This is a genomic window from Brevundimonas sp. GW821-FHT02A10, assembly GCF_059422025.1.
This window is the reverse complement of the sequence record NZ_JBWKWC010000003.1, coordinates 277667-388283: the sequence shown is the minus strand read 5'-3', so window position 1 is coordinate 388283 and position 110617 is coordinate 277667. Positions and strand designations below refer to the sequence as shown.

General features: G+C 66.9%; 117 protein-coding genes, 5 tRNA genes and 1 other RNA gene (2 of these 123 cut by a window edge). 74 read left to right on the top strand and 49 right to left on the bottom strand.

Going from position 1 to position 110617, the window contains the following annotated elements:
- The 5 genes from hflX to AC07U0_RS11445 all read left to right on the top strand — a co-directional run.
- Positions 1–504, top strand: the 3' end of a protein-coding gene (gene hflX, locus AC07U0_RS11465) for a GTPase HflX (RefSeq protein WP_494720128.1). Its footprint begins 822 nt before the window's first position; only the last 504 of its 1326 coding nucleotides appear in the window; the start codon falls outside the window, past its left edge; it ends in the stop codon at positions 502–504.
- A gap of 4 nt (positions 505–508) precedes the next feature.
- Complete coding sequence (locus tag AC07U0_RS11460) at positions 509–2140, top strand: Na+/H+ antiporter (protein ID WP_494720127.1); 1632 nt, start codon at positions 509–511, stop codon at positions 2138–2140.
- A gap of 340 nt (positions 2141–2480) precedes the next feature.
- Entirely contained in the window at positions 2481–4877 is a 2397-nt protein-coding gene (lon, locus tag AC07U0_RS11455; RefSeq protein WP_494720126.1) for an endopeptidase La, read from the top strand.
- A gap of 167 nt (positions 4878–5044) precedes the next feature.
- Positions 5045–5320, top strand: coding sequence for an HU family DNA-binding protein (locus tag AC07U0_RS11450; RefSeq protein ID WP_494720125.1), 276 nt, complete (start codon positions 5045–5047; stop codon positions 5318–5320).
- A gap of 56 nt (positions 5321–5376) precedes the next feature.
- Positions 5377–5453 (top strand) — tRNA-Val (locus AC07U0_RS11445).
- 10 nt (positions 5454–5463) lie between these two features.
- On the opposite strand, the gene AC07U0_RS11440 is transcribed toward AC07U0_RS11445, so the two are convergent.
- Together AC07U0_RS11440 and AC07U0_RS11435 are read right to left on the bottom strand one after the other, a co-directional pair.
- Positions 5464–6357: a DUF1206 domain-containing protein gene (locus AC07U0_RS11440; RefSeq protein WP_494720285.1), complete on the bottom strand. Its 894-nt coding sequence runs from the start codon at positions 6355–6357 to the stop codon at positions 5464–5466.
- 152 nt (positions 6358–6509) lie between these two features.
- The gene (locus AC07U0_RS11435) at positions 6510–9695 is read right to left on the bottom strand and encodes an autotransporter outer membrane beta-barrel domain-containing protein (protein WP_494720124.1); all 3186 of its coding nucleotides are present in this window, start codon (positions 9693–9695) and stop codon (positions 6510–6512) included.
- 205 nt (positions 9696–9900) lie between these two features.
- Between AC07U0_RS11435 and AC07U0_RS11430 the strand changes: the two genes are divergently transcribed.
- From AC07U0_RS11430 to AC07U0_RS11415, 4 genes are all read left to right on the top strand, one after another.
- On the top strand, positions 9901–10815 hold the full coding sequence (locus tag AC07U0_RS11430) for an SPFH domain-containing protein (protein WP_494720123.1): 915 nt from the start codon (positions 9901–9903) through the stop codon (positions 10813–10815).
- Positions 10815–11003, top strand: a complete 189-nt coding sequence (locus tag AC07U0_RS11425) for a type II toxin-antitoxin system antitoxin (protein ID WP_494720122.1) — start codon at positions 10815–10817, stop codon at positions 11001–11003. The genes AC07U0_RS11430 and AC07U0_RS11425 overlap by 1 nt, the downstream gene beginning before the upstream one ends.
- A gap of 112 nt (positions 11004–11115) precedes the next feature.
- Positions 11116–12366, top strand: a complete 1251-nt coding sequence (locus tag AC07U0_RS11420) for a glycosyltransferase (RefSeq protein ID WP_494720121.1) — start codon at positions 11116–11118, stop codon at positions 12364–12366.
- Between the two features lie 106 nt (positions 12367–12472).
- Positions 12473–13303 carry a polysaccharide deacetylase family protein gene (locus AC07U0_RS11415; RefSeq protein ID WP_494720120.1) on the top strand — a complete coding sequence of 277 codons (831 nt, stop codon included), beginning with the start codon at positions 12473–12475 and terminating at the stop codon, positions 13301–13303.
- 119 nt (positions 13304–13422) lie between these two features.
- Here AC07U0_RS11415 and AC07U0_RS11410 read toward each other — a convergent pair.
- Positions 13423–13499, bottom strand: a tRNA-Asp gene (locus AC07U0_RS11410).
- A 260-nt stretch (positions 13500–13759) separates the two neighbouring features.
- On the opposite strand from AC07U0_RS11410, the gene AC07U0_RS11405 reads away from it, so the two are divergent.
- The 29 genes from AC07U0_RS11405 (at position 13760) to AC07U0_RS11265 (ending at position 39463) form a co-directional block, all read left to right on the top strand.
- Positions 13760–14137: an NADH-quinone oxidoreductase subunit A gene (locus tag AC07U0_RS11405; protein WP_492948058.1), complete on the top strand. Its 378-nt coding sequence runs from the start codon at positions 13760–13762 to the stop codon at positions 14135–14137.
- Positions 14107–14760 (top strand): NuoB/complex I 20 kDa subunit family protein, encoded by a 654-nt coding sequence (locus AC07U0_RS11400; RefSeq protein ID WP_494720119.1) that lies wholly within the window; start codon positions 14107–14109, stop codon positions 14758–14760. Before AC07U0_RS11405 ends, AC07U0_RS11400 begins: the two co-directional genes overlap by 31 nt.
- Before the next feature lie 83 nt (positions 14761–14843).
- Entirely contained in the window at positions 14844–15404 is a 561-nt protein-coding gene (locus AC07U0_RS11395) for an NADH-quinone oxidoreductase subunit C (RefSeq protein ID WP_492948439.1), read from the top strand.
- A 6-nt stretch (positions 15405–15410) separates the two neighbouring features.
- Entirely contained in the window at positions 15411–15827 is a 417-nt protein-coding gene (locus AC07U0_RS11390; protein WP_492032639.1) for a hypothetical protein, read from the top strand.
- A gap of 91 nt (positions 15828–15918) precedes the next feature.
- Complete coding sequence (locus tag AC07U0_RS11385) at positions 15919–17097, top strand: NADH-quinone oxidoreductase subunit D (RefSeq protein ID WP_494720284.1); 1179 nt, start codon at positions 15919–15921, stop codon at positions 17095–17097.
- A complete protein-coding gene (gene nuoE, locus AC07U0_RS11380) occupies positions 17094–17762 on the top strand; it encodes an NADH-quinone oxidoreductase subunit NuoE (RefSeq protein ID WP_494720118.1) in 669 nt (222 codons plus the stop codon). Before AC07U0_RS11385 ends, nuoE begins: the two co-directional genes overlap by 4 nt.
- On the top strand, positions 17762–17965 hold the full coding sequence (locus tag AC07U0_RS11375; RefSeq protein ID WP_494720117.1) for a hypothetical protein: 204 nt from the start codon (positions 17762–17764) through the stop codon (positions 17963–17965). The genes nuoE and AC07U0_RS11375 overlap by 1 nt, the downstream gene beginning before the upstream one ends.
- Complete coding sequence (locus AC07U0_RS11370) at positions 17962–18231, top strand: hypothetical protein (RefSeq protein WP_494720116.1); 270 nt, start codon at positions 17962–17964, stop codon at positions 18229–18231. Before AC07U0_RS11375 ends, AC07U0_RS11370 begins: the two co-directional genes overlap by 4 nt.
- A gap of 462 nt (positions 18232–18693) precedes the next feature.
- Positions 18694–20007, top strand: coding sequence for an NADH-quinone oxidoreductase subunit NuoF (gene nuoF / locus AC07U0_RS11365; RefSeq protein ID WP_494720115.1), 1314 nt, complete (start codon positions 18694–18696; stop codon positions 20005–20007).
- A gap of 2 nt (positions 20008–20009) precedes the next feature.
- The gene (locus tag AC07U0_RS11360; RefSeq protein WP_494720114.1) at positions 20010–20507 is read left to right on the top strand and encodes a hypothetical protein; all 498 of its coding nucleotides are present in this window, start codon (positions 20010–20012) and stop codon (positions 20505–20507) included.
- Positions 20507–22555 (top strand): NADH-quinone oxidoreductase subunit NuoG, encoded by a 2049-nt coding sequence (gene nuoG / locus AC07U0_RS11355; protein WP_494720113.1) that lies wholly within the window; start codon positions 20507–20509, stop codon positions 22553–22555. Before AC07U0_RS11360 ends, nuoG begins: the two co-directional genes overlap by 1 nt.
- A gap of 12 nt (positions 22556–22567) precedes the next feature.
- On the top strand, positions 22568–23632 hold the full coding sequence (gene nuoH, locus AC07U0_RS11350) for an NADH-quinone oxidoreductase subunit NuoH (RefSeq protein WP_494720283.1): 1065 nt from the start codon (positions 22568–22570) through the stop codon (positions 23630–23632).
- Positions 23632–23862: a hypothetical protein gene (locus AC07U0_RS11345; RefSeq protein WP_494720112.1), complete on the top strand. Its 231-nt coding sequence runs from the start codon at positions 23632–23634 to the stop codon at positions 23860–23862. The genes nuoH and AC07U0_RS11345 overlap by 1 nt, the downstream gene beginning before the upstream one ends.
- Entirely contained in the window at positions 23859–24350 is a 492-nt protein-coding gene (gene nuoI / locus AC07U0_RS11340; RefSeq protein WP_207931991.1) for an NADH-quinone oxidoreductase subunit NuoI, read from the top strand. The genes AC07U0_RS11345 and nuoI overlap by 4 nt, the downstream gene beginning before the upstream one ends.
- A 71-nt stretch (positions 24351–24421) precedes the next feature.
- Entirely contained in the window at positions 24422–25048 is a 627-nt protein-coding gene (locus AC07U0_RS11335) for an NADH-quinone oxidoreductase subunit J (RefSeq protein WP_492948048.1), read from the top strand.
- Positions 25048–25353, top strand: a complete 306-nt coding sequence (nuoK, locus tag AC07U0_RS11330; RefSeq protein ID WP_207931989.1) for an NADH-quinone oxidoreductase subunit NuoK — start codon at positions 25048–25050, stop codon at positions 25351–25353. The genes AC07U0_RS11335 and nuoK overlap by 1 nt, the downstream gene beginning before the upstream one ends.
- 8 nt (positions 25354–25361) lie before the next feature.
- Positions 25362–27455, top strand: a complete 2094-nt coding sequence (gene nuoL / locus AC07U0_RS11325) for an NADH-quinone oxidoreductase subunit L (protein ID WP_494720282.1) — start codon at positions 25362–25364, stop codon at positions 27453–27455.
- A 2-nt stretch (positions 27456–27457) separates the two neighbouring features.
- Positions 27458–28942, top strand: a complete 1485-nt coding sequence (locus tag AC07U0_RS11320) for an NADH-quinone oxidoreductase subunit M (RefSeq protein ID WP_494720111.1) — start codon at positions 27458–27460, stop codon at positions 28940–28942.
- 7 nt (positions 28943–28949) lie between these two features.
- Positions 28950–30395, top strand: coding sequence for an NADH-quinone oxidoreductase subunit NuoN (gene nuoN, locus AC07U0_RS11315; protein ID WP_494720110.1), 1446 nt, complete (start codon positions 28950–28952; stop codon positions 30393–30395).
- Between the two features lie 4 nt (positions 30396–30399).
- Positions 30400–31161, top strand: a complete 762-nt coding sequence (locus AC07U0_RS11310) for a biotin--[acetyl-CoA-carboxylase] ligase (protein WP_494720109.1) — start codon at positions 30400–30402, stop codon at positions 31159–31161.
- On the top strand, positions 31158–31937 hold the full coding sequence (locus tag AC07U0_RS11305; protein ID WP_494720281.1) for a type III pantothenate kinase: 780 nt from the start codon (positions 31158–31160) through the stop codon (positions 31935–31937). Before AC07U0_RS11310 ends, AC07U0_RS11305 begins: the two co-directional genes overlap by 4 nt.
- Entirely contained in the window at positions 31938–33614 is a 1677-nt protein-coding gene (locus AC07U0_RS11300) for a ribonuclease J (RefSeq protein ID WP_494720108.1), read from the top strand. It abuts the gene before it with no gap.
- 80 nt (positions 33615–33694) lie between these two features.
- A complete protein-coding gene (locus AC07U0_RS11295; RefSeq protein WP_494720107.1) occupies positions 33695–33955 on the top strand; it encodes a hypothetical protein in 261 nt (86 codons plus the stop codon).
- Positions 33955–34206: a DUF1467 family protein gene (locus tag AC07U0_RS11290; RefSeq protein ID WP_494720106.1), complete on the top strand. Its 252-nt coding sequence runs from the start codon at positions 33955–33957 to the stop codon at positions 34204–34206. The genes AC07U0_RS11295 and AC07U0_RS11290 overlap by 1 nt, the downstream gene beginning before the upstream one ends.
- Before the next feature lie 77 nt (positions 34207–34283).
- Positions 34284–35597: a proline--tRNA ligase gene (proS, locus tag AC07U0_RS11285; RefSeq protein ID WP_494720105.1), complete on the top strand. Its 1314-nt coding sequence runs from the start codon at positions 34284–34286 to the stop codon at positions 35595–35597.
- A complete protein-coding gene (locus AC07U0_RS11280) occupies positions 35594–36889 on the top strand; it encodes a lipoprotein-releasing ABC transporter permease subunit (protein WP_494720104.1) in 1296 nt (431 codons plus the stop codon). The genes proS and AC07U0_RS11280 overlap by 4 nt, the downstream gene beginning before the upstream one ends.
- Complete coding sequence (locus tag AC07U0_RS11275) at positions 36882–37583, top strand: ABC transporter ATP-binding protein (RefSeq protein WP_494720103.1); 702 nt, start codon at positions 36882–36884, stop codon at positions 37581–37583. Before AC07U0_RS11280 ends, AC07U0_RS11275 begins: the two co-directional genes overlap by 8 nt.
- Positions 37584–37595: 12 nt before the next feature.
- Positions 37596–38012: a tetratricopeptide repeat protein gene (locus AC07U0_RS11270; RefSeq protein WP_494720102.1), complete on the top strand. Its 417-nt coding sequence runs from the start codon at positions 37596–37598 to the stop codon at positions 38010–38012.
- 83 nt (positions 38013–38095) lie between these two features.
- Positions 38096–39463, top strand: coding sequence for an MATE family efflux transporter (locus AC07U0_RS11265; protein ID WP_494720101.1), 1368 nt, complete (start codon positions 38096–38098; stop codon positions 39461–39463).
- On the opposite strand, the gene AC07U0_RS11260 is transcribed toward AC07U0_RS11265, so the two are convergent.
- The 4 genes from AC07U0_RS11260 to AC07U0_RS11245 are packed head-to-tail and all read right to left on the bottom strand — an operon-like array spanning position 39460 to position 44763.
- Positions 39460–40557, bottom strand: a complete 1098-nt coding sequence (locus tag AC07U0_RS11260; RefSeq protein WP_494720100.1) for a sialidase family protein — start codon at positions 40555–40557, stop codon at positions 39460–39462. The genes AC07U0_RS11265 and AC07U0_RS11260 overlap by 4 nt on opposite strands.
- Positions 40554–41372: a hypothetical protein gene (locus AC07U0_RS11255; protein ID WP_494720099.1), complete on the bottom strand. Its 819-nt coding sequence runs from the start codon at positions 41370–41372 to the stop codon at positions 40554–40556. Before AC07U0_RS11255 ends, AC07U0_RS11260 begins: the two co-directional genes overlap by 4 nt.
- 33 nt (positions 41373–41405) lie before the next feature.
- A complete protein-coding gene (gene parE, locus AC07U0_RS11250; protein WP_494720098.1) occupies positions 41406–43505 on the bottom strand; it encodes a DNA topoisomerase IV subunit B in 2100 nt (699 codons plus the stop codon).
- On the bottom strand, positions 43474–44763 hold the full coding sequence (locus AC07U0_RS11245) for an O-antigen ligase family protein (RefSeq protein ID WP_494720097.1): 1290 nt from the start codon (positions 44761–44763) through the stop codon (positions 43474–43476). Before AC07U0_RS11245 ends, parE begins: the two co-directional genes overlap by 32 nt.
- A 119-nt stretch (positions 44764–44882) precedes the next feature.
- Here AC07U0_RS11245 and AC07U0_RS11240 point away from each other — a divergent pair, with 119 nt between their 5' ends.
- The gene (locus AC07U0_RS11240) at positions 44883–46034 is read left to right on the top strand and encodes a low temperature requirement protein A (protein ID WP_494720096.1); all 1152 of its coding nucleotides are present in this window, start codon (positions 44883–44885) and stop codon (positions 46032–46034) included.
- 22 nt (positions 46035–46056) lie between these two features.
- Here AC07U0_RS11240 and AC07U0_RS11235 read toward each other — a convergent pair whose 3' ends face one another.
- The gene (locus AC07U0_RS11235) at positions 46057–48387 is read right to left on the bottom strand and encodes an ATP-dependent helicase (protein WP_494720095.1); all 2331 of its coding nucleotides are present in this window, start codon (positions 48385–48387) and stop codon (positions 46057–46059) included.
- Between the two features lie 154 nt (positions 48388–48541).
- Between AC07U0_RS11235 and AC07U0_RS11230 the strand changes: the two genes are divergently transcribed.
- Positions 48542–48751 carry a hypothetical protein gene (locus AC07U0_RS11230; protein ID WP_494720094.1) on the top strand — a complete coding sequence of 70 codons (210 nt, stop codon included), beginning with the start codon at positions 48542–48544 and terminating at the stop codon, positions 48749–48751.
- A gap of 24 nt (positions 48752–48775) precedes the next feature.
- On the opposite strand, the gene AC07U0_RS11225 is transcribed toward AC07U0_RS11230, so the two are convergent.
- Together AC07U0_RS11225 and AC07U0_RS11220 are read right to left on the bottom strand one after the other, a co-directional pair.
- The gene (locus AC07U0_RS11225; RefSeq protein WP_494720093.1) at positions 48776–49492 is read right to left on the bottom strand and encodes an SIMPL domain-containing protein; all 717 of its coding nucleotides are present in this window, start codon (positions 49490–49492) and stop codon (positions 48776–48778) included.
- 49 nt (positions 49493–49541) lie between these two features.
- On the bottom strand, positions 49542–49766 hold the full coding sequence (locus tag AC07U0_RS11220) for a ribbon-helix-helix domain-containing protein (protein WP_494720092.1): 225 nt from the start codon (positions 49764–49766) through the stop codon (positions 49542–49544).
- 104 nt (positions 49767–49870) lie between these two features.
- On the opposite strand from AC07U0_RS11220, the gene AC07U0_RS11215 reads away from it, so the two are divergent.
- Positions 49871–50629: a Coq4 family protein gene (locus AC07U0_RS11215; protein ID WP_494720091.1), complete on the top strand. Its 759-nt coding sequence runs from the start codon at positions 49871–49873 to the stop codon at positions 50627–50629.
- Here AC07U0_RS11215 and AC07U0_RS11210 read toward each other — a convergent pair whose 3' ends face one another.
- Complete coding sequence (locus AC07U0_RS11210; protein WP_494720090.1) at positions 50630–50839, bottom strand: hypothetical protein; 210 nt, start codon at positions 50837–50839, stop codon at positions 50630–50632. It abuts the gene before it with no gap.
- Positions 50840–51033: 194 nt separating this feature from the next.
- On the opposite strand from AC07U0_RS11210, the gene AC07U0_RS11205 reads away from it, so the two are divergent.
- From AC07U0_RS11205 to AC07U0_RS11195, 3 genes are all read left to right on the top strand, one after another.
- Positions 51034–52527, top strand: coding sequence for an ATPase domain-containing protein (locus AC07U0_RS11205; RefSeq protein ID WP_494720089.1), 1494 nt, complete (start codon positions 51034–51036; stop codon positions 52525–52527).
- Positions 52528–52537: 10 nt separating this feature from the next.
- The gene (locus AC07U0_RS11200) at positions 52538–54214 is read left to right on the top strand and encodes a response regulator (protein ID WP_494720088.1); all 1677 of its coding nucleotides are present in this window, start codon (positions 52538–52540) and stop codon (positions 54212–54214) included.
- 89 nt (positions 54215–54303) lie between these two features.
- Positions 54304–55233, top strand: coding sequence for a DMT family transporter (locus tag AC07U0_RS11195; protein ID WP_494720087.1), 930 nt, complete (start codon positions 54304–54306; stop codon positions 55231–55233).
- Positions 55234–55242: 9 nt separating this feature from the next.
- Here the strand turns inward: AC07U0_RS11195 and AC07U0_RS11190 are convergent, their stop codons facing one another.
- Entirely contained in the window at positions 55243–55422 is a 180-nt protein-coding gene (locus tag AC07U0_RS11190; RefSeq protein ID WP_494720086.1) for a hypothetical protein, read from the bottom strand.
- A gap of 2 nt (positions 55423–55424) precedes the next feature.
- Complete coding sequence (locus AC07U0_RS11185; protein WP_494720085.1) at positions 55425–55610, bottom strand: DUF4169 family protein; 186 nt, start codon at positions 55608–55610, stop codon at positions 55425–55427.
- A gap of 111 nt (positions 55611–55721) precedes the next feature.
- Between AC07U0_RS11185 and AC07U0_RS11180 the strand changes: the two genes are divergently transcribed.
- Positions 55722–55958, top strand: a complete 237-nt coding sequence (locus AC07U0_RS11180) for a DUF2171 domain-containing protein (protein WP_492032674.1) — start codon at positions 55722–55724, stop codon at positions 55956–55958.
- A 61-nt stretch (positions 55959–56019) separates the two neighbouring features.
- Here the strand turns inward: AC07U0_RS11180 and AC07U0_RS11175 are convergent, their stop codons facing one another.
- Positions 56020–57294: a patatin-like phospholipase family protein gene (locus AC07U0_RS11175; RefSeq protein WP_494720084.1), complete on the bottom strand. Its 1275-nt coding sequence runs from the start codon at positions 57292–57294 to the stop codon at positions 56020–56022.
- A 113-nt stretch (positions 57295–57407) separates the two neighbouring features.
- On the opposite strand from AC07U0_RS11175, the gene AC07U0_RS11170 reads away from it, so the two are divergent.
- Positions 57408–57794, top strand: coding sequence for a YccF domain-containing protein (locus AC07U0_RS11170; protein ID WP_494720083.1), 387 nt, complete (start codon positions 57408–57410; stop codon positions 57792–57794).
- 9 nt (positions 57795–57803) lie between these two features.
- On the opposite strand, the gene AC07U0_RS11165 is transcribed toward AC07U0_RS11170, so the two are convergent.
- Both AC07U0_RS11165 and fumC read right to left on the bottom strand, forming a co-directional pair.
- A complete protein-coding gene (locus tag AC07U0_RS11165; protein ID WP_494720082.1) occupies positions 57804–58874 on the bottom strand; it encodes an alpha/beta hydrolase in 1071 nt (356 codons plus the stop codon).
- Between the two features lie 203 nt (positions 58875–59077).
- Complete coding sequence (gene fumC, locus AC07U0_RS11160) at positions 59078–60469, bottom strand: class II fumarate hydratase (protein WP_494720081.1); 1392 nt, start codon at positions 60467–60469, stop codon at positions 59078–59080.
- A 78-nt stretch (positions 60470–60547) separates the two neighbouring features.
- On the opposite strand from fumC, the gene AC07U0_RS11155 reads away from it, so the two are divergent.
- Positions 60548–60919 carry a RusA family crossover junction endodeoxyribonuclease gene (locus AC07U0_RS11155; protein ID WP_494720080.1) on the top strand — a complete coding sequence of 124 codons (372 nt, stop codon included), beginning with the start codon at positions 60548–60550 and terminating at the stop codon, positions 60917–60919.
- Positions 60920–61463: 544 nt separating this feature from the next.
- Here the strand turns inward: AC07U0_RS11155 and AC07U0_RS11150 are convergent.
- The 3 genes from AC07U0_RS11150 to ssrA all read right to left on the bottom strand — a co-directional run bounded on the left by AC07U0_RS11150 (position 61464) and on the right by ssrA (position 63372).
- The gene (locus AC07U0_RS11150) at positions 61464–62267 is read right to left on the bottom strand and encodes a C13 family peptidase (RefSeq protein WP_494720079.1); all 804 of its coding nucleotides are present in this window, start codon (positions 62265–62267) and stop codon (positions 61464–61466) included.
- A gap of 105 nt (positions 62268–62372) precedes the next feature.
- A complete protein-coding gene (locus AC07U0_RS11145) occupies positions 62373–62867 on the bottom strand; it encodes an SspB family protein (RefSeq protein WP_494720078.1) in 495 nt (164 codons plus the stop codon).
- Between the two features lie 143 nt (positions 62868–63010).
- Positions 63011–63372, bottom strand: a transfer-messenger RNA (tmRNA) gene (gene ssrA, locus AC07U0_RS11140).
- Between the two features lie 303 nt (positions 63373–63675).
- Between ssrA and AC07U0_RS11135 the strand changes: the two genes are divergently transcribed.
- Positions 63676–65211: a methyl-accepting chemotaxis protein gene (locus AC07U0_RS11135; protein WP_494720077.1), complete on the top strand. Its 1536-nt coding sequence runs from the start codon at positions 63676–63678 to the stop codon at positions 65209–65211.
- Between the two features lie 102 nt (positions 65212–65313).
- On the opposite strand, the gene AC07U0_RS11130 is transcribed toward AC07U0_RS11135, so the two are convergent.
- Both AC07U0_RS11130 and miaA read right to left on the bottom strand, forming a co-directional pair.
- On the bottom strand, positions 65314–65643 hold the full coding sequence (locus AC07U0_RS11130; protein WP_494720076.1) for a hypothetical protein: 330 nt from the start codon (positions 65641–65643) through the stop codon (positions 65314–65316).
- Positions 65644–65714: 71 nt separating this feature from the next.
- On the bottom strand, positions 65715–66584 hold the full coding sequence (miaA, locus tag AC07U0_RS11125; RefSeq protein ID WP_494720075.1) for a tRNA (adenosine(37)-N6)-dimethylallyltransferase MiaA: 870 nt from the start codon (positions 66582–66584) through the stop codon (positions 65715–65717).
- Between the two features lie 72 nt (positions 66585–66656).
- Here miaA and AC07U0_RS11120 point away from each other — a divergent pair, with 72 nt between their 5' ends.
- The 3 genes from AC07U0_RS11120 to AC07U0_RS11110 all read left to right on the top strand — a co-directional run bounded on the left by AC07U0_RS11120 (position 66657) and on the right by AC07U0_RS11110 (position 69559).
- On the top strand, positions 66657–67727 hold the full coding sequence (locus AC07U0_RS11120) for an Mrp/NBP35 family ATP-binding protein (protein WP_494720074.1): 1071 nt from the start codon (positions 66657–66659) through the stop codon (positions 67725–67727).
- A gap of 31 nt (positions 67728–67758) precedes the next feature.
- Entirely contained in the window at positions 67759–68385 is a 627-nt protein-coding gene (locus AC07U0_RS11115) for a hypothetical protein (protein WP_494720073.1), read from the top strand.
- Positions 68386–68461: 76 nt separating this feature from the next.
- Positions 68462–69559, top strand: a complete 1098-nt coding sequence (locus AC07U0_RS11110) for an NADH:flavin oxidoreductase (RefSeq protein WP_494720072.1) — start codon at positions 68462–68464, stop codon at positions 69557–69559.
- 66 nt (positions 69560–69625) lie between these two features.
- Here AC07U0_RS11110 and AC07U0_RS11105 read toward each other — a convergent pair whose 3' ends face one another.
- Positions 69626–69862, bottom strand: coding sequence for a hypothetical protein (locus tag AC07U0_RS11105; protein WP_494720071.1), 237 nt, complete (start codon positions 69860–69862; stop codon positions 69626–69628).
- A gap of 174 nt (positions 69863–70036) precedes the next feature.
- On the opposite strand from AC07U0_RS11105, the gene AC07U0_RS11100 reads away from it, so the two are divergent.
- On the top strand, positions 70037–70765 hold the full coding sequence (locus AC07U0_RS11100) for a sterol desaturase family protein (RefSeq protein ID WP_494720070.1): 729 nt from the start codon (positions 70037–70039) through the stop codon (positions 70763–70765).
- On the opposite strand, the gene AC07U0_RS11095 is transcribed toward AC07U0_RS11100, so the two are convergent.
- From AC07U0_RS11095 to AC07U0_RS11070, 6 genes are all read right to left on the bottom strand, one after another.
- Positions 70762–71082: a YbjQ family protein gene (locus tag AC07U0_RS11095; protein WP_492948004.1), complete on the bottom strand. Its 321-nt coding sequence runs from the start codon at positions 71080–71082 to the stop codon at positions 70762–70764. The genes AC07U0_RS11100 and AC07U0_RS11095 overlap by 4 nt on opposite strands.
- Before the next feature lie 18 nt (positions 71083–71100).
- Positions 71101–71628 (bottom strand): dihydrofolate reductase, encoded by a 528-nt coding sequence (locus tag AC07U0_RS11090; protein ID WP_494720069.1) that lies wholly within the window; start codon positions 71626–71628, stop codon positions 71101–71103.
- Positions 71629–71682: 54 nt separating this feature from the next.
- Positions 71683–72348, bottom strand: a complete 666-nt coding sequence (locus AC07U0_RS11085; protein WP_494720280.1) for an aquaporin — start codon at positions 72346–72348, stop codon at positions 71683–71685.
- A 97-nt stretch (positions 72349–72445) separates the two neighbouring features.
- Positions 72446–72757: a phosphoribosyl-ATP pyrophosphohydrolase gene (locus AC07U0_RS11080; protein ID WP_494720068.1), complete on the bottom strand. Its 312-nt coding sequence runs from the start codon at positions 72755–72757 to the stop codon at positions 72446–72448.
- Complete coding sequence (locus tag AC07U0_RS11075) at positions 72757–73614, bottom strand: alpha/beta hydrolase family protein (RefSeq protein ID WP_494720067.1); 858 nt, start codon at positions 73612–73614, stop codon at positions 72757–72759. The genes AC07U0_RS11080 and AC07U0_RS11075 overlap by 1 nt, the downstream gene beginning before the upstream one ends.
- A 32-nt stretch (positions 73615–73646) precedes the next feature.
- Positions 73647–74513, bottom strand: a complete 867-nt coding sequence (locus tag AC07U0_RS11070) for a thymidylate synthase (protein ID WP_494720066.1) — start codon at positions 74511–74513, stop codon at positions 73647–73649.
- Between the two features lie 167 nt (positions 74514–74680).
- Here AC07U0_RS11070 and AC07U0_RS11065 point away from each other — a divergent pair, with 167 nt between their 5' ends.
- Together AC07U0_RS11065 and AC07U0_RS11060 are read left to right on the top strand one after the other, a co-directional pair.
- Complete coding sequence (locus AC07U0_RS11065; protein WP_494720065.1) at positions 74681–75721, top strand: CPBP family intramembrane glutamic endopeptidase; 1041 nt, start codon at positions 74681–74683, stop codon at positions 75719–75721.
- Between the two features lie 71 nt (positions 75722–75792).
- A complete protein-coding gene (locus AC07U0_RS11060; RefSeq protein WP_494720064.1) occupies positions 75793–76551 on the top strand; it encodes a hypothetical protein in 759 nt (252 codons plus the stop codon).
- A gap of 12 nt (positions 76552–76563) precedes the next feature.
- On the opposite strand, the gene AC07U0_RS11055 is transcribed toward AC07U0_RS11060, so the two are convergent.
- Positions 76564–77121, bottom strand: coding sequence for a DUF924 family protein (locus AC07U0_RS11055; RefSeq protein ID WP_494720063.1), 558 nt, complete (start codon positions 77119–77121; stop codon positions 76564–76566).
- Between AC07U0_RS11055 and ilvC the strand changes: the two genes are divergently transcribed.
- Positions 77120–78136 carry a ketol-acid reductoisomerase gene (gene ilvC, locus AC07U0_RS11050; RefSeq protein ID WP_494720062.1) on the top strand — a complete coding sequence of 339 codons (1017 nt, stop codon included), beginning with the start codon at positions 77120–77122 and terminating at the stop codon, positions 78134–78136. The genes AC07U0_RS11055 and ilvC overlap by 2 nt on opposite strands.
- Before the next feature lie 116 nt (positions 78137–78252).
- Here the strand turns inward: ilvC and AC07U0_RS11045 are convergent.
- Positions 78253–78329 (bottom strand) — tRNA-Pro (locus tag AC07U0_RS11045).
- Positions 78330–78588: 259 nt separating this feature from the next.
- Here AC07U0_RS11045 and AC07U0_RS11040 point away from each other — a divergent pair.
- Positions 78589–78662, top strand: a tRNA-Gln gene (locus AC07U0_RS11040).
- An 86-nt stretch (positions 78663–78748) separates the two neighbouring features.
- Here the strand turns inward: AC07U0_RS11040 and AC07U0_RS11035 are convergent.
- Positions 78749–78970 carry a hypothetical protein gene (locus AC07U0_RS11035; protein ID WP_494720061.1) on the bottom strand — a complete coding sequence of 74 codons (222 nt, stop codon included), beginning with the start codon at positions 78968–78970 and terminating at the stop codon, positions 78749–78751.
- Between the two features lie 267 nt (positions 78971–79237).
- Positions 79238–79840 (bottom strand): sensor histidine kinase, encoded by a 603-nt coding sequence (locus AC07U0_RS11030; RefSeq protein WP_494720060.1) that lies wholly within the window; start codon positions 79838–79840, stop codon positions 79238–79240.
- Between the two features lie 135 nt (positions 79841–79975).
- Here AC07U0_RS11030 and AC07U0_RS11025 point away from each other — a divergent pair, with 135 nt between their 5' ends.
- The gene (locus tag AC07U0_RS11025) at positions 79976–80431 is read left to right on the top strand and encodes a response regulator (RefSeq protein WP_494720059.1); all 456 of its coding nucleotides are present in this window, start codon (positions 79976–79978) and stop codon (positions 80429–80431) included.
- 3 nt (positions 80432–80434) lie between these two features.
- On the opposite strand, the gene AC07U0_RS11020 is transcribed toward AC07U0_RS11025, so the two are convergent.
- Positions 80435–80989 (bottom strand): GNAT family N-acetyltransferase, encoded by a 555-nt coding sequence (locus AC07U0_RS11020; RefSeq protein WP_494720058.1) that lies wholly within the window; start codon positions 80987–80989, stop codon positions 80435–80437.
- The gene (locus AC07U0_RS11015) at positions 80986–83205 is read right to left on the bottom strand and encodes a S9 family peptidase (protein WP_494720057.1); all 2220 of its coding nucleotides are present in this window, start codon (positions 83203–83205) and stop codon (positions 80986–80988) included. Before AC07U0_RS11015 ends, AC07U0_RS11020 begins: the two co-directional genes overlap by 4 nt.
- A gap of 74 nt (positions 83206–83279) precedes the next feature.
- Here AC07U0_RS11015 and AC07U0_RS11010 point away from each other — a divergent pair, with 74 nt between their 5' ends.
- Entirely contained in the window at positions 83280–84086 is an 807-nt protein-coding gene (locus AC07U0_RS11010; RefSeq protein ID WP_494720056.1) for a trypsin-like serine peptidase, read from the top strand.
- A gap of 4 nt (positions 84087–84090) precedes the next feature.
- Here AC07U0_RS11010 and AC07U0_RS11005 read toward each other — a convergent pair whose 3' ends face one another.
- Positions 84091–85875, bottom strand: a complete 1785-nt coding sequence (locus AC07U0_RS11005) for an acyl-CoA dehydrogenase (protein WP_494720055.1) — start codon at positions 85873–85875, stop codon at positions 84091–84093.
- 141 nt (positions 85876–86016) lie between these two features.
- Here AC07U0_RS11005 and AC07U0_RS11000 point away from each other — a divergent pair, with 141 nt between their 5' ends.
- From AC07U0_RS11000 to AC07U0_RS10985, 4 genes are all read left to right on the top strand, one after another.
- On the top strand, positions 86017–86565 hold the full coding sequence (locus tag AC07U0_RS11000; RefSeq protein ID WP_494720054.1) for a cytochrome b: 549 nt from the start codon (positions 86017–86019) through the stop codon (positions 86563–86565).
- A gap of 2 nt (positions 86566–86567) precedes the next feature.
- Complete coding sequence (locus tag AC07U0_RS10995; protein WP_494720053.1) at positions 86568–87128, top strand: YceI family protein; 561 nt, start codon at positions 86568–86570, stop codon at positions 87126–87128.
- The gene (locus AC07U0_RS10990) at positions 87125–88042 is read left to right on the top strand and encodes an L-threonylcarbamoyladenylate synthase (RefSeq protein ID WP_494720052.1); all 918 of its coding nucleotides are present in this window, start codon (positions 87125–87127) and stop codon (positions 88040–88042) included. The genes AC07U0_RS10995 and AC07U0_RS10990 overlap by 4 nt, the downstream gene beginning before the upstream one ends.
- Positions 88043–88119: 77 nt before the next feature.
- Positions 88120–88380, top strand: coding sequence for a hypothetical protein (locus AC07U0_RS10985; RefSeq protein ID WP_494720051.1), 261 nt, complete (start codon positions 88120–88122; stop codon positions 88378–88380).
- Between the two features lie 7 nt (positions 88381–88387).
- Here the strand turns inward: AC07U0_RS10985 and AC07U0_RS10980 are convergent, their stop codons facing one another.
- The 9 genes from AC07U0_RS10980 to AC07U0_RS10940 form a co-directional block, all read right to left on the bottom strand.
- Positions 88388–89056, bottom strand: coding sequence for a hypothetical protein (locus AC07U0_RS10980; protein WP_494720050.1), 669 nt, complete (start codon positions 89054–89056; stop codon positions 88388–88390).
- 31 nt (positions 89057–89087) lie between these two features.
- Positions 89088–89309 carry a hypothetical protein gene (locus AC07U0_RS10975; RefSeq protein ID WP_207931922.1) on the bottom strand — a complete coding sequence of 74 codons (222 nt, stop codon included), beginning with the start codon at positions 89307–89309 and terminating at the stop codon, positions 89088–89090.
- 55 nt (positions 89310–89364) lie between these two features.
- Positions 89365–89790 carry a DUF1801 domain-containing protein gene (locus AC07U0_RS10970; protein WP_494720049.1) on the bottom strand — a complete coding sequence of 142 codons (426 nt, stop codon included), beginning with the start codon at positions 89788–89790 and terminating at the stop codon, positions 89365–89367.
- Positions 89787–90875, bottom strand: a complete 1089-nt coding sequence (locus AC07U0_RS10965; protein ID WP_494720048.1) for a patatin-like phospholipase family protein — start codon at positions 90873–90875, stop codon at positions 89787–89789. The genes AC07U0_RS10970 and AC07U0_RS10965 overlap by 4 nt, the downstream gene beginning before the upstream one ends.
- 22 nt (positions 90876–90897) lie before the next feature.
- A complete protein-coding gene (locus AC07U0_RS10960) occupies positions 90898–91287 on the bottom strand; it encodes an energy transducer TonB (protein ID WP_494720047.1) in 390 nt (129 codons plus the stop codon).
- Between the two features lie 2 nt (positions 91288–91289).
- The gene (locus tag AC07U0_RS10955; protein WP_494720279.1) at positions 91290–92108 is read right to left on the bottom strand and encodes a 3-hydroxybutyrate dehydrogenase; all 819 of its coding nucleotides are present in this window, start codon (positions 92106–92108) and stop codon (positions 91290–91292) included.
- A 103-nt stretch (positions 92109–92211) separates the two neighbouring features.
- Entirely contained in the window at positions 92212–92985 is a 774-nt protein-coding gene (gene yaaA, locus AC07U0_RS10950) for a peroxide stress protein YaaA (protein ID WP_494720046.1), read from the bottom strand.
- A 74-nt stretch (positions 92986–93059) separates the two neighbouring features.
- On the bottom strand, positions 93060–96008 hold the full coding sequence (locus AC07U0_RS10945) for a PAS domain-containing protein (RefSeq protein WP_494720045.1): 2949 nt from the start codon (positions 96006–96008) through the stop codon (positions 93060–93062).
- A gap of 163 nt (positions 96009–96171) precedes the next feature.
- Positions 96172–97578, bottom strand: a complete 1407-nt coding sequence (locus AC07U0_RS10940; RefSeq protein ID WP_494720044.1) for an FAD-binding oxidoreductase — start codon at positions 97576–97578, stop codon at positions 96172–96174.
- Positions 97579–97633: 55 nt separating this feature from the next.
- On the opposite strand from AC07U0_RS10940, the gene AC07U0_RS10935 reads away from it, so the two are divergent.
- The 4 genes from AC07U0_RS10935 (at position 97634) to AC07U0_RS10920 (ending at position 100155) form a co-directional block, all read left to right on the top strand.
- Positions 97634–98065, top strand: coding sequence for an NUDIX hydrolase (locus AC07U0_RS10935; RefSeq protein WP_494720043.1), 432 nt, complete (start codon positions 97634–97636; stop codon positions 98063–98065).
- Between the two features lie 152 nt (positions 98066–98217).
- On the top strand, positions 98218–98565 hold the full coding sequence (locus tag AC07U0_RS10930) for a hypothetical protein (protein ID WP_494720042.1): 348 nt from the start codon (positions 98218–98220) through the stop codon (positions 98563–98565).
- A gap of 149 nt (positions 98566–98714) precedes the next feature.
- Positions 98715–99692 (top strand): SPFH domain-containing protein, encoded by a 978-nt coding sequence (locus tag AC07U0_RS10925; RefSeq protein ID WP_494720041.1) that lies wholly within the window; start codon positions 98715–98717, stop codon positions 99690–99692.
- A gap of 4 nt (positions 99693–99696) precedes the next feature.
- Positions 99697–100155, top strand: coding sequence for an NfeD family protein (locus AC07U0_RS10920; RefSeq protein ID WP_494720040.1), 459 nt, complete (start codon positions 99697–99699; stop codon positions 100153–100155).
- Here AC07U0_RS10920 and rnhA read toward each other — a convergent pair.
- The gene (gene rnhA / locus AC07U0_RS10915; RefSeq protein WP_494720039.1) at positions 100152–100619 is read right to left on the bottom strand and encodes a ribonuclease HI; all 468 of its coding nucleotides are present in this window, start codon (positions 100617–100619) and stop codon (positions 100152–100154) included. The two genes, AC07U0_RS10920 and rnhA, sit on opposite strands and share 4 nt — an antisense overlap.
- A gap of 105 nt (positions 100620–100724) precedes the next feature.
- Between rnhA and AC07U0_RS10910 the strand changes: the two genes are divergently transcribed.
- The 4 genes from AC07U0_RS10910 to AC07U0_RS10895 all read left to right on the top strand — a co-directional run bounded on the left by AC07U0_RS10910 (position 100725) and on the right by AC07U0_RS10895 (position 104122).
- A complete protein-coding gene (locus AC07U0_RS10910; protein WP_494720038.1) occupies positions 100725–100940 on the top strand; it encodes a twin-arginine translocase TatA/TatE family subunit in 216 nt (71 codons plus the stop codon).
- A gap of 28 nt (positions 100941–100968) precedes the next feature.
- A complete protein-coding gene (tatB, locus tag AC07U0_RS10905; protein ID WP_494720037.1) occupies positions 100969–101598 on the top strand; it encodes a Sec-independent protein translocase protein TatB in 630 nt (209 codons plus the stop codon).
- Positions 101595–102491: a twin-arginine translocase subunit TatC gene (gene tatC / locus AC07U0_RS10900; RefSeq protein ID WP_494720036.1), complete on the top strand. Its 897-nt coding sequence runs from the start codon at positions 101595–101597 to the stop codon at positions 102489–102491. The genes tatB and tatC overlap by 4 nt, the downstream gene beginning before the upstream one ends.
- A 137-nt stretch (positions 102492–102628) precedes the next feature.
- Positions 102629–104122, top strand: coding sequence for a putative bifunctional diguanylate cyclase/phosphodiesterase (locus AC07U0_RS10895; protein WP_494720035.1), 1494 nt, complete (start codon positions 102629–102631; stop codon positions 104120–104122).
- A gap of 9 nt (positions 104123–104131) precedes the next feature.
- Here AC07U0_RS10895 and AC07U0_RS10890 read toward each other — a convergent pair whose 3' ends face one another.
- From AC07U0_RS10890 to AC07U0_RS10880, 3 genes are all read right to left on the bottom strand, one after another.
- Positions 104132–105007, bottom strand: coding sequence for an FkbM family methyltransferase (locus AC07U0_RS10890; protein WP_494720034.1), 876 nt, complete (start codon positions 105005–105007; stop codon positions 104132–104134).
- 99 nt (positions 105008–105106) lie between these two features.
- Positions 105107–106516 (bottom strand): type I glutamate--ammonia ligase, encoded by a 1410-nt coding sequence (gene glnA / locus AC07U0_RS10885; RefSeq protein ID WP_494720033.1) that lies wholly within the window; start codon positions 106514–106516, stop codon positions 105107–105109.
- A 74-nt stretch (positions 106517–106590) separates the two neighbouring features.
- On the bottom strand, positions 106591–106929 hold the full coding sequence (locus AC07U0_RS10880) for a P-II family nitrogen regulator (RefSeq protein ID WP_207931906.1): 339 nt from the start codon (positions 106927–106929) through the stop codon (positions 106591–106593).
- A gap of 114 nt (positions 106930–107043) precedes the next feature.
- On the opposite strand from AC07U0_RS10880, the gene AC07U0_RS10875 reads away from it, so the two are divergent.
- The 3 genes from AC07U0_RS10875 to AC07U0_RS10865 all read left to right on the top strand — a co-directional run bounded on the left by AC07U0_RS10875 (position 107044) and on the right by AC07U0_RS10865 (position 108427).
- Positions 107044–107868 carry an NAD(P)H-hydrate dehydratase gene (locus AC07U0_RS10875; protein ID WP_494720032.1) on the top strand — a complete coding sequence of 275 codons (825 nt, stop codon included), beginning with the start codon at positions 107044–107046 and terminating at the stop codon, positions 107866–107868.
- A gap of 104 nt (positions 107869–107972) precedes the next feature.
- Positions 107973–108287, top strand: coding sequence for a hypothetical protein (locus tag AC07U0_RS10870; RefSeq protein ID WP_494720031.1), 315 nt, complete (start codon positions 107973–107975; stop codon positions 108285–108287).
- Positions 108288–108342: 55 nt separating this feature from the next.
- Positions 108343–108427, top strand: a tRNA-Leu gene (locus AC07U0_RS10865).
- Positions 108428–108571: 144 nt separating this feature from the next.
- Here the strand turns inward: AC07U0_RS10865 and AC07U0_RS10860 are convergent.
- Positions 108572–110140, bottom strand: coding sequence for an amino acid permease (locus tag AC07U0_RS10860; protein ID WP_494720030.1), 1569 nt, complete (start codon positions 110138–110140; stop codon positions 108572–108574).
- A gap of 189 nt (positions 110141–110329) precedes the next feature.
- Here AC07U0_RS10860 and hrpB point away from each other — a divergent pair, with 189 nt between their 5' ends.
- A protein-coding gene (hrpB, locus tag AC07U0_RS10855; protein ID WP_494720029.1) for an ATP-dependent helicase HrpB crosses the window boundary here: on the top strand, positions 110330–110617 show its 5' portion. It continues 2145 nt past the right edge of the window; 288 of the gene's 2433 nt are visible here — the first part of the coding sequence; its start codon is at positions 110330–110332; the stop codon falls past the right edge of the window.

Genomic DNA, 110617 nt, shown 5'->3' with positions numbered 1-110617 from the left:
TTCCGCGCGACGCTGGAAGAGGTCGGCGAGGCCGATCTGATCCTGCACGTCCGCGACATCGCCTCGCCGGACTCCGGCGCACAGGCGAAGGACGTGGAGCAGGTGCTCAAGCAGATCGAAATCCCCGAGGGCAAGACCCGCCGGGTGCTGGAGGTCTGGAACAAGATCGACCTGCTGGACGAGGAAGCCCGCGAGGCCGTCATCGGTCAGGCCGAACGTCTCGCCGTCGAGGGCAAGGCGGTCGCGGTCTCGGCCTGGACCGGGGAGGGGATCGAGCCTCTTCGTCAGGTCATCACCACCCTGATCGACGACGATCCGGAGACCCGGCTGACGCTCGAGCCCGAGCAGGGCGACGCCCTGGCCTGGCTCTACCAGCACGGCCGCGTGACCTCGCGCGACACCGACGACGAAGGCCGCACCCACGTTGTTGTCCGTCTGGCTCCGCAGGCGCTGGGCCGGTTCGAGCGGCTCTACCCCGACACCTATCCCGTCGTGGGGGCCTGACCGTATGGCGGTGATCGAGACTGTCCTGCTACTGCTTCTGGCCGTCGTGGTCTCGGGAGCCGTGGCGCGGATCACCCGCATCGCCCTGCCCCTGGTGCAGATCGCGCTGGGGGCGGGCGTCGTCCTGATCACCGGTCATACGATCGACCTGAAGCCGGACATCTTCTTCCTGCTGTTCCTGCCGCCGCTGCTGTTCCTCGACGGCTGGCGCATTCCCAAGGAGGCCCTGTTCCGTGACCGGGCGGTGATCCTCGAGCTCGCTCTGGGGCTGGTGCTGTTCACCGTCGTGGGCCTCGGCTTCCTGATCTGGTGGATGATCCCGGAGATGCCGCTGCCGGTGGCCTTCGCCTTGGCCGCCATCCTGTCGCCGACCGACCCGATCGCGGTTCAGGCCATCGCCGCCCGGGTCCCGATCCCCAAGCGGCTCATGCATATCCTCGAGGGCGAGGCGATGCTGAACGACGCCACCGGCCTGACCTGTATGCGGATCGCGGTGCTGGCGGCGACGACCGGCGCCTTCTCCATCGGCCATGCGGTCGGCACCTTTGCCTGGCTGGCCCTCGCGGGCGTGGTCGTGGGCATCGTCGTCACCCTGGCCATCGCCACGGCCAAGAACTTCATCTCGAAGAAGTGGGGCGAGGATGTCGGGGCCCAGATCCTCGTCAGCCTGCTGATCCCCTTCGCCGCCTATCTGGTGGCTGAAGAGCTGCACGCCTCGGGCATCCTCGCGGCCGTCGCGGCCGGCATCACCATGAGCTTCACCGAGCGCGGCCAGACCCAGCAACTGGCCACGACCCGTATCCGCCGCGCCGTGGTCTGGGACACCGTCCAGTTCGCCGCCAACGGGGTGATCTTCGTCATTCTGGGCGAACAGATGCCCTCGATCCTCGCGCGCGCCGCCGAGGTGGTGGCGGGCACCAGCCGTCCCGAGGTGTGGTGGCTGGCGGTCTATGTCTTCGCCATCGTCGCGGCCTTGGCGACCCTGCGCTTCATCTGGGTGTGGACCTCGCTGAAGATGACCCTGCTGCGTCGGCGGGAGGATGGCCCGCCGCCGAAGGTCGGGCTTCGCCTGACCATGGTCATGTCGATGGCGGGCGTGCGCGGCGCCATCACCCTGGCCGGTATCCTGACCCTGCCGTTCGTCCTGGCCGACGGGTCCGAGATGCCGTCGCGCAACCTCGCCATCTTCCTCGCCGCCGGGGTGATCATCGTGTCGCTGGTGCTGGCGACCCTGGTCCTGCCCGGGCTGATGAAGAATATCGAACTGCCGCCCGAGCCTTCGCACCAGCAGGAGGAGGACCGGTCCCGCGTCGCCGCCGCCAATGCCGCGCTGCAGGCCATCGAGGACAAGGCCCACGCCCTGTCCGAAGGCAAGCCGGACCCGGACGTCTACACCGATATCGCCGCCCGGCTCATGGCCCTTTACCGCCAGCGCATCGAGACCCGCACCCGCACCGACGAGGAGGACGTCGACGTCTCCCGCCGCCTCGACGAGATCGAACGCCAGCTCCGCCTGACTGGTCTGAGGGCCGAACGCGACGAACTGGGCCGGCTGATGCGCGCCCGCGAAATCGATTCCGACACCGGCAAGAAGCTGGTCCGGGAGGTCGATCTGCAGGAACTGCGTTTCCTCTGAAGGGCTTGCACGCAGCCCGATCGCGCCCGTTAAGGCCAAATCCCCGCCTAAAGTGAGTTTCGGCCGCCACAGAGGTCGCCGGAGCCGAAATGCGCTCCGCGAAGCGAACGCGCGCGTTTCTTCCGCACCCGGCGGAAAACGCGCCTGAACCGTCCAGCGTCACCGGCGGATCACGCTTCCGTGGACCGTTCGCCGGTCACGCTTGAACCCTGAGGCCGTGAGACCACATACTCTCCTGAGCGCCGTCGGAATCGACGGGTCGTTTCGTGGGGTCGCTGCATGTCGCGGGGCTTTTCGGAGCGACGGGCCGGAGATCTCCAATGGCCCGGGAGTAAGTAGAATGACCGAGACCAAAACCCTGCCCGTGTTGCCTCTGAGGGACATCGTGGTTTTCCCGCACATGGTCGTGCCCCTGTTCGTGGGTCGCGAGAAATCCGTGCGCGCCCTCGACGAGATCATGAAGGGTGAGAAGCAGATCCTGCTCGCCACCCAGAAGAACTCCGTCGACGACGATCCTACGCCTGAAGCCATCTATCCGGTCGGCGTCCTCGCCACCGTCCTGCAACTGCTCAAACTGCCCGACGGCACCGTGAAGGTTCTGGTCGAAGGCAAGGGCCGCGCCCGCCTGACCAAATTCACCGACCGCGAGGAGTATTTCGAGGCCGAGGCGGAGACCATCGATGACGAGGCCGGCGAACCGGCCCAGTCCGAGGCCCTGCTGCGCGCCGTGGTCGAGCAGTTCGAGAACTATGTGAAGCTGAACAAGAAGGTCCCGCCCGAGGCCCTCAGTTCCATCCCCCAGATCACCGAACCGTCCAAGCTGGCCGACAGCGTCGCCGCCCATCTGTCGGTCAAGATCGCCGACAAACAGGCCCTGCTGGAGACCATCGCGGTCCCGGCGCGTCTGGAGAAGGTCTATGGCCTGATGGAGGGCGAAATCTCCGTCCTGCAGGTCGAGAAGAAGATCCGCTCGCGCGTGAAGCGCCAGATGGAGAAGACCCAGCGCGAATATTATCTGAACGAGCAGATGAAGGCGATCCAGCGCGAGCTGGGCGAGACCGACGACGCTCGCGACGAGATCATGGAGCTGGAAAAGCGCATCCGGAAGACCAAGCTGTCCAAGGAAGCGCGCGCCAAGGCCGAGGCCGAGGTCAAGAAGCTGCGCAACATGAGCCCGATGTCGGCCGAGTCGACCGTGGTCCGGAACTACCTCGACTGGCTGCTGTCGATCCCGTGGGGCAAGACCAAGCAGAAGCCGATCGACCTCGCCAAGGCCGAGGACATCCTCGAGGAGGATCACTATGGCCTGGAGAAGGTCAAGGAACGCATCATCGAGTATCTGGCCGTCCAGGCCCGCACCAACTCGCTGAAGGGCCCGATCCTGTGCCTCGTCGGCCCTCCCGGCGTCGGCAAGACCTCGCTCGCCAAGTCGATCGCCAAGGCGACCGGCCGTGAGTACATCCGCATGTCGCTGGGCGGCGTGCGTGACGAGGCCGAGATCCGCGGTCACCGCCGGACCTACATCGGTTCGATGCCCGGCAAGATCATCCAGTCGATGAAGAAGGTGAAGACCACCAACGCCTTCATCCTGCTGGACGAGATCGACAAGCTCGGCGCCGACTGGCGCGGGGATCCTTCCTCTGCCCTGCTGGAGGTGCTGGACCCGGCCCAGAACAATGCGTTCGGCGACCACTATCTGGAAGTCGACTACGACCTGTCCAACGTCATGTTCGTCACCACGGCCAACAGCCTGAACATGCCTCAACCGTTGATGGACCGGATGGAGATCATCCGGGTCAGCGGCTACACCGAGGACGAGAAGGTCGAGATCGCCAAGCGTCACGTCCTGCCCAAGGTCACGACCGACAACGGTCTGAAGCCGGCCGAGTTCGTGGTGCCCGACGAGACCATCCGCGACCTGATCCGCTACTACACCCGCGAAGCCGGGGTGCGGTCGCTGGAGCGGGCCTTCGGTGGTCTGGCCCGCAAGGCGGTCCGTGAGATGGCCAAGACCGGCGTGTCCTCCATCACCGTCGACGCGGCCAAATTGGCCGAATACGCGGGCGTCCAGAAGTATCGCTACGGCGAGACGGACGAGGAGGACCAGGTCGGCATCGTCACCGGTCTGGCCTGGACCGAGTTCGGCGGCGACATCCTGACCATCGAGGCGATCAAGATGCCGGGCCGCGGCCGCATGACCGTGACCGGCAACCTCAAGGAGGTGATGAAGGAGTCCGTCTCCGCCGCCGCCTCCTACGTCCGGGCCCGCGCCCTGAACATCGGCGTCAAGCCGCCGGTGTTCGAGAAGACCGACATCCACGTGCACGTGCCCGACGGCGCGACGCCCAAGGACGGTCCCTCGGCGGGCGTGGCCATGACGGTCGCCATGGTCTCGGTCCTGACCGGCATCCCGATCCGCAAGGACATCGCCATGACCGGCGAGATCACCCTGCGCGGCCGGGTCACCGCCATCGGCGGTCTGAAGGAGAAGCTGCTCGCGGCCCTGCGCTCCGGCATCAAGACGGTGCTGATCCCGCAGGAGAACGAGAAGGACCTGGCCGACGTGCCGGACAATGTGAAGTCGGCGCTGGAAATCGTGCCGATCTCCACAGCGGACGAGGCGCTCAAATGGGCCTTGGTCGGCAGCCTGACCCCGGTCGAGTGGGATGAGACGGCCGAGCCGCTGAACCCCACGCCGCCGCCCGCTGCGGACGGCTCGGCGGTGGTCAGCCACTAGGCCTGGTTCGACCTCAGGGTTGATCCGGCGTTAGGTACGAAAAGCGCGGTCCGGGACCTCCCGGGCCGCGTTTCTCTTTTGACGCGAGGCCAAAACCTGTCCTTACTGATTCCCGGAGGGGTTCGGGGCGATGCGGAAACGCGTCAAACAGGGGGATGCTGACCGGAATGACCAAGGCCGAACTGATCGCCGCCATGGCGGCGGGCGCCGATATCTCGCGAGACCAGGCCCGGCTGGCGCTCGACGCCTTCACAGACACCGTCACAGACGCCCTGAAGAAGGGTGACGACGTGCGTATCGTCGGCTTCGGCGCTTTCGTGGTGGTGGACCGCAAGGCCGGCGTCGCCCGCAATCCCCAGACGGGAGCCACCATCAGCCGCCCCGCGTCGCGCACTGCCCGCTTTCGTCTCGGCGAAGGTCTGAAAAGCGTCTTGAACGGATAGGCGAGGGCGGGCAAAAGCACGCTTCCAAACGCGGCGTCTTCGCCGTGATGCGGTGAGGGCGGCTAGCTCAGCTGGTCAGAGCATCTCGTTTACACCGAGAGGGTCGGCGGTTCGAACCCGTCGCCGCCTACCATCGCTTCCTGCTAGAGCGGATTGAGCTGACGGGGCGCGTGGATTTTCCGGAATCGGGCCTCGACGAATGCGAACACCCCGAACGCGATCAGGCCGAGCGCCGTGAGCCCCAACAGCCAAGAGCCGCCCGGCTGACGCTCAAGGGCGTCCAGTGACGAGCCGAAGCTGCCGACATCGCTGGATCGTGCATGCCAGCCGGCCAGGATGACCAGCACCGCCAGCGGCAGATAAGCCAGACCGCGCGCGACGTAGCCGGTGCGGGCGATGAGCGACAGCCGGCGACAGAGTCGCTCCGAACAGGCCAGAGTCTCGCCGAAGTCGGAACTGAGGCCCTTGAGGATGTTTCCGACCCCGACGGTCGTGACCACCAGCCCCACGCCGATCAGCAAGGCGTCGCCAAACGGCAGGGCCAGAAGGATTTCCGCCTTGCGCTGGTTTTCGGCGACGTCCTCCACGGCCATCGAGGGCCCGACCTCATCCAGCAGCTCGAACACGGCCGAGGCCAGCAGGCCATAAAACAGGCCGCTCACGGCCTGACCCCCGCGCAGGAGGATGGCGCGGAGTTCGGAGCCTTCGCGATCGGCGTCGAACACGGCTTGCAGGATTCGCCAGCCGACGAACGCCCAGAGACCCAGGCCGAGCAGAACGAGCCACAGTCGCCCGAACGGCTGCTGGGCCAGCCAGACCGCCGCCCCCTTCGTCCCGACCGACCGGCCGCCTATGTCGAGCGCCGCCATCAGCGTCAGGGTTCCGACGGAGGCATAGACGAATCCCCGGGCGCCGTAGCCGACGCGAGCCGCCGTCTCGATCAGGACGGGAAGGGGCGGGACTCGTCGCAGCAGCGACGAGCGGCGTCGACCAAGGTCGCCGAGGCGGGCGGCATGGCGGCGGATCGTCTTCAGCACTGGGGGCAAGGGCAGGTCCGTCTTCAAGCGAGACTGTTCAATCCCTGGCCGATGCAAAGGCTCCGTACCGGCCCGCTCTGACAACTCCGGGCAAACAAAAAGGCCGCCGGATCGCTCCGGCGGCCTTTTCGTAGTCTGGCTGACCCTTGGGATCAGAAGCGGAAGCTGGCCCGCAGCAGCAGGGTGTAGCGGACGTAGTCCTCCAGCATTTCGGCGTCGGCGTTGACGGTCAGCATGCCCAGTTCGTTGCCGACTGAGAGGCGGAAGCCGGCGATCGGGCCGCCGCCCTCGATGTTGGTCGGGTCCAGGGTGAAGGACGAGCCGCCCGAGTGGAAGCGGGCGATGGTCTCGCCCGGATCGACCGAGATGTTCTGGCGCCAGCCGAGGCGGATTTCGGGGCGGATCCAGCCGTTCGAGCCGAAGCCGTAGCCGATGTTGACCGCGGCGACACTGGTCAGGATGTGACCGTCGCGCTCGTCGATATCGAGATCGAAACCGTCGCCGCCGCCCGATTCCGTGCGGGCGTTCTCATGCAGCGAGAAATACTCGGCGTAAATTTCCGGACGGATGTTGAGGCGGCCGTAGGTCTTCTCGTAGGAGGCGCCGCCGGCCAGGGCCAGGGTGAAGCCGTTCCAGTCCGACTTGTTGTTCAGGTACAGGCCGTCGCCGACCAGCGAACGGTCGGCGCTGAAGGTCGCATAACCGGCCGCCGCACGGGCCCAGGTCGTCCAGTTCTGACCCTGGGCGCGCCAGTAGAGGCCCAGTTCGACCAGGCTGGCCGACAGGAGCTCCTGGGCCTCGGCTTCAGGGTCCTCGATGTCGGACGAGGTGAAGGCCAGGGACACGCCCACGGCGCCCAGGGTGGTGCCGGTCTCGACGCCGCCCGCGACGCCGAAGCCTTCCGAGCGGAAGCCGTAGGTGTCGGTCTTGTCCTTGTCGGCGTAGAAATTGATCTCCTGGACCCAGGCGCTGGTCTCGCCGACGCCGGCGGAGGCGTTGCGGCCGGTCAGGGCGCGGGTCACGGCGTCGACGCCGCTGGCCAGGGAGAGCAGGGGGCCGCCAGAGTGATCCGGCAGGGTCTGCTCATACAGGTTCATCAGCCCGTCCCGGGTCGTTTCGGACAGGAAGGCGTTCTGCAGGGCCGAGTTGGAGGCCAGGCCGTTGTAAACCGCGTCAAAGGCCTGGGACTCGACCCCGATCATGCCGATTTCCGAGGCCGTGCGGCGACGGGCGTCGATATAGACATCACCAGCGGCGACGTTGGCGCCGGCCGAGACCACGAACAAATAGGGGGAGTTGTCCTGCACCGCGCCCGAGTTGATCGTGCCGTAGTTCAGGGTGTCGGCGTGGATCAGGGTGAACCGCGTCGGGTCCGTCAGCAGCGACGTGAAGCGGATGCCCAGCGTGGCGCCGTTTGCGATGTTGGCGGTGCCGTTGACCTTGAAGCCGCCGGAGGTGACGCCCGCCGCCGGGTCGATCGAGACGACAAGGGTGCCGTTGGCGCCGACGTTCAGGCCGGTGACCGCCAGTTGTGTCTTCTGACGCGCTTCCAGCAGGCCGTTGGTCACATTGACGTTCAGCTGACCGTCCGTATCGGACAGGGCGCCGCGAACCTCGGCGCCGCCGGTGATGTTCAGGACGTCGGCTCCGGCCCCGAAGGCGATGTCGCTGAGGACATAGCCATTCTGGATGTTGAGCGTGTCCGCGCCCGATCCCAGCAGGATGTTGCCGACCAGCAGGGGCTCGTCGATGTCGTCGACGCCGTCGTTGTCGGTGTCCGGCAGAGTGCTGTCGGTGGCGCTCAGGATCCCGGTCTGGGTGAAGGTGACGCCCGTGGTGTTGGCGCGCAGGTCCATGGCCACAGCGGTCCCGGTCGGGGTGTCGCCTGCGGCGTTAGACAGCAGGTTGGCCTGCAGGGAACTGGTGTTCAGGATGGTGGTCAGCGTGCCGCTGAGATCGACCAGGGCCGAGACGTTCGCCTTGCCCCCGCTCGAGGTGGCCAGCAGGGTGCCGTTGTTGGTGAAGGACGCCACATTGGCGCCGGCGTCGATCTGGATCCCGGTGACGGCCGCGGCTGCGGTCGTGGAGGTCGTGGCGGCGCTGAGGATGCCGTCGTTGCGCAGGGTCGGGGTGCTCGTACCGGCTCCCAGATGCAGGGTCGTGGCGGCGCCCTCATTGGCCACGGCGGCGATCGTCCCAACGTTGAAGATACCGCCGGCGACATTGACCGCCTGACCGCCGGCGACGCCGAACTGGACGCCGTTGGCCGCGATACCCGCGTAAATCCCGTTGCCGACGATGGAGCCCTTGTTGATGAAGCCGTAGGCGGTGTCCGCCCCCGTGCCCACCGCGCCCAGGGTGACCGAATGGGTCGCCGAGCCGACCACGACGGCCGGCGCGGACCCGAACACGATCACATTGGCCGAGCCCTCGGTCGTGTCTACGCGGCCGTCGCCGTCTTCATCCGTGTTGGCGGTGTCCTTGTCGGCCGGCGGGGTGTCGAAAATGACGCCGCCCGCGATATTGCCGCCGACAATGACTGCCGAGCCCGATTGCAGCAGGTCGTCGGCGTCGAGCTTGGCGACAAAGGCTGCGCTGCCCAGGGCGTTGTAGTGATAGCCGCTCGAGGTCAAGGCGCCCTGGATCGTCAGCGCGCCCGAGACGTCGCCGAGAATCTGGGCCGCCGAGGAATTGGCGCCGTTGGAGTTGATGGCGCCGTCCAGCAGCACATTGCCCGTGACCGCACCGGTCGTGCGGACGGCCGACGAATTATCGCCGTAGACGGTGATGTTGCCGAGGTTGGTCAGGTTGCCGACCAGATTGGTGTCCACGGCCAGGCCAACGGAGTTGTTGCCGTCCACCTGGATGATGCCGGTCGCGCCGATGTTGACGTTGCCGGTGACCGCGCCGGCGCCGGCCAGGCGAACGCCGTAGCGGTTGGTTCCCACGGCCCACGGACCGTCGATGTCGCCGTCGTTGTCGGTGTCCGGATAGGTGGTCAGGGTGTCGGACACAACGACCTGGCCGTTGATGTTCAGCCCCGTGGTCACGCCGCCGTTGACCAGCACGCCGATCGAATTGTCGGCCGCATTCTCGATGTTCACCGAGGAGCCGCTGTCGACCGTCAGGGTGTTGTTCGAATCGATCAGAACCGCCGTGCCGGACGAGAGGGTGATCTTTCCGTCCGAGGAGATCCGGATGTTGTCCGCCGCCGTACCGGTGGCGTTCGAGGTCTGGATCGGAGTCGTACGGGCAGTCGAAACGACGACCTCCGCCTGAACGCCAGTGGCGACCATCAGCGGAGCGAGCGCTGCAGCGGTCGCGAGCAGTTTACGCATTCGGTAGAAACCCCTGTGGACACACACGCGCACGATTGTCGCGACCCTGTAACAGGGCGTCCGCGAGCTTGCCTCAAGTTTCTCGAATTTGAGGCGATTGCAAGGCCGGAACGACAGCTTTGAAAGCATCTCGCAACGATGCAGCTTGTCAGTTACGCGATCAAAGTGATATCATTTCGATAACGAACCACGGAGGGATTCACCTATGACGACCCATTCGACGTCCACGGAAAGGGCGGCCAGCACGGCCAATGGCGCGCTGATGTTGCTGCTCGGTATGGCGCTTATCGTGGCGGGGCCGATCCTCGGTTTCAGCGGCGCCGGCCTGACCTCGTCCAATCCGGAGCAGGCTTTGGCGGTCGTCGGCGGGATAGTTACGGCGGTCGTCGGCCTGCTGATCCTTTGCGGTCTCTATTCGCTGCAACCGAACGAGGCGACCGCGATACTGCTGTTCGGCGACTACCGTGGCACGGATCGGCACACCGGCCTGCGATGGGTTCTGCCCTGGTACAGCCGCAAGAAGATTTCTTTGCGGGCGCGAAACATCACCAGCGACAAACTCAAGGTGAACGACAAGCGCGGCAACCCGGTCGAGATCGCCGCCAACGTCGTCTGGCGAGTGTCGGATTCGGCCCAGGCCCTGTTCGATGTCGACGACTACCAGGCCTTCGTGAATATCCAGGTCGACACCGGTCTGCGCGACATCGCCTCCCATTACGCCTACGACCACGGCGAACAGGTCGAGGGCGTGGATCAGGAGCTGACCCTGCGCGCTGACGCCGAGGACGTCGCCGCCCGGCTGCGGGATGAACTGGCCAAACGCTGCGGCGTGGCGGGCGTTGTGGTTGATGAGGCGCGTCTGGCCCACCTGGCCTATGCCCCCGAAATCGCCGGGGCCATGCTGCGGCGTCAGCAGGCCGAGGCCATCCTAGCGGCGCGCCGTCTGATCGTCACGGGCGCCGTCGGCATGGTCGAGACCGCGCTGGAGGATCTGAGCACGCGCGGCGTCATCCATCTGGACGAGGATCGCAAGGCGGCCATGGTCTCCAACCTGCTGGTCGTGCTGTGCGCGGACCGCGAGGCCCAGCCCGTGGTCAACACCGGCACCCTCTACGGCTGATGGCGGCCAAACCGCGCAAGCCCTTCCTGATGCGCGCCTCTCCGGGCGTGATGGCGGCCGTCGAACGTCTGGCGGCCGCCGAATTGCGCTCGGTCAACGCCCAGGTCGAGGTGCTGCTGCGCGAGGCCCTGCTGCGCCGCGGGGTCTCGATCACGGGCAACGATCCGGGGGCAGACGATACCGCTTGAGCTTGGCGTTGAGCGGGTCTAGGGGCGTTTCATGGTCCCGCGTAAGAAAGCCGCCCGCATCCAAACTCGCACGCCGCGCGTTGCCCGGTCGAAGCGAGCGGAGAAGTCTTCAATGAGCCTGGTCGATCTCGACGTCACCGAAGCCGACCTGCGCCTGATTCCGGGCTGGGACGAGGAAGTCGCCGAGACCCTCAGGATTCTCAAGGCCTCGGCCGAGGATCCCCGGCCGCGGCTGGTCGACACCACCATGCTCTATGCGCCGCGCTCGGGCGGGGTGAAGCGCTATCTGGAATCCAAGAAGCTCTGGCTGGCCGAGAATCGGCCGGGCGTCAGCCATTCCCTGGTTGTGCCGGGCGCCCGACACGACGCGGGCGCGGACGGCATCATCAAGCTGCGTGCGACCAAACTGCCCTTCGGCGACGGCTATCGCTGGCCGTCCTCGGTCAAGCGCTGGGGCGCCTGGGTCGCGTCCATGAAGCCCGCCATCATCGAGGCCGGCGATCCCTATACGCCCGGCCAGGGCGCGCTTGAGGCGGGCCAGAGAGCCGGCTGCCCGGTCGTCGGCTTCTGCCACTCCGACCCGGCCGGCCTCGCGGCCCTGCATTTCGGCGAATGGGCCAAGAAGCCGGTCGAGAAGCGCTGGGCCAAGCTGTTCGGCCAGTTCGACCGCGTCGTCTCGCCCAGCAAATTCATCGCACGCCGTCTGGAAGAGGCCGGCGTCGGCAATATCGTCATCCGACCGCTGGGCGTGGAGATCGACACCTTCCGCCCCGATCGCCGCGACCGCGACTGGCTGCTCAAGAAGCTGGGCCTGCCCGCCAGCGCGCGCCTGCTGTGCTTTGCGGGCCGTCCCGCGCGCGAGAAGAACATCGATGTCCTGATCGAGGCCGTCCAGAAGCTGGGCGATCCCTATCATCTGGTGCTGGTCGGGGCGGGGCAGGGGATGCCCGCCGAGGATCGCGTCATCGCCCTGCCGTACGAGAAGGACCCGCGCGCGGTGGCCCGGATCATCGCCAGCTGCGATGCCTTCGTCCACGCCAACGACAAGGAGCCCTTCGGCCTGATTGTGCTGGAGGCCATGGCCTGCGGGCGGCCCGTCGTGGGCGTCAACGCCGGCGGCGTCGCAGAGACCGTCACCAATGAGGTCGGCCAGCTGGCCGCCTCGGCCGACCCGGTCGAATACGCCGCCGCCATCGAGGCCCTGTTCGCGCGCGACATTGAGGCCATCGGCGCCGCGGCCCGGGTCCACACCGTCGAGCGCTTCGCCTGGAACCGCGTCTTCGAGGACCTGTGCATGGTCTACGCCGACGTCAGCGGCCAGCCCGCCTTCGTCCATCCGGCCGAGGAACTGGCGCTTCACTAGCGCTTTCAGCGGCGCTCCCGCCACAGCCGCTCGCCTTTCACGTTAACCCTCTCGTCAACCCGCGTTGGATGGGCGAGAACGCTTGCCGAGCTTTGCGGGGGCGCGGGTGCGGCTTGTTCTGATCCTTCTGGTGGCCGTGGGGGCCTGGTTCCTGCCGCCCGCGCCGCGTCCGGTGCAGGCGACGGGCGCGCCCCAGGCCGTGGGCCCATGCCCGACCGCGCCGAACTTCCCGGGCAGGATCGAGCAGGTCGTTCTGGGCACGCCCGGCGCCTATGGAAACCTGCAGTATCGCCGCACGCCGTTGGGCCCGCGCACTATCGCCATCACCATCGACGACGGCCCTGATCCGCGCGGGTCGCAGGCCGTCATGGCGATTCTGGAATCCCGCTGCCTGCGCGGGACCTTCTTCTATGTGGGCCAGTATGCGGCCCTGCGCCCCGACATCGTCCGCGACGCGGTCAGGCGCGGGCATAATGTGGGCAGCCACAGCTGGTCGCATCCGACGCGTCTGGCGGGGTGGGGCAGGGAGACGGCCCAGGCCGAGATTCGCCGCGGCTTCCTGGCGGTCGAAAACGCCGCTCCGGGCCAGGTGGAGCCCTTCTTCCGCTTTCCGGGGCTCGGCGACAGCCCGGGCTTGCGAAACTGGCTGGGCGAGGCGGGAATCGCTGTCGTGGGCGCCGAGGGCGGCACGGACGACTGGCGCGGCATCGGCGCCGAGGCCATCACCCGCCGGACCCTGGTCAATATGGCCGAGAGCGACGGCGGCGTCCTGATCATTCACGAGACCCATCCGGCCATGATCGCCGCCCTGCCGGGCCTGCTGGACGAACTCAACCGCCGCGGCTTCCGCTTCGTCCAGATCACCGCCGGCGACCGGGCGCGGCTGGACGCCCAGGCGAAGCCGCAGGCGCTGCTGAAGGCCGATCGGCCGCTCTGATGGGTATCATCAGGTTGGGGCCTGAAAACGAAAACGCCGGCTCCGCGAGGAGCCGGCGTTTTTCATTGTCTTGACAGGGAAGGCGGGGGACGCGCCATTCTTTCTGATCACAGAAAGAATGGCGCGAGTGACGGGGCTCGAACCCGCGACCTCCGGCGTGACAGGCCGGCACTCTAACCAACTGAGCTACACCCGCGTTGCTCGCTGCGGCGTGGTGCGCCGCGGCGAGGGGCGTCGTTTAGGCGGACCATCGCGGCGGGTCAAGCGACGAATTCAGGTTCGCATGCACTTTTTGCGACGCCGGGAATCTTCGAGAATTCGGCCTGAAATCTGCGAACCATTCTCAATGAAAACCCTTTTGCCGCATGGGTTTGAACGGCAGCGTTGTTGGGTCTAAGAAGCGCCGAATCCCCCCGATCAGCCGGACTCCCCATCCGGCCCGCGAGGCTATTTTTTATGAACGCATTCCTTCTGCAGTACCTGCCGGTCGTGATCTTCATCGGGATCGCGGCGGTCATCGGCCTGTTGTTTATCGTCGCGGCCCTGCTGATGGCGCCGAACAGCCCCGACTCGGAGAAGCTGTCCGCCTATGAGTGCGGCTTCAACGCCTTCGACGACGCCCGCATGAAGTTCGACGTGCGGTTCTACCTCGTCTCCATCCTCTTCATCATCTTCGACCTGGAAGTGGCCTTCCTGTTCCCGTGGGCCGTGTCGATGTTCGACCTCAGCCACGCCGGCATGGTCTTCGCCTTCTGGTCGATGATGGTCTTCCTCGGCGTTCTGACGGTCGGGTTCATCTACGAATGGAAGAAGGGCGCCCTCGAGTGGGAATAGTGACCAACGACACCCCCCTGATCGGTCGCGGCAACTCGGGCGCCTCGCCCCTGCTCAGCCCGAACGGCCAACCCGTCGCCTTCGGCATGGGTGCGCGCTCGACCGTCGAGGGCTATGACCCCAAGCTGCACGACAAGTTCTTCGAGGCGGTCAACACCGAGGTCGCCGACAAGGGCTTCATCACCGCGCCGCTCGACGACGTCATCACCTGGGCCCGCACCGGTTCGCTGATGTGGATGACCTTCGGTCTGGCCTGTTGCGCCGTGGAGATGATCCAGGCGTCGATGCCGCGCTATGATCTGGAGCGCTTCGGCATGGCCCCTCGCGCCAGCCCGCGGCAGTCCGACCTGATGATCGTCGCCGGTACGCTGACGAACAAGATGGCTCCCGCCCTGCGTAAGGTCTACGACCAGATGCCGGACCCGCGTTACGTGTTGTCGATGGGTTCCTGCGCCAATGGCGGCGGGTATTATCACTACAGCTACAGTGTTGTGCGCGGTTGTGACCGCGTTGTACCTGTCGACGTCTATGTCCCGGGCTGCCCGCCGACGGCGGAAGCTCTGGTCTATGGCCTGCTGACCTTGCAGAAGAAGATTCGCCGCACCGGGACGATCGAGCGATGAGCGATTTTCCCTCCAGCGCCACTGGCGGCACCTTGGCGAGCCTGATCGCCAACGAGGCCATTCTGACCCCACTGGGTCAGGAGATGGTCGCCGCGCTCCAGGTCGACGCCTTGGTCGAGCATGGCGAGCTCAACATCACCTGCCACCGCGACCGGATCCTCGAGGTCCTGACCGCCCTGCGCGACACCTACCAGTTCCAGCAGCTGCTGGACGTCTGCGGCGTCGATTACCCCGAGCGGGCCGAGCGGTTCGACGTGGTCTACCACCTGCTGTCGATGACCCGGAACGCGCGCATCCGCGTCAAGGTCGCGACCAACGAGACGGCTCCGGTGCCCAGCGCCGTGTCCGTCTATCCGTCGGCCGGCTGGTTCGAACGCGAGGCGTTCGACATGTATGGTATGATTTTCGAAGGTCACCCGGACATGCGCCGGCTGCTGACCGACTACGGTTTCCAGGGGCATCCCCTGCGGAAAGACTTCCCGATGACCGGGTATGTCGAAGTGCGTTACGACGAGGAGCAGAAGCGGGTTGTGTATGAACCCGTCAAGCTGACCCAAGAGTTCCGGAACTTTGATTTCCTGTCGCCATGGGAAGGCGCCGAATACCCGGCTCCCGTTCTGCCCGGCGACGAGAAGGCGGGATGAGCACATATGAATCGGGCGGCCTTTCGATCGGCGTCTTCGTTCTTTCTGGTCACGTTCTCGACCGCGTTCCTGTTCACGCTGGGGGCCCGGCTGACCGGGTGGTTCACGCGGACGCCGGACGTGCCGCCGCAGCAGCAGCAGGCGCTGGGCATCGCGATCATGGTCGCCGTGGTCTGTCTGGCCGTGGGCGCGGGCATTCGTCGGCTGTCGGCCGGCGAGTTGCAGAGCGCGCTGCTGGGCGCATCGGCCATTCTTCTCTCGACGCCGCTGGCGATCGCGGTCCTGACCGGCGACTGGCAGCTGTCGACGGCCGCCGTCTCCAGCATGGGGCTGCTTACTCTCGCACTCGGCTGGCTGGTGGCGCTCACGCGCCGGCATCAGCCGAGCATCGAACCGATCGAAACGGAGCTGTCTGATGGCTGACGGCGCAAAGATTCAGAACATGACGCCTACCGTCGCCGACCTGGACGTCTTCGCGGACGACCTGGACCATCGCACCTCGCATGCGAAGGAGATGGACGACCGCAAGTTCACCATCAACTTCGGCCCGCAACACCCGGCCGCGCACGGCGTGCTGCGTCTGGTGCTGGAGCTGGACGGCGAGGTCGTCGAACGCGTCGATCCGCACATCGGCCTGCTGCACCGCGGCACTGAGAAGCTGATGGAGTCGCGGACCTACCTCCAGAACATCCCGTATTTCGACCGGCTGGACTACGTCTCGCCGATGAACCAGGAGCACGCCTTCTGCCTGGCCATCGAGCGGCTGCTGGGCGTCGAGGTGCCGTATCGCGGCCAGCTGATCCGGGTTCTGTACTGCGAGATCGGCCGCATCCTGAACCACATCATGAACGTGACGACCCAGGCGCTCGACGTCGGGGCCCTCACGCCGCCGCTGTGGGGCTTCGAGCAGCGCGAACAGCTGATGGTGTTCTACGAGCGGGCCTGCGGCGCGCGCCTGCACGCCAACTACTTCCGCCCCGGCGGCGTCCACCAGGACCTGCCCATGGCCCTGATCGACGACATCGACCGCTGGTGCAAACAGTACCCGGGCAAGCTCGCCGACCTGGAAGCCCTGGTCACCGAGAACCGCATCTACAAACAGCGTAACGTCGACATCGCCGTCGTCACCAAGGAACAGGCCCTGCAATGGGGCTTCACCGGCGTGATGCTGCGCGGCTCCGACATCGCCTGGGACCTGCGCCGCTCGCAGCCGTACGAATGCTACGCGGATCTCGATTTCGATATCATCGTCGGCAAGAACGGCGACTGCTGGGACCGCTACCTCTGCCGCATCGAGGAGATGAAGCAGTCGGTCCACATCATGGAGCAGTGCATCCACAAGCTCCGCAACTGCCCGGGCGAACCGGTCATGAGCGAGGACAACAAGGTCGTTCCGCCTCGCCGTGGCGAGATGAAGCGGTCGATGGAATCCCTGATCCACCACTTCAAGCTCTATACCGAGGGCTTCAAGACGCCCGTGGGTGAGGTCTATGCCGCCGTTGAAGCGCCCAAGGGCGAGTTCGGCGTCTATCTGGTTTCGGACGGCACCAACCGCCCCTACCGCTGCAAGATCTCCGCCCCCGGCTTCCGCCACCTCCAGGCCATGGACTGGATGAACCGAGGCCACATGCTGGCCGACGTCTCCGCCATCCTGGGTTCGCTCGACATCGTTTTCGGAGAGGTGGACCGATGAGCGTTCGTCGTCTCGCCCAGGTCCAGCCTGAGTCCTTCGCCTTCTCCAAGGCGACCATGACCAAGGCCCAGTGGTGGATCAAGAAATACCCCGACGACCGTAAGCAGTCGGCGGTGATCCCGATCCTGTGGCTGGTCCAGAAGCAGGAAGGCTGGGTCTCCGAGCCCGCCCTGCGCGCCATCGCCGAGCTGCTGGGCATGGCCTACATCCGGGTGCTGGAGGTCGCGACCTTCTACACCATGTTCATGCTCGAGCCGGTCGGCTCGGCCGCCCTGATCCAGGTCTGCGGCACCACGCCCTGCATGCTGCGCGGCGCCGGCGACCTGATGAAGGTCTGCAAGGACCGGATCGGCCCGAAACAGACCCTGTCGGCCGACGGCAAATTCTACTGGGAAGAGGTCGAGTGCCTGGGCGCCTGCGTCAACGCGCCGATGGCCATGGTCAACGACTACTACCACGAAGACCTGACCGCCGCCGACATGAACCAGATCATCGACGACTTCGCGGCCGGCAAGAAGCCGAAGCCCGGTCCGTACGTTGACCGCGTCAACTCGGCGCCGGAGGGCGGGGCCCTGACCCTGACCGATCCGAAGCTCTATGACGGCTCGGCCGCCAAGCCGATCAAGAAGCTGCCGAACTCCGAGCCCGTGAAGGCGCCGGCCTGATGGCGAAGACCGATCCGAAATCGCCGAAGGCGCTGCAGGGAAGCGGCGTCGCTTTCCTGGGCGCCGGTGTGGCGTTCCTCGTGATCGGCGCGACCAACCGCAGCCTGCTGGCCTTCCTTGGCGTCGGCGGGGCCTTTATCGCCATCGGCCTGAGCTTCGTCGCCCAGGGCAAGAAGGCGAAGAAAGGGGAGGGTGATCAATGAGCCTTCCCGACCTGAATACCGAAGAGGGCCGCGCGGCCTATCGCAAGGAGCTGCGCCGTGTCGCCCTGCCGATCCGCTGGGGTGGCCTGGGTCTGATCGTCGTCGGGGCGCTGCTGGCCCTGATGGCGCGTACGGGCGCGCTCGGGTTCGACAATCGTGTGATGCCGGTCTGCTACGCCGCTCTGGCGCTGGGCTGGGCGCTCGTCCTGGCCGCGATCGTCATTCGCACCCGCTATCACAAGCGCCGTCTGGCGGAGGGGCTGTGATGTCCCTGCATCATTCGGCGACGGATCGACTCCATATGGTCAAGCTGTCGTGCCAACGTCAGCAAGACGAACGATGCTCTCTGGTCAGTCAGGACCAGGGGATATGGAATGGCCGATCGGAAACCCGGCAAGCGCGGGCGCGCGTCCGCTCGGCCGTCGAAAGCGCGTCGGCGCGCCGCCGCCTTTCTCGCCAATCTGCTTGGCGTTCTGGGAATGACCGCGGGCGGTCACGCCCGTCCGGAAACGCCCCAATCGTCGCAAACCGTGCCTTCTCGACCGGCGCCTTCGCCGTCGTCCTCTCCTGTTTCTCAGCCGACCGGCCCCGTTGATGCCCCTGAACGCCCATCGCCTTCCCCAAATCAAACGCCTGTCCTCGGCGAGCGCGACCGTCGCGACCGCCGAAGCGAGCTGTCACGTTCCCGGCTCTGGCGACCGGATCCACCTGGTTGGGGAGGCGGCCCGATGATCGGCATGCTTGAAGACAAGGACCGCATCTTCACCAACCTGTACGGGCTCCAGGACTGGGGTCTGGAAGGCGCGAAGAACCGCGGCTGCTGGAACGCCACCAAGGACATGCTGGACATGGGCCGCGACTGGCTCATCACCAACGTCAAGAACTCGGGCCTGCGCGGCCGCGGCGGCGCCGGCTTCTCGACCGGCCTGAAGTGGTCCTTCATGCCGAAGGAACTCAAGGATCGCCCGCACTATCTCGTCGTCAACGCCGACGAGTCCGAGCCCGGCACCTGCAAGGACCGGGAGATCATGCGCCATGATCCCCATCTGCTGATCGAAGGCTGCCTGATCGCCTCCTTCGCGATGCAGGCCCACGCCTGCTACATCTATCTGCGCGGCGAATATGTGCTCGAGCGCGAGCGGATGGAGGCTGCGGTCAAGCAGGCTTATGAAGCCAAGCTGATCGGCAAGAACAACGTCCACGGCTGGGACTTCGACGTCTATATCCACCACGGCGCCGGCGCCTACATCTGCGGCGAAGAGACCGCCCTGCTGGAAAGCCTGGAAGGCAAGAAGGGCCAGCCGCGCCTGAAGCCGCCGTTCCCCGCCGGCGCCGGCCTCTACGGCTGCCCGACGACCGTGAACAACGTCGAATCCATCGCCGTCGTGGGCACCATCCTGCGTCGCGGCGCCGAATGGTTCGCCGGCTTCGGCCGTCCGAACAACACCGGCACCAAGCTGATGTCGATCTCGGGCCACGTGAACCGCCCGTGCAATGTCGAAGAGTCGATGTCGATCCCGCTGCGTCAGCTGCTGGAAGAGCATTGCGGCGGCGTGCGCGGCGGCTGGTCGAACCTGAAGGCCGTCATCCCGGGCGGGGTCTCCGTGCCCCTGATCACCCGCGAAATGTCCGAAACCGCCCTGATGGACTTCGACTCCTTGCGCGAAATGCGCTCGGGCCTCGGCACCGCGGCGGTCATCGTCATGGACAATGACACCGACCTGGTGAAGGCGATCGCCCGCATCAGCTATTTCTACAAGCACGAGAGCTGCGGCCAGTGCACGCCGTGCCGTGAAGGCACCGGCTGGATGTGGCGCGTGCTGGAGCGCATGGCGATCGGCGAGGCGGATCCGTCCGAGATCGACCTGCTGCTCGACGTCGCCGGTCAGGTCGAAGGCCACACCATCTGCGCTCTCGGCGACGCCGCGGCTTGGCCCGTCCAGGGCCTGATCCGACACTTCCGCCACGAGATCGAGGACCGCATCCAGCAGTACCGCACCCGCCGCGCGAACTTCGCCGGCCACGCGATCGCGGCGGAGTAAAGATGAGGGCAGCGATCGTCATCGCTGGAGGACTTCTCGGTCTGGCCGCCTGCGGTCAGCCGGCGGAGAAGGCTGCGCCCAAGGCGACGGAGACGGCCTCGGCCGCCACCGTGACGTCTGACGCCGCGACCGCGCCGACGGGCCCGCTGTCGGCCGTCGATCTGCGCCGCGTCTGCCGCGCCGGTCTGGCCGCCATCCACGGGCAGGAGCCTGAGGCGATCCAGATCACCGGTCTGGAAGGTTCGGTCGTCAACGCCCAGTGGCCCGCGCCCGTCGACGGCGGCCTGATGAAGGCCCAGTGCCGGACCGAAGGCGCGATGCTGACCTGGAAGCCGGTCGATCTGCCCGATCCCGTCGACAATCGCTGGATGAACCAGTCCGGCGACCCCGCAAACACCTTCGCCATCAAGGGCGACGTCGTGACGGTCACCCAGACCTTCCCCGACGGTACGAACCAACAGTCGGACCTCACGGTCCCTGCGAGTAAAGAGGCCGCCTGATGCCCGTCGCCAAGGTCAACGGCGTAGAAACCGAATTCGAGCCCGGCATGACCGTGCTGCAGGTCGCCGAGCGCGCCGGGCATGAGATCCCGCGCTTCTGCTACCACGAGCGGCTGTCGATCGCCGGCAACTGCCGCATGTGCCTGGTCGAGGTGAAGCCCGGACCGCCGAAGCCGCAGGCCTCGTGCGCCCTGCCGGCCGCCGAGAACCAGGAAATCTTCACCGACACCCCGATGGTCAAGAAGGCCCGCGAAGGGGTGATGGAGTTCCTGCTCATCAACCACCCGCTCGACTGCCCGATCTGCGACCAGGGCGGCGAATGCGACCTGCAGGACCAGTCGGTCGGCTACGGCCGCGACGGCTCGCGCTATTCCGAGAACAAGCGCGCCGTCGAAGAAAAGAACATGGGTCCGACGGTAAAGACCTTCATGACCCGGTGCATCCAGTGCACCCGCTGCGTCCGCTTCATCTCCGAGATCGCCGGCGTGCCGGACATCGGCATGATCTCGCGCGGCGAGGACGCCGAGATCACCACCTACCTCGAGAAGAACGTCGACTCCGAGCTGTCAGGCAACGTCAACGACCTGTGCCCGGTCGGCGCCCTGACCCACCGCCCGTGGCAGTACCACTACCGCCCGTGGGAGCTGAAGAAGACCGAGACCATCGACGTCATGGACGCCCTGGGCTCGAACATCCGCGCCGACTCCAAGGGCGCCGAGGTCATGCGCGTCCTGCCGCGCGTCAACGAGGGCATCAACGAGGAGTGGCTGACCGACAAGAGCCGCTACGTCGTCGACGGTCTGCAGAAGCGCCGCCTGGACCGTCCGTATATCCGTGAGAACGGCAAGCTGCGCGCCGCGACGTGGGAAGAGGCCCTGTCGGCCGTCGCCGCGAAGCTGAAGGCCGCTCCGGCTAACCGCATCGGCGCCATCGCCGGTGACCTGCAGGACGCCGAGGGCATGAAGGCGACGCTGGACCTGTTCCGCGCGCTCGGCTCGGCCAACACCGACTGCCGTCAGGACGGCTCGACCCTGGGCTACGGCCCGCGCGAAAGCTGGCTCTTCAACTCCAGCCTGATCGGCATCGAACAGGCGGACGCGGTCCTGCTGGTGGGCGTGAACCCGCGCACCGAGGCTCCGCTGCTGAACACCCGCCTGCGCAAGATCTGGCTGTCCGGCAAGGCCGAGATCGGCGTGATCGGCGAACAGGCCGACCTGACCTATCCCTACAGCTACCTCGGCGCCGGTTCGAAGACCCTGGGCAAGCTGCCCAAGGCCGCGGTAGACACCCTGACCAGGGCCCAGCGTCCGGCCATCATCGTCGGCGGCGACGCCCTGAGCGGGGAGGGCGGCGACGCCGTCCTGAACGCCCTCGGCGCCTTGGCGAAGAAGGTCGGCGTCATCGCTGACGGCTGGAACGGCTTCAACGTCCTGCACCACGCCGCCTCGCGCGTCGGCGGTCTGGACATGGGCTTCGTGCCCGGCGAAGGCGGCCTGACGGTCGCCGACATGCTCAAGCCGGACGCGCTGGACGTGCTGTTCCTGCTGGGCGCCGACGAGGTCAACGCCACGGCGTCAAACGCCTTCCGCGTCTATCTGGGCAGCCACGGCGACAACGGGGCGCACAGCGCCGACGTCATCCTGCCGGGCGCCGCCTACACCGAGAAGTCGGGCCTGTACGTCAACACCGAAGGCCGGGTGCAGATGGCCGAACGGGTCGTCTTCCCCAAGGGCGACGCCAAGGAAGACTGGGCCATCCTGCGCGCCCTGTCGGCCAAGGTCGGTCAGACCCTGCCGTACGACACCCTCGACCAGCTGCGTTCGAAGCTGATGGCCGACACCCCGAGCTTCGGCCGTATCGACGCCCTGCCTTCGCCTGTGGATTTCGATCCCTCGAAGCTGGGCAAGAAGGGCGATCTCGGCGATACGGCCTTCGTCTCGGCCGTGGCCGATCCCTACCTCAACAATCCGATCGCGCGCGCCAGCGACACGATGGTCGAGCTGTCCGCCCTGCGGTCGGCCCCGGCCGCGGCAATGGCGGCGGAATAACCCATGGACCCGATGTCTTTCTGGACCACACCCCTCGGCTGGTTCCTGGCCACCACGGGCGCCGTGCTGCTCGTCACCGTCGGCGTTCTGATCGCCGTGGCCTTCCTGCTGCTCGCCGACCGCAAGATCTGGGCGGGCATCCAGATGCGCAAGGGCCCCAACGTCGTGGGTCCGTTCGGCCTGCTTCAGTCCTTCGCGGACATGATCAAGTTCGTCCTGAAGGAAGTGGTCGTCCCGGCCGGCGCCGACAAGGCGGTCTTCCTGCTGGCCCCGATCATCACCGTGATCACCGCCTTCATCACCTGGGCGGTCATTCCGTTCGCCCCGGGCTGGGTCATCTCCGACCTGAACGTCGGCATCCTGTACATCTTCGCCATCTCGTCGCTGGGCGTATACGGCATCATCATGGGCGGCTGGGCTTCGAACTCGAAGTATCCGTTCCTCGGCTCGCTGCGTTCGGCGGCCCAGATGGTCTCCTATGAGGTCTCCATCGGCCTGGTGATCATCAACGTCATCCTGCTGGCCGGCACGATGAACCTGACCGGCATCGTTACCGCGCAGGAAGGCTGGATCTGGAATTGGTTCGCCTTCGGTGGCGGGCTGAAGACCCTGCCGTTGATCGTGATCATGTTCCCGATGCTGATCGTCTTCTTCGTCTCGGCCCTGGCCGAAACCAACCGCCCGCCGTTCGACCTTCCCGAAGCGGAATCCGAACTCGTGGCCGGCTATCAGGTCGAATACTCCTCGACCCCGTACCTGCTCTTCATGATGGGCGAGTACGTGAACATCATCTTCATGTGCGCCATGATCAGCATCCTGTTCTGCGGCGGCTGGAACCCGGGCTTCCCCATCGACTTCACCGCCGACTGGAACCCCTTCCTCGTCAACTTCCTGCTGTTCCTCGTGCTGGCCGTGAAGATCGTCTTCTGGTTCTTCATGTTCGCCGTGGTGAAGGGCTTCGTGCCGCGCTACCGCTACGACCAGCTGATGCGCCTGGGCTGGAAGATCTTCCTGCCGACCTCGCTGGTCGCCGTCGTCGGCGTCTCGGCCTGGCGCGTCTTCGTGATGGGGGCGTGATGCGCATGATCCCCGTCGCCATCCTCGCCGCCCCCGTGCTGTTCGGCACGGCCGGCTGCGCCTTCCCCCAGCCCTATGAGGCCGATCCGACCTCGGTCTATGGCTGGCAGCGTCGCCAGGACGAGATCCAGCGCCGTGAAGACGAGCGCGTGCGCCTGTGCGCCATCATGAACAAGGACACCGATCGCTATCGTCGCGATTGCACCCGTCCGGGAGACCCCATCCGATGATCGCCCGACTGATCCAGACCGCGAAGGGCGCGCTTCTGCTCGACGCCTTCGGCGCCGTCGGCCTGACCGTGCGCGAGATGTTCCGTCCGAAGATGACGGTCAACTATCCGTTCGAGCGCAACCCGCAGTCGCCGCGCTTCCGCGGCGAGCACGTCCTGCGCCGCTACGCCAACGGCGAAGAGCGCTGCATCGCCTGCAAGCTGTGCGAGGCCATCTGCCCGGCGCAAGCTATCACCATCGAGGCCGAACCGCGCGCCGACGGCAGCCGCCGCACGACCCGCTACGACATCGACATGGTCAAATGCATCTACTGCGGCCTGTGCCAGGAGGCCTGCCCGGTGGACGCCATCGTCGAGGGACCGAACTCCGAGTTCGCCACCGAGACGCGTGAGGAACTCTATTTCGACAAGCAACGCCTGCTCGAAAACGGCGACCGCTGGGAACGGCAGATCGCGAAGAATCTGGAACTCGACGCGCCTTATCGCTAAGGCGCGTCTCGCTTAGGAACGGTCCGCGATTCACGTCGCGGCCAAGACGGAAAAGGGGCGCTGGGCCCATCATGCTGCAAGGCATAGCCTTCTATCTGCTGGCGACGGTCGCCGTGGTCTCGGGCCTTCTGGTCGTGACCATGAAGAATCCCGTGCACAGCGTGCTCTTCCTCATCCTGGCCTTCTTCTCGTCGGCCGGGCTGTTCGTTCTGCTGGGCGCCGAGTTCCTGGCCATGCTTCTGGTCGTGGTCTACGTCGGGGCGGTCGCGGTGCTGTTCCTGTTCGTCGTCATGATGCTGGACGTCGACTTTGTCGGCCTGCGTGAGGGCTTCGCCCGCTACATGCCGATCGCCATCATCGTGGCGACCGTCCTGCTGATCGAGATGATCATCATCACCTCGGCGGTCGTGACCGGCGGGGCAGGGGCCCAGGCCCGCGACGTTCTGGTGGCCACGCCGGAAACCTCGAACATCGAGGCCATCGGCCGGGTGCTCTACACCGACTACATCTACTTCTTCCAGGCGGCCGGGATCGTGCTGCTGATCGCGATGATCGGCGCCATCGTCCTGACGCTGCGCCACAAGCCGGGCGTTCGCCGCCAGAAGATCCACGACCAGGTCACGCGCGACGCCAAGACCGCGATCGAGATCAAGGGCGCCGCCTCGGGCGCCGGCCTCAGCCCCGAGGAGCTTCTCTGATGATCGGTCTGCACGCCTATCTCGTCGTCGCGGCCATGCTGTTCACCATCGGGGTGTTCGGCATCTTCGTGAACCGCAAGAACGTCATCATCATCCTGATGTCGATCGAGCTGATCCTGCTCGCCGTGAACATCAATTTCGTCGCCTTCTCGACCTATCTGCACGACGTGCAGGGGCAGATCATGGCGATGTTCGTCCTGACGGTCGCCGCCGCGGAGGCCGCTGTCGGCCTCGCCATCCTGGTGACCTTCTTCCGTAACCGCGGCGACATCGCCGTGGACGACGCTTCGGTCATGAAGGGCTGATCGTGAACCTGCACTTGCTCGTCACTCTCGGCGTTTTCGCCCCCCTGCTGGGCGCCGCCATCGTCGGCTTCTTCGGTCGCCGTCTGGGGGACATCGTCTCCCAGACCATCACGACCGGCCTGCTGTTCTTCGCCTGCGCCGTGGCCTGGACCGTCTTCGGCCAGTGGACCTGGGGCGGCCTCGAGCCCTTCACCGTCAAGATCGCGCCCTTCATCACCGTGGGCGACTTCAAGTCGGTCTGGTCGATCCGCATCGACGCCCTGTCGGCGACCATGCTGATCGTGGTGACCAGCGTCTCGTCCCTCGTCCACCTCTACAGCTGGGGCTATATGTCGGAAGACGACAGCCGCCCGCGCTTCTTCGCCTATCTGTCGCTGTTCACCTTCGCCATGCTGGCGCTGGTCACCGCCGCCGACTTCATGCAGCTGTTCTTCGGCTGGGAAGGGGTGGGCCTGGCGTCCTATCTGCTGATCGGCTTCTGGTACAAGAAGTCGACCGCCTCGGCCGCCGCCATCAAGGCCTTCGTCGTCAACCGTGTCGGCGACTTCGGCTTCGCGCTCGGCATCATCACCGTCTTCTGGATGTTCGGCACGATCAATTTCGCCGAGCTGTTCCCGATGATCGCCTCGAAGGCCGGCACGACCTGGGAGTTCCTGGGCCATGACTGGTCGGCGATCGACCTGGCCGCCTTCCTCCTGTTCATCGGCGCGATGGGCAAGTCGGCGCAGTTCTTCCTGCACACCTGGCTTCCGGACGCCATGGAAGGCCCGACCCCGGTTTCGGCCCTGATCCACGCGGCGACCATGGTCACCGCCGGCGTCTATATGGTCTGCCTGCTGTCGCCGATCTTCGAATACGCCCCGACCGCCTCGCTGATCGTGGCCATCGTCGGCGCCATCACGGCCCTGTTCGCCGCGACCGTCGGCATGATGCAGAACGACATCAAGCGGGTCATCGCCTACTCGACCTGTTCGCAGCTGGGCTACATGTTCTTCGCCGCCGGCGTCGGCGCCTATCAGGGCGCCATGTTCCACCTGTTCACGCACGCCTTCTTCAAGGCCCTGCTGTTCCTGGGCGCCGGTTCGGTGATCCACGGCATGCATCACGAGCAGGACATGCGGAAGATGGGCGGCCTGTGGAAGCTGCTGCCGATCACCTATGCCGTCATGGTCATCGGCACGATCGCCATCACCGGCCTCGGCATTCCTGAAGTGGGCGGTTTCGCCGGCTTCTACTCAAAGGACTCGATCATCGAGAGCGCCTTCGCTGCGGCCTCCAGCGGCCATTCGCCGGCCGGCTATTTCGCCTTCTTCATCGGCATCATGGCCGCCGGTCTGACCAGCTACTATTCGTGGCGTCTGATCTTCATGACCTTCCACAACAAGCCCCAGTGGACGGAAGAGGCCCTGGCCGCGCATGCGCACGACCACGCTGACGATCATGCCTCGCACGCCCAGATCGAGACCCACTCCGAGCCGGATGGTCACGACGCGCATGACGATCACGCCCACGACGACCACCACCACGGCCCGCTCAAGCCGCACGAGAGCCCCTGGGTCATGGTCGTGCCGCTGCTGCTGCTGTCGGTCGGCGCCGTCTTCGCCGGTATGGTCTTCGCCCCGAACTTCATCGGTCACGGCGAGCACGAGTTCTGGCGCGGAGCCATCTTCACCGGCGCCCACAACCACGTCCTGCACGAGAGCCACGAGGTTCCGATGTGGGTCAAGCTGTCGCCGCTGGTCCTGACCGTTCTCGGCGCCCTGATCGCCTTCTGGATCTACGTCCTCAAGGAAGGCGTCGCGAAGTACTGGGCCGAGCAGAAGAGCCCCGTCTGGGCGTTCCTCTACAACAAATGGTACTTCGACGAGCTGTATGACGCCGTCTTCGTGAAGGGGACCAAGGCGATCGGCGACTTCTTCTGGAAGATCGGCGACGTGAAGATCATCGACGGTCTGGGCCCCAACGGCGCCGCCTGGTCCTCGCTCAAGTCCGCGAGCTGGCTGTCCAAGTTCCAGTCGGGCTACGTCTACTACTATGCGTTCGTGATGTTGGTCGGTGTCGCCGGCTTCCTCGCCTTCGCTCTCTATGCGTTCGGAGGCTGACCGTGCCCGCAATCCTGAGCATCGTCACCTTCCTGCCGCTGGCCGGAGCCCTGCTCCTGCTGGGCGCCAGGTTCACGCAGAAGACCGCTGACGCCGCCGCGCCGCTGGCGCGCCGGATCGCCCTGATCACGACCCTGGCCACCTTCGCGGTGTCCATCGTGCTGGTGCTGCAGTTCGATCCGTCGAACAGCGCCTATCAGTTCGTCGAGCAGCACGCCTGGTTCGCCGGGGCCAGCTATCATCTGGGCGTCGACGGGATCTCGATCCTGTTCGTCCTGCTGACAGCCTTCCTGCTGCCGATCTGTATCGTGTCGAGCTGGAAAGCCATCGAGACGCGCGTCGTCGAATATATGATCGCCTTCCTGGTGCTGGAGACCCTGGTCATCGGCGTGTTCACGTCGCTGGACCTGTTCCTCTTCTACATCTTCTTCGAGGGCACCCTGGTCCCGATGTTCCTGATCATCGGCATCTGGGGCGGGGCGAACCGGATCTACGCCTCGTACAAATTCTTCCTCTACACCCTGCTGGGGTCGGTGCTGATGCTGCTGGCCATGCTGTGGATGGCCTACTACGCCGGCACCACCAGCATTCCGGAGCTGAAGGCCTTCCACTTCCCGGCCGAGTTCCAGCCGCTGCTGTGGCTCGCCTTCTTCGCCTCCTTCGCAGTGAAGATGCCGATGTGGCCGGTCCATACCTGGCTGCCCGACGCCCACGTCCAGGCGCCCACGGCGGGTTCGGTCATCCTGGCCGGCATCCTGCTGAAGCTGGGCGGTTACGGCTTCATCCTGTTCAACGTGCCGATGTTCCCCATCGCCTCGCAGATGTTCCAGCCGTTCGTCATGACCCTGTCGGTCATCGCCATCGTCTACACCTCGCTGGTCGCCTTCCGTCAGACCGACATCAAGAAGCTGATCGCCTATTCGTCGGTCGCCCACATGGGCTTCGTGACCATGGGCATCTTCGCCGGCAACGCCCAGGGCATGCAGGGCGCCGTCTTCCAGATGCTGAGCCACGGCCTGATCTCGGGCGCGCTCTTCCTCTGCGTCGGCGTGGTCTATGACCGGATGCACACCCGCGAGATCAGCTTCTACGGCGGCCTGACCTCGCGCATGCCCTGGTATGCGGCCATCTTCCTGATGTTCACCATGGCCAACGTCGGCCTGCCGGGCACCTCGGGCTTCGTCGGCGAAATCCTGACCATGACCGGTGGCTACCAGGCCGCGACCTGGGTGGCCTTCGTCGCCGCCTCGGGCGTGATCTTCTCGGCCGTCTACGCCCTGACGCTGTACCGCAACGTCATGTTCGGCGAGATCACCAACCCGGCCCTGGCCGACATCAAGGACATCGACCTGCGCGAGCTGGTCATCTTCGTTCCGCTGATCGTCGGCACCATCTGGCTGGGCGTGCAGCCTGACCTGGTGCTCAACTATACCGCCGCTTCCGTCGACGCTGTCGTAGGCGTCTATCGCGCCGCGATCGGCGGGTGAGATAACAATGCCTGATCTGTCCTCCGCCCTTCATCTCGCCGCTCCGGAGCTCACGCTCGCCATCGGCGCCCTGGTCCTGCTCGTGCTCGGCGCCTTCATCGGCGAGAAGAGCGCGCGTCTGATCTCGATCCTGTCGGTCGCCCTTCTGATCGCCGCCTCGGCCGTCGCCGCCACCGGCCCGCTGGGCGCGGCCTTCCACGGCGCCTATGTCGCCGATCCGCTGGCCGTCTACGCCAAGGTCGTCATCTACCTTTGCTCGGCGGTGGCGGTGATCCTCGGCGGCGGCTGGATGCAGCGCACGAAGATCGCCAAGTTCGAGTTCCCGATCCTGATCGTCCTGGCCTCGGTCGGTATGAGCATGATGGCCTCGTCGGGCGATTTGATCTCGCTCTACGTCGGCATCGAGCTGCACTCGCTGGCCCTCTACGTCCTCGCCGCCTTCCACCGCGACGACCTCAAGGCCTCGGAAGCCGGGCTGAAGTATTTCGTCCTCGGCGCCCTGTCGTCGGGCCTGCTGCTGTACGGCGCCAGCCTGATCTACGGCTTCACCGGCTCGATGCGCTTCGAGGATATCGCCGCCGTCGCCTCGGGCGAGCACGTCGGCGCCGGCCTGATCTTCGGCCTCGTCTTCCTGATCTCGGGTCTGGCCTTCAAGGTCTCGGCCGCGCCGTTCCACATGTGGACGCCGGACGTCTACGAAGGCGCCCCGACCCCGGTCGTCGCCCTGTTCGCCACGGCCCCCAAGGTCGCGGCCATGGTCCTGATCGTCCGCGTTCTGGACGGCGCCTTCATTGGCATCCACGCCCAGTGGGCCCAGGTGCTGGTGCTGATCTCGCTGATCTCGTTCGCCGTCGGCTCGTTCGGCGGCCTGGCCCAGAAGGACATCCAGCGCCTGCTGGCCTATTCCTCGATCATCAACATCGGCTACGCCCTTCTGGGCATCGCCGCCGGCACGACCGTCGGCGTCCAGGCCATGCTGATGTTCATGACCCTGTACGTCATCGACCAGTTCGGCTTCTTCGCCCTGATCCTGTCGCTGTCCAAGGGCGGCAAGCCGATCCGCAAGATCGCCGACCTCGCCGGTCTGAAGAAGACGCGTCCGGTGACCACGGTGGCCATCACCGTCCTGTCGCTGTCGGTTCTGGGCATGCCTCCGTTCTCCGGCTTCTGGGGCAAGTTCTACGTCTTCGGCGCCGCGGCGAGCACGGGCTACTGGATGGTGGCGGCGGCGGGCCTGGTGGCCTCGGTCGTGGCGGCCTTCTACTATCTGCGCATCCTCAAGCTGATGTGGTTCGATGCGCCGCTGGACGACGTCGGCACCGACGCCGCCCCGGTGGAATCGCAATGGATCGGTTGGGCCTGCGCGGCCTTCACATTCCCCGTCGTGATCCTCGGCCTGATCTACCTCGAGCCCCTGGCCAAGGCCGCGGCCTCCGGCTTCGGAGCCGGGTAGGGCGGTGACGCCCGCACCGATCCTGCTGCTCGAAGAGACGGATTCCACCAACGCCGAGGCCCGTCGCCGGGCCGAGGCGGGCGAGCGCGGTCCTGTGTGGATCGTTGCCCGCCAGCAGACCGCCGGTCGCGGACGGCGCGGGCGCGAGTGGATCAGTGAGACCGGCAACCTCTACGCCACTCTCCTGACCACCACCCGCAAGCCTCCGGCCGAAGCGGCCCAGGTGACCTTCGTCGCCGCCCTCGCCGCCGCCGATCTGGTCTGCGAACTGGTGCCGCCGCCGCTGGTCACGATCAAATGGCCCAACGACGTGATGGTCGAGGCCGACAAGCTGGTCGGCATCCTGGTCGAGTCCGGTCCCCATGAGGACGGCGGCCTCTGGCTGGCCGTCGGCATCGGCGTCAACCTGACCGAGGCCCCGACCGGCACCGAGCGGCCTGCGACCTCCGTCTCCGCCCATCTGAAGGGCGACGTCCATTCGACGCCCCGGATCGAGGACGCGGCCGAGATCCTCGCCGGTCATTTCGCCATCTGGATGGAGCGTTGGGAGACCCTGGGCTTCCAGCCGGTGCTCGACGCCTGGATCGCCCGCGCCCGGGGCCTCGACGGTCCCTGTGTCGCGCGGCTGGGTCACGAGACGCTCGAAGGCATGGCCGAAGGCGTCGAGGCCGACGGCGCCCTGCGTCTGCGCCTGCCCGACGGCCATCTGCGCCTCATCTCGGCCGGGGACGTCTTCTTCGGTTCGACCAGAGGAGGGCAGGGCTGATGCTGCTGGCCATCGAACAGGGCAACACCAATACGCTCTTCGCCATCCACAACGGCGCCGAGTGGATCGCCCAGTGGCGTACGGCGACCGAGGCCAACCGCACGGCCGACGAATACGCCGTCTGGCTGAGCCAGTTGCTGCACATGCACGCCCTGTCGTTTGGCGACCTGACCGGCTGCATCATCTCCAGCGTCGTGCCCCAGTCGATCTTCAACCTGAGGAACCTGTCGCGCCGCTATATGAACGCCGAGCCGCTGGTGATCGGCGAGAATGCGAAGCTTGGCATCGAGGTGCGGATCGCCAAGCCCAGCGAGGCGGGCGCTGACCGTCTGGTCAACGCCATCGGGGCCCATCTGGTCTATCCGGGCGACCTGCTCTTGATCGACAGCGGCACCGCCACCACCTTTGACATCGTAGCGGCCGACGGCGCCTTCGAGGGCGGCCTGATCGCCCCGGGCATCAATCTGTCGCTGCAGGCCCTGCACGAAGCCGCCGCCAAACTGCCTCGCATCGCCATCCAGAAGCCGGAGCGGGTGATCGGCAAGGACACGGTCGCCGCCATGCAATCGGGCGTTTTCTGGGGCTATATCGCCCTCATCGAGGGACTGGTGTCCCGCATCAAGGCCGAGTGGGGCGCGCCGATGACGGTCGTCGGCACCGGCGGCGTCGCCTCCCTGTTCGAGGGCGCCACAACAGCAATTGACCGGTTCGATCCGGACCTGACCATCCGCGGCCTGCTGGAAATCTGGCGCCGCAATACTGATTTGAAAGACTGAATGAAAAAATCTGCCAACGACGAACTCGTCTTCCTGCCGCTGGGCGGCTCGAACGAGATCGGCATGAACCTCAACTGCTACGGCTATGGGCCGGAGCATAATCGCCAATGGATCATCGCCGACGTCGGCGTGACCTTCGGCGACCCCTCGACCCCCGGCATCGACGTCATCGTCCCCGATCCGTCCTTCCTTGAGGGCGAGAAGATTCGCGGCATCGTCCTGACCCACGCCCACGAGGACCATATCGGCGCCCTCGGCTGGCTCTGGACCCGGATGAAGGCCCCGCTCTATGCGACGCCCTTCACCGCCTTCCTGATCCGCGAGAAGCTGCGCGAAGCGGGCATCCTGAACCAGGTGAAGATCCACGAGGTGCCGCTGAACGGCAACATCGATCTGGGTCCGTTCCAGGTTCAGATGATCACCATGACCCACTCGATCGCCGAGCCGAACGGCCTGGCCATCCGCACGCCGCTGGGCACGGTGTTCCACACCGGCGACTGGAAGATCGATGACGGCCCGGTCGTGGGCGAAGTCACCGACGCCAAGGCCATCACCGCGCTCGGCGACGAGGGCGTGCTGGCCATGGTCTGCGACAGCACCAACGTCTTTTCCGAAGGCTCGGCGGGTTCGGAAACGGGCGTCGCCGAGGAACTGGACAAGCTGATCGGCAGCCTGAAGCACGGCCGTATCGCCGTCGGCTGTTTCGCCTCCAACGTCGCCCGCATGGACAGCGTCATCCGCGCCGCCGAGAAGCACGGTCGCCGGATTTTCCTGGCCGGCCGTTCGATGAACCGCATCACCGCCGCCGCCAAACACGTCGGCATGCTGTCCGACGTGAAGAAATTCCTGTCGGACGAGGAGGCCCGCGTCTGGCCCGCCGACGAGATCCTGTATCTCTGCACCGGCAGCCAGGGCGAACAGAACGCGGCCCTGGCCCGCGTCGCCTCGGGCACCCACCCGACGGTCAAGCTGGGCCGTGGCGACCACTGCATCTTCTCGGCCCGGGTCATCCCCGGCAACGAGCTGTCGATCGGCCGTCTGCAGGACCGTCTCGCCGATCGCGGGGTGCGCCTCTACACCGAGAAGGACCACCCCGGCATCCACGTCTCGGGTCACCCGTGCCGTGACGAGCTGCGCCAGATGTACGCCTGGGCGCGGCCGCAGATCGCCGTCCCGACCCACGGCATGCGCCGCCATATCGCCGAGCACGCCCTGTTGGCGACCGAACTCGGCGTGCCCGAGACCGTCACGCCGCGCAACGGCGACATGGTGCGTCTGGCCCCCGGGCCGGCGGCCATCATCGACGAGGTGCCCAACGGCCGCCTGTTCGTCGACGGCGGCATGCTGGTGCCCGAACAGGGCGAGGCCCTGCGCGAACGCCGCCACGCCTCGACCAACGGGGTGATCGTGGTCTCCTTCGCCATGGACCGCCGCGGCAAGATCGTCTCGGACATCGATGTGCGCGGCATCGGTCTGCCGGGGGATGAGGAAAGCCCGCTGGGCGAGGCTCTGGACGAACTGGCCGAACGCGCCGAACAGGCCGTCAACAGCCTGAAGGGCGACGCCCGCGAGGACGACACTGTGGTCGAACAGGCCGTGGCCCGCGTCCTCAAGAAGGCCTCGCAGCAGATCTGGGACCGCCGTCCCATCGTCGAGACGGTGATCCTGCGTCTCTGAACGTGATTTGCGATCACGGGAGTTGCGATCATGGGGGCGCGGCGTAAGGTCGCGCCCTGGAGATCGGGGAAAGTTCGCGTATGACCCTTCGCACCCTGGCGGTCCTGACCGTCCTGGCCACGGTCGGCCTGACGGTCGACGCCTGCCATGACGGCGCGGGCCGGCGCACCGAGACGACCCAGATCCGCATCACCGGCACGCCCAAGGCGGGTCACGTCGCTCCGGCGCGCCACGCGCCGGAAACCCCCGCCGATGACGCCACGCCATCGACGGGGTCCGCCGCTGGCTCGAAAGGCCGAAGCGGGGTAGGGGCTGGATCGACCGCGTCCCAGGAGTCCTGATGCCCATCGGCCCGATCACCATGACCGCCATCTTCCTCACCATCTGGTGGACGGTGCTGTTCTGCGTGCTGCCTCTGGGGATGTCGCAGGAGGATCAGGCCCCGCCGACCGACGGCGGCCAATGGGGCGCGCCGAAGACGCCCAATCTGAAGAAGAAATTCATCACCACCACCTGGGTCTCGGCCATCGTCTGGGCCGTGACCATGGTCATCATCTTCACCGGCTGGCTGCCGCTGCCGAAACTGGGGTGAGAACCGACGGGTTCGCCTAGCTTTTGCCCTGCCGTCCCGGCTAAAGCTCAGGTCTGACTGACCAAGCGGATTCTGCCATGCGCCTGTCGCGCTATTTCCTGCCTACGCTCAAAGAAGCGCCCTCCGACGCCCAGATCGTCTCGCACCAGCTGATGCTGCGCGCGGGCATGATCAAACAGGAGGCCGCCGGCATCTACGCCTGGCTGCCGCTGGGCCTGCGCGTCCTGAACCGGATCGAGCAGATCGTGCGCGAGGAGCAGGAGCGGGCGGGCGCCGTCGAGCTGCTGATGCCGACCCTCCAATTGGCCGACCTGTGGCGCGAGTCGGGCCGCTACGACGCCTATGGCCCCGAGATGCTGCGCATCACCGACCGCCACGAGCGAGAGTTGCTGTACGGACCGACCAACGAGGAGATGGTCACCGACATCTTCCGCGGCTTCGTGAAGTCCTACAAACAGCTGCCGCTGAACCTGTTCCACATCCAGTGGAAGTTCCGCGACGAGCGCCGCCCGCGCTTCGGCGTCATGCGCGGCCGCGAGTTCCTGATGAAGGACGCCTATTCGTTCGACATCGACGAGGCCTCGGCCCGCAAGGCCTATAACCGCATGTTCGCGGCCTATCTGAACACCTTCGCCCGCATGGGGCTGAAGGCCGTTCCGATGCGCGCCGACACCGGCCCGATCGGCGGCGACCTGAGCCATGAGTTCATCGTCCTGGCCGAGACGGGCGAAAGCCAGGTCTTCTGCGACAAGCGGCTGGTCGAGATGGCTCCCCCCGGAAACGACGTCGACTGGAACGACCTGCAGCACGTCTTCGACGAGCGCACGGCCCTCTATGCCGCGACCGAGGAAATGCACGACGCCGCCGCCTTCGAGGCCGGCACGCCGGAAGAGAACCGCCTGACCGCGCGGGGCATCGAGGTCGGCCACATCTTCTATTTCGGCACCAAATACTCGGCTCCGATGAAGGCCAGGGTCGCCGGACCGGACGGCAAGGACACCGAGGTCCATATGGGCTCCTACGGCGTCGGCGTGTCGCGTCTGCTGGGCGCCATCATCGAGGCCAGCCACGACGAGGGCGGCATCATCTGGCCCGACTCCGTCGCCCCCTTCGACGTGGTCGTGATCAATCTGCGCGTCTCGGACGAGGGCGTGAACGCCGCCTGCGAGGAGGCCGTCGCCAAGCTGGAAGCCGCCGGCAAGGACGTCCTCTATGACGACACCGACGAACGTCCGGGCGGCAAGTTCGCCACCGCTGACCTGATCGGCGTGCCCTGGCAACTGACCATCGGGCCCAAGGGTCTGGCCGACGGCGTGGTCGAGCTGAAGCGCCGCGCCACCGGCGAGAAGCAGACGGTCTCCCTGGCCCAGGCGCTGGAGATCATCGGTTGACTGATACGGCGGTTGATCCGAAGCCCGCCGGGCCCTTCTCCCGCTGGGAGTTCGCCCTGGCGTTCCGCTACCTGCGGCCCAAGCGCAAGGAAGGCTGGGTGGCTTTCATCGCCATCGTCAGCTTCGTCTCGACCATGCTGTCGGTTTTCGCCCTGATCGTGACGCTCAGCATCATGTCGGGCTTCCGCTCCGAGCTGCTCAACCGCATGCTCAGCTTCAACGGTCATATGTATGTGTCGGGTCAGGTGCTCAATGCGCCCGACCGCGAACAGGCCCTGGCCCGGATCAAGGCCGTACCGGGCGTGGTCAGCGCCGATCCCCTGGTCGAGACCCAGGCCCTGATCCAGGGCGGCGGCCAGACGACGGGCGCGATCGTGCGTGGCCTCAAGCCGTCCGACCTGTCGTCGATGCTCTATGTCTACAAGAGCCTGTCGCCCGAGGCCCGCGCGGCCTTCGGTCAGGGCGCCTACGGCGGCGACAGGGTTCTGGTCGGCCAGGCCCTGCTGGACCAGCTGGGCCTGCGGGTCGGCGATCCGATCACCATCTTCTCGCCCTCGGGCGCCGACAGCGCCTTCGGCAACCTCGGCGGCCTGTCCAAGACCTATTTCGTCGGCGGCGCCTATTCCTCAGGCACGGCCGACTACGACCGCGCCTTCATCTTCATGCCTCTGGAACAGGCCCAGCTCTTCTTCGGCAAGGAGGGCGTCTGGGACGTCATCGAGCTGAAGGTCGCCAATCCTGATCAGGTCCAGACCTATACCGACGCCGTGCGTGAAGCGGCGGGCCGGGGCGCTCTGGTCACCGACTGGACCGTGCGTCTGGCCGCCTTCTGGGGCGCCCTGAAGGTCGAGCGGGTGGCGATGAGCATCATCCTGGCCATGCTCGGCGTCATGGCCGCCCTCAACATCATCGTCGGCATCGTCATGCTGGTGAAGAACAAGACCAAGGACATCGCCATCCTGAGGACCGTCGGTTCGACCCAGTCGTCGATCCTGCGTATCTTCTTCCTGGCGGGGATGATGATCGGGGTCTCGGGTCTGGTCGTCGGCCTCGTCCTCGGCCTAGTCTTCTGCCTGAACATCGGCGCGATCCAGCACTTCATCGAAGGGATCACCGGGGTCCAGCTGTTCAACGCCGACGTCTATATGCTGGACGCCATCCCGGCCAAGGTCGACCCCGCCGACGTCATCTGGATCTCCGGCTGGTCGCTGTTCCTGTCCTGCGTCGCCAGTCTGGTGCCGTCCTGGATCGCCGCCCGGATCGATCCCATCGAGGCCCTTCGCTATGAGTAATCCGGTCCTGAGCCTGCGCGGGATCGTCCGCACCTATACGACCGGCCAGGGCGAGCTGACGGTGCTCAAAGGCGTCGATCTGGACGTCCGCCCCGGTGAGATCGTCGGCCTGATCGGGCCGTCGGGCTCGGGCAAGTCGAGCCTTCTGCACGCCGCCGGCCTGCTGGAACGCCCGACCGCCGGTCAGGTCATCATCGACGGCGAGGACGTCGGCCAGCTGGACGAGCGGGCCCGCACCCGCATGCGCCTCAGCCGCATCGGCTTCGTCTATCAGTTCCACCATCTGCTGCCCGAGTTCGACGCCCGCGATAATGTCGGCCTGCCGCTGCGCATCGCCGGACATTCCGAGGCCTCGGCCCGCAAGGCGGCGGAGGCGGCCCTCGGCTCCCTTGGCCTGAGCGAACGCCTCCTGCACCAGCCGGCCCAGATGTCGGGCGGGGAGCAGCAACGGGTCGCCCTGGCCCGGGCCCTGGCCAACAAGCCGCGCCTGCTGCTGGCCGATGAGCCGACCGGCAACCTCGACCCGGCCACCAGCCAGACGGTGTTCGAGGCCCTGCACGATCTGGTCAAGACGACCGGCGTCGCCGCCCTGATCGCCACCCACAACATGGAGCTGGCCGGCCATATGGACCGCGTCTTCGCCCTGAAGGACGGCCATCTGGAAGAGCGTCCGGCCGAGAGCCAGACCTACTAGGACGTCCTGACCATGACCGAGGCGATCCAGACCCAGCTCGAGATCGCCAGTCAGGCCCGCGCCGACGGCGACCCCGTCGGCGCGCGCAACGGCTATGCCAAGGCCGCGGCCCTCGCGCGCGAGACCAGTCAGCCGCTGCTGCGTGCCTTCGCCCTGCGCCATCTGTCGGAGATCGACCGCGAGGCCGACCGGCCGGACTCAGCCCTGGCCCACGCCGAACAGGCGCTGGCCCTCTACCGTCGCCATGGACAGGAGGCGTCGCTCGACGCCGCCAATGCCCTGCGTCTGATGGCCCTCGCCCTCGAAGGCCTGCGTCGCGCGCCGGCCGCCGCAAAGGCCTGGACCGAGGCCCGCGCCCTGTACGTCACGCTCGGGATTGAAGCCGGCGTGGAGGAGAGCGACGTCCACCTCGCCGAAACGACGGACTGACTCCGGACGTTTGACGTCTCTATTATATCCGGGTAAATCCTCTCCGCCAAACCGTGCTATCGGGGCCGGAGGGGGAGTTCGCGATGCAGCACGATCTGACACAGGGTTCGATCACCGGCCGGCTCGTGGGCATGGCCGCCTTCATCGGCATGGGGCTGCTGTTCCAGACCCTCTACTTCCTCGTCGACCTCTATTTCGTCGCCGGCATCGGGGCCTCGGCCATCGCGGGCGTGGGTCTGGCGGGCAACGCCTTCTTCCTGTGCATGGCGGCGTCCCAGATGGTCGGGGTCGGCGCCCTCAGCCTGATCGCCCGCGCCGTCGGGGCGAAGACCTTCGATCAGGCGGACGGCGTCTATCGCCAGTCCATGGTCATCGCCCTGGGCCTCGCGGTCCTGACCCTCGTCGGCGGCTATCTTTGCGCCCATGCCGGTCTGCATCTGCTGGCCGCGGACGAGGCGACGGCGAGGAACGGCGTGGCCTATCTCTACGGGTTTCTGCCAGCGCTGGCCCTGATGTATCCGACCAACGCCCTCGGCTCGGCCCTGCGTGCGGCAGGGGTGGTCCGGCCGACCATGCTGATCCAGACCGGGACGGTCCTGCTCAACGCCATCCTCGCCCCGGTTCTGATCGCCGGTTGGGGCACGGGCCATCCGCTCGGCGTTTTCGGCGCAGGTCTGGCCAGTTCCATCGCCGCCGCCATCGGCTTTGTCGGGACGCTCTACGTATTCGGCCGTTCCCAGACCCTGATCGCCCATCCGCTGAAGCTGCCGCGCCCCGACTTCGCGGTGTGGAGGAAGATCATCGGCATCGGCCTGCCGTCAGCGGCGGAGTTCCTGCTGATGTTCATCACCACGGGCGTCGTCTACGCCGTCATCCGCCATTTCGGCCCCGAGGCCCAGGCTGGCTACGGCGTCGGCTCACGGGTGATGCAGGCGGTCTTCCTGCCGGCCATGGCGGTGTCCTTCGCCGTCGCTCCGGTCGCGGGCCAGAATTTCGGCGCCGGCCGGGCCGACCGGGTCCGCCGCACGGTCCGTGACGCGGCTGTCCTGTCGACCGGCCTGATGCTGGCCCTGACCGCGCTCTGCCACATCCGCCCCGACCTGATGATTGGCGCCTTTGCCCATGATCCCAAGGTGATCGAGATCGGCTCGACCTTCCTGAAGATCATCTCCCTGAACTTCGTCGCCACCGGCCTGATCTTCACGGCGTCGGGGACGTTTCAGGCGCTCGGCGACACCCGTCCGGCCCTGCTCGGCAGCGTCTCACGCCTGATCACCTTCGCCGGTCCCGCCATCTGGCTCTCGACCCAGCCCTGGGCCCGGCTGGAGCATGTCTGGATGCTCTCGGCCGCCTCGGTCTTCGTCCACATGCTGATCGCGCTCTTCTTCCTGCGCCGCGAACTGGCGAAGAAGCTGGCGGGTCTCATTCCGCGCGAGGCGGTCCCCGCCTAGAGCCTGGCCGGATCCACGACCGCATGGCGGATGCGCTTGCGGTCCCAGGTCCAGGTCATGTGGACGAGGCCGTCCGCCGTCTGGATCACGGCCGGATAGGCGTAGCCGCTCGTCAGGGGTTCGGGCTCCAGCGTCAGCACCCGGCGCCAGACGACGCCGTCGTCCGACAGGGCCACCGCCAGCGGCCAGCGCGGCCCCTTGCCGGGCGTCTCCGCCGCATGGGCCGTGGGGTTGTAGACGATCAACTGGCGCCCGTCGGCCAGGGTTACGGCGTCGGTCCCCGAGTTCGGGTTGGGCAGGTCGATGGCCCCCAAGGGCGACCAAGTCCGCCCGCCATCCTCCGACCAGGTCGAGGCCACCGCCCCCTGCCGGGCACGCGCCACCGCCTGCAGCCGCGCGTCCTTGTGGATCAGGACGCTGGGCTGGATGGCGTCGATGTTGAGCGGGGAGGGGACGGGATCGCTCTTGGTCCAGCTCTGGCCCCGATCGTCCGACCGCTCGAAATGCAGGCTCCAGCCGGCGCCCGCATTGGCCCCCACGCCTTCGCCCGCCTCGACGCTGGACGGCGACAGCCAGGCGCCGTCGGCAAGGATCACCGGCTTGTTCTTGATCGGCCCGAGAATGCCGTCTGGCAGCCTTCGCGGCGCCGACCAGCTGCGCCCGCCGTCGCTGGACGTCATGACCATGCCCCACCAGTCCTGCGGCGTCGGCCCGACCTTGTAGAACAGAATCAGCGGCTGACCGGGAGGCTGGAACAGCACCGGGTTCCATGTCGGATGCCGCGTCCCGTCCGCCTGCACCCCATCAGCGACCCTGACCGGCGTCCCCCAGCGCCCGCCCTCGCACCGGGCGAACCAGATCTCGACATCGGGATTGCGCTCCTTGGTCCCGCCGAACCAGGCCGCGCCCAGCACTCCGCGCTCGACCTCCACGATCGTCGAGGCATGGGCCTCCGGATAGGGTGGCGCGTCCTCGATGAAGTCGAGGTGCAGCAGGGCGCTGGGCGTGTCCGCACGGGCTGAGGTCGCCGCGGCCGCCCCGAGCGCAAGACCGCCGACCGAGAGCCCCAGTCCGCGCCGGGTGAAGATCGTCACTGACGCAGCGCCGCGCTCGCATCGCGGATACGCGCGCCGTCAACGGCGTACAGCTTGTCGCCGACGCCGACATAGATCGGGATCCGGTTCTGCAACGACAGGAAGACGTGGGTTTCGACCGGTCCGGCCGAGACGATCTGGGTCACGACCATGCCCGTCGGCTGCCCGTTTGGACCCTGCTCCTTCCGCATGTTCAGACAGCCGTTCGATAGCTGGTCACGATGCAGGATGGTCTTGCCATCCGCGCTGATCCGATAGCGGTAGTGGCCGCCGACCGGCACGACATTGGCGTCCGTCGTCGACGTCAGGATCCACACCAGCCAGCCGTCGCTGTCGGGATCGCGCACTGTCACAGCGTTGGGCCGGGGCCCACATCGCAAGGGCCGGTTGTCGTCCGCGGCGGTCTGACGAGCGGTGAACTGGGCCCGCTCGCTCTCGTTCAGGGTAGGGTCGGTCGCCGGAACCACGGCGCCGGCTCGATTGCCGGTGACCAGGATGTCCCAGCCCGCCGCGACGTCGTCGCCGGCGGCCTTCAGAAAGCGCACGCGCTGATCCTCGCCCGAGGGCTCGACAACCCAGCCGCGCACCGTGCCGAGCTGGTCCTGACTCAATGCTGCGAGCAGGGCGTCTGTCGCCACCCAGGCGGCGGTGTCCTGACGATAGATGGCCTGCCCCATGGCGCTGACCTTCGCCTGCGACCATTCCTCGATCGGGATCGGCGTCGGGGCTCTTTGGTCAGGAGCTGTCTGGGCCCCGGCCGCCCCGCTCATCCCCATCAGCGCGACAGCGATCAATATAGCCTTGGAAATCCGCATAAGCCCCTCCCGGTGAACGGGAGGAGCCTAGCCTCACACGTCCAGATCAGCCACCGCGAACTGGGCGTTGTCCTGGATGAAGCGGAAGCGGGCCTCGGCCTTCTTGCCCATCAGACGCTCGACCAGATCCTCGATATCGTCCTCACTTTCGGGGACGGTGACGCGGGCCAGGGTGCGCTTCTTCGGATCCATGGTGGTCTCCTTCAGCTGGGAGGCCATCATCTCGCCCAGACCCTTGAACCGGCCGACCTCGGTCTTCTTGTTCTTGAAGACGGTCGCCATCAGCTCGTCGCGGTGGGCGTCGTCGCGGGCGTATTCCGACAGCGGCCCTGCGCTGATCCGGTACAGCGGCGGCAGGGCCATATAGAGCCGACCCTGACGGATCACCTCGGGCATGGAGCGATAGAAGAAGGTGATCAGCAGGGCCGCGATGTGGGCGCCGTCGACGTCGGCGTCCGTCATGATGACGATGCGCTCGTAACGCAGCTGTTCGATGTCGAAACGCGGTCCGGGCGTGACGCCGAGCGCCAGGGTCAGGTCCGACAGTTCGATGTTCTGACGCAGCTTGTCGGCGGTCGCCGAGGCGACGTTCAGGATCTTGCCGCGCAGGGGCAGGATGGCCTGGGTCGTGCGGTCGCGCGCCTGTTTGGCCGAGCCGCCGGCCGAGTCGCCCTCGACGATGAACAGTTCGGTGCCGTTGGCCGACTGGCGCGAACAGTCAGACAGCTTGCCGGGCAGGCGCAGCTTGCGGGTCGCGGCGGCGCGCTGGACGTCCTTGTCCTTGCGGCGCCGCAGACGGTCCTCGGCCCGGTCGATGACGAAGCCCAGCAGGGTGTTGGCCTGTTTGGGGCTCTCGGTCAGCCAGTGGTCGATCGGGTCGCGCAGCAGCTGTTCGACCAGCCGCTGGCCCTCGGGCGACGACAGACGATCCTTGGTCTGACCCTGGAATTCCGGATTGCGGATGAAGACCGAGATCAGGGCGCCGGCGTTGGCGATCACGTCCTCGGCGGTGATCTGGACCGCGCGCTTCTCGTTGGTCAGTTCGCCATAGGCCTTGAGGCCCTTCACCAGGGCCGCGCGGAAGCCGGCCTCGTGGGTGCCGCCGTCGGGCGTCGAGACGGTATTACAATAGGACTGGACGAAGCCGTCGGCCTCGCCGAAGCCGATCGGCGACCAGGTCACGGCCCATTCGACCGCGCCCGCCTCGCCCTTGCGCTCGACCCGGCCGGCGAAGGCCGGGGTGACGGTTTCCAGTTCGCCCACGCGCTCGGCCAGGGCGTCGGCCAGACCGCCGGGGAAGTGGAGCAGGGCGCTGGTCGGGGTCGCGTCGGTGATCCGCTCGGGCGCGCAGGTCCATTTGATCTCGACGCCGCGGAACAGATAGGCCTTGGACCGCGCCATGCGGAACAGGCGCGCGGGCTTGAAGGCCGCCCCCACGCCAAAGATCTCGTGATCCGGATGGAAGCGGATCAGGGTGCCCTTCTTCTTCGACGGCTGGATCTGGGCGATGGGGCCCAGCGGGATGCCGCGCGAGAAGGACTGCTTCCATTCAAAGCCGTCGCGCCAGACGGTGACGTCGAGGATGTCCGACAGGGCGTTGACGACCGAGACGCCGACGCCGTGCAGGCCGCCCGAGGTCTCATAGGCCTTGCCCGAGAATTTGCCGCCCGAGTGCAGCACGGTCATGACGACTTCCAGCGCCGACTTGCCCGGGTGTTTGGGGTGCGGGTCGACCGGGATGCCGCGCCCGTCGTCCTTGACCGACAGAACGCCGTCGGCGTCGAGGTCGACGGTGATCAGCTTGGCGTGGCGGGCCACGGCCTCGTCCATCGCGTTGTCGAGGACTTCGGCGAACAAGTGGTGCAGGGCCCGCTCGTCGGTGCCGCCGATATACATGCCGGGGCGTTTGCGGACGGGTTCCAGCCCTTCCAGCACCTCGATCGAGGAGGCCGAATAGTTGCCGGCCACGGCGGGCGGCGCCGGCGGCAGGGTCGGCTTCGGAGCCGCGACCGGTTCGGGCGCGGGTTCGCTCGCCACTACCGGAGAAACCGGGGGCGTGGGCGCGGGAGCAGCGGCCGGCTTGGGCGGCTGCGGTTGGTCGTCATCGAAGGAGAACAGATCGGCGGGAGCCATGGGCGTACTGTGAGGCGATTCGGGACCGCGTCAGGTAGGCCCCGGCGGCGTTTGGAGCAAGCTTCACGCGGCTTCTGGGGATCACTGCGCCTTCGCCCGTCATCAGCCCGCGCGTCAGTATGGCCAGCAGCAAGGTCCAGGGCAGGTTGGCGTTGGTCAGCAGCACGCTTTCCGACAGGCTCAGCATCAGGAAGACGGCGAAATAGGCGATGCCGAAATAGCCCTCGCGGTCGCCCCGTCCGGGGATCTGGAACAGGGTGGTCAGAAAGGCGACCAGCACCGTCGCCCCCACCGCGATGGCGCCTGGCCAGCCCAGCTGGATCAGCAGGTCGATCCAGCCGTTGTGCGCCGAGGGCACGGGCCACTGGGTCTCGGCTCGGATCCAGGCGGCGGGAATGCTCTCCCGCCCCCAGAAGGCCTGATAGCCGAAGCCCGTCCACGGCCGCTCGGCGACTTCGCGCATCAGGGCGGTCCAGATGTCGGTCCGGCCGGTCAGGGACGGGTCCTTGCCCAGGGCCTTCAGCACTACGGCGGGCTCGGTGATGAAGACATAGGCGATCAGGCCGAACAGGACGACGCCGAACCAGACGCCGATCACCGTCAGGGCCGGCCCGCCCTTCTTCATCGCCCACAGGGTCCCGACGATGCCGACGCCGATGACCAGACACAGCAGTGAGGTCTTGGACTGGGTCGCCAGCACCAGCAGGACGGTAATCCCGAAGCTCGCCCAGGCCATCTTCGTGCGCTGTTCCTCCAGCGCCAGACAGGCGGCGGCGGCGATCGCGCCTGCGACCATGACGACGCCCATCTGGTTCTTCTCATACCAGAGGCCGCGCCACAGGCCGGCGTTGTCGAACTGGTGCACCCCGATGCGCGGAAAGGCGAAGACCATGATCAGGCTGCCGACGCCCATCAGCAGACCGGACAGCATCAGGACGCGCGGCAACTGCGGCCCCTTGAACACCGCCCCCAGATAGATGGCGAAGACGCTGGAGAAGGCCATGGCGATGGTCCGCCGCGAGGTCACGCCCGGATCGATCGACCAGTATTTCGAGGCATAGGCGTGCAGGATCAGCAGGCCGAGAATGATCAGCGTCGGCCAGGCGTTGATCACCTTGTCGGCGCGCCAGCAGAGCAGGGCGGTGATCACCGCATAGACCGGCAGCCAGATCAGCCTCAGGATCGGCGTCTCCTCCTGCAGCGGGGCGAAGACCGGGCCGATCAGGGCGCCCGTCAGCATGACGATGACAAAGATCACCGCAGCCTGCTCCCACCACGGGGGAGAGGCCTCGCTTGAATCAGGCTCTGGACGGATAAAGGTCACGGCGGCAGGGTCGCCGTTCGTGCTTAACGAACCGTTGGGATTTGGGGGACTGGATGACGGATAGCCTGCTCAGGACGCGCGATGGCCATCACGCCCGCGTCGGTTTCGTCGAACTCTTCTTCGACCTGGTCTTCGTCTTCGCCGTCACCCAGATCTCGCACAGCCTCCTGCACCACCTGACCTGGGAGGGCGCGCTGCACGCGGCCATGATGGCGGCGGCGGTCTGGTGGTCGTGGATCTACACCAGCTGGGTCACCAACTGGGCCGATCCGGAGCGTGTGCCCGTCCGTATCGCCCTGTTCGTCCTGATGGGGCTGGGCCTGCTGATGTCGACCTCATTGCCCGAGGCCTTCGGCGAGAAGGGGCTGTGGTTCGCCGTCGCCTTCGTCGCCACGTCGATGGTCCGCAGCGGCTTCATGCTGTTCGCGGCGCGCAACGACGCCATGCTGAAGCGCAATTTCCAGCGCATCATCATCTGGCAGATGTTCTCCGGTGTCTTCTGGATCGCCGGCGGCCTGATGGAGGGCCAGCTGCGCGTCGGCCTGTGGCTGGCGGCCCTGTTCATCGAATACATCTCACCGGCCATGTTCTACCGCGTCCCGGGTCTGGGGAAGGCCAACACCGCCGAATGGACCGTCGAGGGCGGCCATATGGCCGAGCGGGTCGGCCTGTTCGTCATCATCTGCCTAGGCGAATCCCTGCTGATCACCGGCGCCACCTTCGCCGAGGCGACCTGGACGCCCGAGGTCATCGCCGCCGCCGCCGTCGCCTTCGTCGGGACCCTGGCCATGTGGTGGATCTATTTCAGCGCCGCCCATGACGCGGCCTCCGAGGTGATTTCGAAAGCCGACGATCCCGGCACACTGGCCCGCCGCGCCTATACCTACTGCCCGATCCTGATCGTGGCGGGGATCATCGTCACCGCCGTCGGCGACGAGCTGTCGCTGGTCCACCCCACCGGCCACGTCGAGCCCGCTGTCGCCGCCGTCCTGATCGGCGGGCCGCTGCTGTTCATGATCGGCGGCCTGCTCGCCAAGCTGGCCATCTTCGAACGCTGGTCGATCCCGCGCGTGGCCGGCTGCGTGGCGTTGGCGGCGCTGTGGTTCGCCGTGCCGTTCGTCACGCCCCTGATCCTCGCCGCCCTGACGACGGCGGTGCTGATCGCTGTGGCGGGCTGGGAGACGATCAGTCTGCGGGCAGCCTGATCCCGCGGACGGGGAGGGCGGTCTACCCCGCCTTCTCCACGAAGCTGTCGATGACCCGTTTCTCGCCGGCCTTTTCGAAGTCGACGAGCAGCTTGTTGCCCTCGATCTGCTGGACGTTGCCGTAGCCGAACTTCTGGTGGAAGACCCGCTCGCCGCGCTTCCACTTCGACCCCGCTTTCGGATCGGCGGTGGCGACCAGACGGCCGTCGCCCTCGATCACCGCGTGGCGGGCCTGGGCCGAACGCGGTGTCTGGCTGGCCGTGAACGACTGGGCCCGCTTCCAGCCGGGCGAGGAGTATCCGCTGCCGAACGACGGGGCGTCATCCCAGCGCGACCTGGCCTCCTTCATCCCGCCCGAGGCGCCGTAATAGCCGGTGTCGCTCTCGGCCTCGACGTGGGCGATGGGCAGTTCGTCGACAAAGCGGCTGGGCAGTTGCGAGGTCCAGCGGCCATAGACCTGACGGTTGGCGGCGAAGGAAATCCGCGCGTCCGACTTGGCCCGGGTGACGCCGACATAGGCCAGGCGCCGTTCCTCCTCGAGGCCCTTCTCGCCCTTCTCGTCGATCGAGCGCTGCGAGGGGAAGACGCCTTCCTCCCAGCCCGGCAGGAAGACCAGCGGGAACTCCAGCCCCTTGGCGCCGTGCAGGGTCATGATCTGGACCGAGTCCTCGCCCGCGCCCTTGTCGAGGTCCATGACCAGCGACACATGCTCCAGATAGGCCTGCAGCGTTTCGAACTGCTGCATCGCCTGAACCAGTTCCTTCAGGTTATCCAGCCGCGTCTGGCCGGTGACCCGGTCGGCCTTCTGCATGTCCGTATAGCCGCTCTCCTCGAGCACCATCTCGGTCAGGTCCCAGTGGCGGCTGTCGCGGGCGAAGTCGCGCCAGCGGTCCAGATCACGCACGAAATTGGACAGGGCGGTGCGCGTCCGGGCCTGCAGTTCATCGGACCCGATCAGGGCGCGGACCGCCGTGATCGCAGAGACGCCCTCATGCCGGGCGATCTGCAGAATCTTCTGGACCGAGGTGTCGCCGATGCCGCGCTTGGGCGTGTTGACGATCCGCTCGAAGGCCAGGTCGTCGTCCTCGGACTGGATCAGGCGCAGATAGGCATGGGCGTCACGGATCTCCGCCCGTTCGAAGAAGCGGGGCCCGCCGATGACGGTGTAGGGGATGGCCAGCATGACGAAGCGTTCCTCGAACGCCCGCATTTGAAACGACGCGCGAACAAGGACGGCCATGTCCTTGTATTTCATGCCTGTCTTGCGTGCGGTCTCGATCTCGTCGGCGATCAGCCGGCTCTCGGCCTCGCCGTCCCAGACGCCGCGCACCCGGACCTTGTCGCCGGTCGTATCCTCGGTCCAAAGGGTCTTGCCCAGCCGGTCGCGGTTCGAGGCGATCAGGCCCGAGGCGGCCCCGAGGATGTGGCTGGTGGAGCGGTAGTTGCGCTCCAGCTTGACGATCCTCGCGCCCGGAAAGTCTTTCTCGAAGCGCAGGATGTTGTCCACCTCGGCCCCGCGCCAGCCATAGATCGACTGATCGTCGTCGCCGACGCAGCAGACATTGCCCGTCGAGGAGGTCAGCAGCCGCAGCCACAGATACTGGGCGACATTGGTGTCCTGATATTCGTCGACCAGAATGTAGCGGAACCGGTCGCGATATTCCTGAGCGATATCCGCGTGTTTCGACAAAATCGTCAGGTTGTGCAGCAACAGGTCGCCGAAGTCGCAGGCGTTCAGGGTGGCCAGCCGCGACTGATAGGCGGCGTACAGGGCCTGCCCCTTGCCGTTGGCGAAGTCCTCGGTCGTCGGCAGCTTCTCGGGCGTCCAGCCGCGATTCTTCCAGTGGTCGATCAGGTTGGCCAGCGACTTGGGCGTCCAGCGCTTTGTGTCGAGATTGGCGGCCTCCAGCAGCTGCTTCAGCAGCCGCTCCTGATCGTCGGTGTCCAGGATGGTGAAGCTGGACTTCAGCCCCACCAGCTCGGCGTGCCGCCTCAGGATCTGGGCCGCCACCGAGTGGAAGGTGCCCAGCCAGCGCAGCCCCTCGGCGGAGGGGCCGATCAGATGGGTGATCCGTTCGCGCATCTCGCGCGCGGCCTTGTTGGTGAAGGTGACGACCAGCAGCTCCCACGGCCGGGCCTTGCCCAGCTTGAGGATGTGGGCCAGCCGGGTGGTCAGGACCTTGGTCTTGCCCGTGCCCGCGCCCGCCAGCACCAGCACCGGCCCCTCGGTTGTCTCGACCGCCAGCCGCTGCTCGGTGTTCAGCCCGGCCAGATAGTCCTGGACCTCGGGCACGCCATTCGGGCCGCGCGAACGGGCGAGATCGGAGATTTTGGGCGTGGGCAGATCGGACAACAGACGACTCGAAGCAGGGCGGATCGGGGGAACATAGGGAGTACGGCGCCCAAAGTCAGTCCCGTGCGTGACGGGAGCCATGGTTACCGTTCGGGAACCGCCTGTGACCGCACGCCGTTCTCATCGCCACAGGGATAACGGAAGGGACTACACAATGGCCGAGAACACAGCCAACTCCAGCGGCGGCGGCAACGCCGGCCTCGCCTTCGTCGTCGGTGGCCTTCTGGTCGTGGTGGCGGTGATTGCCTGGTTCGTCTTCGCCCGCGGCGGCATGGAGCAGACCAAGAAGGTCGATGTCGACGTCAACCTGCCCAAGGTCGAGGCGCCGAAACTGCCCGACGCCCCGTCGCCGCAGACGAACTGATCTACAATCAAGGCCTTCGGCTGATTATTTCAGCTGATAGGTGACCGTCGTCACGACGCGGACCTTCTTGTTCAGCGAGGAGGTCTCGTCGCCGATGTCGTCGCGGGCCAGGATTTCGAACGACCCCTGCGTCGCCTGACGGATGCCGCCCAGCGGGGTCTTCGAATCCTTGGCGAACTGCTCCGCGCCCGTGCGGGCCGAAGCGGTCGCCTCCGCGATCATGGCGGGTCTCACGTCATTGAGCTTCGTGAAGACATACGTCGGCGGCGTGAAGTCCAGCACCACGCCTTGACGCACCAGCTCGTTCAGCGCCCGCCCGGTCGCCGCGATCCGGTTCACATCGGTCGTCCGCACCAGAACGCTCTGGGCGAGGATATAGTGAGGCACGGCTTCGCTTGAGACGTATTCCCGGCTCTTGGTGTCGGTGACCTCCAGCCGGCCGAGCGTCACGACGTCGTCGCCATAACCCTGAGCCTTGAGGAAGTTGCGGACCAGATTGAGGTCGTTGTCGATCTTGGCCTGGGCCGACGGCAGTTCGTCTCCGGCGGCGGTGAAGCGCAGGGACAGCACGGCCAGGTCGCCGGTCACATTGCGCTCGGACACGCCGCGCACCGTCACCTGTCGATCGCCGACGCGGGCGTTGACCACCCCCTGACCGATGAACAGCCCGGCCCCGATCAGGCCAATGGCGATCAGCCCGCCGAACACGGCCGGAGGCAGCAGGGACTTGTCGAATTGCATGGTGTTTCCTCAAGAGCCTTCCGGGCTCTTTTCGGGAGAATGCGCTCGCCTATGGCGTTGTCAAACGGTGTTTTCCGGACGCGAATTCCAGCGCCAGTATCCGGCAGGCCGAGGCCAGGGGGCGGCGTCCGCGCGTCTCGTCCACCCAGGCCAGGAAGCCTGCATGGCTCTGGCCGCGCTCTTCGGCGAAGGCGTCCAGAACCACCCAGAACTCGGGCTCCAGCGCCACCGAGGTGGCATGGCCGGACAGGACGACGGAGCGCTTCTTCAACATGGGGATGTCCAGCGGGGGAGGGCTGTCGAACGACCATGTTAACCCGGCCTCATCTCCTCTAGAATAGGCTCCGCGACATTCAGCGTCTCTTGCCGGAACCGCTCATGACGAACGCCGCCTGTGCCGACGATTTCGACCGCGTCCGCCCGCAGAAGATGCGGCCCCTGACGGCGTTCCGCGCCTTCCAGAAGCTGATCCGCGACAAGGAGGACACCGCCCAGGTGTTCGAGATCATGCGCGCCCTGTCCGGCCGCTCGGTGGCGCGCGGCTATAACCGGATGCTGCGCTCGGTCGAGGGCGGGCGTCAGGCCTTCCTCGCCGAGGAGCTGGCCGCGAAACTCGATGATCCGGTCTGGCTGTCGCAGTTCGGCCCGGGCACGGTCGGCGCCGGCTACCGCGCCTTCCGCGAGGCCCGCGGCTTCACCGCCGACGGTCTCGCCGACGCCGAGCGCGAGGTCATCCCCTTCGTCGACGCCGAACATCCGATCGTCTGGTATTCGCGCCGCCTGCGCGACGTCCATGACATCTGGCACGTGCTGACGGGTTACGGCACCGACGCGCTGGGCGAGGCCTGCGTCGTCTCCTTCTCCTATGGCCAGACCCGCAACCTCGGCTTCGCCTTCATCGGCTGGGGCGCGGCGCGCGAGATCCAGCGCGAGGCCCGCGACATCCCGGCCCGCAAGGCCGCTTTCCAGGCCTGGCGCAACGGCCGCGCCGCCCGCTGGCTGCCGGGCCTCGACTACGACGCCCTGTTCGCCGAGCCCCTCGACGCCGCCCGCGCCCGCCTCGGCATCCGCCCGGCCAGCGTCTACGCCGCCGTGCCCGAGGCGAAGAAGGCCGGGCTCAAGCTCAGGGCTGCGTGATCATTCGCCGTCGGGCTTCGGCGCCGTTTCGGGACCAGTCGTCTCCGGACTGACCGGCAGAGGCTTGCGCTCGATCTCGACGTCCGATCCCGGCCCGGTCAGCTTGCCCAACACATAGACTCCGCCCTCGGCCAGGGCCTTGGCCAGCTGGTCCTTCTTCGCGAACGCGGCCTCGGCGGCGAGGATTTGCCGTTTCCTGTCCTGATCCATCTACGTGACCTCCACGCGGCCTTCTGCGCCGCGTCGGCGGTGTCTGCAATATCCCTGGAAAAGGACCCGTCCGCCAAAGCCGGACTTCTCAACCTGTTGTGTACGCTGGCGTTCTTTCCCTTTTTTTGAGTCCGTGTAACCAAGTTCCGGGCCGGGCGTTATGGCTCAGCTGGAAATACAGGACGCACACCGGAATGACGACAGAGGCCACTACGCTCGACGCAGGCTTCGGCATCGAGGGTCTCGACGACATACTCGTCGGCGGACTGGAACGCGGACGGGTCTATCTGCTGGAAGGCGCGCCCGGCACGGGCAAGACCACGGCGGCCATGCGATTCCTGCTGGAGGGCGCCAGGCTCGGAGAAGCCGGCCTCTACATCACCCTGTCGGAGACCGAGGAAGAACTTCGCGGAACGGCTGTGTCGCACGAGTGGACGCTCGACGGCGTGGACATCTTCGAGCTGGTCCCGCCCGAAAGCCTGCTCGACGAGCAGCAGCAGCAAAGCCTTCTCTATTCCTCCGATCTGGAACTGGGTGAGACCACCCGGATGATCTTCGAGGCGGTGGAGACCCACAAACCGAGGCGCGTCGTGATCGACAGCCTCTCGGAAATCCGCCTCCTCGCCCAAAGCTCGCTGCGCTATCGCCGGCAGGTCCTGGCGTTGAAGCACTATTTCTCCAAGCACGGCGCCACCGTCCTGCTGCTCGACGACCTCACCACGGACGTCAACGACAAGACCGTGCACAGCGTCGCCCACGGGGTGATCCAGCTTCAGGAGCTGGCCCCTGAATACGGCGCCGAACGCCGCCGGGTGCGGGTCATCAAATATCGCGGCCGGCGTTTCCGCGGCGGCTATCACGACTTCACCATCAAGACCGGCGGGCTTGAGGTCTATCCCCGTATCGTCGCGTCCGAACACCATACGGCCTTCGCCCGCACCCCGGTGTCCAGCGGCGTCGGCGAGCTGGACGCCCTGCTGGGCGGGGGCATCGAACGCGGCTCCAGCGCCCTGATCCTTGGCCCCGCAGGCACCGGCAAGTCGCTGTTCTCCATCAATTTCGCAGTCGCCGCCGTGGCCCGCGGCGAGAAGGCGGCCCTGTTCATCTTCGACGAGGAGCTTGGTCTGCTCTACGACCGGATGACCAAGCTCGGCATCGACCTTCGCTCGATGGAGGAAGGCGGCTCGCTGGTGATCGAACAGGTGGACGCGGCCGAACTGTCGCCCGGCGAGTTCGCGTCCCGTGTCCGAAACTGCGTCTCGTCCCAGAACATCCAGACCGTGATCATCGACAGCCTCAACGGCTATCAGGCGGCCATGCCGCAGGAACAGTTTCTGGTCCTGCACATTCACGAACTGCTGCAGTATCTTAACCGCCAGGGGGCCTCGACCTTCCTGACGGTGGCGCAGCACGGGCTGGTCGGGGAGATGAAGGCGCCGATCGACGTGACCTACCTTGCCGACACGGTGATCCTGCTGCGCTATTTCGAGGCCATGGGCACGGTCCGGCGCGCGGTCTCCGTCATCAAGAAGCGCTCCGGCATGCACGAGAACACCATCCGCGAGTTCAACATCGGCGACGACGGTCTCACCCTCGGCGAACCCCTCAGCGGGTTCCAGGGCGTGCTCCGCGGCGTTCCCAATTTCGTCGGCCCGGGCGCGGGACTGATGGGCGAACCGGCCGCATGAGTTCTTGTACATGAGTGTGGGCGGCGCCCTCTCCGAACGCTCCCTCGTTCTGGCCCCCAAGGGGCGCGATGGCGGAATTGCGGTCGCGATCCTGACGGAAGCCGGCTGTCCGGCCCTGTTGTGCCGCGACCTCGACGATCTGGTGGCGCGTATGGAGGAGGGGGCCGGGCTCGCGGTCATCGTCGATGACGTGCTGCGATCGGCCGATCTGGCCGGTCTGTCCGGCTGGATTTCGGACCAGCCGTCATGGTCGGACTTCCCCTTCCTCATCCTGACCCAGAGGGGCGGCAGCGTGGAACGCAACCCGGTCGCCCAGCGCCTGTCGTCGGCGCTCGGCAACGTGGGCTTCCTCGAACGGCCGTTTCATCCGACGACCCTCGTCAGCGCGGTCCGCACCGCCCTGCGTGGCCGCAGCCGCCAGTACGAAGCCCGCGAACGGATCGAGGAAATCCGCCGCGGCGAGGCCCTTCTGGAACGCCGCGTCGCCGAACGCACCGAGGAGCTGGAGGCCGCCAACCGCCAGCTCGCCGCCCAGATCGCCGAGCGGGAAAAGGTCGAGACCGCCCTGCGTCAGGCCCAGCGGCTTGAGGCCGTCGGCCAGCTGACCTCCGGCGTGGCGCACGACTTCAACAACCTGCTGACCGTCATCCTCGGCAATGTCGAACAGCTGCAGAAGCGCACCGACGACCCGTCCGTCACCCGTCGCCTGTCGATGATGGGCGAGGCGTCGCGACGCGGCGCCGCCCTGACCGCCCAGATGCTGGCCTTCTCGCGCCGTCAGAAGCTGGAGCCCCGCGCCGTCGACCTGAACGAGACGGTCCGCAGCATGGGCGACCTGCTCCAGAGCACCATCGGCGGCAGCGTTCATATCCTTGAGCCCGAACTCGCCGACGGCCTGTGGACCGCCATGATCGATCCGACCCAGATCGAGCTGGTCATCCTCAACCTGGCGATCAACGCCCGGGACGCCATGGACGTGGGCGGCACGCTGAAGGTCGGCACCGCCAATGTCACCATGCCGCCCCCGCAACGCCCGGAACAGCCGCCCGCCGGCGAACATGTACGGGTCTCGGTCGCAGACAATGGCTCCGGCATGACGGAAGCGGTCCTCGCCCGCGCCTTCGAGCCCTTCTTCACCACCAAGGCGGTCGGCAAGGGCTCCGGCCTCGGCCTCAGCCAGGTCTTCGGTCTGGCCAAACAGTCGGGTGGCGGCGTCACCATCGACACCGTCGTCGGCCAGGGCACCACGATCAACGTCTATCTGCCGCGCGCCCATGCGGTGCCCAGCCCGGAAGCCAACGTCATTCCAGTCTCCCGGATGGCCCCGGCTGACGATATCGTGGTCCTGATCGTCGACGACGACGAGGCGGTGCGCGAGGTCACGGCGGGCATCATCTCTGATCTCGGCTATATCGTCGTCGAGGCCGGCAGCGGCGGCGCGGCGCTGGACCTCTTCGACAAGCGTGAGGACATCCAGGCCGTCATCCTCGACTTCGCCATGCCCGGCATGAACGGCGCCGATGTCGCGCGCGAGATGCAGGGACGCCGGCCGGCCTTGCCGATCCTGTTCGCCACGGGTTACGCCGATGCCGAGGCCCTGGCCGCCGCCTCCGACGACCGGATCGTCCACAAGCCTTTCAAGGCGGGCGAGCTGGCCGACAAACTGGCCCTGGCCTTCGCCTCATAAGGCCCGCTTGTGGGTCGCTGGCGACATTCGGGTTGCGGCGACGCTCGCCGACGTTCATCGCACAGGTCCAATCTCCCCGTGAGCCCGATTTGACCGAGATCGTCGTTTCCAAGCCGTTCTGGCGCAGACCCTCCGCCGGCGCCCTCGCGGTGCTGGGCGTGGCGGTGTGCGCCCTGATCTGGGGCACGACCTGGTTCGCCATCACCTTCCAGCTGGGCCACGTCGACCCGATCGCCTCCATCGTCTGGCGCTTTGGTCTGGCGTCACTGATCCTGTTCGGCGTCTGTCTGGTGACGCGCCGGTCGATCCGGTTGACCCGCACCCAGCATCTGGCGGCGGCCGGGCAGGGGACCTTCGCCTTCGCGCTAAGCTACACCTTCGTCTACACGGCCGAGGGGCTGATCACCTCGGGCATCGTCGCCGTGGCCTTCGCCTCCATGGCCCTGATGAACCTGATCCTGTTCCGGGTGGTGCAGAAACAGACCGCCCACCGCGCCGTCTGGATCGGCGCCTCGCTCGGCGCCCTCGGCGTCGCCGTCCTCTCGGGCGGAGAGCTGCTGGGCGCGCGACTGGGACCTCAAGCGGGCCTCGGCGTCGCGCTTGCCGTCGCCGCCGCCGCCGTCTCGACCATCGCCAACTGGTTCGCCTGGCGCGGCCAGCAGGCGGGGTCTCAAGTCATTCCGGCCACCGCCTGGGCCATGGGCTATGGCGCGGCCCTCGTCGCCCTCTTCGGCCTGATCAGCGGCGTGCATTTCTCCATCGCCCTGACGCCCGCCTATCTCGGCTCGCTGCTCTATCTGTCGGTGTTCGGGTCGGTGATCGCCTTCGTGATCTATTTCAGCGTCGCACGCAGCCGGGGCTATACGCTCGCCAGCTACATCGGCGCCCTGACGCCTCCGATCGCGCTTCTGGTCTCGGTCGTGTTCGAGGGCGCGCGCTTCGGCTGGACGGCGCTCCTGGGCGTGGGTCTGGTCGTCGCCGGTCAGGTCCTGCTGGCCCGGGCGCCGAAGGCCTCCTAGGCGAGCGGGCTAGCGGAACCAGCCCGAGCGCTTCGTCTTCTTCTCCGCGACCTTCGCGGCCTCGACCTGCTCCGGCGTCCTTGCGGCGGCGGCCTTCAGGCGGCGCATCTTCTCGGCCTTGATCCGGCGCACGGCCAGCAGCGAGATCAGGCCCAGACGGGTGCGGGGGTCAGCAGCATATCCGCCCATTGTCAGTCCTCCGGGGTCTCGCGTTTCGCGCCATCGAGAAGCCGTGAGACCTTCGACCGTTCCGTCTCCGCCGCCTGACGCTCGCCCTTCGTCCGGCCGTGGGCCGCCCGGTTGGCCGCCGCCACGGCCTTGTCGTCCGTCTTCGCCTTCGCCTTGCGCACCCGGTTCAGGTTGATGATCTCGGCCAAAGGTTCCTCCGGTGAAGCTTGATAAATCAACGGGATAGGGCGTCGTTCCGCGAAACCCGTCCGGCCCCGTCGCGTTGATACGGCGAACCCAATCTCGCACGGAGAACCCCCATGGTAGACCTCGCCCTCATCAAGGAACACCTCGAAGTCGTCGGCTCCGACGGCGGCCACGTCGGCCGCGTCGACCACGTCAGCGGCGACCAGATCGAACTGGCCAAGCTCGACCTCGCCGGCGGCTTCAAACACCATATGATCCCCGTCAGCTGGGTCGATCACATCGACGAGCACGTCCATCTGAACGTCACCAAGGACGACGCCAAGGCCCGCTGGACCGAGAAACCCCACTAGACTGACACTGCCTCCCCGAACGAAAGGCCCCGTCATTCGGCGGGGCCTTTTTCTATCCGGATCAGGGTTCTGGTGACGTCGACTGAGGCGCCGCAGCAGGCGTTCCCGGCGGGGCTGCGGGCGTCGGCGGCGTCGCGAGCGCCTCGGGGATCTCTTCCTCGCGCAGGGTCTGGGGCGCGACCAGCGGTTCGGGCCGTCCCGTCTGGTTGACCGAGGCCCAGGCCTCGCCGCTCACCGCCCGGCTGCGGCCCAGCTCGAACAGGGCCTGCATCGAGGCCGTGTCGAACTTCAGGCTGGAGACCGTGATGTTGTCCGGGATCGACGACATGGTCACCGACATGCCGTTGCGCGCCCCGAACGCCGCCGTCGCCGCCAGCGACAGTCGCAGCGACGACTTGCTCATGCTCTCGAAGGTCCGGCTCAGGATGCCGTCGATCCGGCCCGGGGTGACGCCGGTGTTCCTGCCCACCTGACCATTGATGATCACATACAGGGCGCTGTTGGCCCGCTGCGGGCTGGGGTTGGTCCACAACAGCAGGTCTTCGGGAATGGCCAGGAAGGGCGTGTTGACCCCGCCGTCCACGTGCATGTCCTGCACCACCTGACCCTGCGGCGTCATCCCGGCGATCAGGACCGGCGGGAAGATGCCCGGGATGCTGGCCGAGGCCACCAGCACGTCGCGGAACAGCTGAAGCGCATTCTCATCACCCTGCGTCGCCAACACCCCCATGTCCCAGATCACCGTCTCCTCGGTGTCCAGATCGGTCGTGGCGACCAGCAGCCGGCGGCCCTTTGCGTGTTCGGCGGCGATGGCGCGCAGCAGTTCCGGCGTGACGTTCTTGTCGACCAGGTCCCGCAGCACGCGCGAGCTGAACAGGCTGGGCCCCAGCAGAGCCGAGAAGGTGCGGGCGCTGAGCAGGCCCGTGGTGCCGCCGCCGACATAGGCCTCGCGCAGTTCGTCGTCCCACTCCGGGCCCAGGAAGGCGAAGGGGGCGGCCAAGGCCCCCGTGCTGACGCCCGTGACGACGTTGAAGCTCGGCCGGTCGCCGCGTTCGGTCCAGCCGACGATCACCCCGGCGCCGTAGGCGCCGTTGGCCCCGCCGCCGGACAGGGCGAGGATGCTCTCATGCCCGTCCCGGGCGCTCAGCCGTGTTTCGATCAGATTGGCCAGGGCCTGAAGTTTCGCGGTGTCGTTCGACCGGATGCGCGGATCGGCGACGGGGATGACGGATTCCGGCGCGATTCTCAGCGGCCCTTCCGGCCGCGCCAGGGTCCCGCACCCGGCCAGCATCAGTGCGCTCAACAGCGTTAGGGCCAGAACGGTCCTGCGTATCATCGGGATTGCCCTTCCAGAGGCGGTTTTCAGACACCGGGCTTACCGCGAATTCACGACGGAAACGCGGTCGGGCCCTTGCTTGCTGCAACGCACAGCTTCAGCATTGGATCATCATGATCCGACTGATCCTAAACATCCTCTGGTTCATCTTCGGCGGCTGGATTTCCGGCCTGCTCTGGCTGCTGGGCGGCGCCATTCTGGCCCTGACCATCGTCGGCCTGCCGTGGACCTTCGCGGCCTGGCGGATCGCCAGCTACTCCTTCTGGCCCTTCGGCCGAGAGGTGGTCTGGCAGGATGAGCTGCCGGCGGGCGGCGGCTGCCTCGGCCTGCCGCTGAACATCATCTGGTTCGTCTTCGCCGGCTGGTACATCGCCCTGGCGCATCTGATCGTCGCGGTCGCCGAGTTCGTCTCCATCATCGGCATCCCGTTCGCCCTCAAGGACCTCGAACTGGCCAAGCTGGCTCTCGCCCCCGTCGGCCGAACCATCCGCGACAAGTGACGGCTGGCCCTATGGCGGATTGAGCGGGTTGGATTCTTCCGGCACCTGCGCCGGGGTCTCGCCGGGCTCGGCCTTGACGCGCCAGCCCCGGGTGCGCGGCACATATTCCCGGTTGGGGAAGCCGTCCAGCGCATGGTCCGCCAGCACATTGGAGATGTCCTTCGCCATCGCCTTGCTGCGCAGATAATAGCTGTGCTCGACGAAGGGATCGGCGTCGCCCGCCACCACGCGGCAATCGACGCAGACGATCTTCTTGGGGATCAGGTCGATCATCCGCGGCCCGTCGGAGCCCAGCCGGTCCGGATTGGCCTTGGTCTTGTCCGAGACCAGCAGCCCCTTGTCGCGCGGGTTGAAATAGACCGTCACCTGCCGCCCGATACGCGGCAGCAGGCGCAGCTTGTCGTCGTGCTCGAAGGTGTCGTCGTCCTCGTCGGGCGCGGCCAGCAGGATCTGGTCGAACAGCCGCGTCAGGCTCTTCTCGTCCTTGGCGATCAGCGCCTGAATGGCGTTGCGCAGCACATAGGCGCCCATGCTGTGCACCAGCAGGTGGACGCTGCGCTGGCAGTATTCACTGTCCTTGAGCGCCAGCACATAGTCGCGGAATTTCAGGAAGGCGCGGGCGATGGCGGGGCCCGTGACCCGGGCGTCCTCGCGGTCGCTGTAATAGGACATCAGCGGCACGGCCTTGCCGTCCGAGGGCCAGCTGAAGACGACGATGTTCACCGGACGGCCCTCGACCTTCAGGCTTTGCGCCAGCAGGGCCCCGGCCTGCAGGGCGCCGTCGAAGGTCACATTGAACCCGTGGATGAAGACCAGGGTGTCCGTCTTCGGCCCCGACGCCATCACCCCGCGCAGGTCGTTCATGAACATGCCGCCGCCGGTTTTGGCGACGTCCTGCACGCCCTTCTTGTCCGGATAGACGAACAGCGACTGCCGCACCGGGCTCTTCGGATCGGCGGTGAAGTCGGCATATCCGAACCTCAGCGCCGCCACCCCGTCCGGGTTGAAGGCGCCGCCGAAGGTCTGTTTGGCGGGGATGTGGTTGCGATTGGTCGCAAAGAAGACGCGGACGGTGGCCATCGATCGCTCCCGTGTGCGCCACGGCCGGGGCGTGGACCGCGATCACATATCACGGGTCGATTTAGCAACCAAGGCGTGTGGCGCTGCGACATATCGCGGCTCGCGAGGGTCGGTTCGGGTTTGCGTCAGAACCCGTGAATGCGAAACGGGGACCGCGCCAAATCGGCCGGTCCCCGTCGAGGTCTTCAGATTGTCGCCCGGTCTCAGCCCGGCGAGATCATCTTCTCGGGGCGCACGGCCTCGTCGAACTCGGCGTCGGTCAGATAGCCGCCGCCGACGGCTTCCTGGCGCAGGGTGGTGCCGTTCTTGTGCGCGGTCTTGGCGATCTTGGCGCAGATGTCATAGCCCAGCTTGCCGTTCAGGGCGGTGACCAGCATCAGCGAGTTGTTCAGGCCGCGCGCGATATTGTCCTCGCGGGCCTCGATGCCGACCACGCAGTTGTCGGTGAAGCTGATCGCCGCATCGGCCATCAGGCGCACCGACTGCAGGAAGTTGTAGGCCATCACCGGGTTGTAAACGTTCAGCTCGAAATGCCCCTGCGAGCCGGCGAAGGTCAGGGCGGCGTTGTTGCCGAAGATCTGCACACAGACCTGGGTCAGGGCCTCGCACTGGGTCGGATTGACCTTGCCCGGCATGATCGAGGAGCCCGGCTCGTTCTCCGGCAGGGCCAGTTCGCCCAGACCCGAGCGCGGGCCGGAGCCCAGGAAGCGGATGTCGTTGGCGATCTTGAACAGCGACGCGGCCACCGTGTTGATGGCGCCGTGCGAGAAGACCATGGCGTCATGGGCGGCCAGGGCCTCGAACTTGTTCGGGGCGGTCGTGAAGGGCAGGCCGGTGATGGCGGCGATCTGGGCCGCGACCTTCTCGGCGAAACCGATCGGGGCGTTCAGGCCGGTGCCGACCGCGGTGCCGCCCTGGGCCAGCTCCATCAGGGCCGGCAGGGTCTGTTCGATGCGCTTGATGCCGTTCTCGACCTGCTGGGTATAGCCGCCGAACTCCTGGCCCAGCGTCAGCGGGGTGGCGTCCTGGGTGTGGGTCCGGCCGATCTTGATGATGTGGGCCCAGGCTTCCGACTTGGCCTTCAGGGCCGCGTGCAGGTGCTTCAGGGCCGGCAGCAGTTCCTTGACCACCTGTTCGGCGCAGGCGACGTGCATGGCCGTGGGATAGGTGTCGTTGGACGACTGGCTCATATTGACGTGGTCGTTGGGGTGGACCGGCTTCTTGGAGCCCATCTCGCCGCCCAGCATCTCGATGGCGCGGTTACTGATCACCTCATTGGCGTTCATGTTCGACTGGGTGCCCGACCCGGTCTGCCAGACCACCAGCGGGAAGTGATCGTCCAGCTTGCCTTCGATCACTTCATTGGCGGCGGCGATGATGGCCTCGGCCAGTTTCGGGTCCAGCTTGCCCAGCGCCTGATTGGTCTCGGCGGCGGCGCGCTTGACGATGCCCAGGGCGCGCACGACGGGCAGGGGCTGCTTCTCCCAGCCGATCTTGAAGTTGCCGAGGCTCCGCTGCGCCTGGGCGCCCCAGTATTTCGAATTATCGACTTCGATCGGGCCGAAGGTGTCGGTTTCGGTGCGGAAGCTGGTCATGCGCGGACAAGGCTCTCAGGCGTGGCGAAGGAATGCCGGGCGGTGTAGCACGGGGTTCATGCAGGACAAGGCGACGACATGACTTCCGGCCCAAACAGTGCGGGCTGGATCGGGACCGGCAAGGTGCGCGCGCGTGAGACCGGCGACGTCGTCGAGATCACCATCGACGGCCTGACCACCCAGGCGAAATACTACAAGCCCCTGGTCTATGAGTTCATGCGCAAGGAATGGGCCTCGCGCCCGTCCTACGGCGACTATGTCGTCGAGATCGTCATGGAGCACGTCGGCGATCCGCCCTGGATGGACCTCGACAACCTCGCCAAGGCCCTTCTGGACGCCATCAAGGGCTATCTCTTCCACGACGACAGCCAGGTCGCCCGCCTCCTGGTCGAACGCCGCGAGGGCGAACGCGAACGGATCACGATCCGGAGTTTTCCGCGGAAGGGGTAAGGCGACGGCTTTTCAGAGACGGAGTTTACGGACGGCCTTTATGGGTGGTTAGTAGACATCGCACGTTGGCTAGGATTGAACAGTAGTGGGACAGCAGCCCTATGATGTCGCCAATTTCTGATTGTTTTTGAGGCAACTGTGCGAGCGTTAGGATTTTTCTTGTTTCTGATACTCGCGGATAGAACCATTCCCCGCATGATCAGGACTTACGGCGTAGGGGTTCTTCCGTGGGCCAACCAAACTGATGTGAGAAATTTCTACCGAAGATATAGATGGGTATCCGTTCCAAGAACAGTTTTCATCGTGCTCTCAGTCGCTTCCATAGAAGGGGCCGATTTTGCGCCATCTAAGGAAGGGCTGTTTATCTTCTTCTCTACACTGCTAATGTTTGCCGCTTTTGGCTTTGCGGTTTGTGATACATTTCGCGCCGCTAGATCTATAAGAACCGATAACCCTTAGGGCGTTCGCTTCGGGTCGATTTCAGCGATCTACCAGTCACCTGAATCAGATCTTCGCCGCGGTCAATCAGCGGCGCCAGCTGGCCTCACCCCGCCGGATGAGCCGCCGCGGCAGCGGTCGCTGCCGCCGCCCCACCCGGCGGCGCCTGCGGTGTGAACCTCAGCGTCGGCAGCAGGAACTGCATATTGGCGCCGATCGAGACCTGGGGCTCGGAGGCCGGCGTCAGGTCTTCAGCCTCTTCGCGCCGCCTGACGCAGGCGCGGGCGGCGTTGGCCAGGGCGATGAAGTCCGGGGCCGTCGACAGGCTCTCGATGATACAGCCGTCGAAATAAGGGTACGTCGCCTCGGCGCCGCAGCCGAACGAGGTCCGGTCCCGCCGTGAGGCCGTGATGATCATCCGGTTCGGCGCCGCCAGTCCGTCGACGAAGATGCCGGAGAAGCAAGCCGAGACCACCAGCACCGTCGGCCGGTCGGGGCACCAGTTTCGCACCAGCTGGGCCATCATCGTCGGGGCGATCATCCGGTCCGGCCCGAACACCATCCCCTGGGGCGTGCCGTGCGAGGTGAAATAGATCAGGCAGCCGCGTGTCGCCCGCGCCGTGGTCGCGGTGATCGCCTCGACTGCGGCCGTCGCCGTGGTCGGATGGGCGACGTCGGGCCTCAGGCTGGCGTCATACATGTCGGCCCGGCTGAACCCGGCCTTGAGGAAGCCGGCGACCAGATCGCGGCGCGCATTGTCGAAAGCCTGGATCGGCTGGCCATGCCCGCGCCAGTCAGCGGCGACGATGACCGAGGCCCATCCTGCGAAACGGCTGGCGGGCGGAGACGTGGTCTGGGCGGCGCAGGGCAGGGCGATCGCCAGAAGGGCGAAGCCGATTATCGCTGTCACGATCCGTCGCACGCTCAAAAACCCACTCCCCCAAGGAAGGCTCGAACGGGGGTCAGAGTATCGGCGTTATCGCGACTGGAAAGCCCCGCAAGCGGGGTTCACGGACTATTTTTTGCGGAACTGGTCCAGCGAAACGACCTTCGGACCCGAATCCTCGCCGTCCGGCGTGACCGTCGCCGGCCGGGTCGGCTCAGGCGTCATGATCGCCACGGGTTCCGGCACCGTCTCCGGCGCCTCGAACTGGAGCAGGAACTGCACGCTCGGGTCATAGAAACGGGTGACGGCGTTATAGGGCACGGTCAGCACCTTGGGCATGCCGCCGAACTTCAGCATCACCGAGAACAGGTCGTGCTCGACCGCCAGGTCCCAGTACTGGTGCTGCAGGACGATGGTCATCTCGTCCGGATATTTGGCAAGGACGTCGGGCGGCACGCTGACGCCGCGGCCGCGCGTCTTGAAGGTGATGTAGAAATGGTGCTCGCCGGGGATGCCGCTCGGGCTGGCGGCGCGTTCGAGCGCGGACCGGATCACGCCACGCAGCGCGTCCTGGGCCAATGCCTCATAGTGCATTTCGTCGACCGGGGGGGTGTCTTCCGCCATCGTATCCTCAGCGTCTGTGACGTGTCTGATAACCGCGCAGGTCGGCGGGCGAAAGACGGGAAAGCAGTTAAGCGCCGGGGATTCTGTTGGCAGGCTCCCCGCCCATCCCTTTTTAGCAAGAGGAGGGCGCGTCTTGAAGGCAAGGTGGAGGGCTTCTGTTGGCAGGCGCCCTCCGGGCCCCGCCCAGGGATCTGAACCCCTAGGACTTAAGATTCGAAATCAACCGAACCGCATTACGCGGCGAGGCGGACTTCTCCAGCGAAGTTATCGTTCGCAGTTAGAAAATGGCCCGATACGGTGGGCCAGGACGAGCGAAAGCAGTCTTCTTTACACGTCCGTCGATGCTAGTCGGCCCCGCATCTCCCCCAATAACGGAGAGCGATTGGTGGAGCCGCCGGGAATCGCACCCGGGTCCGGTCCGCTTATTACAAGCGCGTTTATCGCCATAGTCCGGGCGAACCCGGACAAATCCAATATAGGGCCGATCGCTCCGGGGACCAATATAGCCGTCGCATTTTGCTGCTCTCCGAGGGGGAGGCGTCCAGTCGCCATCCTGAACCGACCGGTCCCGCGTTCGAGAGCGCGCTTTGCCGACGGGAATCACCCGACCCGGCGCCCGAAATGGCGGAAGGAAGCCTCGCTGAAAATCAGCAGTTGAAACAAAGGCGTATCAGCGGTTGCATACTGCGAAGCAATTGCAAAATTGTGTAACATCGCTCGCTCAGCAGGCGAGATTTAGCATCTCGTTAGGCAGTTTGCGGCCCCATGGGGCTCTCCCCATCCGCCTTCTAGTCGCCGAGATTTGCAGATGTTTTTCCCTGATCGAGCCAAGGACGCGGCCCTGCGTCAGGTGCGTGAACTCCAGGCCCTGGCCAACGCCATGGACCGGTCCCAGGCGGTGATCGAGTTCCGGCTCGACGGGACCATTCTGAGGGCCAATGAGAATTTCCTCTCGGCCCTCGGCTATTCGGCCGGGGAGGTCGTGGGCCGCCACCACAGCCTGTTCCTGCCGGCCGGCGAGGCCGAGACGGCCGGGTACCGCGACTTCTGGCGCGACCTGAACCGGGGCGAGTTCATCGCCCGCAAATTCCTGCGCGTCGGCAAGAACGGCCGTCAGGTCTGGATCCAGGCCTCCTACAACCCGGTCCTCGACGAGCACGGCAAGCCGTTCAAGGTCATCAAATTCGCCACCGACGTCACAGCCCAGGAGCTGGAGGCCGCGCGCCAGATCGCGGCCCGCGACGCCGCCGAAGCCGAGCAGACCGGCGTCGTCTCGGCCCTCGCCGATGGACTGAAGTCCCTGGCCGGCGGCGACCTGACCACCCGCATCCAGGCCGCGTTCGAGGGGCGCTATCTGCAGATCAAGACCGACTTCAACGCCGCCGTCGACAGTCTGCGTCAGGCGATGAGCGGGATTTCCGATGCGACCGGGGGCTTGCGCACCGGCTCCGACGAGATCGCCAGCGCCTCGGACGACCTGTCGCGTCGCACTGAGCAGCAGGCCGCGTCCCTGGAGGAAACGGCCGCCGCCCTCGACGAGATCACCGCGACGGTCAAACGCAGCGCCGAGGGCGCCAGACAGGCCGCGACCTCCGCCGGCGAGGCCCGCGCCGACGCCGCCCGCTCCGGCGATGTCATGCGCGACGCCGTCGCGGCCATGAGCCAGATCGAACAGAGCTCGGCCCAGATCAACCAGATCATCGGCGTCATCGACGAGATCGCCTTCCAGACCAATCTTCTGGCCCTCAACGCCGGGGTCGAGGCCGCCCGCGCCGGCGACGCGGGCCGGGGTTTCGCCGTCGTCGCCTCCGAGGTCCGCGCCCTGGCCCAGCGCTCGGCCGAGGCGGCCAAGGAGATCAAGGTGCTGATCTCGGCCTCCAGCTCCCAGGTATCCCAGGGCGTGCGTCTGGTCGGCGAGACCGGGGCGGCTCTGGACCACATCGTCGAGAGCGTCGCCGAGATCGACACCCTGATCTCCGAGATCGCCGCCTCGTCGCAGGAGCAGGCCATCGGCCTCAGTCAGGTCAACACCGCCGTCAACCAGATGGATCAGGTCACCCAGCAGAATGCCGCCATGGTCGAACAGGCCACCGCCGCCGCCACCAGCCTGAAGACCGAGGCCCTTCATCTGGCCGAGCTGGTCGGCCGGTTCGAGACCGGGGCCCGAAGACACGCGCCTCAGTCGCGCACGGGCAAGGCGACGCCTGTCCGCCCCGCGCCCGTCCGTCCCGCGGCCAACCCTGCCGCTCCCGCTCGCCCGGCGGTGGCCGAGGCCCAGGCGCGGGTCGTGGCCTTCGCGCGCGGCGGCGGCGCGGCCCTCGCCGACGGCTGGGAAGAGTTCTGACAGCGCATGCGAAAAGGCCGCCCGCGGGATCCCGCGAGCGGCCTTTGATGTCCTGACGGGCGTCGCCTTGAAACGACGTCCGATGCGCGTAAGCGCCGGGCCTTAGCCGGCGGGCTTGACGCTGTCGCCGCCGAAGCCGCTGGTGTCGGGCAGGGTGCGGTCAGCGTTCACGCGGTCCTGGTATTCGCGGGCCAGGTTGCGGTCTTCGCGGCGCTCGGCAGCCGTGGTGCAGATGCGTTCGCGGCGGTTGCTGCCGATGCTCGAGACATAGCGGCAGACGCGGCGTTCTTCGGCCGGAACCGGCTGGGCGCCTTGCGCGCCATTCACGGGTCCCGCCATTTGCGTGGTCGAGGCATTGATCTGGGGCGGGTGCTCGGTCTGCATGGCCGGGGCGAATGCGAGGATGGCGGCGGCGACGAGATGAATGCTCACGGGGGATCTCCTTTGCAAAACCGTTGTACCGCGAAGGTCGTGGGGAGACAAGCGCAGCGCGAAAGCCGGGTTCAACCCCTCGGCCAGTCCGGGGTCTGGTTCCTGAACCATGTCAGCTGGCGTTTGGCGTAGTTGCGCGTGGCCTGCCGCACCTGGTCGATGGCGGTCTCCAGTGGAATCTCCCCGGCCAGATGGCTGGCGAACTCCCGCACCCCCACCGCCTTCATCGCCGGCAGGACGGGATCGAGCCCGCGCGCCGTGAGCGCCTTCACCTCGTCCAGCGCTCCCTGTTCGACCATGACCGCCACCCGGGCGTCGCAGTTGGCGTAGAGCGCCGCCCGGTCCGGCTCGACCACGATCCGCTCATAGGTGCGGGGCTCCAGCAGCGGCTTGGTCGAGGCCTGCCAGTCCGACAGGGACCTGTCCGTCGCCCGCGCCACCGCCCAGGCCCGCGTCAGCCTCTGCCGGTCGCCGGGCGCGATGGCCGCCGCCGCAGGCGGATCGAACGCCGTCAGCCTCAACCTGAATGCGTCTTCGCCTTCTGTATCGTACAGCGCGCCCGCCTCTTCCCGCGCTTCGATCGGGATGTCAGGAATATCCGCCAACCCCTTGGTCAGGGCCGTGAAATACAGGCCCGTCCCGCCGACGATCAGGGCCGGCCGACCCTCAGCGCGCAGCGCCGCCAGCATCGGCAGGATCGCCCGCGTCCAGCGCCCCACCGACCAGGCGTCAGCGGCGTCCGCCACGCCATAGAGCCGATGCTCCGCCTGCGCCTCCTCCTCGACCGAGGGCCGGGCGCTCAGCACGCGCAGATCGGCATAGAGCTGCTGGCTGTCGGCGTTCAGGATGACTGCGCCGCTCTTGGCAGCCAGCGCGAGCGCCAGCTTCGACTTGCCCGAGGCGGTCGGCCCGGCGATCAGGGTTATCAGGGGTCGGGACAAAGGAAGGCTCGCAGCGGGGGCCTTCCGGCGATAGAAGCAGCCGTCTTCGCCTGCAAGCTTGAGAACAAGTCTTTGATCGACCGTGCCTCTGTCATTTCCGTCCTCGACGCCATCCCCGATCCGAAATCGGGGCAGGGGCTGGTCGCCTCGGGTCTCGCCAAGGGCCTGACCGTCGCCGAAGACCGCGCCGGTTTCGCGATGGAGGTCGCCGTCGCCGACGCCGCCCTCTACGCCCCGGTCCGCGATGCGGCCGAGGCGGCGCTTCGGGCCATGCCGGGCATGACCCGCGTCTCCGTCATCCTGACCGCCGAGGCCGCCCCGGCGCAGGAACCCCGGCGCACCGCCGGCCTGTCGTCGGCCGCCGTCGACCAGACCCGCGCCAAGGCCCCGGTCCCGACCGACCGTCCGGCCCACGTCCGCCGCGTCCTGGCCATCGCCAGCGGCAAGGGAGGGGTCGGCAAGTCGACCGTGGCCGTCAACCTCGCCGCCGCCCTGTCCGCGCGCGGTCTGAGCGTCGGCATCCTCGACGCCGACGTCTACGGCCCCTCGCTGCCCACCATGCTCGGCCTGTCGGGCAAGCCCGGCTATGAGGACGGCGCCATCGTTCCGCATGAAGCCCATGGTCTGAAGGCCATGTCGGTCGGCCTCCTGACCGGCGCCGGCGACGCAATGGTCTGGCGCGGCCCCATGGCGTCGCAGGCCTTGACCCAGATGCTGACCCAGACCCGCTGGGGAACCGAGGCCGCGCCTCTCGACGTCCTCGTCGTCGACCTGCCGCCCGGCACCGGCGACGTCCAGCTGACCCTGATCCAGAAGACCCCGCTCGACGGCGCCGTCATCGTCTCCACCCCGCAGGAGGTCGCCCTCGCCGACGCCCGCCGCGCCCACGCCCTGTTCCAGAAGGTCAATGTCCCGACCCTGGGCCTGATCGAGAACATGACCGGCGACATCTTCGGCAAGGGCGGCGCCGAGGCCGAGGCCGCCCGCCTCGAGGTTTCCTACCTCGGCGATCTGCCCCTGACCGCCGCCGTGCGTCAGGGCGGGGACGCGGGCACCCCCGTGGTGGTCGCCGAGCCTGGGGGTGACATCGCCCAACGCTTCGCCGGCTTCGCGGAAGCGGTGGCGCGGGCTTTGAAGCTCTGATCCTTCTCCCGCAAGGGGAGAAGGATTAAGCTTGGCCATGCTCGTCATCTTCGCCGCCCTGATGCTCCAGCAGTCCGCCTCGGATATGTTCCCGAAGGGCGGGGGTGAGCGGTACGCGCGTGAGATCCGGGCCGACCTGCGACGTTGCCATGTCACGCCCCGGCCCTTCACCCTCGCGGACGACTTCATCCTGGACGAGGTGGTGATCCACCTTCAGAAGCCGGACCTCAGCGACGAACAGGTCGGGTGTTTGGCCGCGACACCCAATCTGGACAGCGTCACGATCGGCTTCGACGATCCTGAGGACGCGGCACAGTATCGCGATCGGCTCGCGCAAAGGCCCGACCTCGTCGCGGCGCGGGCCGAAATGATCAACCAACAACGGCAATGGCTCGCCGGGCAAGGGCTTCTGGCCGACATGCCCCGGCTCGACCCGGCCCAGCCCTTGTCCGCCTACACCACAGCGGTCGAGCGTCATTGCCGTGCCGAGCCTGGCTCGGTTCTCGTGCCGGATGACCAGAAGCGCACCGTCACGGGAGCCCCCAGCGGCCCGGCCTTCAACGATACGACCCAGTGCGTCTTCACCATCCTCATCCTCGCCATGGCGGAGGGAGGCGGCGCTGACATCAAGCTCACGGGCGAAGACCACGCGCCCTAGAGAATTTTCCGCTCAAAGGGTTTTCAAACGCAACGCTAACCGCCACCTTGCCGGTTCCAAACCGATGAGGATCTCCATGAGCGTCGACGCCCTGTTCCGGCCTTTCCAGGTCAAGTCCCTGAAACTGCCGAACCGCATCGTCATGGCGCCCATGACCCGGTCGTTCTCGCCCAACGGCATCCCGACCTCCGACGTCGCCGCCTACTATCGCCGGCGCGCCGAGGGCGGCGTCGGCCTGATCGTCACCGAGGGCACGGTCGTCGAGCGTCCGGCGGCCCGCAATGATGCACGCGTTCCTGTCTTCCACGGCGAGGCCCTGCCGGAATGGAAAAAGGTCGTCGATGACGTCCACGCCGCCGGCGGCCTGATCGCGCCCCAGATCTGGCACGTCGGCTCGGCCCGCGGCCAGGGCGCCGAGTGGGAGCCGCTCGGCAAGGTCGACAGCCCCTCGGGTCTCGTCGCTCCCGGCAAGCAGAAGTACGAGCCGATGACCGATGAGGACGTCGCCGACGTCATCGCCGCCTTCGGCGCCTCGGCCCGCGCGGCGAAGGAGATCGGCTTCGACGCCGTCGAGATCCACGGCGCCCACGGCTATCTGATCGACCAGTTCTTCTGGGGCGGTCTGAACGGCCGCGAGGACCGCTGGGGCGGCTCCACCATTGCCGACCGCGCCCGCTTCGGCGCCGAGGTGGTCAAGGCCGTGCGCGAGGGTGTGGGTCCGGACATGGCCATCATCCTGCGTCTGTCGCAGTGGAAGCAGCAGGACTACACCGCCCGTATCGCCGAGACGCCCGAGGGCCTGACCGAGTGGCTGACGCCCCTGTCGGACGCAGGCGTCGACGTCTTCCACTGCTCGCAGCGCCGCTTCTGGGAGCCGGAGTTCGAGGGCTCGGACCTCAATTTCGCGGGCTGGACGAAGAAGCTGATCGGCAAGCCGACCATCACCGTCGGCTCGGTCGGCCTCGACGGCGAGTTCATCGCGGCCTTCGGCGGCGAGGGCTCGAAGCCCGCCTCGCTGGACGGCCTGATCGAACGGCTGGAACGCGACGAGTTCGACCTCGTCGCCGTCGGCCGTGCCCTGCTGGCCGACCCTCACTGGGTCGACAAGATCCGCGACGGCCGCACGGATGAGCTGCAGAACTTCGAGCGGCAGGCGCTGGGGGTTCTGTACTAGCGCCCCTTTGGAAAAGCCCGCCTCGATCGGCTCGAGGCGGGCTTTCCTGAAGGCGTAGGGGGAACTCTATTCTTCGCAGTAGCCGTTGATCTGGGCCATATACCAGCGCCATTCACAGGCGCTGTAGCCGGGGTCACCCGAATAAAGGTTTTCCACCAGCCCGCAGTAGATTTCGGGGTCGGGCATGTAGCAGATCGGATCGCTGGGATCGGCCGAGGCGCTCGAAACGGTCAGGAACGAGGACGCCGCGGCGATGGCGACGGCGGCAGTGATGCGCATGCGGGCGGTGCGTAAAACCTTCATGTCAGTCCTCCAGGGAGATCATTCTCCGGTTGAGAGAACCGCATGGATCAACCCGGCATGCAACTTCAAAGCGCTTTTCAACTGCCTGAGGTTGTTTGGCGTTTGCACGGGATCGCCGTTGCCCGTCGGATCATTCGGCTCGCCCATTTCCCGCAGGCCCTCTAACCTACGCCTATGGTCGTCGCCGTCTTCGTCACCACAGCCTGGCTCAGCCTGATCATCGGGCTGCGCTATCTGCTGATCGCGGGTGGCGTCTGGTTCGCGCTGTGGGGCAGGGCGACCAGCCCGGGCCGCCAGCTGAATCGTGAGAAGCCCTCCCGCGCCCTGATCGCGCACGAAATCCGCTTCTCCCTCATCTCCACCCCGATCTACGCCTTGCCGGCGGCCATCGCGCTGGAGGCCTGGAAGGCTGGCGGCACGAAACTCTATCTCGATCCCGGCGCATATCCGCTCTGGTGGCTGCCAATCAGCTTCATCCTGCTGCTCATCGTGCAGGATGCGCACTACTACTGGACCCACCGCCTCCTGCACCGGCGCGAGGTGTTCCGCTGGGCCCACGCCGCCCATCACCGCTCGCGCGAGCCCAGCCCCTTTGCCAGCTTCGCCTTCGATCCGGTCGAGGCCGGCCTGACCGCCTGGTTTCTGCCGGCTCTGACCTTCCTGATCCCGCTGAACGTCTGGATGCTGGCGGTCCTGCTGACGGTCATGACCGCCGCCGCCGTCCTCAACCACGCCGGTCGCGAGCTCTGGCCCGACCGCTGGGTCCGCTCAGGCCCCGGCGCCCAGCTCATCACCGCGACGCATCACAGCCGCCACCACACCCATATGAAGACCAACTACGGCCTGTATTTCAGGTTCTGGGACCGGCTGATGAAGACCGACGGGATGCCCGATCGCCGCTAGACCGGTTCGACGACGACTGCCGTGCCGTAGGCCAGCACCTCGGTGATCCCGTCCATGATCTCGTTGGCGTCATAGCGCATGGCGATGATGGCGTTGGCGCCTTGCGCGGCGGCATGGGCGACCAGATCGTCATAGGCCTCCTGTCGCGCCATCTCGGCCAGCTTCACATAGACCCCGACCTTGCCGCCGAAGATCGACTGCACTCCGCCGATCCAGTCGCTGATGGCGTTCCTCGACCGCACGGTGATGCCGCGCGTCATGCCGATGTGGCGCACGATCCGGTAGCCGGCCAGGTCGTTGGTGGTGGTCACAAGCATGGTCGTCCTCCCGTGGTTTCAGAGACGTTCCAGCACGCGGAAGGCGAAAGCATGGTCGTCCTTCTCGCCGGCCGGACGGGGTTCGTTCGAGATCTCGCGCCAGCCGCTTTCGTCGAAGGCGGGGAAGAAGGCGTCGCCCTCAGGCGCAGCGTCGACCTCGGTGATGTAGAGCCGTTTCGCCTTGGGCAGGGTGGCCTCGAAGATGGCCGTGCCGCCGATCACGCAGACCTCGCCGACACCGTCGTCGACGGCCGTCTCGCGCGCGATGTCGATCGCCTCGTCCAGACTGGCGCAGACCACGGCCCCGCGCGCCTTGCCCATCTCCTCGTAGGACAGGTCCCGGCTCAGCACGAGATTCAGCCGGCCGGGCAGGGGTCTCAGCGGCAGGCTCTCCCAGGTCGTGCGGCCCATGATGCAGGGCTTGCCCATGGTGATCGCCTTGAACGACTGCAGGTCGCTGCGCAGCCGCCAGGGCAGGTCACCGTCGCGGCCGATGACGCCGTTGCGGCCCCGGGCGACGATCAGGGCGATATCGGGGATCAGCACGGGCGGCTCCGGTCTGCGGACCCGCCCTCACGACGCGCCCCTCAAGACCTTTGCCTAGCCCTCCGGGTCCAGCACCCGCAAGCGAAACAGCAGTCCGCCCACAGCCGCCCCGATCAGCGGCGCGACGATGAACAGCCACAGCTGGCTGAGCGCCTGCCCGCCGACCAGCACCGCGGGCCCGAAGCTGCGCGCCGGATTGACCGAGACGCCCGTCACCTGAATGCCCACGATATGGATCACCGCCAGGGTGATGCCGATGGCGATCCCGGCGAACGGCGCCTCGCCCTTCGGTCCGGTGACCCCCAGGATGACCACCACGAAGATCGCCGTCGCCACGATCTCGAAGATCAGGGCCGCCTGCATCGAATAGCCGCCCTGGACCCCGACGCCCCAGCCGTTCTGGCCCAGACTGGCCATGCCGGTCTTCGCGATCAGCGACAGCAGGAAGGCCCCGAGCAGGGCCCCGAAGAACTGGGCTGCCCAATAGACCAGCATCTCTTTCGCGCTCATCCGTCCGGCGATGAACACGCCCAGCGACACCGCCGGATTGACGTGACAGCCCGAGATCGGTCCGATGCCATAGGCCATGGCCACGATGGCGAAACCGAAGGCCAAAGCCACCGCCAGCTGATCGAAGGGGGCCGGGCCCAGCACGGCCGCGCCGCAACCGAACAGCACCAGCACCATCGTGCCGAATAGTTCGGCGGAAAACGACTTCACCACGGCGCCCCTCCAGAGCTCCCGCCCGCCTGACACGGACGCTCTCAGGATGCGCGCTTCCCACGGTGGAGCTATCGGGTGTTTCCCGAGGTCAATCTCAGGCCTTCGGCTGCAGCCAGCGCAGCCATTTGCGCCGCATCGCCGTCTCCAGATCGATCCCGACCCGGTCGCAGTAGATCAGCAGCATGCCCATGACGTCGGCGGCCTCGTCATGCAGGGCCTGCGTGTCCGCCTCGCCCCGCGCTCGGCCGCTCATCCGCAGATGCTCGGCCGTCAGCTCGCCCAGCTCTTCCTGCAGCTTCAGCAGGGCCCAGTCGCCCGACGCCGCCTTGTCGCGGTCGATCGCGTGCTCCCGCGCATAGATGTCCGAGATGCGGACGACGTCGTCCGACAGGTTCTTGAGGTCCATCAGCGCCGCTCGATGGTCACGCCGTCGGGCGCGGGCAGGGCGGCCAGCCTCGCCTTCGCCGCCGCGTCGTCGAGGGCATAGGCGTCGAGGAAGTCTTCCGTCGCCTCGACCAGCAGGGCCAAGTCGGCGTCGTCGATCGTGCGGATCATGGCGTGGTCCGCGCCCGCGAAGGTGATCAGGGTCTTGTCGCCCGCCGGGCTCAGTTCGAACGGATGGCGATGGTCGGCCGGATCGCTGACGAAGTCCGGCACCACATCCTTGTCACCGGTGATCAGCAGCAACGGCGTCGTCAGGGCGGCATAGGTGTTCGGCTGGACCAGACCCGGGGTGTCGCCAGGCGTCGAGAAGGCGATGACCCCCTTCACGTCCGGATCGCCGATCGGTCCCATGACCGTGACGGCGCCGCCCTCGATCATCGCGATCAGGGAGCCGAAGGAATAGCCCGCCGCGATCATCGGCTTGCCTGCATGATCCTTGCGGGACAGGTCGCGCGCCACCGCCACATCCATCACCCGGGTCATGAAGGCCATACGGCTGTCGTCGGTGTGCTGCGGATGCGACTGTGAATCCAGATGCAGCGGCGCGATCACCGTGAAGCCGTGCGCGGCCCAGGCCGAGAAGACGCGTCCATAGCTGGCCGGCGCCCCGCCCCAGCCGTGGCTGAACACCACCACGCCCCGCTCCTGCGGCGCCGTCCAGACGCTCATGTCGATGGTCCGGCCATCGGGCGAAGCGGCCATCAGATGCGTCGGGGCGATGGCGGCCGGGGCCGTCGCGGCAGGCGCGGTCTGGGCCACAGCCGCCGTCATCGGCGCGACGGACAGGAGCAGGCCGGCGGCCAGGACGCGGATCAACATGGGGCGTTTCCGGAACGGGGAGGGAAGGCGGCTCAGACCGCCACCGCCGCCTTGATATGCGGCCAGGGCGCGTAGTCGGTCAGGGCGAAGTCGGCCAGCTCATAGGCGAACAGGTCGCGCCTGGGCGTGATCGTCATCGTCGGCAGGGGCAGGGGCTCGCGCGTCAGCTGCAGCTTCGCCTGTTCGACGTGGTTCAGATACAGGTGGGCGTCGCCGAACGTATGGACGAAGTCGCCGGGCTCCAGCCCGACCACATGCGCCATCATGATCGTCAGCAGCGCATAGGACGCGATGTTGAACGGCACGCCGAGGAAGACGTCGGCCGAGCGCTGGTACAGCTGGCAGCTCAGTTTCCCGTCCGCCACGAAGAACTGGAACAGGCAGTGACAGGGCGGCAGGGCCATGTCCTCGATGTCGGCCGGGTTCCAGGCCGAGACGATGTGCCGGCGCCCGTTCGGATTGGTCTTCAGCCCCTCGATCAGGCGCTGGATCTGGTCGATGCTCTCGCCGTTCGGCGCCGCCCACGACCGCCATTGCTTGCCATAGACCGGCCCCAGCTCGCCCTCCGCGTCGGCCCATTCGTTCCAGATCGAACAGCCGTTTTCCTGCAGCCAGCGCACATTGGTCTCGCCGCGCAGGAACCACAGCAGCTCGACGATGATCGACTTCAGATGCAGCTTCTTGGTCGTTAGCAGGGGGAAGCCCTTGGACAGATCAAACCGGATCTGCCGCCCGAACACGCCCAGCGTGCCGGTCCCGGTCCGGTCCCCGCGCTCGACCCCGTTGTCGAGGATGTCGCGCAGCAGGTTCAGATACTGACGCTCGGGATGGTCGGCGGGCGCGCTCGCGATCGCGCCCGTGCGGGATTGGAGATCAGCGAGTGCAGCGTGCGCGTTCATCCCTCCAATCAAAGCCGATTCGCGTCACGAATCATCGGTCGCGGACGGATGGTCCACAGACCAGATCGGGCGATCCCCAAGTCCCTGCCTCTGTCACCTGTCGGGCGCTGGTTCAACCGCCCGACAGGTGCGCGTGGCGGCGATTTGAATGGTCTGACAAAAAATTAATGAGCGTTGCTGCATCCGGCCACCTGTCCCGACACCTCTACAGTGTGTGCCGAACATTGGCCCGCGCATCTGCCAATAGATGCGCGCGGCACGCTTATCTATGTCTTGAAGAAGTCGGGGGACTTATGAGTGGAATCGAGATTTTTGCGCCGCGTACTGCGAAGACCCGGCGCACATGGACTGTTGCAGCCGTTGTCCTGATCGTCGTCTTCTTTCTGATCGGGCAGCTGGCGACCATATTCGCCGTCTTGAAGCCCATGGGCTTTCACAGTGCGGACCTTGATACCCAATGGCAGCCGCTCGCCATCTCCCTGGCCGGGGGAGCCATCACCATATTCCTCATCGTCGCCTGGGCGTTTCTGTTCGAGCGCCGATCACCCGTGGCCCTGGGCTTCAACGCCGGAATCGCCGGCGCCTATGGGCGCGGACTGCTGGTCGGCGGGCTTTGCCTCGGCGCCGTCGTCGGCGCCATCTTCGCCGCGGGCGGTTACAGGGCCGAAGGGGGCTTGTCCTCCGGCTTGCTGGCGCCGGCGGTTCTGATGCCGTTCCTCGCCCTGTTCGGCGGCTATATGCTTCAGGGCGCAGCCGAAGAGACCATGTTGCGCGGCTGGCTGATGCCCCTGGTGGCCTCCAGGCACGGATTGATCGCCGCCGTGCTTCTCAACTCCGGCTTCTTCGCCCTGCTCCATGCCAGCAATATCGACCCGTCGAGGGAGCTCGCGCTCGGCCTGTTCAACCTCTTCCTGTTCGCCGTCCTGCTGAGCCTCTACGCCGTCAGGGAGGGCTCATTGTGGGGCGTGTGCGCCTTCCACACGGCCTGGAACGCCCTTCTTGGCATGGGTTTCGGGCTCGAGGTCAGCGGTCAGAAGGTCGCCATCGCGCCGATCGTCGTGGGTCTGTCGCCGGTCTCGGGCGCGCCCTGGTGGTTGACCGGCGGAGCGTTCGGCCCGGAAGCGAGCGTGGCCGCGACGGTCGTACTGGCCGGAGGCTGCGTCTGGCTGATCGCAAGGGGTGCGTTGAAGCCGGGGTCCAGGGTGTAGTCCAGAGCCGGCTCGGGAGCGCTTGGCCGACCACGTCCGCTTCTGACGAACCGGCGTTCTATCATTCTCGAATGGAACACTGGCGCTTCAACCCCGAAACCGACGCGGCTGATCAGGGAAACATCTGGGACCTGGCCCGGCGCGAATATCTGTCCGGCATGCGGGCCATCGACATCTGCCGGCGCTACGGCATGTCGTTGCGCTCCTTCCGCCTCAGGGCGCGGGTGGAGAAGTGGCGGCGCATCGACCGGCTGGACTGCGACGTCGAACCCGAAGACGGCGAATATCATCCCGATGACGACGTCGGTTTCGCCGACCTCGCGGATCAGGTCTTCCTCAACATCCGCAAGGCCATCGGCGCGCGCCGTGCGGCCGAGGCGGCGTCCTGGATGCGGCTGTTCGACAAGCTGGCGCTGCGGGCCCAGGGCGAGGTGATGTCGGAACTTCCGGATTTCCCGCCGCCTCCCGAGCCCGAGCCGGAGCGCGAACCCCTGCGTCTGACGATCGTCGATGCTCCGGAAAGCCTGAGCGATTCCAGTTTAATGGGGGCTGAACCTCAGGACGCCTGCGAAGCCTTGCACCTTTTGCACCCGGTTTTTTCCGAGTGCAAAACGGACCCTGCGCCGCTCTCCGAAGCCGCCTCGACGCCCGAAGTCGCTGCAAGCCCCGAAGCCGGCGCGCCCGTGCCCGCATCGGCCATACCGCCCTGCGACACCCTCGAAGAGATCCAGCGCAAGGCCTTGCTTCTGCTGCGTTCCCGCCGTCTCGAACACGGCATCGGGGTCGCGGACATCGACGAACAGCTGGCCGAGCTGGGGGCGGGGCCGTGAGCCTTGTGTAGGTTAGCCCGCGAACCCGCCCTCATCCAGGAACGCCTGCTCCTCCGTCGTCGTCTCCCGGCCCAGCGCCCGGTTGCGGTGCGGGAACCGCCCGAACTTCACGATGATGTCGCGATGGATCACCGCGAACCGGTCGACGTCCGGCAACTCCGCGCCCAGCCCCTTCGCCAGCAGATCCCGCAACTCGTCGTGGTCCGCCAGCCGCTCGGAATGCTCATAGGGCGTCAGGAAGAACTGCCGCATCTCCGGATCGACGGCGTCCAGATACCCGCGCGCAACGGCCGCCTTGGCGAACATCAGCGCCAGCCCGTCCGTCGCGAACGAATGCCCGGTCTCGCGAAAGCTGTTCCGGGGATACTGGTCCAGCAGGATCATCAGCCCCAGCGCCCCCTCGGCCGTCTCCATCCAGCCGTCCAGCGCCCGCCGCGCCGCCGCCGCATGCCCCTCGGCGAAGGCCGCCCGGAACCGGTCGTCGAACGCCGCGTCCTTGGCGTACCAGAGCTTGGGTCCCGCCTCTTTCCAGAAGTCGAGCACGTCGGAAGGCGATAGAAGGTCGGTCATGACCCAGACACTACCCAATCCGCTCCCCGTCTTCCACGACCGCGACTGCGACCTCTCCATCATCCGCGGCAAGCGCGTCGCCGTCATCGGCTATGGCAGCCAGGGCCGGACCCATGCCCTGAACCTGCGCGACTCGGGCGTCGCCGACATCGTCATCGGACTGAAGGCGGGCTCGGCGACGCGGGCCAAGGCTCTCGCCGACGGCTTCAAGGTCGCCACGGCGGGCGAGGCCGCCTCGGGCGCCGAGGTTGTCGCCGTCATGGTCTCGGACGAGGCCCACCGCGATCTCTACCGCGACGAGCTGGAGCCGAATCTGCAGCCCGGCGCCGCCCTGATCTTCGCCCATGGCCTGTCGGTGCGCTTCGGCCTGGTGACGCCGCGCCCGGACCTCGACGTCATCCTCGATTCGCCCAAGGGCATCGGGCCGCGCATCCGCGATCTCTACGAAGCCGGGGAGGGGGTCTTCTGCCTGTTCGGCGTGCATCAGGACGCCACCGGCGGCGCCCATGCGCTCGGCCTCTCCTACGCCGCCGCCCTCGGCTGTGGCCGCAAGGGCATCCTCGAGACCACCTTCGCCGCCGAATGCGAATCGGACCTGTTCGGCGAACAGGTCGTGCTGTGCGGCGGGGTGGCGGAACTGGTCGACGGCGCCTTCATGAAGCTGGTCAACGCCGGCTATCCGCCCGAGGTCGCCTGGTTCGAATGCTTCTATGAGCTCAAGCTGGTCACCGACCTGATGTTCGAACGGGGCATCGCCGGGGCCTTCGCCAAGATCTCCAACACCGCCGAATACGGGGCCTATCTGACCGGCCCGCGCGTCATCGGCGAGGCCTCGCTCAAGGCCATGGACGGCGTCCTCTCCGACGTCCGTGACGGCTCGTTCGTGAAGCGCCTGATGGCCGACTACGACGCCGGCTCGCCCGAGCTTCTCGCCAACCGCAAGGCGCTGGGCCAGCGCACCATCGAGGCTGTCGGCGCCCACCTGACGGAGGCGGCCTCGAAAGCGAAGGGCTGAAACGAAAAGAGCGCCTCCAGCGGAGGCGCTCTTTCGATCGTATCGGGGTCTCGGGAACCCCTTCGTGCTCAAGCAGCGAACCCCCGAGGGGTGAGCGTTAGCACACTAAGTTCAAATGGTCGGAGTGAGAGGATTCGAACCTCCGACCCCTGCCTCCCGAAGGCAGTGCTCTACCAGACTGAGCCACACTCCGACTTTGAAGCGCGGCTTATAACGACGAGGTTTCGCCGCCGCAAGCGGCCAAATCGCCTGAGCGAAAATTGCCTGTTCTCTCGCGTGGAAGGCGCGGAGATGGCGAGAGATTCGGTCCGTGGACAGCATGCCGGGTCGCGTCAGGGGCCCGCCAGCACTGGAGTTTGAAGCAAGTTCAAAACCCCTGTTGCATCCCGGAACGGCTTGGCGTATCTGACCGCCTCCCGAGGGGGCAGCCCCTCTGGAAACGCCGGACCTGCTGGGGAATGGTGTAATGGTAACACTCCGGTTTTTGGTACCGTCATTCTAGGTTCGAGTCCTAGTTCCCCAGCCATCCGCCCTTTTTTCCGCGGCCGTCATCGTTCGAACGGCCTGCAGGCGGGATCTGAGGGAAATCTCTCAAATCACTGATTTTAAAGATTATTCTGTGGGCCTGACGGCTCGGGGGCGCCAGTCCTTGGCCCGGGCCATCCAGTGCTCGCCTCGCAGGCGCAGCCGCTCGCGCTCCCCGGGGCTGTCGGCGGCCACGGCCTGGGCGAAGCAGATCCGACCCTGCTCACGGCACGCCTCGGCGTCCAGCTCGGCGCCCTCGCGCCGGTCCGGTCCCTCGTAGCGATCCTTCTGTCCCGGCTTACGGGCCAAGGCGGCGGCACTCCTCACAGGCCCCTCACGGCCCGCGATATCAATGACATGGACGGCCGCCGCAGGCTCTATCACCTTGGTTAGAGAGCCGGTCCACAGGTCCGCCGTGGCGGCCTCTATAACCAAAGTCACGATGCAGACGGGCCCGGCGCCCTGTATTCAGGAACCGCCGTCGGGGGACGGCGGGCGAGTCTGGGCCAGCGGCTTCGCAGCCGTGGTCCGGCTCGCCCCTTAGGCCCCCTTGAGGCCCCTTCTCAGGACATTGGACTAGTGGACGGCGTCGCCGGTCAGCGGCAGGCGGACGCGCACCCCGACGCCCGCGCCCGGGGCCGTCTCGATCGACATCTGGCCGCCCAGATGCTCGACGAGCCCCTCGACCAGGGCCAGGCCGTCGCCGGGCGTCAGCTCTTCCGCTCCCACGCCCGAATCGCGCACCACCAGGCTGACCCCTCCGGAGGCCAGGGAGTAGGCGATGGCGATCGAGCCGCGCGCGCCCTCCGGGAAGGCGTGGCGGACGGCGTTGGAGACCAGCTCGTGGACGATGATGGCCAGGGGCAGGGCCTGCGTCTCCGCCACCGCCGCCTCGGCCGCCCGAACGTCGATCCGGATGCCCCGGTCCTCGACCGAGCGCCGCCAGAAGCCCGCCGCGTCGCCCAGATAGGCGGCGAAGTCGACCGGCCCCTCGTCGCTGATTCGGCGGTTGAGCAGGGTCATGGCGGCCGTGACGTCGCTGAGCCAGGTCATGTGCCGCCGGCTCTCCGGGTCGGTCACACTCCTGAGTCGTATGCCCACCAGGGCCTGCAGCAGCTGGTAGCCGCCCAGCAGGCGGCGGCGCAGGTCGGCGATCTGGACGTCCGCGTTCGCGGTCATTCGCCCCCCAGGCGTTGAAAACTCGACATTTTCATTAGCCCAGCTTGAACCATTCCGCCATGTCCGCGTTCCAACTGTTCGGTAACCGACAGAGTAGTGCTAACGGGGCTGTCGTGCGCGCGTACTGGGGCTGATGTGACAGAGCTGCCTGACCTGAGGGTCATGATCGTCGAAGACCAGGCCATCCTCGCGATGGAGCTGGAACTGGTGCTTGCGGATGCGGGCTGCGACGTCGTGGGCTGCGCCATGGACCGCGAGGGCGCCTTCGCCATCGGCGACCGCGAGCGGCCCGACCTGGCCCTGGTCGACGTCAACCTGCTGGACGGCCTGACAGGCCCGCAGATCGCCCACCGGCTGGTCGAGGAGTACGGCACAGCCGTGGTCTTCCTGACCGCCAACCCCGAGCAGATCCCCGAAGGCTTCGCCGGCGCCCTGGGCGCTGTGTCGAAGCCGTTCGACGAGATGACCATCCGCGCCGTGGTGGCCTTCGCCCGCCAGTTCATCTTCTTCAAGACCGTGGGTCAGGCCCCGCGCCGGTTCCGTCTGGCGCCCTGGCTCAAGACCCCGCCGCAGGACATCGCGCCTCACTAGACGTCAGTCCAGCGGCATGCCCGCGGCGTCGGGCGCCGTGGTCTCGCCGCCGTTTAGCCGGCGCTGCATGAAGACCACGTCCAGCCAATCGTCGAACTTCCAGCCCACCCCTTCGATGGCGCCCATGGGCGCGAAGCCGCAGGCGGCGTGGAGCCGAATGGAGCCCGTATTGGCGCTGTCGCCGATGACGCCCAGCATCTGACGCAGGCCCAAGGCCTCGCAGCGGGCGACGAGCTCCAGCAGCAGGGCCTTGCCGACCCCGCGGCCGTGCGCCGAGGCCAGAACATAGATCGAGTCCTCGACCGTGTAGCGATAGGCCGCCCGCGTCCGGAACGGCCCGGCATAGGCGTAGCCGACCACGACGCCGTCCAGCTCCGCGACCAGCCAGGGCAGGCCCAGCCTCAGGATCGCCGCCCGACGCCCGGCCATCTCCGCCGCGTCCGGCGCGGTCAGCTCGAAGGTGCCGGTCCCCGTCAGGACCCCTTCGGCATATATGGCCGTGATGGCCTCCAGGTCCGCGTCAGTCGCATCGCGGACCGCTACCGCGCTGTCGCTCACGCCTGTTCCCAGCCCTTGTTCACGGCCCAGACGGCGAAGGCGTAGTCGTGGGCGATCTCCTTGAGGTAGTCGAACCGGCCGGACGAGCTGAAGTGGCCCGCGGTCATGTTGATCTTGAGCAGGATGGGCTTGCCCGAGGTCGTGGCGGGCCGCAGCTTCGCCACCCACTTCTGGGGCTCCCAGTAGGTCACGCGCGGGTCCGACAGGCCCCCGGTCGCCAGCACCGCCGGATAGGCCATCGGGGCTACCTGGTCATAGGGGCTGTAGCTCATCATGTAGTCGTAGTCCTCGGCGGACTCGATCGGGTTGCCCCATTCGGGCCATTCGGGCGGGGTCAGCGGCAGGGAGGTGTCCGACATGGTGTTGATCACGTCGACGAAGGGCACCCCGCCGATGATCCCGGCCCACAGGTCGGGCCGCATGTTGGTGACGGCGCCCATCAGCATCCCGCCCGCCGACCGGCCCTCGGCGACGATGTTCCCGGCCGTCGTGTAGCGGTTCGCGATCAGGTGTTCGGCGCAGGCGATGAAGTCTGTGAAGGTGTTCTTCTTGGTGTGGCGGCGCGCCGTCAGGAACCAGTTCCAGCCCTTGTCCGACCCGCCCCGGATGTGGGCGATGGCGTAGATGAACCCCCGGTCCACCAGGCTCAGCCGGTTGGTCGAGAAGCTCGCCGCGATGGGCATGCCGTAGGAGCCGTAGCCGTAGAGAAGCAGAGGCGCCGAGCTGTCGACCGGCGTCGTCTTCTTCCGGAGCACGGTGATCGGCACCAGCTGGCCGTCGGGCGCCGGGGCATTCAGCCGCTCGACCACATAGTCGGCCGGGTCGTGGCCCGAGGGGACCTCCTGGGTCTTGCGCAGGGTCTTCTCGCGCGTCGCCATGTCATAGTCGAAGGTCTGGTTCGGCGTGGACGGCGAGTTGTAGGCATAGCGCATGACCGTGGTGTCGAACTCGGCCGAGCCGCCCAGAGACAGGGCGTAGGCGGGCTCGTCGACGGCGATCTCGTGCTCGTCGCCGGCGCGGTCGCGCACGATCACCCGGCTGTTGGCCTCGGCCCGCTCCTGACGGACGAGGTAGTTCTTGAACAGGCCGAAGCCCTCGATGAAGCGGCCCGGCGCATAGGCCACGATGTCCGTCCAGTGGGCGAGACCCGGCGTCGCGGTCGGAGCCTCGACGATGCGGAAGTCGACGGCGTCCTCATTGGTGCGGATCGCCCAGCGGTCGCCCCAGTGGTCGGCGTCATAGAGGCGACCAGTGTGGCGCGGCTCCAGCACGACCGGCGTCGCGGTCGCATCGGAGGCCGGGATGTAGCGGGTCTCGGAGGTCTCCTGATTGGCGATGGAGATCAGCAGGAAGCCCTCGTCGGAGGTCACGCCGACGCTGATGAACATGCCGTCGTCGGCCTCTTCATAGACGAGCGTGGTCTCGCCGCCGCGGGCCGGGCGGCGGAAGATCTTGTCCGGGCGGCCGTTGTCGTCGCGGTTGGTCCAGAAGATCCACTGGCTGTCGGGCGAGAAGGTGAAGTTCTCGGTGGCGCTCTCGATCACCGCCGGCAGGACCTCGCCGGTCGCCAGGTCCTTGACGTAGATCCTGAACACCTCGGAGCCCTGGGCGTCCTCGGCATAGGCGAACAGGCTGTGGTCGGGGCTGTTGGAGGTGGCGCTGACCTCGGAATAGGCCTTGCCCTCGGCCAAGGCGTTGGCGTCCAGAAGCAGCTCGGGCGTCCCGGCGGCGCGGACCTCGTTGACCACGGCGCCGTCGTGCATGAAGGGGGCGGCGCGGCGCTTGCGCATGTAGCGCGGGTGCTGCTCCCCGGTGCGGTACTCGACGTAGTACTCCCAGAAGCCGTCAGGCGTCGGGACGGAGCTGTCGTCCTCCTTGATGCGGCCCTTCATCTCCTCGAACATCGCCTCCTGCATGGGCAGGGTCGGGGCCATCATGGCCTCGCGATACGCGTTCTCCTCCGTCAGGTGCTCCTTGACGTCGGCCTTGATGATCGAGGGGTCGCGCAGGACCTGCTGCCAGGCGTCGTCCTTCATCCACTGATAGTCGTCCGTGCGGACCCGTCCGAGCTGTTCGATCCTCACCGGGACCTTCTTGGCGACGGGCGGAACGGGGCTTGTGGTCATGCGGGCAGGGCTTTCAGCGGAGGCGAGACGGGGCAGGGCGGCGGTCATTCCGACGGCCGCGCCGGAGGTGATCAATTGGCGACGGTTCATGATATGGGGTCCCCAAGGAGTCGGCGCGACCTTGTGCGACAGCCGACCTCGCCGTCAAACCGGAAACGTCCTGAATGCTCGCCTTACAGACACCGCCGGCGGTCGAAGCCCCGGCTCCTACGCAGGCTCGACATTGGGATCTGACCGTCGGCCTGATCAACGCCACCGTCCAGCTGGACCAACCCACCGGCGCCGAGACCCGCACCGTCGGCACCGGCTTCCTGATCGAGGCTCCGAAGCCCGACGGCACGCCGCGCGTGGTCATGGTCACCGCCGGCCACGTGCTGGAGAAGATGCCCGATCCCGACATGCGGGTCGGCTGGCGCATAGCCCAGGCGGACGGGAGCTGGAAGTTCGATCCGCAGCCGCTGGAGATCCGCAACGAGGCGGGCACGCCGCTGTGGACCACGCTGGAAGGGCGTGACGTCGCGGTGATGGAGGTCGAGGCGCCCGAGGCCTTCGCCAAGGCCGCCATTCCCCTGGCCTGGCTGGCCGACGCCGACAGCTTCGAGACCCTGGATGTCGGGCCGGGCGATGAGTTGCTGGCGCTGGGCTTCCCGCGCGGTCTGTCGTCGAACCGGGCCGGCTTCCCGATCCTGAGGGTCGGGCGCGTCGCCTCCTACCCGCTGACCCCGGTCTCGGCCTTCCCGACCTTCCTGATGGACTTCACCGTCTTCCCGGGGAACTCGGGCGGACCGATCTTCTGGACCCCCACGGCGCGGCGCCGCCCGGGCTCGACCGAGCCGGACCATCCGTTTATTGCCGGGATGCTGAGCCAGGAGGTCATCGTCGGGACCGAGCGGCTGGAGCTGGGCGTGGTCGTCCAGGCCCAGTACATCCGCGAAGCGATCGCGCTGCTGGACAAGCCCAAAGCCCCGTAGGGGCTTACGCCCCCAGGGCTTCCCGCGACATCTTCTTCAGCAGGTCGCCGCCCTGACCGACGGCGGCCAGACGGCTTGAGACGTGGCCGAGGACGTTGGCGGCATAGACCTCATAGAGGCCCAGCTTGCCTTCCAGCCAGGCCGGATCGCCTTCGCCGGCGTCGAGCTTCGTCTGCGCGGCCAGGGCGCCCTTGGCCAGCATCCAGCCGCCGACCACATCCCCCAACAGCTTCAGATAGGCGTCGGCGGCGGCCAGGACATCGGCGCCGCGAGCCGCGTCGGCCTTGGCGTCCAGCAGCCACAGGGTGGCGTCCTCGACCGCCTCGATGGCGGTCCTGAACCGCTCGACCGGCTTGCCGGAATAGAGCTTGCCCAAGGCCGACAGGGTCGTCTTCATCTCGGCGATGACCGCCTTGGCCGCCTCGCCGCCGTCCATCGACAGCTTGCGGCCGACCAGATCCATGGCCTGGATGCCGTTGGTGCCCTCATAGATCGGGGTGATGCGGGCGTCGCGATAGTACTGGGCCGCGCCGGTCTCCTCGATGAAGCCCATGCCGCCGTGGATCTGCACGCCCATGGAGGCGACGTCGCAGCCGACGTCGGTCGACCAGGCCTTGGCGATGGGGGTGAACAGGTCCTCGCGGCCCTTCCACGACTTGCGGTCCTCCTCGGAGGCGGCGTGTTTGGCCAGGTCGGCGGCGACGCCGGTGGAGAAGCAGATGGCGCGGGCGGCCTCGATCTTCGCCTTCATCACCGACAGCATGCGGCGGACGTCGGGGTGGTCGAAGATCGGGGCGTTGGCCTCGCCGGTCCAGATCGAACGGCCCTGACGGCGCTCCAGCGCATAGGCCAGCGCGTGCTGATAGGCCATCTCGGCGATGCCGACACCCTCGACGCCGACGGCGAGGCGGGCCGCGTTCATCATGACGAACATGTGCGACAGGCCCTGATTGGGCTGACCGACGAGCGTCGCGCGCGCGCCCTCATAGGACATGACGCAGGTGGGCGAGGCGTGGATGCCCAGCTTGTGCTCGACGCCGACCGGGCGGAAGTCGTTGCGGGCGCCAAGGCTGCCGTCGTCCTCGACTTCGAACTTGGAGGCCAGGAACAGGCTGATGCCCTTGGGCCCGGGAGGGGCGTCGGGCAGGCGGGCCAGCACCATGTGAACGATGTTGGGCGTCGCGTCGTGGTCGCCCCAGGTGATGAAGATCTTCTGGCCGTTCAGGGCATAGGTGCCGTCACCGTTCGGCGTGGCGGTCGCGGTCAGGGCGCCGAGGTCGGAACCGGCGCCCGGCTCGGTCAGGACCATGGCCCCGGTCCATTCGCCGGAGACGAGCTTGGGCAGATAGACGGTCTTCTGTTCCTCGGTGCCGTGGGCCTCCAGCGCCTCGATGGCCGCCAGCGACAGCATGGGGCACAGGCCGAAGGCCATGTTGGCCGCGTGGACGGTCTCATAGGCCGCCAGTTCGAGCGCCTTGGGCAGGGCCTGACCGCCGGCCTCGACCGAGGCCGTCAGGCCAGTCCAGCCGCCGGCCGCGAACTGCTGATAGGCGTCGGCGAAGCCCGGGGCGGCGGTGACCGCGCCATTGGCGTATTTGGCGCCGGCCAGGTCGCCGGGGCGGTTCAGCGGGGCCAGGACCTCTTCGGAGAACGAACCGCCTGCCTCGAGCACGGCGTTCAGGAGGTCCAGGTCGAAGTCGGGGAAGGCCCCGGTGGCCTCAAGCTGTTCGACCCCGGCGACGGCGGTCAGGCTGAAGGCGAGGTCGCGGACAGGGGCGCGATAGGGCATGGCAGGCTTCCGGAAGATCACAGACTTTGAGGTCTAATGCCGCCATGCCGTGACGGCACGCAAGACACCAGAGTAAGAAGGATGGACCGGGCGCCGCCGTCCGGCAGGACCGCTGTGCCGCGTAGCTGACGAGGAGTCTCCATGGCCGAACCCCGCAACCGCTACTCGACGGTGTCCCTGACCCTGCACTGGCTGATCGCGGCCTTGATCCTCGGCCAGATCCTGCTGATCAACGCAGCCGAGGCCGAGGGTTCGAACCGGGCGCTGTGGATGATGCTGCACAAGTCGGGCGGGATGCTGATCCTGGGCCTGACCCTGATCCGCATCGGATGGCGGATCGCCAACCCGGCCCTGGCCGCGCCGGCCGGGAGCCCGAAGTGGGAGGTCTGGCTGGCGAAGAGCGTCCATGTCCTGTTCTACGTCCTGCTGTTGGCCCTGCCGCTGACGGGCTGGCTGGCGGGTTCGGCGGCGGGGCGGGAATTCCAGTTCTACGGTCTGTTCGACTTCCCGCTTCTGCCCATCGGCGGGGGGCGGCCGCTGGCCAAGACCCTGATGGGCGTCCATGAGGCCCTGCCCAAGCTGCTCTATGTTCTGCTGGCCCTGCATGTGCTGGGCGCGCTCAAGCATCAGTTCGTCAACCGCGACAACGTCCTGCACCGGATGATCCCGCTGATCCCGCGGCGTCCATAAGGGTGCGGCGTCGGGCGATTCTGCTGTCGCTGGCCGTCCTGCCGTTCGCTCGACCAGCGGCGGCCCAGGTCCGCCGCTGGAGCGTCGATGCGTCGCGGTCGTCGATCACGATGCGCATCCGGGCCGCGGGCCTGACCCAGAGGGGGCGTTTCGAGGACTGGACCGGCGACATCCGTTTCGACCCGGCCGCGCCCGAAGGGGCCTCGACCAGCATCGAGGTCCGGGCTGCGTCCCTGCGGATGAACGAGCCCGCATTGACCGCGCGGGCGACCGGTCCGGCCTTCCTCGACGCCGCCCGCTGGCCGACGATCCGCTTCCGGCTGACGCGGCTTGAGCGCGTGGCGCGCGGCGGCTTCACCGCCCGGGCCGAGGTCACCATCAAGGGCCGCACGCGCGAGGTCGTGTTCCCGGCGGACTTGCGCGTGGAGGGCGACGCGGCGCAGATGAGCGGCGGCTTCGTCCTCGACCGGGCCGCCTTCGACATCGGGATGCAGGGACCGTGGAACGCTTTGATGGGCAGGCAGGTGAGGGTGGACGTGGCGCTCGCGGTGAAGGCCGTTTGAGCGATTCCATCGAGACCGCCGCCGAGGCCCTCAAGGCTGGCGAGCTGGTCCTGCTGCCGACCGAGACTGTTTACGGACTGGCCGCCGACGCGGCTGACGCCACAGCCGTCGCCGCCATCTTCGAAGCCAAGGGCCGGCCGCGCTTCAACCCCCTGATCGCCCATGTGCCCGACGCCGTGGCGGCGGAGACGGTCGCCGTCTTCGGCGAAGCGGCGCGCAAACTGGCCGAGGCCTTCTGGCCGGGGCCGCTGACGATCGTGGCGCCGGTGCGGGATCGCGGCGCGGTCTGCGATCTGGCGCGGGCGGGACTGGACAGCGTCGCGGTGCGGGCGCCGGGCCATGCGAAGGCGCGGGCCATCCTGTCGGCCTTCGGCGGAGCTGTCGTGGCCCCCTCGGCCAACCGCTCCGGGCGGCCCAGCCCAACGACCTTCGCCGACGCCGTCGAGGAGACCGGGGCCTTCGCCGCCGCCGCCGTGGATGGGGGGCCGTGCGCCGTGGGGGTGGAGAGCACGGTCGTCTCCGTGTTGGACGGCAAGGTTTCCCTGCTGCGCCCCGGCGCCGTGACCCGCGAGGAGATCGAGGCTCTGGTCGGGCCGCTGTCGGACAGCGGGGAGGGGCATCGCTCCCCCGGCCGCCTGACCCTGCACTACGCCCCCGACGCCCCGGTGCGGATCGAGGCGGAGGCGGCGAAGGCCGGTGAGATCCTGCTGGGCTTCGGTCCCGGGGTGGGCGATCCCCGCTGGAGTCTGAGCGCCACCGGCGACCTGCGCGAGGCCGCCGCCAATGTCTTCCGCCTGCTGCGCGAGGCCGACCGCGAGCATCCGGCGGGCATCGCCGTCGCGCCAATCCCGCTCACGGGCCTGGGCGAGGCCATCAACGACCGGCTGCGTCGGGCGGCGGGGTACGTCGGTTAGTTCCGAGGGGTAGGGCGCATCGTCGCATCCCCCGCAGCGCCGAACCCGCTAGTGTCCTGCGACCAAGGAGTCGCCTCATGAAGCCCGCCGTTCTGATCCTCGCCGCCTTCGCCGTCATGGCCATGGGCGCCTGCACCGACAGCAAGCGGGCGCGCAACGCCGCGACGTTCGGCGACAAGCCGGCGGACATCACCTGCTGGACCTATGGGACCGAGACCTTCAGCGGCCGGTCGACCGGCAAGGTGGAGCGGGACGACGGCCGCATCGCCTTCGTCGACGCCGCCAACGGCCGCTACACGACCGTCGATGGCGAGTGCCGGGTCATCTATTCGAAGTAGCCGCTGATCATACCGCGGGCAGCGGGTCCGTAAGATAGCGGTCTAGCGGAATCACCAGCACGCCCTCCAGTGCGCGCTCGATCAAGGTCTCTTCCCGGGTCACGACAAGCTGGAGCGGCATGTCGGCCTGATCGATCAACAGCCGCCGGCCGTCGTCGCCGGTGAACATAAGACCTCTTGAAACCAGGCAAGCGTGCTTCGCACAATCGGGAATCCAGCCGAACTCGCGTACTTCCTGCCCTCCGGCGAGTTCGCCAAAAGAGGCTCCTTCGCCTAGGAGCCATTCGCGGGCCCAGAGCACATCGACCTGCCAGCGTGTGAAGGGCCAAGGCAGGCACGGGCCGGGCTCAGGTTCAGCCGTAAGCAGGGGCGGCAAGGACACTCCCGCGTCCACAGTGTTGATCTCGGCGACGATACGTTCGAGGACAGGCCGGAAAGCGTGGGCGGCGTCCAGCGCTTCGGCTGCCGTGCTGATCTGCAATGTGAAGACCTCGAACTTGAACGCGAGATCGCGTTCAGAACTCCGGACGAGCAGCGGCGTCTGATCGCCGCGCAGCAACCACACCCCGTCAATGACGCCGTGGGCCTCCATCAGGCCGTAGCCTGTGATGTCGTCGGCGAGCGTCGACAGGATCTCGGGTGTCGCGTCGAGCGTCTGCGGTGCGGCGTTGATCATCCGGGAAGCGTACCACAGTCGCGCGAGGGCCTCAGGGCCGCGTCTTGATTTCCCAGTCCAGGCTCCAGCGGCCGGGGCCGAAGGGTTTGAGCTCGGTCACCGAGGCCGTGACCTGACGGTCGAAGCCGTCCAGCACGACCGTGCGGCCCGCCACCGAGGCGATGGTCGCATTGGTCTGCCAGAAGGCGCCGCCGTCGTGGCGCATCGACAGGCGGATGTGGACGGAGTCGTTCGGCTGGGGCGTCGCGGGCATCAAGGATCCTTGGGGAGGCGGGGCGGTGTGGGCCGCGTTGGCCGCAACCGTCAACTCACATCCTGAGGCCAGGCAGTTCGGCCGCCTGCCGGACCCAGTTCCGGAACTGCGCCTCGTCGAGGACGTCGGTCTCGCGCACATCGAGGTAGCGAACGTCGGCCTGTTTGGACGCACCCGGCGGCATCGGCGTCAGCGCGGCGCCGCGGAAGAAGGCGACCTTCACATACCTGGCATAGCCGTGAAGGCTGACGAACCACTCGCCGGGGACTGTCCCGTAGAAGGGCGAGTTCCACTTCACCGCCTTGGCCACGCCGGGCACGACCTCGACAATCAGGGCGTCCAGCCGCCGGGCGATCGGCTGTTTCCAGCCCGGCGTGGCGTCGATCCAGGCCTGAACAGGCTCGTCGCCGTAGCCCTTGGGGATCTGCGGGTTGCCGCCGGAAAGGAGCTTGGGCTGGTCGGACATGGTGGCGTAGCTCACGCGAACCGGGCCTGAAGGTCAACGCTGGAGCGAACGCCGACCTGATCGAAACAGGTTGAGAGCCATTCCTCGGCCGCCTGCCGGCCCTTGGTCTTCAGGCTGTTGAGATAGGTCCATTCGGTGTTGAACTTGGAACCCAGGGACTGGTCGCCCAGCCAGCCGTCGGCCTCGATGGCGTGCATCAGGATGTGGCGGTAGCGGCCCCGCGCGTCTTCCTTCAGCCGGCCTTCCTCGATCAGCTCCTGGACGAAGGCCACGGCGCGCAGTTCGGCAGCCAGAGGGGCGTTGAAGACCACCTCGTTCAGCCGATCCATGATCTCCCCGGCGGCGCGCGGCGCCTCATCCCGCTCGAACGGGTTCAGGGTCATCAGCAGGACGTCGTCGGGCGTGTCGGCATAGAACAGCGGCCACAGCGGCGGATTGGCCAGATAGCCGCCGTCCCAATAGGGCTCGCCCTCGATCTCCACGGCCTGGAACAGGTGCGGCAGGCAGGCCGAGGCCATCAGGACCTGATCGGTGATCTCGGTCGTGGTGAAGACGCGAGATTTGGCGTGGCGGACGGCGGTGGCGGCAACGAACAGCTTGATGTCCGAGGCCCGCACCGCCTCGAAGTCGATCGTAGCGTCCAGCACCCGCTTGAGCGGGTTCAGGTTGAAGGGGTTGAACTGATAGGGGCTCATGGAGCCGGCCAGGGTCTCCATCTGCCGCCAGGCTGTCGTCTCGGTGAGCCAGTTGGGCGTCAGTGCCGAGGACCAGATGGAGCTGTCGCCGAAGACGTTCCTGCCGCCCGACTGGTTGGTCTCGCGCCACAGTTTGTCGAGGGTCTTGCGGGCTTCCGGCGCGCCGCCCTTCGCCAGACCGGAGACAAGGGCCGCGCCGTTCATCGCCCCCGCCGAGGCCGCCGTCACCGCGCGGATATCGAGGCGGTCGTCCTCCAGCAGCCGATCCAGAATGCCCCACTGGAAAGCGCCGTGGGCCCCGCCGCCCTGAAGGGCGAGGGCGATGGGCTTCTTGCCGTTCGACGGTTCGGACGACTCGGCCGGCGAGACAGTCGCTGCGGGAGCCTTGCGTTTGAACAGCGCCATCGGCCCTCCGGTTGTCGGTCGCCTATTGCAGGATGAAGTTTGCGGTGAACCGGACCATGGCGTTCGGTGCGGCGTTGGACATGGATCGGCGCGTCAGGCGCGCCTCGGACGCCGCTCTCAGGATCTCCTCACCGAAGCCTGCGCCCGTCGGTTGTTCGAGGATGACCTTGCAATTGGTCAGTCTGCCGTCCGCCTGCACACCGCACTCCACGCCGGCACGCCCCGTGCTGATGCGCTGGTTCATCGCGGCGGCCGGAAACTCCACTGCGGGCGGGCGCTCCCACTGCGGCATGCCGATCACGGACGCGAGGGCCTCCTGGTTGGGAGCTGTGGGCGTCGGGGCCGTCGTCTGGGCTTCGGCGCCCAATGGCGCAAACGCCCCAAGAACCGCCGTTGCGACGACCAGGCCCATCCTCATCGGGCGGTCCAGCCGCCGTCGATGGAGAAGCTGGCGCCCGTCGCCGAGGCCCCGAGATCGGAGACCAGATAGAGGAAGATGCCGGTCAGTTCGTCGGTCGTGACGAACCGTTTGGTCGGCTGGGCCTCGAGGATGATGTCCTTTAGGGCGACCTCCTTCGAGACATTGTTCAGACGGGCCTGATCGGCGATCTGGGCCTGGACCAGCGGGGTCTCGACGAAGCCGGGGCAGATGGCGTTGCAGGTGACGCCGTCCTGGGCCAGTTCAAGCGCCACCGTCTTGGTGAAGCCGATCACCCCGTGCTTGGCCGCGACATAGGCCGACTTGAACGGCGAGGCGACCAGACCGTGGGCCGAGGCGATGTTGACGATCCGTCCGCGGCCCTGCGCCTTCATGATCGGGATCGCCGCCCGGGTGGCGTAGAAGGTCGAGGACAGGTTGATGGCGATGATCTTCTCCCACTGGTCGGCGGGGAATTTCTCGACGGACTCGACGTGCTGGATGCCGGCGTTGTTGACCAGGATGTCGACGCGGCCCAGCTCGTGCTTGCCATAGGCCACCATGTCGGCGACCTCCTCGCCGCGCAGCATGTTGGCGGCGTGGTAGCGGACCTTGACGCCGCAGCTGGCTTCCAGCTCAGCGCGGGTGCGTTCGATCTCTGCCGGGTCGCCCAGGCCGTTCAGGACCACGTCGCCGCCACGCGCGGCCACGGCGCGGGCCAGGGCGAGGCCGATGCCGGAGGTCGAGCCGGAGATGACCGCCACCTGACCCGACAGGTCGTTGGGGTCGCGGTACACAGGACGCTGGTTATCCATCGCGGCGGGCTTGGTCCGGTTGAACATGGCGGCGTTTCCGAAGGCTCAGTTTCTGCTTTGAAGACAGCCTAGTCGCTCACGGCGGCGAAGGCGACAGGTCGGATCAAGAATTTCCCGATCGGGTGAATATCCAGTCCGTTTCGGTCGAGAGCGACTTGTCGAACCTGTATCCGTCACGGTCGAACGCCTTGAGGTCCTCGGGGTTCTCGATCCGCTCGTCGATGGCGAAGCGGGCCATGGTCCCACGGGCCTTCTTGGCGAAGAAGGAGATGATGCGGCTTTCGCCGTCCTTGTTCTCGCGGAAATTCGGGGTGACGACGGGGATTTTCAGGGCCTTGGCGTCGACTGCGCCGAAGTATTCCTGGCTGGCCAGGTTGACGAGGACCGGCGTGGCCTGGCCCTCGGCGTCGAGGTTCAGCTGTTTCGAGATCCGGTCGTCCCAGAAGTCGTACAGGCTGTTTCCGCGCCGGGTCTTCAGCCGCACGCCCATTTCCAGACGATAGGGCTGGATCCGGTCCAGCGGACGCAGCAGGCCGTAGAGACCCGACAGGATGCGCAGATGGCCTTGTGCCCATTCCAGCGCCTTCGGATCAAGGCTGCGGGCGTCCAGACCCTGGTAGACGTCACCGGCGAAGGCCATGACGGCCTGAATCCCCGCTTCGGTGTCGGCGGGGTCGAAGGCCTTGAAGCGCTGCTGGTTCAGCTTGGCCAGGTCCTCCGAGATGCCCATCAGCTTGCGCAGATCGGCCTTGGTCTGGCGCTTGGCGGTGCGCGACAGGCTGGCGATGTCCTCGACGAAGCGCGGCGCGGTGGCCGGCAGGGCAGGGTCGGTCTCGGTGAAATCCAGCCGCTTGGCCGGGGACAGCACGATCAGCACAGGTCGCTCCAGAAGTCAGAGCCGCGAGATAGGCCGGTTCGGTGACGAATTGAACCGTGTGGGACGAACTGTCCTCAGCGTTCGATCATCTCGCGGACCTTGTCGCCGAGGGCGGCCATGACGAAGGGCTTGGTCATGACCTCCATCCCGGGGTCCAGATGGCCGTTGCCCACGGCGGCGTTCTCCGCATAGCCGGTGACGAACAGGATCTTGAGCTCGGGACGGACCTCGCGCGCGGCGTCGGCGACCTGACGACCGTTCATGCCGCCGGGGAGGCCGACGTCGGTGATCAGCAGGTCGATGCGGACGTCGGTGCGCAGAATCTCGAGCCCGGACGGGCCGTCGGGCGCCTCCAGCACATGATAGCCGGCGTCGCCGAGCACTTCTGCGACCAGCATTCGCACGGTTTCCTCGTCGTCGATGACCATGACGGTCTCGCCGTGGCCGCCGTGGATGACCGGGGCGATGCCGTCTTCGTCCGCAATCTCCATCTCGCCGGTGTAGCGCGGCAGATAGAGACACATGGTCGTGCCCTTGCCGAGCTCGGAATAGATCCGCACCTGGCCGCCCGACTGGCGCACGAAGCCGTGGATCATCGACAGGCCGAGGCCCGTGCCCTGGCCAAGCGGCTTGGTGGTGAAGAAGGGATCGAAGACCTGGGCCTGGACCTCGGGCGTCATGCCCGTGCCGGTATCCGTGACGCACAGGGACACGTACTGGCCCGGCAGAAGATCGCGGTGGCGCGCGGCGCGGTCGTCCAGCCATTTGTTGGCCGTCTCGATGGTCAGGCGGCCGCCGCCGGGAGCCATGGCGTCCCGGCCGTTGATGCAGAGGTTAAGGAGGGCATTCTCCAGCTGGGGCGCATCGATGCGGGTGGTCCACAGGCCGCCGGCGCCGACGACCTCGACCTCGACGTCCGGGCCGACGGTGCGGCGGATCAGGTCTTCCATGCCGCCGATCAGGCGGTTGACGTCGGTTGGCCTGGGGTCGAGCGTCTGGCGGCGCGAGAAGGCCAGCAGGCGCTGGGTCAGGGAGGCGGCGCGCTGGGCCGACCCCTGGGCGGCGTCGATGTAGCGTTCCATGCCGTTCAGCCGCCCCTCGCCGAGACGCTTGCCGAGCAGCTCCAGACTGCCGGAGATCCCGGCCAGCAGGTTGTTGAAGTCGTGGGCGATGCCGCCCGTCAGCTGGCCCACGGCCTCCATCTTCTGCGACTGGCGCAGGGCTTCATGGGCGCGGTTCAGCTCCTCGGTGCGCTCGACGACGCGTTCCTCGAGGGTGGCGTTGAGGGACTGGAGTTCGCGCTCGGCGACCTTCTTGGCGGTGAGGTCCTGGAACAGGACCGCGACCTGCTTGCGCTCGGGCGGTTCGATGCGGAAGGCGGACAGTTCCAGCCAGCGGCCGGTGGCGACCAGCTCCTGTTCGAAACGGATCGGCTGGCCGGTGTGCAGAACCGCGCCGTAGCGGTCGACCCAGGCCTGGGCCTCGTCGCCGACCATCTCGCGCAGGGTCTGGCCGACGACGTTCTCGATCCCGGCGTTGGCGGCATAGGCGGGGTTGGCCTCGACGTGGACGTAGTCGCTGTCCGGGCCATGCGGGCCGTCGAAGAATTCGATGACGCAGAAGCCCTCGTCCATGGTGTCGAACAGGGTGCGGTAACGGCTTTCGCTCTCGCGCCGTTCGGCCTCGGCCCGAACGCGTTCGACGTGGGCCCAGGAGCGGGTGACCACCTCGCGGATGGTAGTCAGCTCTTCCTCTGCCCAGACGTGCGGCGTCGCGTGATGCACCGCCATCAGGGCGATCAGCCGGCCTTCCTTGAGCAAGGGCATGCAAACGGTGGCGGCGATGCCGATGCCCTGGAAGGTTGCGGCCTCTTCCGGGGGCAGTTCCTGGAGGTTGTCGTTGACGATCAGCGGGCGGCCGGCGCCGAGCTCCTGTACAGCCAGCCGACCGAAGTCGGCCAGGTTGTAGTGGCCTACGATGCTGGTCGAGCCCGGAGCGGCCCAGTCGCCCCGGATGGTGAAGCCGTTCTCGTCCGCGTCCATATCGGCATAGGCCACGACCGAGGCGCCCATATGCTCGCCGGTCAGGCGGGTGATGATGGACAGAATCTCGGCGGCGTCGACCGCGCCCTGGGCCGTGGTGGAGAGGGAATCAAGGAAGCGCAGGTGGGCCTCGCTGCGGGCGAGGGCCTCCACGATCTGGCGGCGGTCGGTGATGTCGAACGACACGCCGGGCAGGCGGGCGGGTTTGCCGTTCTCGCCGTGGATCACCCGCCCCTCGGCCGCCACCCAGCGGATCGAGCTGTCGGGCATGACCAGCCGGTACTCCGAACGGAAGGTCGAACCGGTGTCGAGCGTTTCCTGGATCGCCTGACCGACCCGGACGGCGTCGTCGGGATGGATGGCGGTGAAGAAGCCGGCGATCGGGGCGCCAGTGCGGGCCTGTTCCGGATCAACGCTATAGAGTTCGGCGAAGCGGGCGTCGGCGACAACGCGATCTTCAGCGATGTTCCAGTCCCAGGTTCCGACGCCACGCCCGGCAGAGAGGGCGAGATCAAGTCGTTCGTTGACCTCGCTCTTGGCGCGGTCGGCCAGAATGCGATCGGTCGTCTCGGTGACAAAGACCATCACGCCCGCCGGATGGCCGCTCTCGTCGGGCACCGGGCCGTAGTCGAGGTCGAGCCAGGCGGGTTCGGGGACGCCGCGCCGGTCAAGCACCAGCTCCTGATCCTTGAGCGACCAACTCTCGCCCGCCAGACCGCGGCGGATGTTCCCGGCGTTGAAGTCGGCGATCTCGGGCCAGGCCGCCTGGGCGGGCATGCCGAGGATTTCGGGATGCCGCTGGCCGGCGAAGCGGGCATAGCCGTCGTTGTAGATCAGGACGCCTTCGGGACCCCAGAGCAGGACCATGGGGTTGGGGGCCGCCGCCAGCATGCCCACGACCGTTCTCAGACTCTGCGGCCACGCGCCGATCGGTCCCAGAGGCGTCGCGGCCCAGTCATAGTCACGGATACGCGCCGCCATCTCGCCGGATCCTCGCGGGAAACCGGCGCCGGCTGCAGCATGGGCGGTAGATTCGGACAGCGACGTATTCCCCAACGCTTCAGGATTCGGGAATCCCGATTTCGGTCAACGCGGAATGCCCGAAAAGGCTTCACCATGAAACGCCAGAAATTCCCGGCAGATGTCAGAACAGCACAGCCGGGTTCATGATCCGCTTCGGGTCGATGGCGCGGCGGATGGCGGCCATGGTCTCGACCTCCAGCGGCGACTTGTATTTGCGGACCTCGTCGGTCTTCAGCCGCCCCAGACCGTGTTCGGCGGAGATGGAGCCGTCGTAGCGGGCGACGACGTCGTGGACGACCGCCGACCCTTCCTTCCAGCGGCCGATAAAGGCGGGGATGTCCTCGCCCACGGCCGGCAGGATGTCATAGTGCAGATTGCCGTCGCCGACGTGGCCGAAGACCGAGACGCGGGCGCCGGGATGGAAGCGTTCGACCGCCGCCGTGGCCTCGTCGATGAAGTCGGCGATGCGGCTGATGGGCACGGAGACGTCGTGTTTCCAGCCGCCGCCCTCGGGCTTGAGCGCGGCCGAATGCTCCTCGCGCAGACGCCAGAAGGCGGCGCGCTGGCTGTCGTTCTGGGCGATGGCCGCGTCGGTGATCAGGCCTTCCTCGAAGGCGACTTCCAGCAGCGCGTCCAACTGGGCCTCAGCGCCGCCGGGCGTGCCGGAGGCGATCTCGATCAGCACCGACCATTCGGGAATCGGGTCGAGCGGCCAGCGGGTGTCGGGGATGTTCTTGATGACGAGGTCCGCGCCCAGACGCTTCATCAGCTCGAAGGCCTCGACCCCGCCACCGGTCTCGGCGCGGGCGCGGGCCAGCAGCTCGACCGAAGCGGCCGCCGTCTCCAGGGCGACCATGGCCACCGCTCGCGACCGCATGACCGGATAGAGTTTCAGCGTCGCCGCCGTGACCACGCCCAGCGTCCCCTCGGCGCCGATCAGCAGTTGCTTGAGGTCATAGCCGGTGTTGTCCTTCCGCAGCCGCTTCAGGCCGTTGAAGATCTCGCCATTGGGCATGACCGCCTCGATGCCGAGGACCTGATCACGCATCATGCCGTAGCGCAGCACCTGGGTGCCGCCGGCGTTGGTCGAGATGACCCCGCCGATGGTCGCCGTGCCCTCGGCCGCGAGGCTAAGCGGGAAGAAGCGGTCGGCCGCCGTCGCGTGCTGCTGGGCCTCCAGCAGGGTGATGCCGGCTTCCAGCGTCATGGCGTCGTCCAGCGGCGTCACATCGCGCACAGTCCGCAGGCGGCGCGTGGACAGCAGCACTTCGCCGTAAGGGATCTGGCCGCCGACGAGGCCGGTGTTGCCGCCCTGCGGAATGATGGCCACGCCGTGGGCGGCGCAGATGGAAACGGCCCTGGCCACCTCTTCGGTCGAGCCGGGGGTCAGCAGGATCGGGGTCTCGCCGGTCCAGCGCCCACGCCATTCGGTCAGGTGCGGGGCGACCGTGAACGGGTCCTGGCTCCAGCTCGCCGGGCCGAGCGCGGCCTTGAGTTCGTCGAGTACGGCGGGAGAGGGCGCGGTCATGGGCGTCTTCTGTCAAAAACGTGCACGCGACGGAAGCCGAAAGCTATGCTGGGGCATGGATTTTGCGCCCAAGCCCCCGATTCCCGTGCCTGCCGTCGGCGTGGTCTGCATCCGTGAAGGCGAAGTCCTGCTGATCCGCCGGGGCAAGCCGCCGAGGGCAGGGGAGTGGTCGCTGCCCGGCGGACGGATCGAGCCCGGCGAGCGGGCCGTCGACGCCGCCCTGCGCGAACTGCGCGAAGAGACCGGGGTGGAGGCGGAACTCATCGGCCTGATCGATGTCGTCGACGGCATCTTCCCCGAGGCCGGGATGCACTATGTGCTGATCGACTACGCTGCACGCTGGCTGTCCGGAGAGCCGGTCGCCGGCGACGACGCGGCCGAGGCGCGGTTCGTGCCGATCGCCGCGATCGACGCCCTGATCGACTGGAGTGAGACCCGCCGGATCATTCGCGAAGCCTCTAAAAGGACGGCCCGTGCGGCGCGGTGATCGCCGTCTCGCGCGGTATTCCAGCTTTGGAACGCAGCGAATTATCAAGGCTGCGATCGCGGTCTTCCGGCGCAAGATAACGGCGATCCGGTAATCGTCGGGTCAGGGGGCTAGCCCGTCGGCGTCACCGCCGGCCTTGGAGACCACGACCTATGATGAAGTTCGCGAAGGCGGCGCTCGCCGCCGCCCTGCTCAGCGCGACCGCGCCCGTCGCCGCCATGGCGCAGACGACCGAGCCGGTCAGCTTCACGCTGAACAACAAGACCCACCACACCCTGGTGTCGCTCTATATCTCGAAGGTCTCCACCAACGACTGGGAGGAGGACATCTTCGGCAGCGAGGTCCTGAAGGCCGGCGAGAGCGTCGAGGTGACCATCGATGACGACCTTGAGGACTGCAACTACGACGTGAAGGCGACCTTCAGTGACGGCGACGACGTCATCGTGGCCAATGAGGACTTCTGCGAGCTGGACGGCGGTTCGATCGACATCAGCGAATAGGCTTTGCCGCACAGGCTAAGGTTCAGGGCGGTCTCTGCGAGGCCGCCCTTTGTCGTTCCTCAGGTTGTCAAAACCGGTCGAACGCCGTCCGGTTTCCGTGGCGGCCCTTATGGCGAAGGTCTAGGATGGCTCCATAAGGGAGACTGTTCATGAGTTATGTCGCCATCGCCCTCGTGGTGATTTTCGCCTTCGTTCTTCTGTTCAGCGTCATCAAGATCGTGCCGCAGGGCCGTGAATTCACGGTCGAACGCTTCGGCCGCTACACCAAGACCCTCAAGCCCGGCATCAACATCCTGACCCCGTTCGTCGAGCGGATCGGCCGCCGCATGAACATGATGGAGCAGGTCCTCGACGTGCCCCAGCAGGAGGTAATCACCAAGGACAACGCCATGGTGAAGGTCGACGCCATCGTCTTCATCCAGGTGATGGAGGCCTCCTCGGCCGCCTACCGGGTCGAGAACCTGCCCTATGCGATCACCCAGCTCTGCATGACCAATCTGCGGACCGTGGTCGGCTCGATGGAGCTGGATGAGGTGCTGTTCCAGCGCGACTCGATCAACAGCCGGCTGCTGACCGTCATCGACGCCGCGACCGAGCCGTGGGGCGTCAAGGTCAACCGGATCGAGATCAAGGATCTGACCCCGCCGGCCGACATCACCAACGCCATGGCCCGTCAGATGAAGGCCGAACGCGAGAAGCGCGCCATCATCACCGAGGCCGAGGGTGAGAAACAGGCGGCCATCGCCCGCGCCGAGGGCGCCAAACAGTCTGCCATCCTCCAGTCCGAAGGCCGCAAGGAAGCCGCCTTCCGCGACGCCGAGGCCCGCGAACGCGCCGCCGAGGCCGAGGCCAAGGCGACGGCCATGGTGTCGGAGGCCATCGCCCGCGGCGACGTCAACGCCATCAACTACTTCGTCGCCCAGAAGTATGTGGAGGCCTTCGCCGAACTGGCCCGCAACCCGACCCAGAAGACGGTCATCGTCCCCGCCGAGATGAGCGGTCTGGTCGGCACCATCGCCGGCATCGGCCAGCTAGTCGGTCTGGCCCAGGACCAGCAATCGCGGCCCACCCCGCCTTCGGCTCCGACGCCCGCCCGTCGCGGCGGCGCCGTGCCGCCGAGCGCGTGACGCCATGAGCGCCCTCATCGACATCTACGCCGCCCAGCCCTTCTGGCTGTGGCTGGCGGTCGGGGTGGTCCTGCTGGGGATCGAGGCGGCCATTTCGACCGAGTGGCTGCTGTGGCCGGCGGTCTCTGCGGGGGTTGTGGCCGTGGCCTGCGCCCTGGGACTCAGGCTCGGCTTCCCGGCGGAGGCGGCCCTGTTCGCCGTCCTGACCCTGATCTCGACCTTCGCCTCGCGCCGGCTGGTGCAGCGGCTCAACCCGGATGAGCACCCTGACATCAACGACCGCGACGAGCGCCTGATCGGCCAGCGCGCCCGGGTGGTCGAGGGCTTCGTCGACGGCCGCGGCCGGGTCTTCGTCTCGGGCGCCGAATGGCCCGCCGAGATCGAGGGCGAGCCCCCCATGGTCGGTGACAGCGTGGTCGTCGAACGGACGACCGGTTCGGGCCTGAAGGTGCGGGCGGCCTAGGGGCGCGCTCGCGCAGCCGCCTTCATCTCGCTGATGCCGCGGTTGGCCAGTTCGTCGGCGCGCTCGTTGAGCGGGTGACCGGCGTGGCCCTTGACCCAGTGCCATTTGACCTTGTGCTTCGTGCGGGCGGCGTCGAGCCGCTTCCACAGGTCGTCGTTCTTGACCGGCTTCTTGTCTGCCGTCAGCCAGCCGCGCGACTTCCAGCCCGGGATCCATTTGGTGATGCCGTCCAGGACGTATTTGCTGTCGGTGTGCAGATCGACGTCGCAGGGCCGGGTCAGGGCTTCCAGCGCCATGATCGCGCCCATCAGCTCCATGCGGTTGTTGGTCGTCAAGGGTTCGCCGCCCGACATTTCCTTGGTCTTTCCGGCCGCCTGCAGAATCGCGCCCCAGCCGCCGGGGCCCGGATTTCCCTTGCAGGCGCCGTCGGTGTGGATGATCACGTGATTTGAGGGGGCGTTCATGGCGGTGTGACTACAGCGTCGATTGCCGCGCCGCCAAGCAATAGCCTATATGGCGCCTGAAGATTTGTGACGGGGCCGAATCCGGCCCTTTTGGGAGACGCCGCCGTGGGCAGCATGAGCATCTGGCATTGGGCCATCGTCGCGGTCGTCGTGCTGCTGGTTTTCGGCGGACGCGGCAAACTGTCCAACATCATGGGCGACGCGGCCAAGGGCATCAAAGCCTTCCGTGAAGGCCTGAAGGACGAGGACAAGGACGGCCCGAAGGACGGCGTGTCCAGCCTGCCGCGCACCGACGCGGAAAAAGAAGAGCTGAAGCGCTAGTCGCTACTGACCGGAAAGAGCCTGCAGCATGGGCGGTCTGGGTCCCGGTATCGGGGGCAGCGAGTGGTTCATCATCGGCCTTGTGGCGCTTCTGGTCGTAGGACCGGAGCGTCTGCCCGGCCTGTTGCGCCAGTTGGGCAAGATAGTCGCCAAGGCGCGCGGCATGGCCAATGAGTTCCGCGCCAGCTTCGACGAAATGGCGCGTCAGTCCGAGCTCGATGAGCTCCGCAAGGAGGTCGAGGCCCTGCGCACCGGCCAGAACAGCCCCGTGCGGCTGGGCGCGGACGCGGACGCCGCCTTCAAGGGCATCAAGGACGAGTTCGACAAGCCGCTGTTCGCCGATACGCCGGCGACGGTCGTGCCGGAAGCGGTCGCCGAACCCGCGTTGACGCCCTCGGCTTCGGAATGGCCGGACGGCGAGCCGGTGATGATGCCTGTGGCCACCCCGCCGCTGGCCGAGGCTGAGCCCGTACCGGTGAAAGCCCCCGCGAAGCGCAAGACGTCGGCCAAGGCCGCGACCTCGCCTGCCAGGACCGTCGCCAAACCCGCCGCCAAGGCTCCGGCCAAGGCGCCTGCTGCTAAAGCCAAGGCCAAGGCCTCTCCCGCCAAGGCCGCGCCGAAGCCCCGCGCGCCGCGCAACAGCAAGCTCGACCAATGACCTACGACCGCAACGAGGCCGAGATCGAGGCGTCGCGCGCCCCGCTGATGGACCATTTGATTGAGCTGCGCGGACGGCTGATGGTCTGCGTCGCCGCCTTCGCCATCGGCTTTCTGGTCTGTTTCTACTTCGCCGGGCCGCTCTATGTGTTTCTGGTCAAGCCGTTCGCGGCGGCGGCGGCCCTGCACGCCGAGTCGGTGACCAGGGGGACGGGCGGGCACGGCGTGTCGCCCTTCGACCTGATTCTGGTGACCATGGGCCTCGAGCCCATGCCACACACCACGACGACGGCGACCCAGCTGATCTATACGGCGCCGCTGGAAATCCTTTTCACCAAGATGAAGCTGGCCGGGTTCGGCGCGATCGTTCTGGCCTTTCCGGTGATCGCCTGGCAGCTGTACCGGTTCGTGGCGCCGGGCCTGTACCGCAACGAGCGGGGCGCCTTCCTGCCGTTCCTGATCGCCGCGCCGCTGCTGTTCGTCATGGGCGCAGCCCTGGTCTATTTCGTCATGCTGCCGTTCGTGATGTGGTTCTCGCTGAGCCAGCAGATCACTTCCGACACCATCTCGGTCGCCCTGCTGCCCAAGGTCTCGGAGTATCTGAACCTGGTCACGGCCCTGCTGCTGGCCTTTGGCCTGTGCTTCCAGCTGCCCGTAGTGATGACCCTGCTGGGCATGGCGGGACTAATCACTTCGAAGCTGATGGTGACCAGCCGACGCTACGCCATCGTCGGGGTGGTGGTGGTCGCCGCCGTGGTCACCCCGCCGGATCCGATCAGCCAGCTGATGCTCGCTGTGCCCTTGGTGCTGCTCTACGAAATCTCGATCTGGTGCGTCCGCATCATCGAGCTGCGCAAGCGCAAGGAAGACGCCGCCGAGGGCCTGGCGGCCTGATCTTCGGCGTTTGAACAGCCGTCTCCGGCCGGTTCTTGCTACCGTTGGCATATACGGCCACGGGCGGCGCTACTCCCGGTGTTTACGGCTTGCCAAGGATTGGCGCGCACTCTGGCAGTCTCCTGTCAGGATCCGCCGTGAGCCCTGTTCCCGCCCGCCAGCCGCTGGATATCCTCAGCACGGCCGCCGCCCTGTCGATCATGGCGTTGATGGTCGTTCTTCTGGTGATCGCGGCCAATGATCCGGCGGACCGCAATCTGGTCACGACCGTCGCCGTCGGTCTGGGGGCGGCCGGACTGATCCTGTACCGCCAGCTGCGCAAGAACGAGGGCGGGCTCAAGATGAGCGAGGCGCGGGCCCACTATTCCGCGACCCATGACCCCGTCACCCGCCTGCCGACCAAATCCCTGTTTCTCGACCGGATGGCCGAGCTGCCGGACGAGGCCCGGGTCGGGGTCTTCTGCATCGGCCTGGACCAGTTCGAAGAGTTGTACGACTTCCTCGGCCACGACGTCGGCGACCGCGTGATCGCCGAGCTGTCGACGCGGCTGGCCACCGTCTGTCCCGAGACCGACACCGTCGCCCGAATCGCCGACGGCGTCTTCGCCCTCTACTGGCGCGATCTGACCCCGGCCAAGGCCGAAGGCGTCGCCGCCCAGCTGCTGCGCCTGCTGGCGGCGCCCTGTGAGGCCGCGTCGAAGGACACCGTCATCTCCGCTTCCATCGGTCTGGCCTTCTGGACGCCCGCGGACGGCCGACCGGAGGAGGGGCTACGCCGCGCCCGTCTGGCCATGGCCGGCGCCCGCAAGCACGGCGGGGCCGGCTGGCGCGCCTTCGATCCGGCCATGGACAGCGAACTGCGCGAGCGAAAGGCGCTGGAGGCCGACCTGCGAGCGGCCCTCGCGGAGGGGGAGGGCGCCCTGACCCTGTCCTACCAGCCCCAGGTCAACGCCCGGGGCGCCATGACCGGGGTTGAGGCCCTGATGCGCTGGAATCATCCGGTGCGAGGCGTCATCTCGCCGACGGTCTTCGTGCCCCTGGCCGAGCACTGCGGCCTGTCGGAAGCCGTCGACCGGTTCGCCCTGAAGCAGGCCTTCGTCGACAGCCGCCGTTGGCCCACAATCCGGACGGCGATCAACATCTCCGCCACCCAGGTCCAGGCCGGGGACCTGGTCCGGCTGCTGCAGGACCTGCTGACCGAAACGGGAGCGTCCGCGAAGTCGCTGGAGATCGAGATCACCGAAAGCGTCCTCCTGTCCGACGATCCGGAGACCTATGAGACGCTGAAGGCCGTGCGCAAGATGGGCTTCACCCTGGCCATCGACGACTTCGGCACCGGCTACTCCAGCCTTGGCTATCTGAAGCGGTTCCCGATCGACAAGATCAAGATCGACCGGTCCTTCGTCACCCATCTGGGCATGCAGCCCGAGAGCGACGCCATCGTCCGCGCTATCGTCGAAATGGCCGAGGCCCTAGACCTGAAGGTTCTGGCTGAGGGGGTCGAGACCCGGGCCCAGGTCGACCGGCTGGCCATCGTCGGCTGTGGCGACATCCAGGGCTTCTACTTCAGTCGCCCGGTCGAGGCCGAGGCTATCGACCGTATGCTGGCCCGCGACGCCAAGGTCGCCTGAGGGGTCCGTTCAGGGCTCCAGGAACAGCATCCAGTCGTCAGTGCGGGTCGTGTCCAGCAGAGGCGAACGATCCGCCGGAGAGGTCCGGCCGTCGCGCCCGATAACGCTGATCCGGCCGTAGACAGTCTCCAACCGGTCCAGCAGGCCGGCCGGGTCGGCGCAACGCAGGGCGTTGAACTCGAGCACCAGCATCGGCCGGTCGCGCTGGATCAGGGGCCAGGCGCCGTCGAGGAAGGCCTCCTCATGGCCCTCGACGTCCACCTTCAGGAAGTCGATGCGCGGCCAGTCGGCCAGAAGGGTGTCGAGCCGCGAACCCTTGACCGCGACCGTGCCTGTGGCCGCCTCCGGGATCAGGTGGCCGTTCTTGGGTTCGTGGTCGGGGACGCTGAGGTGCAGGGTCACGCCGTCCTCGGCGCCGGCAGCGTGCTCGAACAGGTCGACGCGCGTCTGAAAGCCGTTGGCGTAGAGAGAGCGCCGCATGAGCCCGGCCAGGCGCGGATTGGGCTCGATCGCCGCGACCCGGCCCTCTGACCCCGTCAGATGGGCGAACAGCAGGGTGTAATAGCCGTGGTTGGCGCCCGCATCGACGATGCGCATCCCGGGCATGATTCGCCGCGCCATGAAGGCCGTCAGCCAGCCCTCCCACAACCCGTCCAACATGACGTGGACGCCGAAGCCGACGTCGTCTGAGGCGACATAGAGACGATAGCGGCTGAGCACCCGGCACAGGACCGTGCGATCGCCCACATAGACCGCGCTGGCCATCGCCCGACTGCGGCGCAGCAAGGTCTCTGCATCCATCCGGCGAAGGGCCTTCAGCGGGATCGGGCGCGGGCCGGTCAACGATTGGGGCAGGGCGTTTCGCAACCGGTTCAGCAGTGTCACGCGCGAGCCCCTTCAGAAACGAACCGGCCGGGAGCGACGGTGTCGTCCCGGCCGGAGTGCGTCTGATGTCCGGCAGGGCCGAAGCCCCGCCGTGATCCATCAGCAGCTGTAGTACATGTCGAACTCGACCGGGTGCGGGTGCAGTTGCAGACGCGCGACCTCTTCCATCTTCAGCTCGATGTAGCTGTCGATGAAGTCGTCATCCATGACGCCGCCCTTCTTGAGGAAGGCGCGGTCCTTGTCGAGGCTGTCCAGCGCTTCCTTCAGCGAGCCGCAGACCTCGGGGATCGAGCCGCGCTCTTCCGGCGGCAGGTCGTAGAGGTTCTTGTCGGCGGGGCCGCCCGGATCGATCTGGTTCTCGATCCCGTCCAGACCGGCCATCAGCAGGGCGGTGAAGGTCAGGTAGGGGTTGCCCATGGGGTCGGGGAAGCGGGCTTCGATACGCTTGCCCTTCGGCGACGAGACCCACGGAATACGGATCGAGGCCGAGCGGTTGCGCGACGAATAGGCCAGCTTGACCGGCGCTTCGTAACCCGGGACCAGACGCTTGTAGGAGTTGGTCGTCGAGTTGGAGAAGGCGTTGATGGCCTTGGCGTGCTTGATGATGCCGCCGATGTACCACAGGCATTCCTGCGACAGGCCGGCGTATTTGTCGCCGGCGAAAAGCGGCTTGCCGTCGCGCCAGATCGACTGGTGCACGTGCATGCCCGAACCGTTGTCCTTGAACATCGGCTTGGCCATGAAGGTCGCCGACTTGCCGTAGGCCGCGGCGACGTTGTGGATGATGTACTTATACAGCTGCAGGCGGTCGGCCATGGTCAGCATGTCCGAGAACTTCAGGCCGAGCTCGTGCTGGGCCGGGGCCACCTCGTGGTGGTGCTTCTCGGGCTGCATGCCCATGTCGCGCATCACGCCCAGCATCTCGGCGCGCAGGTCCTGGCCCGAATCGACCGGGTTGACGGGGAAGTAGCCGCCCTTCGGCCCAGGGCGGTGGCCCATGTTGCCTTCGGTGTATTCCGAACCCGTGTTCGACGGCAGCTCGATCGAGTCATACGAGTAGCTGGTGTGGCCCGGCTCGGTCGTCCAGCGGACGTCGTCGAAGATGAAGAACTCGGCTTCCGGGCCGAAATAGACCACGTCGCCCACGCCCGAGGACTGGATGTAGCTAAGGGCCTTCTTGGCCATCGAGCGGCTGTCGCGGTTGTAGGGCTCGCCGGTGTCCGGGTTCATGACGTCGCAGAACAGGAACATTGTCGTCGCCTGATAGAACGGGTCGATGTAGGCCGTCGTCAGGTCGGGCTTCAGCAGCATGTCCGACTCGTTGATGGCCTTCCAGCCCGCGATCGACGAGCCGTCGAACATGGTGCCTTCGTTCAGGAACTCTTCGTCGACCAGGTCGATGTCGAAGGTGACGTGCTGAAGCTTGCCACGGGTGTCGGTGAAACGGACATCGACGTATTTCACGTCCTTGTCCTTGATCTCCTTGAGGATCTTGTCGGCCGCGCTCATGTCTCGATGGTCCTGTTTCTTATGGGGAGGAAAGCTGTGTCGTCGGGTCCCAGAAACCCTTCGACGGGATGGAATCAAACGGCCTGGGCGCCGGTTTCTCCGGTTCGGATTCGGATGACGTCGGTGACTTCGGTGACGAAGATCTTCCCGTCGCCGATCTTGCCGGTGCGGGCCGCCGTCTGGATCGCCTCGACCACGGCCGGGTAGAGGTCGTCGGCGACCACCACCTCGATCTTGATCTTGGGCAGGAAGTCGATGACGTACTCAGCCCCGCGATAGAGCTCGGAATGTCCCTTCTGGCGGCCATATCCCTTGGCTTCCAGCACAGTCATACCTTGCACTCCGATGTCCTGGAGCGCCTCTTTCACATCGTCCAGCTTGAAGGGCTTGATGACGGCTTCGATCTTTTTCATCGCATTCCCGAGGCGGCTCTTGATTGGCCGGACGCTCGGGGACCAAAGGGACATCGCATTGCACAATAAGGCAAGCCCCATTTGTATTTTCAGTGACAGAGGACGGACCGATAGATGACGGAATCCAACACCCCGGCTCTCTGGCGCAATATTCTGCCGTGGCCCGGTCCGGATGCGCATAAACATCAACGGGGTCGGCTGGGCGTTGTGTCCGGCCCGGCCTTCAACACGGGGGCTGCAAGGCTGGCGGCGCGGGCGGGTCTGAGGGTCGGCGCGGGTCTGGTTCGCATCCTGTGTCCGCCCGGCGCGGCGCCGGTCATCGCCCCGACCGTGACGGCGATCATGATCGACGAATTCCTGTCGCCCGAGGCCCTGGGCCGGCTGGCGGATCCGCTGGACGCCGTGGTCATCGGCCCTGCCGCGGGGCTGGAGGAAGAAACCGGCTACAACCTGGCGGCGCTCGGCCGGACCGGGGCGGCCCTGGTGGTCGACGCCGACGCCCTGACCCTGTTCAAGGACCGGCCCAAGGCCCTGTTCGCCTGCCTCGACCGCGATGACGTCCTGACCCCGCACGAGGGGGAGTTCGACCGGGTGTTTCCGAATCTGCTCAAGCACGGGCGCGAGACCGCCGCCTGGGAGGCCGCCCGGGTCGCCGGCGCCGTGGTGGTGCTGAAGGGCCGGGAGACGATCATCGCCTCGCCCGACGGCCGGCTGAGGATCAACCCCAACGGCTCGCCCTGGCTGGCCACGGCGGGCAGCGGCGACGTGCTGGCGGGGATGATCGCGGGTCTGATCGCCCAGCGGATGGACAGTTTCGACGCGGCCTGCGCCGCCGTCTGGATGCACTGCGACGCGGCCGCCAGATTCGGCCCGGGCCTGATCGCCGAGGACCTGCCGGAACTGCTTCCGGCGGTGCTGCGGGACCTCCGCCCAGAGTGAACGGCGCTCTCCGGCATCGTCCACAGGAACAGGAACGGAACGGCAACAAACGTCTTGAGCCGATTCAGCCGCCTCCCTAGCCTGAGGGTCGAGAGGGAGCGCCCATGCACGACGTCAGGCACGACATCAGGACCGAACGATACAGCCGGCCCGGCCTGCGTGGCGCGACGCACTCTGCGAACGCGATTCACGTCACCGGCGCCCAGCTGGTCGTCGCCTGCGCGGGCGCGGAGTGCAGCCACGAGATTCTGGTCGATCCCCAGCCCCTGTTCGGCGCGCGCCGCTTCTGGCCCGTCAGCGGCCGCTCCGAGCGCTTCCGCTGCCGCTGCGGCTCGCGCGAGACCCGACTGACCTATACGGCGGGCGTGGTGGCCAACGATGACCCGCTCAACGAAGACGCCATCCGCCTCTGGGCCTAGGCTTCGGGGGCGTAGACGCGAGCGCGGCCGGCCTGTAGAGCGGCGCTCCTACCGTGCGGATGTGGCGAAACTGGTAGACGCACCAGATTTAGGTTCTGGCATCGCAAGATGTGGAGGTTCGAGTCCTCTCATCCGCACCATCTCATTTTAGGGCGCTAACGCCCGGCTTGCGGAGCCTCGCTGCTTGAGCGCGGGTTGGACGCGAACGCTCGCTAATTGCAATCGCATTGCCCAACAAAAAAGGCCCCGGATCGCTCCGGGGCCTTTCTGTCGTTTGAGCCTGATCAGGCCGTCGCGGGCGGCGGCGGGATGTCGGCGTCGTCCTCGTGGACCTCGACGAGACCGCGGCCGAGGTGGCTCTTGCGGACGCCGTACAGGAAGTAGATCACCAGGCCGATGCCGCCCCAGATCGGAAGCACCATCTTGGCGTCGTGCGGCAGGTTCCAGAACAGGAAGGCGCAGCCGACGGCCGAAAGCGGCGCGAAGAGCCAAAGCAGCGGCGTTCTGAACGGACGCGGACGGTTCGGATCCTTGTAGCGCAGCACCAGCACCGCGATCGACACCATGAAGAAGGCGAACAGGGTGCCCGAGTTCGAGATGTCAGCCAGCTGACCGACCGGGAACAGGGCCCCGCCGATGGCCACCGCGATGCCGGTGAAGGCGGTCACGACGTAAGGCGTCTTGAACTTCGGGTGCATCTTGGTCAGGCCGTCCGGCAGCAGGCCGTCGCGCGCCATCACGAAGAAGATGCGGGTCTGGCCGTAGATCATCATCAGGATGACCGAAGGCAGGGCCAGCAGGGCGGCGGTGCCGAGGGCGTTGCCGATCTGCGGATGGCCGATGACGCGCAGGACGTGGGCCAGGGCCTCGTTCGAGCAGACCAGGGCTTGGGCGTTGGCGGGCAGGGCGCAGGCGGCGACGAAGGCCGGCGAGCCCGGCTGGACCGCTTCACCGGCGGCGCCGATGACCGGCTGTGCGCCGATGGCGCCGGCCGCGCCCAGGGCGACCAGCAGATAGAAGACCGTACAGATGCCCAGCGAACCGATCAGGCCGATCGGAACGTTGCGCTGCGGGTTCTTGGTTTCTTCAGCGGCCGTGGAGACGGCGTCGAAGCCGACGTAGGCGAAGAAGATGGAGGCGGCGGCGCCGACGACGCCCATGCCCGAATAGGCGCCGAACATGCCGTTGGGCATGAAGGGCGACAGGTTGGCCGTCTTGATCACCGGCAGGGTGATGACGATGAAGACCGCCAGGGCGATGACCTTGATGGCCACCAGGATGGCATTGACGCGCGCCGATTCCGTCGTGCCGATGATCAGCAGGCCGGTGACCAGCAGGGCCACGACGATGGCCGGAATGTTGATGATGCCCGCCGAGAAGTCCGGCACCGGAATGAAGCCGTGCATGGCCCAGGTCGGTCCGGCGGATAGAAGGTCCGGGAAATCGAACCCTAGCCCGTGTTCTATCAACCCCAGCACATAGCCCGACCAGCCCACCGACACGGCCGAGGCCGCCACGGCGTATTCGAGGATCAGGGCCCAGCCGACGCACCAGGCCAGCAGTTCGCCCATGACGGCGTAGGTATAGGTGTAGGCGGAACCCGAAACCGGGGCCATGGCCGCCAGTTCGGAGTAGCAGAGCGCGGCGACCGCGCAGACCGCGCCGGCGATCACGAAGCTGAGCATCATGCCCGGACCGGCCTTTTGCGAGGCGGCGGCGGTCAGAACGAAAATCCCGGTGCCGATGATGGCCCCGATCCCCAGAAGGGTCAGTTGGATTGGACCTAGCGACCGATGAAGAGACTTCTTCTCGGCCGTGGCTAGAATCGCGTCTAGCGATTTAACGCGCCACATGGATTACCCCTCGACTTGTTGCCCCCGGCTCCTGCCGGTTTGGGGCGGACGCTAGCCACGGAAATCCCGGTACGCAACGTGGTATCAGTCTGGTGAACCCGCGACGACGCTTTCGTGACCGGCTGCGTTGCCGGTAAAGCGCGACTTTTCTTCTTGGGCCTACCGCGCTTTGCGCTACTTGAGCCCGAAATGCTCCCGATTCATGCCGTTCTCGACGACCTGAAGGCCGCGCTCGCCGCGTCGGACGCGGTCGTGCTGGCCGCGCCGCCGGGGGCGGGCAAGACGACGGTCGTGCCGCTGGCCCTGCTGGATCAGGACTGGCTGGGCGACGGCAAGGTGCTGGTGCTGGAGCCCCGGCGTCTGGCCGCGCGCGCCGCGGCCGAGCGGATGGCCGCGACCCTGGGAGAATCCGCAGGCGACACCGTAGGTTACCGCACCCGGCTGCAGAGCCGGATCGGGCCGAAGACCCGGATCGAG

Coding starts and splice junctions, on each gene's coding strand:
- AC07U0_RS11360 (WP_494720114.1), top strand. CDS start 20,010: ATGAGGGCAGCGATCGTCATCGCTGGAGGACTTCTCGGTCTGGCCGCC.
- AC07U0_RS10940 (WP_494720044.1), bottom strand. CDS start 97,578: ATGACCGCGCCCTCTCCCGCCGTACTCGACGAACTCAAGGCCGCGCTC.
- proS (WP_494720105.1), top strand. CDS start 34,284: ATGCGCCTGTCGCGCTATTTCCTGCCTACGCTCAAAGAAGCGCCCTCC.
- AC07U0_RS11015 (WP_494720057.1), bottom strand. CDS start 83,205: ATGAACCGTCGCCAATTGATCACCTCCGGCGCGGCCGTCGGAATGACC.
- nuoF (WP_494720115.1), top strand. CDS start 18,694: ATGATCGGCATGCTTGAAGACAAGGACCGCATCTTCACCAACCTGTAC.
- AC07U0_RS11005 (WP_494720055.1), bottom strand. CDS start 85,875: ATGCCCTATCGCGCCCCTGTCCGCGACCTCGCCTTCAGCCTGACCGCC.
- AC07U0_RS11450 (WP_494720125.1), top strand. CDS start 5,045: ATGACCAAGGCCGAACTGATCGCCGCCATGGCGGCGGGCGCCGATATC.
- AC07U0_RS11395 (WP_492948439.1), top strand. CDS start 14,844: ATGGTCGCCGCGCTCCAGGTCGACGCCTTGGTCGAGCATGGCGAGCTC.
- AC07U0_RS11265 (WP_494720101.1), top strand. CDS start 38,096: ATGCAGCACGATCTGACACAGGGTTCGATCACCGGCCGGCTCGTGGGC.
- AC07U0_RS11270 (WP_494720102.1), top strand. CDS start 37,596: ATGACCGAGGCGATCCAGACCCAGCTCGAGATCGCCAGTCAGGCCCGC.
- AC07U0_RS10965 (WP_494720048.1), bottom strand. CDS start 90,875: ATGGCGCTGTTCAAACGCAAGGCTCCCGCAGCGACTGTCTCGCCGGCC.
- AC07U0_RS11105 (WP_494720071.1), bottom strand. CDS start 69,862: ATGAAGGTTTTACGCACCGCCCGCATGCGCATCACTGCCGCCGTCGCC.
- AC07U0_RS11215 (WP_494720091.1), top strand. CDS start 49,871: ATGACGAACGCCGCCTGTGCCGACGATTTCGACCGCGTCCGCCCGCAG.
- AC07U0_RS11210 (WP_494720090.1), bottom strand. CDS start 50,839: ATGGATCAGGACAGGAAACGGCAAATCCTCGCCGCCGAGGCCGCGTTC.
- AC07U0_RS11420 (WP_494720121.1), top strand. CDS start 11,116: ATGAGCCTGGTCGATCTCGACGTCACCGAAGCCGACCTGCGCCTGATT.
- AC07U0_RS11100 (WP_494720070.1), top strand. CDS start 70,037: ATGGTCGTCGCCGTCTTCGTCACCACAGCCTGGCTCAGCCTGATCATC.
- AC07U0_RS11400 (WP_494720119.1), top strand. CDS start 14,107: ATGGAAGAAGGGCGCCCTCGAGTGGGAATAGTGACCAACGACACCCCC.
- nuoG (WP_494720113.1), top strand. CDS start 20,507: ATGCCCGTCGCCAAGGTCAACGGCGTAGAAACCGAATTCGAGCCCGGC.
- AC07U0_RS10875 (WP_494720032.1), top strand. CDS start 107,044: ATGACGGAATCCAACACCCCGGCTCTCTGGCGCAATATTCTGCCGTGG.
- AC07U0_RS10860 (WP_494720030.1), bottom strand. CDS start 110,140: ATGTGGCGCGTTAAATCGCTAGACGCGATTCTAGCCACGGCCGAGAAG.
- AC07U0_RS11010 (WP_494720056.1), top strand. CDS start 83,280: ATGCTCGCCTTACAGACACCGCCGGCGGTCGAAGCCCCGGCTCCTACG.
- AC07U0_RS11430 (WP_494720123.1), top strand. CDS start 9,901: ATGACGACCCATTCGACGTCCACGGAAAGGGCGGCCAGCACGGCCAAT.
- AC07U0_RS10960 (WP_494720047.1), bottom strand. CDS start 91,287: ATGGGCCTGGTCGTCGCAACGGCGGTTCTTGGGGCGTTTGCGCCATTG.
- AC07U0_RS11000 (WP_494720054.1), top strand. CDS start 86,017: ATGGCCGAACCCCGCAACCGCTACTCGACGGTGTCCCTGACCCTGCAC.
- AC07U0_RS10985 (WP_494720051.1), top strand. CDS start 88,120: ATGAAGCCCGCCGTTCTGATCCTCGCCGCCTTCGCCGTCATGGCCATG.
- AC07U0_RS11300 (WP_494720108.1), top strand. CDS start 31,938: ATGAAAAAATCTGCCAACGACGAACTCGTCTTCCTGCCGCTGGGCGGC.
- AC07U0_RS10920 (WP_494720040.1), top strand. CDS start 99,697: ATGAGCGCCCTCATCGACATCTACGCCGCCCAGCCCTTCTGGCTGTGG.
- AC07U0_RS11175 (WP_494720084.1), bottom strand. CDS start 57,294: ATGATACGCAGGACCGTTCTGGCCCTAACGCTGTTGAGCGCACTGATG.
- AC07U0_RS11390 (WP_492032639.1), top strand. CDS start 15,411: ATGAATCGGGCGGCCTTTCGATCGGCGTCTTCGTTCTTTCTGGTCACG.
- glnA (WP_494720033.1), bottom strand. CDS start 106,516: ATGAGCGCGGCCGACAAGATCCTCAAGGAGATCAAGGACAAGGACGTG.
- AC07U0_RS11240 (WP_494720096.1), top strand. CDS start 44,883: ATGACGGATAGCCTGCTCAGGACGCGCGATGGCCATCACGCCCGCGTC.
- AC07U0_RS11070 (WP_494720066.1), bottom strand. CDS start 74,513: ATGAACGCGCACGCTGCACTCGCTGATCTCCAATCCCGCACGGGCGCG.
- AC07U0_RS11075 (WP_494720067.1), bottom strand. CDS start 73,614: ATGTTGATCCGCGTCCTGGCCGCCGGCCTGCTCCTGTCCGTCGCGCCG.
- AC07U0_RS11060 (WP_494720064.1), top strand. CDS start 75,793: ATGGAACACTGGCGCTTCAACCCCGAAACCGACGCGGCTGATCAGGGA.
- AC07U0_RS10930 (WP_494720042.1), top strand. CDS start 98,218: ATGATGAAGTTCGCGAAGGCGGCGCTCGCCGCCGCCCTGCTCAGCGCG.
- AC07U0_RS11295 (WP_494720107.1), top strand. CDS start 33,695: ATGACCCTTCGCACCCTGGCGGTCCTGACCGTCCTGGCCACGGTCGGC.
- AC07U0_RS11190 (WP_494720086.1), bottom strand. CDS start 55,422: ATGGGCGGATATGCTGCTGACCCCCGCACCCGTCTGGGCCTGATCTCG.
- AC07U0_RS10955 (WP_494720279.1), bottom strand. CDS start 92,108: ATGGATAACCAGCGTCCTGTGTACCGCGACCCCAACGACCTGTCGGGT.
- AC07U0_RS11110 (WP_494720072.1), top strand. CDS start 68,462: ATGAGCGTCGACGCCCTGTTCCGGCCTTTCCAGGTCAAGTCCCTGAAA.
- rnhA (WP_494720039.1), bottom strand. CDS start 100,619: ATGAACGCCCCCTCAAATCACGTGATCATCCACACCGACGGCGCCTGC.
- AC07U0_RS11155 (WP_494720080.1), top strand. CDS start 60,548: ATGACTTCCGGCCCAAACAGTGCGGGCTGGATCGGGACCGGCAAGGTG.
- AC07U0_RS11255 (WP_494720099.1), bottom strand. CDS start 41,372: ATGCGGATTTCCAAGGCTATATTGATCGCTGTCGCGCTGATGGGGATG.
- nuoI (WP_207931991.1), top strand. CDS start 23,859: ATGATCGCCCGACTGATCCAGACCGCGAAGGGCGCGCTTCTGCTCGAC.
- AC07U0_RS11230 (WP_494720094.1), top strand. CDS start 48,542: ATGGCCGAGAACACAGCCAACTCCAGCGGCGGCGGCAACGCCGGCCTC.
- nuoH (WP_494720283.1), top strand. CDS start 22,568: ATGTCTTTCTGGACCACACCCCTCGGCTGGTTCCTGGCCACCACGGGC.
- AC07U0_RS11200 (WP_494720088.1), top strand. CDS start 52,538: ATGAGTGTGGGCGGCGCCCTCTCCGAACGCTCCCTCGTTCTGGCCCCC.
- parE (WP_494720098.1), bottom strand. CDS start 43,505: ATGGCTCCCGCCGATCTGTTCTCCTTCGATGACGACCAACCGCAGCCG.
- AC07U0_RS11065 (WP_494720065.1), top strand. CDS start 74,681: ATGAGCGTTGCTGCATCCGGCCACCTGTCCCGACACCTCTACAGTGTG.
- AC07U0_RS11165 (WP_494720082.1), bottom strand. CDS start 58,874: ATGGCCACCGTCCGCGTCTTCTTTGCGACCAATCGCAACCACATCCCC.
- AC07U0_RS10925 (WP_494720041.1), top strand. CDS start 98,715: ATGAGTTATGTCGCCATCGCCCTCGTGGTGATTTTCGCCTTCGTTCTT.
- tatC (WP_494720036.1), top strand. CDS start 101,595: ATGACCTACGACCGCAACGAGGCCGAGATCGAGGCGTCGCGCGCCCCG.
- AC07U0_RS11145 (WP_494720078.1), bottom strand. CDS start 62,867: ATGGCGGAAGACACCCCCCCGGTCGACGAAATGCACTATGAGGCATTG.
- AC07U0_RS11220 (WP_494720092.1), bottom strand. CDS start 49,766: ATGTTGAAGAAGCGCTCCGTCGTCCTGTCCGGCCATGCCACCTCGGTG.
- nuoE (WP_494720118.1), top strand. CDS start 17,094: ATGAGCGTTCGTCGTCTCGCCCAGGTCCAGCCTGAGTCCTTCGCCTTC.
- AC07U0_RS11225 (WP_494720093.1), bottom strand. CDS start 49,492: ATGCAATTCGACAAGTCCCTGCTGCCTCCGGCCGTGTTCGGCGGGCTG.
- AC07U0_RS11435 (WP_494720124.1), bottom strand. CDS start 9,695: ATGCGTAAACTGCTCGCGACCGCTGCAGCGCTCGCTCCGCTGATGGTC.
- lon (WP_494720126.1), top strand. CDS start 2,481: ATGACCGAGACCAAAACCCTGCCCGTGTTGCCTCTGAGGGACATCGTG.
- AC07U0_RS11335 (WP_492948048.1), top strand. CDS start 24,422: ATGCTGCAAGGCATAGCCTTCTATCTGCTGGCGACGGTCGCCGTGGTC.
- AC07U0_RS11170 (WP_494720083.1), top strand. CDS start 57,408: ATGATCCGACTGATCCTAAACATCCTCTGGTTCATCTTCGGCGGCTGG.
- AC07U0_RS11425 (WP_494720122.1), top strand. CDS start 10,815: ATGGCGGCCAAACCGCGCAAGCCCTTCCTGATGCGCGCCTCTCCGGGC.
- AC07U0_RS11030 (WP_494720060.1), bottom strand. CDS start 79,840: ATGACCGCGAACGCGGACGTCCAGATCGCCGACCTGCGCCGCCGCCTG.
- nuoK (WP_207931989.1), top strand. CDS start 25,048: ATGATCGGTCTGCACGCCTATCTCGTCGTCGCGGCCATGCTGTTCACC.
- AC07U0_RS11275 (WP_494720103.1), top strand. CDS start 36,882: ATGAGTAATCCGGTCCTGAGCCTGCGCGGGATCGTCCGCACCTATACG.
- AC07U0_RS11460 (WP_494720127.1), top strand. CDS start 509: ATGGCGGTGATCGAGACTGTCCTGCTACTGCTTCTGGCCGTCGTGGTC.
- AC07U0_RS11385 (WP_494720284.1), top strand. CDS start 15,919: ATGGACGACCGCAAGTTCACCATCAACTTCGGCCCGCAACACCCGGCC.
- AC07U0_RS11375 (WP_494720117.1), top strand. CDS start 17,762: ATGGCGAAGACCGATCCGAAATCGCCGAAGGCGCTGCAGGGAAGCGGC.
- AC07U0_RS10870 (WP_494720031.1), top strand. CDS start 107,973: ATGCACGACGTCAGGCACGACATCAGGACCGAACGATACAGCCGGCCC.
- AC07U0_RS10975 (WP_207931922.1), bottom strand. CDS start 89,309: ATGCCCGCGACGCCCCAGCCGAACGACTCCGTCCACATCCGCCTGTCG.
- nuoN (WP_494720110.1), top strand. CDS start 28,950: ATGCCTGATCTGTCCTCCGCCCTTCATCTCGCCGCTCCGGAGCTCACG.
- AC07U0_RS10935 (WP_494720043.1), top strand. CDS start 97,634: ATGGATTTTGCGCCCAAGCCCCCGATTCCCGTGCCTGCCGTCGGCGTG.
- AC07U0_RS11370 (WP_494720116.1), top strand. CDS start 17,962: ATGAGCCTTCCCGACCTGAATACCGAAGAGGGCCGCGCGGCCTATCGC.
- AC07U0_RS11180 (WP_492032674.1), top strand. CDS start 55,722: ATGGTAGACCTCGCCCTCATCAAGGAACACCTCGAAGTCGTCGGCTCC.
- AC07U0_RS10980 (WP_494720050.1), bottom strand. CDS start 89,056: ATGATCAACGCCGCACCGCAGACGCTCGACGCGACACCCGAGATCCTG.
- tatB (WP_494720037.1), top strand. CDS start 100,969: ATGGGCGGTCTGGGTCCCGGTATCGGGGGCAGCGAGTGGTTCATCATC.
- AC07U0_RS11055 (WP_494720063.1), bottom strand. CDS start 77,121: ATGACCGACCTTCTATCGCCTTCCGACGTGCTCGACTTCTGGAAAGAG.
- AC07U0_RS10945 (WP_494720045.1), bottom strand. CDS start 96,008: ATGGCGGCGCGTATCCGTGACTATGACTGGGCCGCGACGCCTCTGGGA.
- AC07U0_RS11405 (WP_492948058.1), top strand. CDS start 13,760: ATGAACGCATTCCTTCTGCAGTACCTGCCGGTCGTGATCTTCATCGGG.
- AC07U0_RS11080 (WP_494720068.1), bottom strand. CDS start 72,757: ATGGACCTCAAGAACCTGTCGGACGACGTCGTCCGCATCTCGGACATC.
- fumC (WP_494720081.1), bottom strand. CDS start 60,469: ATGACCAGCTTCCGCACCGAAACCGACACCTTCGGCCCGATCGAAGTC.
- AC07U0_RS10880 (WP_207931906.1), bottom strand. CDS start 106,929: ATGAAAAAGATCGAAGCCGTCATCAAGCCCTTCAAGCTGGACGATGTG.
- AC07U0_RS11135 (WP_494720077.1), top strand. CDS start 63,676: ATGTTTTTCCCTGATCGAGCCAAGGACGCGGCCCTGCGTCAGGTGCGT.
- ilvC (WP_494720062.1), top strand. CDS start 77,120: ATGACCCAGACACTACCCAATCCGCTCCCCGTCTTCCACGACCGCGAC.
- AC07U0_RS11095 (WP_492948004.1), bottom strand. CDS start 71,082: ATGCTTGTGACCACCACCAACGACCTGGCCGGCTACCGGATCGTGCGC.
- AC07U0_RS11345 (WP_494720112.1), top strand. CDS start 23,632: ATGCGCATGATCCCCGTCGCCATCCTCGCCGCCCCCGTGCTGTTCGGC.
- AC07U0_RS11205 (WP_494720089.1), top strand. CDS start 51,034: ATGACGACAGAGGCCACTACGCTCGACGCAGGCTTCGGCATCGAGGGT.
- AC07U0_RS11290 (WP_494720106.1), top strand. CDS start 33,955: ATGCCCATCGGCCCGATCACCATGACCGCCATCTTCCTCACCATCTGG.